At 37.2% G+C, this 115,343-nt stretch carries 108 protein-coding genes and 1 tRNA gene (1 of these 109 running past the window's edge); 38 read left to right on the top strand and 71 right to left on the bottom strand.

The window, feature by feature from the left end:
* The 3 genes from IW16_RS09355 to IW16_RS09345 form a co-directional block, all read right to left on the bottom strand.
* Positions 1–762 carry the 5' end (the start) of a zinc-dependent metalloprotease gene (locus IW16_RS09355; RefSeq protein ID WP_034742582.1) on the bottom strand. 2,232 nt of this gene lie to the left of the window's left edge, so only the first 762 of its 2,994 coding nucleotides appear in the window; the start codon lies at positions 760–762; its stop codon lies beyond the left edge, outside the window.
* 125 nt (positions 763–887) lie between these two features.
* A complete protein-coding gene (locus IW16_RS09350) occupies positions 888–2,516 on the bottom strand; it encodes an acyl-CoA carboxylase subunit beta (protein WP_034742579.1) in 1,629 nt (542 codons plus the stop codon).
* A gap of 304 nt (positions 2,517–2,820) precedes the next feature.
* On the bottom strand, positions 2,821–3,348 hold the full coding sequence (locus IW16_RS09345; RefSeq protein WP_034742575.1) for a GNAT family N-acetyltransferase: 528 nt from the start codon (positions 3,346–3,348) through the stop codon (positions 2,821–2,823).
* A 250-nt stretch (positions 3,349–3,598) separates the two neighbouring features.
* On the opposite strand from IW16_RS09345, the gene IW16_RS09340 reads away from it, so the two are divergent.
* The 3 genes from IW16_RS09340 to IW16_RS09330 are packed head-to-tail and all read left to right on the top strand — an operon-like array spanning position 3,599 to position 6,361.
* A complete protein-coding gene (locus IW16_RS09340) occupies positions 3,599–4,486 on the top strand; it encodes a DMT family transporter (protein WP_034742572.1) in 888 nt (295 codons plus the stop codon).
* Positions 4,487–4,499: 13 nt separating this feature from the next.
* Positions 4,500–5,582: a putative type IX sorting system protein PorV2 gene (locus IW16_RS09335; RefSeq protein WP_034742570.1), complete on the top strand. Its 1,083-nt coding sequence runs from the start codon at positions 4,500–4,502 to the stop codon at positions 5,580–5,582.
* Between the two features lie 20 nt (positions 5,583–5,602).
* Positions 5,603–6,361, top strand: a complete 759-nt coding sequence (locus IW16_RS09330; protein ID WP_228376920.1) for a hypothetical protein — start codon at positions 5,603–5,605, stop codon at positions 6,359–6,361.
* A gap of 72 nt (positions 6,362–6,433) precedes the next feature.
* On the opposite strand, the gene uvrC is transcribed toward IW16_RS09330, so the two are convergent.
* Together uvrC and IW16_RS09320 are read right to left on the bottom strand one after the other, a co-directional pair.
* Entirely contained in the window at positions 6,434–8,227 is a 1,794-nt protein-coding gene (gene uvrC / locus IW16_RS09325; RefSeq protein ID WP_034742567.1) for an excinuclease ABC subunit UvrC, read from the bottom strand.
* An 87-nt stretch (positions 8,228–8,314) separates the two neighbouring features.
* The gene (locus IW16_RS09320) at positions 8,315–9,076 is read right to left on the bottom strand and encodes a hypothetical protein (protein ID WP_034742563.1); all 762 of its coding nucleotides are present in this window, start codon (positions 9,074–9,076) and stop codon (positions 8,315–8,317) included.
* Positions 9,077–9,211: 135 nt separating this feature from the next.
* Between IW16_RS09320 and hutH the strand changes: the two genes are divergently transcribed.
* From hutH to IW16_RS09305, 3 genes are all read left to right on the top strand, one after another.
* Positions 9,212–10,702 carry a histidine ammonia-lyase gene (gene hutH, locus IW16_RS09315; protein ID WP_034742560.1) on the top strand — a complete coding sequence of 497 codons (1,491 nt, stop codon included), beginning with the start codon at positions 9,212–9,214 and terminating at the stop codon, positions 10,700–10,702.
* 136 nt (positions 10,703–10,838) lie between these two features.
* Positions 10,839–11,285, top strand: a complete 447-nt coding sequence (locus tag IW16_RS09310) for a GNAT family N-acetyltransferase (RefSeq protein WP_034742557.1) — start codon at positions 10,839–10,841, stop codon at positions 11,283–11,285.
* 117 nt (positions 11,286–11,402) lie between these two features.
* Positions 11,403–12,896 (top strand): S8 family peptidase, encoded by a 1,494-nt coding sequence (locus IW16_RS09305; protein ID WP_034742554.1) that lies wholly within the window; start codon positions 11,403–11,405, stop codon positions 12,894–12,896.
* Between the two features lie 35 nt (positions 12,897–12,931).
* On the opposite strand, the gene IW16_RS09300 is transcribed toward IW16_RS09305, so the two are convergent.
* The 3 genes from IW16_RS09300 to IW16_RS09290 form a co-directional block, all read right to left on the bottom strand.
* A complete protein-coding gene (locus IW16_RS09300; RefSeq protein WP_034742550.1) occupies positions 12,932–14,098 on the bottom strand; it encodes a carboxypeptidase-like regulatory domain-containing protein in 1,167 nt (388 codons plus the stop codon).
* A gap of 53 nt (positions 14,099–14,151) precedes the next feature.
* On the bottom strand, positions 14,152–14,979 hold the full coding sequence (gene ygiD, locus IW16_RS09295) for a 4,5-DOPA-extradiol-dioxygenase (protein ID WP_034742546.1): 828 nt from the start codon (positions 14,977–14,979) through the stop codon (positions 14,152–14,154).
* Between the two features lie 155 nt (positions 14,980–15,134).
* The gene (locus IW16_RS09290; RefSeq protein ID WP_034742542.1) at positions 15,135–15,647 is read right to left on the bottom strand and encodes a YceI family protein; all 513 of its coding nucleotides are present in this window, start codon (positions 15,645–15,647) and stop codon (positions 15,135–15,137) included.
* 305 nt (positions 15,648–15,952) lie between these two features.
* Here IW16_RS09290 and IW16_RS09285 point away from each other — a divergent pair, with 305 nt between their 5' ends.
* Positions 15,953–18,094 carry a S9 family peptidase gene (locus IW16_RS09285; protein WP_034742539.1) on the top strand — a complete coding sequence of 714 codons (2,142 nt, stop codon included), beginning with the start codon at positions 15,953–15,955 and terminating at the stop codon, positions 18,092–18,094.
* A 64-nt stretch (positions 18,095–18,158) separates the two neighbouring features.
* Here IW16_RS09285 and IW16_RS09280 read toward each other — a convergent pair whose 3' ends face one another.
* Positions 18,159–18,965 carry a TraB/GumN family protein gene (locus tag IW16_RS09280; protein WP_034742536.1) on the bottom strand — a complete coding sequence of 269 codons (807 nt, stop codon included), beginning with the start codon at positions 18,963–18,965 and terminating at the stop codon, positions 18,159–18,161.
* A gap of 107 nt (positions 18,966–19,072) precedes the next feature.
* Between IW16_RS09280 and IW16_RS09275 the strand changes: the two genes are divergently transcribed.
* On the top strand, positions 19,073–20,098 hold the full coding sequence (locus tag IW16_RS09275) for an LLM class flavin-dependent oxidoreductase (RefSeq protein ID WP_034742533.1): 1,026 nt from the start codon (positions 19,073–19,075) through the stop codon (positions 20,096–20,098).
* Positions 20,099–20,148: 50 nt separating this feature from the next.
* Here IW16_RS09275 and IW16_RS09270 read toward each other — a convergent pair whose 3' ends face one another.
* The 3 genes from IW16_RS09270 to IW16_RS26615 form a co-directional block, all read right to left on the bottom strand.
* Positions 20,149–23,184, bottom strand: coding sequence for an AAA family ATPase (locus IW16_RS09270; RefSeq protein WP_034742530.1), 3,036 nt, complete (start codon positions 23,182–23,184; stop codon positions 20,149–20,151).
* Between the two features lie 2 nt (positions 23,185–23,186).
* Positions 23,187–24,392 (bottom strand): metallophosphoesterase family protein, encoded by a 1,206-nt coding sequence (locus tag IW16_RS09265; protein WP_034742527.1) that lies wholly within the window; start codon positions 24,390–24,392, stop codon positions 23,187–23,189.
* Positions 24,393–24,583: 191 nt separating this feature from the next.
* A complete protein-coding gene (locus IW16_RS26615; RefSeq protein WP_165571975.1) occupies positions 24,584–24,736 on the bottom strand; it encodes a hypothetical protein in 153 nt (50 codons plus the stop codon).
* Positions 24,737–24,855: 119 nt separating this feature from the next.
* On the opposite strand from IW16_RS26615, the gene IW16_RS09260 reads away from it, so the two are divergent.
* Together IW16_RS09260 and IW16_RS09255 are read left to right on the top strand one after the other, a co-directional pair.
* Positions 24,856–25,107, top strand: coding sequence for a VF530 family protein (locus tag IW16_RS09260; protein WP_034742523.1), 252 nt, complete (start codon positions 24,856–24,858; stop codon positions 25,105–25,107).
* A gap of 114 nt (positions 25,108–25,221) precedes the next feature.
* Positions 25,222–25,722, top strand: a complete 501-nt coding sequence (locus IW16_RS09255) for an FKBP-type peptidyl-prolyl cis-trans isomerase (RefSeq protein WP_034742520.1) — start codon at positions 25,222–25,224, stop codon at positions 25,720–25,722.
* 42 nt (positions 25,723–25,764) lie between these two features.
* On the opposite strand, the gene IW16_RS09250 is transcribed toward IW16_RS09255, so the two are convergent.
* Both IW16_RS09250 and IW16_RS09245 read right to left on the bottom strand, forming a co-directional pair.
* The gene (locus tag IW16_RS09250) at positions 25,765–26,142 is read right to left on the bottom strand and encodes a YchJ family protein (RefSeq protein WP_034742517.1); all 378 of its coding nucleotides are present in this window, start codon (positions 26,140–26,142) and stop codon (positions 25,765–25,767) included.
* 179 nt (positions 26,143–26,321) lie between these two features.
* Positions 26,322–28,463, bottom strand: a complete 2,142-nt coding sequence (locus IW16_RS09245) for a M3 family metallopeptidase (protein ID WP_034742514.1) — start codon at positions 28,461–28,463, stop codon at positions 26,322–26,324.
* 58 nt (positions 28,464–28,521) lie between these two features.
* Between IW16_RS09245 and IW16_RS09240 the strand changes: the two genes are divergently transcribed.
* Both IW16_RS09240 and IW16_RS09235 read left to right on the top strand, forming a co-directional pair.
* Positions 28,522–29,346: a head GIN domain-containing protein gene (locus tag IW16_RS09240; protein WP_034742511.1), complete on the top strand. Its 825-nt coding sequence runs from the start codon at positions 28,522–28,524 to the stop codon at positions 29,344–29,346.
* Between the two features lie 249 nt (positions 29,347–29,595).
* Positions 29,596–30,048, top strand: a complete 453-nt coding sequence (locus IW16_RS09235; RefSeq protein WP_131327866.1) for a hypothetical protein — start codon at positions 29,596–29,598, stop codon at positions 30,046–30,048.
* 17 nt (positions 30,049–30,065) lie between these two features.
* Here IW16_RS09235 and IW16_RS09230 read toward each other — a convergent pair whose 3' ends face one another.
* The 5 genes from IW16_RS09230 to IW16_RS09210 form a co-directional block, all read right to left on the bottom strand.
* Complete coding sequence (locus IW16_RS09230; RefSeq protein ID WP_034742506.1) at positions 30,066–31,955, bottom strand: monovalent cation:proton antiporter-2 (CPA2) family protein; 1,890 nt, start codon at positions 31,953–31,955, stop codon at positions 30,066–30,068.
* 3 nt (positions 31,956–31,958) lie between these two features.
* Positions 31,959–32,480 (bottom strand): NAD(P)H-dependent oxidoreductase, encoded by a 522-nt coding sequence (locus IW16_RS09225; RefSeq protein WP_034742503.1) that lies wholly within the window; start codon positions 32,478–32,480, stop codon positions 31,959–31,961.
* A gap of 189 nt (positions 32,481–32,669) precedes the next feature.
* Complete coding sequence (locus tag IW16_RS09220) at positions 32,670–33,485, bottom strand: TPM domain-containing protein (RefSeq protein WP_034742500.1); 816 nt, start codon at positions 33,483–33,485, stop codon at positions 32,670–32,672.
* Positions 33,466–33,894, bottom strand: a complete 429-nt coding sequence (locus IW16_RS09215; protein ID WP_175550361.1) for a TPM domain-containing protein — start codon at positions 33,892–33,894, stop codon at positions 33,466–33,468. The genes IW16_RS09220 and IW16_RS09215 overlap by 20 nt, the downstream gene beginning before the upstream one ends.
* A 2-nt stretch (positions 33,895–33,896) precedes the next feature.
* A complete protein-coding gene (locus IW16_RS09210; protein WP_034742494.1) occupies positions 33,897–34,502 on the bottom strand; it encodes a LemA family protein in 606 nt (201 codons plus the stop codon).
* Positions 34,503–34,575: 73 nt separating this feature from the next.
* On the opposite strand from IW16_RS09210, the gene IW16_RS09205 reads away from it, so the two are divergent.
* Both IW16_RS09205 and IW16_RS09200 read left to right on the top strand, forming a co-directional pair.
* Positions 34,576–35,070 carry a dihydrofolate reductase gene (locus IW16_RS09205; RefSeq protein WP_034742490.1) on the top strand — a complete coding sequence of 165 codons (495 nt, stop codon included), beginning with the start codon at positions 34,576–34,578 and terminating at the stop codon, positions 35,068–35,070.
* Positions 35,071–35,145: 75 nt separating this feature from the next.
* Positions 35,146–35,715 carry a tetratricopeptide repeat protein gene (locus tag IW16_RS09200; RefSeq protein WP_034742486.1) on the top strand — a complete coding sequence of 190 codons (570 nt, stop codon included), beginning with the start codon at positions 35,146–35,148 and terminating at the stop codon, positions 35,713–35,715.
* Between the two features lie 70 nt (positions 35,716–35,785).
* Here the strand turns inward: IW16_RS09200 and IW16_RS09195 are convergent, their stop codons facing one another.
* The 3 genes from IW16_RS09195 to IW16_RS09185 all read right to left on the bottom strand — a co-directional run bounded on the left by IW16_RS09195 (position 35,786) and on the right by IW16_RS09185 (position 38,181).
* Positions 35,786–36,418 (bottom strand): trimeric intracellular cation channel family protein, encoded by a 633-nt coding sequence (locus IW16_RS09195; RefSeq protein ID WP_034742483.1) that lies wholly within the window; start codon positions 36,416–36,418, stop codon positions 35,786–35,788.
* A 165-nt stretch (positions 36,419–36,583) separates the two neighbouring features.
* Positions 36,584–37,048: a pantetheine-phosphate adenylyltransferase gene (gene coaD, locus IW16_RS09190; RefSeq protein WP_034742480.1), complete on the bottom strand. Its 465-nt coding sequence runs from the start codon at positions 37,046–37,048 to the stop codon at positions 36,584–36,586.
* 149 nt (positions 37,049–37,197) lie between these two features.
* Entirely contained in the window at positions 37,198–38,181 is a 984-nt protein-coding gene (locus IW16_RS09185) for a D-alanine--D-alanine ligase (RefSeq protein ID WP_034742831.1), read from the bottom strand.
* A gap of 154 nt (positions 38,182–38,335) precedes the next feature.
* Here IW16_RS09185 and IW16_RS09180 point away from each other — a divergent pair, with 154 nt between their 5' ends.
* The 6 genes from IW16_RS09180 (at position 38,336) to murI (ending at position 45,265) form a co-directional block, all read left to right on the top strand.
* Positions 38,336–39,424, top strand: a complete 1,089-nt coding sequence (locus tag IW16_RS09180) for a PASTA domain-containing protein (RefSeq protein WP_034742477.1) — start codon at positions 38,336–38,338, stop codon at positions 39,422–39,424.
* Positions 39,425–39,496: 72 nt separating this feature from the next.
* Positions 39,497–40,570 carry an RluA family pseudouridine synthase gene (locus tag IW16_RS09175; protein WP_034742474.1) on the top strand — a complete coding sequence of 358 codons (1,074 nt, stop codon included), beginning with the start codon at positions 39,497–39,499 and terminating at the stop codon, positions 40,568–40,570.
* Positions 40,571–40,621: 51 nt separating this feature from the next.
* Positions 40,622–41,572, top strand: a complete 951-nt coding sequence (locus tag IW16_RS09170) for a PorP/SprF family type IX secretion system membrane protein (RefSeq protein WP_034742471.1) — start codon at positions 40,622–40,624, stop codon at positions 41,570–41,572.
* A 51-nt stretch (positions 41,573–41,623) separates the two neighbouring features.
* Positions 41,624–42,748: a radical SAM family heme chaperone HemW gene (gene hemW / locus IW16_RS09165; protein ID WP_084694519.1), complete on the top strand. Its 1,125-nt coding sequence runs from the start codon at positions 41,624–41,626 to the stop codon at positions 42,746–42,748.
* A gap of 51 nt (positions 42,749–42,799) precedes the next feature.
* Entirely contained in the window at positions 42,800–44,392 is a 1,593-nt protein-coding gene (locus IW16_RS09160) for a DUF4139 domain-containing protein (protein ID WP_034742464.1), read from the top strand.
* A 42-nt stretch (positions 44,393–44,434) separates the two neighbouring features.
* Positions 44,435–45,265, top strand: coding sequence for a glutamate racemase (murI, locus tag IW16_RS09155; RefSeq protein ID WP_034742461.1), 831 nt, complete (start codon positions 44,435–44,437; stop codon positions 45,263–45,265).
* Between the two features lie 57 nt (positions 45,266–45,322).
* On the opposite strand, the gene IW16_RS09150 is transcribed toward murI, so the two are convergent.
* Positions 45,323–45,922: a nitroreductase family protein gene (locus tag IW16_RS09150; RefSeq protein ID WP_034742458.1), complete on the bottom strand. Its 600-nt coding sequence runs from the start codon at positions 45,920–45,922 to the stop codon at positions 45,323–45,325.
* Positions 45,923–46,007: 85 nt separating this feature from the next.
* On the opposite strand from IW16_RS09150, the gene IW16_RS09145 reads away from it, so the two are divergent.
* On the top strand, positions 46,008–46,358 hold the full coding sequence (locus IW16_RS09145) for a winged helix-turn-helix transcriptional regulator (protein WP_034742455.1): 351 nt from the start codon (positions 46,008–46,010) through the stop codon (positions 46,356–46,358).
* Here the strand turns inward: IW16_RS09145 and IW16_RS09140 are convergent.
* From IW16_RS09140 to IW16_RS09125, 4 genes are all read right to left on the bottom strand, one after another.
* Entirely contained in the window at positions 46,355–46,927 is a 573-nt protein-coding gene (locus IW16_RS09140; RefSeq protein WP_034742453.1) for an RsmD family RNA methyltransferase, read from the bottom strand. The two genes, IW16_RS09145 and IW16_RS09140, sit on opposite strands and share 4 nt — an antisense overlap.
* 83 nt (positions 46,928–47,010) lie before the next feature.
* Positions 47,011–47,727 (bottom strand): DUF3822 family protein, encoded by a 717-nt coding sequence (locus tag IW16_RS09135; protein WP_034742451.1) that lies wholly within the window; start codon positions 47,725–47,727, stop codon positions 47,011–47,013.
* Between the two features lie 18 nt (positions 47,728–47,745).
* Positions 47,746–48,240: a Smr/MutS family protein gene (locus IW16_RS09130; RefSeq protein WP_034742448.1), complete on the bottom strand. Its 495-nt coding sequence runs from the start codon at positions 48,238–48,240 to the stop codon at positions 47,746–47,748.
* Positions 48,241–48,272: 32 nt separating this feature from the next.
* Positions 48,273–48,770 carry a metallophosphoesterase family protein gene (locus tag IW16_RS09125; RefSeq protein ID WP_034742446.1) on the bottom strand — a complete coding sequence of 166 codons (498 nt, stop codon included), beginning with the start codon at positions 48,768–48,770 and terminating at the stop codon, positions 48,273–48,275.
* A 251-nt stretch (positions 48,771–49,021) separates the two neighbouring features.
* On the opposite strand from IW16_RS09125, the gene IW16_RS09120 reads away from it, so the two are divergent.
* Positions 49,022–50,572, top strand: a complete 1,551-nt coding sequence (locus tag IW16_RS09120; RefSeq protein ID WP_034742444.1) for a serine hydrolase — start codon at positions 49,022–49,024, stop codon at positions 50,570–50,572.
* Between the two features lie 146 nt (positions 50,573–50,718).
* On the opposite strand, the gene IW16_RS09115 is transcribed toward IW16_RS09120, so the two are convergent.
* The 3 genes from IW16_RS09115 to IW16_RS09105 all read right to left on the bottom strand — a co-directional run bounded on the left by IW16_RS09115 (position 50,719) and on the right by IW16_RS09105 (position 53,303).
* Entirely contained in the window at positions 50,719–51,771 is a 1,053-nt protein-coding gene (locus tag IW16_RS09115; RefSeq protein WP_034742440.1) for a T9SS type A sorting domain-containing protein, read from the bottom strand.
* Between the two features lie 190 nt (positions 51,772–51,961).
* Complete coding sequence (locus IW16_RS09110) at positions 51,962–52,846, bottom strand: archaemetzincin (RefSeq protein WP_034742437.1); 885 nt, start codon at positions 52,844–52,846, stop codon at positions 51,962–51,964.
* Positions 52,827–53,303, bottom strand: a complete 477-nt coding sequence (locus IW16_RS09105) for a SixA phosphatase family protein (RefSeq protein WP_034742828.1) — start codon at positions 53,301–53,303, stop codon at positions 52,827–52,829. The genes IW16_RS09110 and IW16_RS09105 overlap by 20 nt, the downstream gene beginning before the upstream one ends.
* Before the next feature lie 115 nt (positions 53,304–53,418).
* Here IW16_RS09105 and ruvX point away from each other — a divergent pair, with 115 nt between their 5' ends.
* The 6 genes from ruvX to IW16_RS09075 all read left to right on the top strand — a co-directional run bounded on the left by ruvX (position 53,419) and on the right by IW16_RS09075 (position 57,882).
* Positions 53,419–53,835 (top strand): Holliday junction resolvase RuvX, encoded by a 417-nt coding sequence (gene ruvX, locus IW16_RS09100; protein WP_034742434.1) that lies wholly within the window; start codon positions 53,419–53,421, stop codon positions 53,833–53,835.
* Positions 53,832–54,404 carry a peptide deformylase gene (gene def / locus IW16_RS09095; protein WP_034742431.1) on the top strand — a complete coding sequence of 191 codons (573 nt, stop codon included), beginning with the start codon at positions 53,832–53,834 and terminating at the stop codon, positions 54,402–54,404. The genes ruvX and def overlap by 4 nt, the downstream gene beginning before the upstream one ends.
* 79 nt (positions 54,405–54,483) lie before the next feature.
* Positions 54,484–55,041, top strand: a complete 558-nt coding sequence (locus tag IW16_RS09090) for a DUF5606 family protein (RefSeq protein WP_034742428.1) — start codon at positions 54,484–54,486, stop codon at positions 55,039–55,041.
* 117 nt (positions 55,042–55,158) lie between these two features.
* On the top strand, positions 55,159–55,926 hold the full coding sequence (gene mazG, locus IW16_RS09085) for a nucleoside triphosphate pyrophosphohydrolase (protein ID WP_034742425.1): 768 nt from the start codon (positions 55,159–55,161) through the stop codon (positions 55,924–55,926).
* Between the two features lies 1 nt (position 55,927).
* Positions 55,928–57,010 carry an FUSC family protein gene (locus IW16_RS09080; protein ID WP_051890038.1) on the top strand — a complete coding sequence of 361 codons (1,083 nt, stop codon included), beginning with the start codon at positions 55,928–55,930 and terminating at the stop codon, positions 57,008–57,010.
* A 2-nt stretch (positions 57,011–57,012) separates the two neighbouring features.
* Complete coding sequence (locus tag IW16_RS09075; protein WP_034742422.1) at positions 57,013–57,882, top strand: hypothetical protein; 870 nt, start codon at positions 57,013–57,015, stop codon at positions 57,880–57,882.
* Positions 57,883–57,991: 109 nt separating this feature from the next.
* Here IW16_RS09075 and IW16_RS09070 read toward each other — a convergent pair whose 3' ends face one another.
* A complete protein-coding gene (locus tag IW16_RS09070; protein WP_131327865.1) occupies positions 57,992–58,363 on the bottom strand; it encodes a hypothetical protein in 372 nt (123 codons plus the stop codon).
* 197 nt (positions 58,364–58,560) lie between these two features.
* Here IW16_RS09070 and IW16_RS25655 point away from each other — a divergent pair, with 197 nt between their 5' ends.
* On the top strand, positions 58,561–60,579 hold the full coding sequence (locus IW16_RS25655) for a M43 family zinc metalloprotease (RefSeq protein ID WP_051890036.1): 2,019 nt from the start codon (positions 58,561–58,563) through the stop codon (positions 60,577–60,579).
* Between the two features lie 103 nt (positions 60,580–60,682).
* On the opposite strand, the gene IW16_RS09060 is transcribed toward IW16_RS25655, so the two are convergent.
* Both IW16_RS09060 and IW16_RS09055 read right to left on the bottom strand, forming a co-directional pair.
* The gene (locus tag IW16_RS09060; RefSeq protein WP_034742416.1) at positions 60,683–61,402 is read right to left on the bottom strand and encodes a hypothetical protein; all 720 of its coding nucleotides are present in this window, start codon (positions 61,400–61,402) and stop codon (positions 60,683–60,685) included.
* Between the two features lie 279 nt (positions 61,403–61,681).
* Positions 61,682–65,395 carry a metallophosphoesterase gene (locus tag IW16_RS09055; RefSeq protein ID WP_034742413.1) on the bottom strand — a complete coding sequence of 1,238 codons (3,714 nt, stop codon included), beginning with the start codon at positions 65,393–65,395 and terminating at the stop codon, positions 61,682–61,684.
* 26 nt (positions 65,396–65,421) lie between these two features.
* On the opposite strand from IW16_RS09055, the gene IW16_RS09050 reads away from it, so the two are divergent.
* Together IW16_RS09050 and IW16_RS09045 are read left to right on the top strand one after the other, a co-directional pair.
* Positions 65,422–66,609 carry a Pycsar system effector family protein gene (locus tag IW16_RS09050; protein ID WP_034742411.1) on the top strand — a complete coding sequence of 396 codons (1,188 nt, stop codon included), beginning with the start codon at positions 65,422–65,424 and terminating at the stop codon, positions 66,607–66,609.
* Positions 66,610–66,625: 16 nt separating this feature from the next.
* Positions 66,626–67,549, top strand: coding sequence for a bestrophin family protein (locus IW16_RS09045; protein WP_034742407.1), 924 nt, complete (start codon positions 66,626–66,628; stop codon positions 67,547–67,549).
* Between the two features lie 28 nt (positions 67,550–67,577).
* Here the strand turns inward: IW16_RS09045 and IW16_RS09040 are convergent, their stop codons facing one another.
* From IW16_RS09040 to IW16_RS08955, 19 genes are all read right to left on the bottom strand, one after another.
* Entirely contained in the window at positions 67,578–69,896 is a 2,319-nt protein-coding gene (locus IW16_RS09040; RefSeq protein WP_034742404.1) for a GAF domain-containing protein, read from the bottom strand.
* A 126-nt stretch (positions 69,897–70,022) separates the two neighbouring features.
* The gene (locus IW16_RS09035; protein ID WP_034742401.1) at positions 70,023–70,274 is read right to left on the bottom strand and encodes a hypothetical protein; all 252 of its coding nucleotides are present in this window, start codon (positions 70,272–70,274) and stop codon (positions 70,023–70,025) included.
* 187 nt (positions 70,275–70,461) lie between these two features.
* Positions 70,462–71,847, bottom strand: a complete 1,386-nt coding sequence (locus IW16_RS09030; RefSeq protein WP_034742397.1) for an NADH-quinone oxidoreductase subunit N — start codon at positions 71,845–71,847, stop codon at positions 70,462–70,464.
* 99 nt (positions 71,848–71,946) lie between these two features.
* Positions 71,947–73,440, bottom strand: a complete 1,494-nt coding sequence (locus tag IW16_RS09025) for a complex I subunit 4 family protein (RefSeq protein ID WP_034742395.1) — start codon at positions 73,438–73,440, stop codon at positions 71,947–71,949.
* Positions 73,440–75,353: an NADH-quinone oxidoreductase subunit L gene (nuoL, locus tag IW16_RS09020; RefSeq protein ID WP_034742392.1), complete on the bottom strand. Its 1,914-nt coding sequence runs from the start codon at positions 75,351–75,353 to the stop codon at positions 73,440–73,442. The genes IW16_RS09025 and nuoL overlap by 1 nt, the downstream gene beginning before the upstream one ends.
* A 3-nt stretch (positions 75,354–75,356) precedes the next feature.
* On the bottom strand, positions 75,357–75,686 hold the full coding sequence (gene nuoK / locus IW16_RS09015; protein WP_034703571.1) for an NADH-quinone oxidoreductase subunit NuoK: 330 nt from the start codon (positions 75,684–75,686) through the stop codon (positions 75,357–75,359).
* A 4-nt stretch (positions 75,687–75,690) separates the two neighbouring features.
* On the bottom strand, positions 75,691–76,188 hold the full coding sequence (locus tag IW16_RS09010) for an NADH-quinone oxidoreductase subunit J family protein (protein WP_034742389.1): 498 nt from the start codon (positions 76,186–76,188) through the stop codon (positions 75,691–75,693).
* Complete coding sequence (locus IW16_RS09005) at positions 76,188–76,745, bottom strand: NuoI/complex I 23 kDa subunit family protein (RefSeq protein ID WP_034703566.1); 558 nt, start codon at positions 76,743–76,745, stop codon at positions 76,188–76,190. The genes IW16_RS09010 and IW16_RS09005 overlap by 1 nt, the downstream gene beginning before the upstream one ends.
* Before the next feature lie 112 nt (positions 76,746–76,857).
* Positions 76,858–77,922 (bottom strand): NADH-quinone oxidoreductase subunit NuoH, encoded by a 1,065-nt coding sequence (gene nuoH, locus IW16_RS09000; RefSeq protein ID WP_034742385.1) that lies wholly within the window; start codon positions 77,920–77,922, stop codon positions 76,858–76,860.
* A gap of 83 nt (positions 77,923–78,005) precedes the next feature.
* Complete coding sequence (locus IW16_RS08995; RefSeq protein ID WP_034742381.1) at positions 78,006–79,004, bottom strand: 2Fe-2S iron-sulfur cluster-binding protein; 999 nt, start codon at positions 79,002–79,004, stop codon at positions 78,006–78,008.
* Between the two features lie 43 nt (positions 79,005–79,047).
* On the bottom strand, positions 79,048–79,938 hold the full coding sequence (locus IW16_RS08990) for a hypothetical protein (RefSeq protein ID WP_034742819.1): 891 nt from the start codon (positions 79,936–79,938) through the stop codon (positions 79,048–79,050).
* A 10-nt stretch (positions 79,939–79,948) separates the two neighbouring features.
* Entirely contained in the window at positions 79,949–81,307 is a 1,359-nt protein-coding gene (gene nuoF / locus IW16_RS08985; protein WP_034742378.1) for an NADH-quinone oxidoreductase subunit NuoF, read from the bottom strand.
* A 99-nt stretch (positions 81,308–81,406) separates the two neighbouring features.
* The gene (locus IW16_RS08980) at positions 81,407–81,916 is read right to left on the bottom strand and encodes an NADH-quinone oxidoreductase subunit NuoE family protein (protein WP_034742374.1); all 510 of its coding nucleotides are present in this window, start codon (positions 81,914–81,916) and stop codon (positions 81,407–81,409) included.
* A gap of 106 nt (positions 81,917–82,022) precedes the next feature.
* Positions 82,023–83,246: an NADH dehydrogenase (quinone) subunit D gene (gene nuoD, locus IW16_RS08975; RefSeq protein WP_034742372.1), complete on the bottom strand. Its 1,224-nt coding sequence runs from the start codon at positions 83,244–83,246 to the stop codon at positions 82,023–82,025.
* A 75-nt stretch (positions 83,247–83,321) separates the two neighbouring features.
* Positions 83,322–83,816: an NADH-quinone oxidoreductase subunit C gene (locus IW16_RS08970; RefSeq protein ID WP_034742369.1), complete on the bottom strand. Its 495-nt coding sequence runs from the start codon at positions 83,814–83,816 to the stop codon at positions 83,322–83,324.
* 5 nt (positions 83,817–83,821) lie between these two features.
* Complete coding sequence (locus tag IW16_RS08965) at positions 83,822–84,382, bottom strand: NADH-quinone oxidoreductase subunit B (protein ID WP_034742366.1); 561 nt, start codon at positions 84,380–84,382, stop codon at positions 83,822–83,824.
* A 90-nt stretch (positions 84,383–84,472) separates the two neighbouring features.
* Positions 84,473–84,844: an NADH-quinone oxidoreductase subunit A gene (locus tag IW16_RS08960; RefSeq protein ID WP_034742363.1), complete on the bottom strand. Its 372-nt coding sequence runs from the start codon at positions 84,842–84,844 to the stop codon at positions 84,473–84,475.
* A gap of 121 nt (positions 84,845–84,965) precedes the next feature.
* Entirely contained in the window at positions 84,966–85,142 is a 177-nt protein-coding gene (locus tag IW16_RS26610) for a hypothetical protein (protein WP_165571974.1), read from the bottom strand.
* A gap of 100 nt (positions 85,143–85,242) precedes the next feature.
* Positions 85,243–86,376 (bottom strand): GNAT family N-acetyltransferase, encoded by a 1,134-nt coding sequence (locus IW16_RS08955; RefSeq protein ID WP_034742360.1) that lies wholly within the window; start codon positions 86,374–86,376, stop codon positions 85,243–85,245.
* Between the two features lie 104 nt (positions 86,377–86,480).
* On the opposite strand from IW16_RS08955, the gene IW16_RS08950 reads away from it, so the two are divergent.
* Positions 86,481–87,191 (top strand): zinc metallopeptidase, encoded by a 711-nt coding sequence (locus IW16_RS08950; RefSeq protein ID WP_034742357.1) that lies wholly within the window; start codon positions 86,481–86,483, stop codon positions 87,189–87,191.
* Here IW16_RS08950 and IW16_RS08945 read toward each other — a convergent pair.
* The 8 genes from IW16_RS08945 to rbfA all read right to left on the bottom strand — a co-directional run bounded on the left by IW16_RS08945 (position 87,188) and on the right by rbfA (position 95,494).
* Positions 87,188–87,793 (bottom strand): IMPACT family protein, encoded by a 606-nt coding sequence (locus IW16_RS08945; RefSeq protein ID WP_034742355.1) that lies wholly within the window; start codon positions 87,791–87,793, stop codon positions 87,188–87,190. The genes IW16_RS08950 and IW16_RS08945 overlap by 4 nt on opposite strands.
* Positions 87,794–87,920: 127 nt before the next feature.
* Entirely contained in the window at positions 87,921–88,103 is a 183-nt protein-coding gene (locus IW16_RS26445) for a bacteriocin-like protein (protein ID WP_131327864.1), read from the bottom strand.
* 172 nt (positions 88,104–88,275) lie between these two features.
* Positions 88,276–89,310, bottom strand: a complete 1,035-nt coding sequence (ribD, locus tag IW16_RS08940; RefSeq protein ID WP_034742352.1) for a bifunctional diaminohydroxyphosphoribosylaminopyrimidine deaminase/5-amino-6-(5-phosphoribosylamino)uracil reductase RibD — start codon at positions 89,308–89,310, stop codon at positions 88,276–88,278.
* 62 nt (positions 89,311–89,372) lie between these two features.
* On the bottom strand, positions 89,373–91,178 hold the full coding sequence (locus tag IW16_RS08935; protein WP_034742349.1) for a DUF349 domain-containing protein: 1,806 nt from the start codon (positions 91,176–91,178) through the stop codon (positions 89,373–89,375).
* Between the two features lie 75 nt (positions 91,179–91,253).
* Positions 91,254–91,991, bottom strand: coding sequence for a shikimate dehydrogenase family protein (locus IW16_RS08930; RefSeq protein WP_034742347.1), 738 nt, complete (start codon positions 91,989–91,991; stop codon positions 91,254–91,256).
* Between the two features lie 61 nt (positions 91,992–92,052).
* A complete protein-coding gene (locus IW16_RS08925; RefSeq protein ID WP_051890031.1) occupies positions 92,053–93,855 on the bottom strand; it encodes an endonuclease in 1,803 nt (600 codons plus the stop codon).
* Between the two features lie 69 nt (positions 93,856–93,924).
* Entirely contained in the window at positions 93,925–95,130 is a 1,206-nt protein-coding gene (locus tag IW16_RS08920; protein WP_034742344.1) for an ABC transporter permease, read from the bottom strand.
* Between the two features lie 4 nt (positions 95,131–95,134).
* The gene (rbfA, locus tag IW16_RS08915; protein ID WP_034742341.1) at positions 95,135–95,494 is read right to left on the bottom strand and encodes a 30S ribosome-binding factor RbfA; all 360 of its coding nucleotides are present in this window, start codon (positions 95,492–95,494) and stop codon (positions 95,135–95,137) included.
* Positions 95,495–95,588: 94 nt separating this feature from the next.
* Here rbfA and mce point away from each other — a divergent pair, with 94 nt between their 5' ends.
* The 5 genes from mce to IW16_RS08885 all read left to right on the top strand — a co-directional run bounded on the left by mce (position 95,589) and on the right by IW16_RS08885 (position 99,099).
* Positions 95,589–95,987 carry a methylmalonyl-CoA epimerase gene (gene mce, locus IW16_RS08910; protein ID WP_034742337.1) on the top strand — a complete coding sequence of 133 codons (399 nt, stop codon included), beginning with the start codon at positions 95,589–95,591 and terminating at the stop codon, positions 95,985–95,987.
* A 62-nt stretch (positions 95,988–96,049) separates the two neighbouring features.
* Positions 96,050–96,123, top strand: a tRNA-Ile gene (locus tag IW16_RS08905).
* A 517-nt stretch (positions 96,124–96,640) separates the two neighbouring features.
* Positions 96,641–97,486 carry a phosphoribosyltransferase-like protein gene (locus IW16_RS08895; RefSeq protein WP_034742332.1) on the top strand — a complete coding sequence of 282 codons (846 nt, stop codon included), beginning with the start codon at positions 96,641–96,643 and terminating at the stop codon, positions 97,484–97,486.
* On the top strand, positions 97,487–97,822 hold the full coding sequence (locus tag IW16_RS08890; protein ID WP_034742329.1) for a hypothetical protein: 336 nt from the start codon (positions 97,487–97,489) through the stop codon (positions 97,820–97,822).
* Between the two features lie 224 nt (positions 97,823–98,046).
* Positions 98,047–99,099: a reverse transcriptase family protein gene (locus IW16_RS08885; RefSeq protein WP_034742326.1), complete on the top strand. Its 1,053-nt coding sequence runs from the start codon at positions 98,047–98,049 to the stop codon at positions 99,097–99,099.
* Between the two features lie 128 nt (positions 99,100–99,227).
* On the opposite strand, the gene hxsC is transcribed toward IW16_RS08885, so the two are convergent.
* The 10 genes from hxsC to IW16_RS08825 form a co-directional block, all read right to left on the bottom strand.
* A complete protein-coding gene (gene hxsC / locus IW16_RS08880) occupies positions 99,228–100,364 on the bottom strand; it encodes a His-Xaa-Ser system radical SAM maturase HxsC (protein ID WP_034742324.1) in 1,137 nt (378 codons plus the stop codon).
* Entirely contained in the window at positions 100,361–101,851 is a 1,491-nt protein-coding gene (gene hxsB / locus IW16_RS08875) for a His-Xaa-Ser system radical SAM maturase HxsB (RefSeq protein WP_034742321.1), read from the bottom strand. The genes hxsC and hxsB overlap by 4 nt, the downstream gene beginning before the upstream one ends.
* Before the next feature lie 5 nt (positions 101,852–101,856).
* Positions 101,857–102,222, bottom strand: a complete 366-nt coding sequence (gene hxsD / locus IW16_RS25650) for a His-Xaa-Ser system protein HxsD (protein ID WP_051890029.1) — start codon at positions 102,220–102,222, stop codon at positions 101,857–101,859.
* Complete coding sequence (locus IW16_RS26835) at positions 102,219–103,010, bottom strand: peptidoglycan-binding domain-containing protein (RefSeq protein ID WP_051890027.1); 792 nt, start codon at positions 103,008–103,010, stop codon at positions 102,219–102,221. The genes hxsD and IW16_RS26835 overlap by 4 nt, the downstream gene beginning before the upstream one ends.
* A 764-nt stretch (positions 103,011–103,774) precedes the next feature.
* Positions 103,775–104,110, bottom strand: coding sequence for a hypothetical protein (locus IW16_RS08850; protein ID WP_034742315.1), 336 nt, complete (start codon positions 104,108–104,110; stop codon positions 103,775–103,777).
* 135 nt (positions 104,111–104,245) lie between these two features.
* Positions 104,246–105,823, bottom strand: coding sequence for a Na+/H+ antiporter (locus tag IW16_RS08845; protein WP_034742312.1), 1,578 nt, complete (start codon positions 105,821–105,823; stop codon positions 104,246–104,248).
* Between the two features lie 312 nt (positions 105,824–106,135).
* Positions 106,136–106,402 (bottom strand): hypothetical protein, encoded by a 267-nt coding sequence (locus IW16_RS08840; protein WP_034742309.1) that lies wholly within the window; start codon positions 106,400–106,402, stop codon positions 106,136–106,138.
* Between the two features lie 424 nt (positions 106,403–106,826).
* Positions 106,827–109,094, bottom strand: a complete 2,268-nt coding sequence (gene ccoN / locus IW16_RS08835; RefSeq protein WP_034742306.1) for a cytochrome-c oxidase, cbb3-type subunit I — start codon at positions 109,092–109,094, stop codon at positions 106,827–106,829.
* Positions 109,095–109,172: 78 nt separating this feature from the next.
* The gene (locus tag IW16_RS08830; protein WP_034742304.1) at positions 109,173–110,666 is read right to left on the bottom strand and encodes a catalase; all 1,494 of its coding nucleotides are present in this window, start codon (positions 110,664–110,666) and stop codon (positions 109,173–109,175) included.
* Positions 110,667–110,905: 239 nt separating this feature from the next.
* A complete protein-coding gene (locus tag IW16_RS08825; RefSeq protein ID WP_034742300.1) occupies positions 110,906–113,056 on the bottom strand; it encodes an outer membrane beta-barrel family protein in 2,151 nt (716 codons plus the stop codon).
* Between the two features lie 279 nt (positions 113,057–113,335).
* Here IW16_RS08825 and IW16_RS08820 point away from each other — a divergent pair, with 279 nt between their 5' ends.
* Positions 113,336–114,382 carry an MBL fold metallo-hydrolase gene (locus tag IW16_RS08820; RefSeq protein ID WP_034742297.1) on the top strand — a complete coding sequence of 349 codons (1,047 nt, stop codon included), beginning with the start codon at positions 113,336–113,338 and terminating at the stop codon, positions 114,380–114,382.
* Positions 114,383–114,469: 87 nt separating this feature from the next.
* Here IW16_RS08820 and IW16_RS26605 read toward each other — a convergent pair whose 3' ends face one another.
* Positions 114,470–115,324, bottom strand: coding sequence for a DUF4822 domain-containing protein (locus tag IW16_RS26605; protein WP_165571973.1), 855 nt, complete (start codon positions 115,322–115,324; stop codon positions 114,470–114,472).
* Between the last annotated feature and the right edge of the window lie 19 nt (positions 115,325–115,343).

The raw sequence follows: 115,343 nt of genomic DNA, 5'->3' as shown, positions 1-115,343 counted from the left end.
ACTCGCAAATGAAGGATCTACTGTGAATGGATCTGTAGCGGGATCCGTAAATATTAGTGTTTTATTGGTAGTATCAGCGATAAGACCGAATGTCACAGAAACCTCGGATTCATAAATCTTATTGATCAGGTTGACCATGTTTATCGCTTCTGCCAAGGCATTATCTGTATTTCCTGCAAAAGCCTGGGTAAATTCTCCGGTAGTAGCAACTGCCAGCCTAAATTTTTTAATTTGGTTTCCAAATGGAAAATTTACAGCAGATTTTGAGGATAAAGACTGCTTGACTATCGCTAATTCATTAAGGATATCATTTTCTTCCACTCCGCAGGTAAATCTTTCATCAAATCTGGAGAAAGCATTGTATATTCTGTACTCGCCGGGAGATGTTTTGTAAGGCTCTACAATAAAATATCCTTCATCATTCTTAATAATAGCGTTAAAGTGATCTTTGAAAACAGATAATTTTAAGGAAGAACTCCGATCAGAACTTACTCCATCAAAAGTAAGAATTGAATTAACCCTATGCTCTGTAAGCCTGTTCTCACTTAGAGTAAATGTTATGATTTTTCCGTTTTCCAATGGAATTTTGATTGATCCCTTTGATATTTTTTCTTTTTTTCCACGGCTTTCCCGGAATTGACTTTCAAATCTTTGGAAATCGAAAGAAAAAACACTGCCTGGTACGGATGATTCTTGTGAAATATTCTGTCCCCAAAAAAGGTTAAAAACGAGGAATACTATGAAAGTTAATTTGCATTTCATGATGAAGTGATTTTTTATAAAGTTAATAAATAAAAAGAAACGGCAACATGAATTGTTTATCACATTGCCGTTTTCTTGATGTATATTAAAAAAATAAACGTACTGTTAATATAAGGTTGATATTTTTAAACCTGAATAACTCCTAGGTTAAATTTTTCCGTAATTGGAGCGTGATTAGCTGCTTCGATTCCCATAGAAATCCATTTTCTTGTATCTGTAGGGTTGATAATAGCATCCGTCCAAAGCCTTGCTGCTGCATAAGTTGCTTCTGTTTGCTTTTGATATCTTTTTGTAATAGTATCTAAAATTTCATTATGCTCTTCTTCAGAAATTTCTTTACCCTGCTTTTTTAAGGTAGATTCCTGAATCTGAACCAGAACTTTTGCAGCCTGTGATCCTCCCATTACGGCTAGATCTGCCCAAGGCCATGCTACAATTAATCTTGGATCATACGCTTTACCACACATGGCATAATTTCCTGCCCCGTAAGAATTTCCTGTGATGATCGTAAATTTTGGAACAACAGAATTAGAGACTGCATTAACCATTTTAGCACCATCCTTAATAATTCCACCGTGTTCTGACTTTGAACCCACCATAAATCCGGTAACATCCTGAAGGAATACTAAAGGAATTTTTCTCTGATTACAGTTGGCGATAAATCTTGTCGATTTATCTGCAGAATCTGAATAAATTACACCACCAAACTGCATTTCACCTTTTCCGCTTTTGACAAGTTTTCTCTGGTTGGCTACAATTCCTACAGACCAGCCATCAATCCTGGCTGTTGCGCAGATAATACTTTTTCCGTAATCTGGTTTATATTCTTCATATTCCGAATTATCAACCAGACATTTAATGATTTCATAGGTATCATACTGCTCAGCTCTCGAAACCGGTACAATTCCGAAGATATTATCGGGATTTTCTTTTGGTGGAAAGCTTTCAATTCTGTCAAAGCCTGCTCTTTCAGTACTTCCAAGAGATTTCATAATGTTTTTGATCCTGTTTAGAGCATCTTTATCATCTTTAGCTTTATAATCTGTAACTCCGGAAATTGAGCAGTGTGTAGTAGCTCCTCCCAAGGTCTCGTTATCAATACTTTCTCCGATAGCAGCTTTTACCAGATAGCTTCCGGCAAGGAAAATAGAACCTGTCTTGTCTACAATCATAGCCTCATCGCTCATAATAGGAAGATAAGCTCCTCCGGCAACACAGCTCCCCATAACAGCAGAGATCTGAACAATTCCCATAGAACTCATTTTAGCATTATTTCTGAAAATTCGTCCAAAATGCTCTTTATCAGGGAAAATTTCATCCTGCATAGGAAGATAAACACCTGCAGAGTCTACAAGATAAATGATGGGAAGTTTATTCTCCATTGCAATTTCCTGAGCTCTAAGGTTTTTCTTTCCGGTGATAGGAAACCATGCACCTGCTTTTACAGAAGCATCATTGGCAACAACCAGACACTGTCTTCCTGACACATACCCCATCACAACTACAACTCCTCCGCTTGGACATCCTCCATGTTCTTTATACATTTCATAACCGGCAAATGCACCGATTTCTATGGAATCTGAACCTTTGTCGAGAAGATATTCAACTCTTTCTCTTGCCGTCATTTTTCCTTCGTCACGTAGCTTCTGAAGCCTCTTTTCACCGCCTCCTTTTTTTATTTCAGCGAGCAATTGATTGAGATCGGATAATTTTAATCTATTTTGATCTTCCCGTTTGTTGAATTCAAGGTCCATAAAATTTCAATTTTTTACGCCTAAAGATACTATTTTTCTAATGAATACGACCTGAAGTAAAACAAGTGTTTAATATATTGGTTCTCAGAAATTTGTGATATTTTTAACAGAAAAATATTTTTGAATTACTTATATTTTTTCTAACTTTACTTCAGAGTTAAGGGGATAATAATCCCTGATAAATACTCTAAGTTCCTAGTTTATTTTTTTAATAGTTTATTATTTGAAGGCCCTGAACGTTGAACAAATTTTCAGGGTTTTTTGTGCTTATACTGTTCTAAGCTGAAAGGCTATGTTGAAAAAATTAAGCAGGGTAATATTTTCTATATTCGATGATATTGAGAAATGATGATCCGTCTTTATTTTTCTGATATTTTTTATAAGGACTAAAACCTAATTTTTCCGGTATTTTTCTGCTCGCTATATTTTCCTGATCAACGGGATAGATTATATATTTAAAAATAAAGTTATTTTCTAAAAACTCAATAAGGCTCTTTATTATTTCTGTACCCAATCCAATCCCCTGTGCAGTTTTTTTCAGCCATAAACCGAGTTCTACCGATTCTTCCGTTATATGATGGATTCCACAGCAGCCCATGAAATTATTTTCAGAGTCAAGTGCAACCATAACCAGGTCAGTATTGTTTGAAAGCGATCTTTTTGATTCTTCCACGAAACTGAGAATATCATTTCTATCTCCTTCCGGGCTGAAAGGCATATATCTCGTCACTTCCGCCGTGAAGCAGGTATTGATATCGTCAACATATAATTCGTCTACAGGCTGTAACAACAGGCGATCTGTTTTAATTCTAATATCTTTATTTAACTTCATTACTCAAATCTATGATTTTTTTACTTTAAAAGAGACGGTTAAACGATGAGATCACAACTCCTTTTATTTGAGCTAAAGTTTTTATAGTACCCATATTTTCTATTTTTAGCTGATTGTCAGAAATTATTCAGGAAAAATAAGGCGAACACCTATTAAAGATTTTTTTATTAAAGTAAAATTTATATTTTTTATCAGATTTGTAAAAGCCTATTTGTAAATTTGCCTGTTAAAAATTTATAGAAGTTAGAATATGCAAAAATTAGCACTTTTCAGGTTGCATTTGATTGTTTTTTTGTGGGGGTTTACTGCAATTTTGGGAAAACTGATTCATGCCAATGCTCAGATTCTGGTTTTTTACAGAATGTTGTTTGCTGCCATATTCTTATTTATCTTCATCAGGATTTATAAAAAAGAGAGCATCAAAGTTTCAAAAAAAATATTTTTCCAGTTAGCCGGAATTGGATTTGCGATGGCGCTTCACTGGTACTGCTTTTTTTATTCCATTAAAGTCTCCAATGTTTCAATAGCGCTAAGCTGTCTTTCACTTTCGACCTTATTTGCATCCATACTGGAACCTATTATTTTTAAAAGAAAGATCGATGTGTCGGAGGTTGTCATGGGAGTGGTAATTGTTGCCTGTATATTAATGATCTTTAAAACAGAGTTTCATTTTAAAGAAGGTATTATATATGGTATTCTTTGTGCTGTCTTCGGGACTATTTTCTCTGTGTTTAACGGCAAAATGTTTGGGAAAACGAGTTCAGGAAATATTATTTTTTATGAAATTTTCTGTGGATGGCTGATTCTGTCCATATTTTATACGATGACCGGACAGATTTTTCAAATGAATGAAATAAACTATCGGGATCTGGCGTTAATATGCTTGTTGGCAAGTGTTTTTACTGCTTTTCCAATGCTTGAATCGGTAAACCTGATGAAGTATATTTCGCCCTTTACGCTAATTTTAACAGTTAATTTAGAACCGGTCTACGGAATTATACTAGCTTTTTTTATCTTTGGGGAATCAGAAGAAATGAGTCCTGTATTTTATGGAGCTTCAGGAGTTATGATACTGGCAATCATTGTCAATGGATTAATAAAATCCAGAAAAACAAAAAAACAAAAAAACTTTAACTAAGCATCAAATTTATATGATGAAGAAATATTTTTTAATTGCATTTTCACTGATGTTTGGGTTGTCTCAATCACAGATCATAAGAAAGTACTCCAATGAATTTCTTAATATTGGAGCCGGTGCCAGAGGTCTGGCTATGGGTGGAGCCGTAATTTCCAATCAGGATGATGTGTACTCCCCTATGTGGAACCCAGCCGGTTTAATGGCCGTTGAAAGGGACTGGCAGGGAGCAGCAATGCACGCAGAATATTTCGAATCTATAGCAAAGTACGACTATCTTGCCTATGCTAAAGTTCTTGAGGAAGGTGTATTTGGTGTTTCTGTAGTAAGATTAGGGGTTGATAATATCCTGAATACAACACAGATGATTGATGCTGAAGGAAATATTGATTATGATAAAATAACGAAATTTTCCCAGTCAGATTATGCAGCTATCCTTTCCTATGCATTTCATCCTGGCGGAAATCCTAAACTGGATGTAGGGGTCAATGCTAAAATTGTCTACAGAAATGTGGGTAAATTTGCCAATGGTTATGGTTTTGGTTTCGACATCGGAGCAATATATAAAGCCGACAACGGATGGAAGTTTGGGGGTATGTTGCGTGATGCAACGACTACCGTCAACTTTTGGAGCATCAATCAAAAAGAACTTTCAACAGTAGTGAATGGTGAAGAGTTTAACCCTGCTCCAAAAGATAAAATGGAACTTACAATGCCTAAGCTGAATGTTGGGGCAAGTAAAGTATTTAATATCAACAGCAGTCTTTATGTATTGCCTGAAGCAGGGATCAATGTAGATTTTGCTAAAACAGCGGCTTTGGTATCTACAGATTTTGCAAGTTTAACGCCTTATGCCGGTGCAGAACTTGGATATCAGAAAATGATATTTGTAAGACTTGGGGTGAACAGGTTCCAGTCTATCACCGATATTGAGGACCTTAAGAGAAAAGTGTCTTTCCAGCCTAGTGCGGGTATTGGGATTAAATATAGAGGACTTACATTGGATTATGCCATCACCAATTCAGGGATCGGAGGATCTAATTTCTATTCTAATTTTTTCTCTCTTAAACTGGATATGGGAGCATTCAGAAATGATTAACTTTACAATGTAATTTAAAAATGATGAAAAAGATTTCTGTACTCACATTTATTTTAGCGACAACTGTTGTTTTCGGACAGAAAGTTTCAGATTATAAATATATTTCCATTCCTCAGACATTTAGAGATTTCGAGAAGAATTCTTATGACCTTGACAATTCTCTGGCAAAAGCTCTGAAATCAAAGGGATATATAGTGATTCAGGAAGGCAAAGACCAATGGCCTTCAGAGATTGAAAAAAACTCTTGCAGCTTTGCGGTAGGTAATATCAGCAATAAAAGCAGCTTTCTGAGAAACAAAGTAGAACTCGAGTTCAAGGATTGTAATGGAAAAGTGATCTTTTCATCTAAAGGAAATTCAAATCTGAAAGAATATAAAGAAGGTTATCAGGATGCGCTTAAATTATCTCTGGTTTCACTTCCGGCTTCAAGACCGCTGGAAAATATTCAAATTACAAAGGTTGAAAGCCCAAATGTGGAGACTGTGAAAAAGAATGAAGAATCCGCATCTTCGACTGTTTCAGAAAGTAAATCCGGCAAATATACAAACGGTAAGTTGAGCCTTCAGAAAATACAGGTTGATGCGAATCAGTTTATCTTAGCAGACGGTGGTAGTTCTGTGCCATTTGCTGTTTTTAAAACATCTTCAAAGAAAGATGTCTTCAGAGTAAAACTTTCGGATGGAAGTTCTACCATTGGATACTTTGAAAATGGAAATATTGTTATTGATGTTCCGCAATCAAATGGAGAGTTTGCGAAAGAAGTATTCTCCTCAAAATAAAATATACATCTAAATAAACAAAATAATGATCCTTAATTCAAATGAAAGAATGAGTTAAGGATTTTTGATGTACTAGTTACCATTAAAGTAGTCGTAAATAACTTTAGCCTTACTTTTCCCAAGAATCTCTTCCAAAATCTCCAGACTCGACTCCTTAATCCGTTTTACGGACTTTAATTTGGAAAGCAGCAGTTCAATAGTTTTTTCTCCTACGCCTGGAATCTCTTCCAGTTCCGATTTTATCGTTGAATTTTTTCTTCTCGTTCTGTGATGCTTCACTCCGAAACGGTGAGCTTCGTCTCTTACCCGCTGCAGAATCTTTAGGGTTTCCGATTTTTTATCCAGATATAATGGAATAGAATCTTCAGGAAAGAAAATCTCCTCGAGCCTTTTCGCAATTCCTACAATGGTAATTTTTCCGTAAAGTCCCAATAGTTTTAAGCTTTTTACAGCAGAAGAAAGCTGTCCTTTTCCTCCATCGATAAGGATCAGTTGTGGTAAATCTTCCCCTTCGTCAAGTAACCTTTTGTAACGTCGGTAGATCACTTCTTCCATCGTAGCAAAGTCATTGGCGCCTTCTACTGTTTTTGGATGAAAAATTCTGTAATCAGCTTTGCTTGGTCTTCCATCTTTAAAAACAACACAGGCAGAAACAGGGTTTGTTCCCTGGATATTAGAGTTATCAAAACCTTCAATATGTCTGGGTTCGACTGGCATTCTCAACAGTTTTTGCATTTCTGCCATAATTCTGTTGGTATGCCTTTCAGGATCTACGATCTGTACCTGTTTCAATTTTTCCAAACGGTATTCCTTCGCATTTTTTTCTGAAAGTTCGACGATCCTTTTTTTATCTCCAACTTTTGGAACAATCAGCTTTACATTTGGAATCTCCACAGAAAGATGGAATGGAAGCAATACTTCTTTAGAATCAGAGCTGAACTTCTGCCGGATTTCAATCAGGGCTTCTTCCATAATATCTTCATCCGTTTCCTCAAGAATCTTTTTGATCTCAGTGGTAAAACTCTGGATGATATTTCCGTTTCTGATCTTAAAAAAATTCACATAAGCTGCCGTTTCGTCGCTGGTCATTCCAAAAACATCTACATCATCAATATTTGGATTGACAACCGTGTTTTTAGCCTGATAATCTTCCAGAATATCCAGTCTTTCCTTGATGATCTGTGCCTCTTCAAACTTAAGATTTTCTGCATGTTTCATCATCTGAACCACCAGATACTCTTTTGCTTTGCGGAAATCCCCTTTTATAATTCCACGGATAGCATCGATCTTTTCATCATAGTCCTCCTTGCTTTCCAGATCTTCACATGGGCCCTCACAGTTTTTAATATGGTACTCCAGGCATACTTTATATTTTCCATCTGCAATTTTAGCAGGCGAAAGATTAAGATTACAGGTCCGAAGCTTGTAAATATGCTTGATGGTATCCAGTAAAATCTTTGCAGGACGGACCTTAGCATACGGACCATAATATTCGGATCCGTCTTTGATTACATTTCTTGTCAGAAAAATCCTCGGAAAACTTTCATTTTTGATACAGATCCAGGGATAGGTTTTGTCATCCTTTAGCAAGACATTATAGAAAGGACGGTGTTCTTTGATCAGATTGTTTTCCAATAAAAGAGCATCATATTCACTGTTGACGATCGTTGTTTCCAGACGTACAATCTTTCCTACCATTATTTTGATACGGTAACCCGGAAGATTTTTATTGAAGTAGGAGAGAACCCTTTTCTTTAAATGTTTGGCCTTTCCTACATACAGCAATTGATCGTTTTTATCATAATAACGATAAACGCCCGGTTCTGATGGTAAAGTTTTAAGCTGTAATTCTAAAGAAGGATTCATATAACAAAATTACGGAATCCATCCGGGATTTAAAAGAACAAAAAAACTGCAGAATTTTCTGCAGTTTTAATAATATGGTTACATATTTTATCCGTTACTCATCGCGGTGTATTCATTGATCAGGAAGCTTAAATAATCCCATTCAACAGAATTTTTAGGATATTTTTTCATGAATTCCGTATTGTCGCCAAAAAGGAAATCGTAATGATCTTCGAAGTCATCCTTATGAAGCCACATGACCTTGTCACCTTTCTTTACATAATAAGATTTGATAACGCCACCACCAAGCTGAGGAGAACCCATCATAGAAAAGCCTCCTGTTTCTTTAGCTCTCGGATCGTGATATACAGATATAATATCACTGAACTCAGGATTGATCAGCTGCATCAAAAATTCCTTATCATCCTTTTTATTCTTAAGCGAAACCGTCTGATTGACAAAATGTATTCTTCCACCGGCTGTATTTTTTGTCAGTTTTTTAGTGCCAAAGTTTCTGATATTTCCCATGTATTTCCCAACTTTCGCGATTTTTTCGGCGTTGGTAGGATATACATACATTTCGTTGATCTGCTCAGCATTAAAGACTTCATTCTTTTTCGTAATACTGTCTTTTAAAGAAACCTCGTAAATCTGTCCCTTTTTTGTTTCGATTTTGCCGCAGAAACCTTTATGGGAGGTTCCGTCTTTTAAAACAATCGTTGATGTTTTCTTCGGAGATGGTGTATTAAAACCCTCGTTGAAGAGATAGGTTTCCATTTTTTTGATGTCTTCCTTAGAATATTTTACTTTCTGGGCGAAAGTGGCAGTACCCGCAAGACACAATGTAAGCAGTAGAGTTTTGAGTTTCATAAGTTATTGATAATCGTTTTTTATTTGGCGGTAAAAATAGCAAATTAATTCACGCATTGTCAGAAAAAGATAAGACGGTGAAATTTAGCTTTTACAATTATTGTTAAATGCGTAATTTTAAGGAAATTTTTAGAAATGATATACGGTGTAGATGTTTTCACTTTCCATGATGTTCTGGAAATCTGTAAAAAACCAAATAAAGCTAAACTTAATAAAGTAGCCAAAGAACAGATCCTTAAATCTCAGAAAAACGTTCAGAAAATAGTAGAATCCGATAGATGTGTCTATGGGATCAATACAGGTTTCGGACCCCTTTGTGATACTAAAATATCAGCTGACGAAACGGCTCAGCTGCAGTATAACCTTATAATTTCCCACGCAGTAGGTGTAGGAAAGCCTATCGATAAGGAATTTTCAAAGATCATGATCATTGCCAAAGTTCATGCGTTGTCAAAAGGCTTTTCAGGGGTTTCTCTGGAAGTGATTGAAAGACTGATCCTGATGCTTGAAAAAGATATTATACCTGTAGTCCCTGAACAGGGTTCTGTAGGGGCATCCGGAGATTTGGCACCTCTTGCTCATCTTGTACTTCCATTGCTTGGATTAGGACAGGTTTGGGAAGGAGATGAGATCTTTGAAACCATGGACGTTTTGGACAGACACGGTCTTGAACCACTGGTTTTAGGTCCGAAAGAAGGTTTAGGATTGATCAATGGAACACAGTTTATTCTGGCTCATGCGATCAAAGGTTTAGAAAAATTTGAATACTTATTAAACCTGGCAGATATGACGGCTGCAATGAGTATTGAAGCGTACAGAGGTTCTGAAAGTCCTTTCAAAAAAGAACTTCACGACATAAGACCTTTTGAGGGAAGTAAAAAGGTGGCGGCAAGAATGCTTAAATTTTTAAAAGGTTCCGAAAATATGAAAGCTCACGAGGATTGCGAGAGAGTTCAGGATCCTTATTCTATGAGATGTGTACCTCAGGTACATGGTGCCAGCAGAAATGCATTTGAACATCTTAAGATGATGGCCGAAACAGAACTGAATTCTGTAACAGACAACCCGATCATTCTAAGTGCTGAAGAATCTATTTCCGGAGGAAACTTCCACGGACAGCTGATGGCGCTTCCATTGGATTATGCGACACTTGCCGCGGCTGAATTGGGAAATATTTCAGACAGAAGAAGCTACTTATTATTAGAAGGGAAGTACGGACTTCCAAGATTGTTGACTGAAAGCTCAGGATTAAATTCTGGATTTATGATTCCACAATATACTTCTGCTGCTTTGGTTACAGAAAACAAAACTTTATGTTTCCCGGCATCAGCAGATTCCATTCCTACAAGTTTAGGACAGGAAGATCACGTTTCTATGGGAAGTATTTCCGGTAGAAAATTCAATCAGGTTTTAGGAAATCTTGTGAATATTTTATCTGTGGAATTGATGTTTGCAGCCCAGGGATTAGAATTCAGAAGACCTTCCAAATGTTCGAAGATCATCGAAGAAAACTTTGCGATCATCCGTTCAAAAGTTAAGAAACTGGAAGACGACAGACTGATAGGAAAAGATATGCTGGCGATCGCGGAGCTGATCAACGAAAGGAAATTTAAGGTTGAAGCTTAATAAGAAAGAACTGTCAAAGCAGCGATGGTCATTAATCGCTCAAAAGTAAATCAATATCAAGCTTCCTCTCTCATAGGGGAAGCTTTTGTATTAAGACTGAATTTTTAAATTACATTAGATTCTTATAGTAATAAATATGACTACAAACAGAACCGATTCCTCCAACACCGATTTCCGTAATTTAGTTAAACTTCTCGATGCCGATCTTGCCGTCAGGAATGGTGATGATCATGCGTTCTATGATCAGTTCAATAAAATCGATGCCATCAAAAACTGTATCGTGATCTACATCGATAAACTTCCTGCTGCCTGCGGAGCTTTTAAGGAGTTTTCTGAAGATACGGTAGAGATCAAAAGAATGTATACGAGCCCGGACTTTAGGAAAAGAGGATTGGCAACGGCCATCGTTAAGGAATTGGAATCATGGGCAAGAGAATCAGGATATTCAAAAGCAGTTTTAGAAAGTTCACTGGAGCAGAACGAAGCACTTTCGGTTTATGAAAAAAGCGGATATTACAGAATTCCTAACTATGGGCAGTATGTAGGTGTAGATAATAGTGTCTGTTATGAGAAAAAATTGTAATTGTTTCAAAGGGTGGTTGTAATTATTCATATTCCTGTAATAGTAAATTTACTTTTTCTAAGCTTTTAATTCACGCCAAAGAGTTATATTGTAATTCCAAACCATACAATTAAAACTATGAAAAAAAAAGTATTCTACTTACTGGCGCTCTTTTTCGTCATGAATTCATGTACCAATGATGAACTTCAAAACGAGAATCCTAAAACTGAAATCATTCAGAAAGATCCTTTGACCGGAAAGCAGATCAACGCAGAGATCAACAGTACCATCAAAAACACTGGCTCTTTCAACTGGAAAAATGCTTCCGATCATTTGTTGTGGAGCGCTGTTTTTAGAGGAAACAGAATGGTATCCATTGGATTCGGGTCTTCAAAGGATGATTTTGACAGAAGCCTTTCTGCAGACAGTAAAACCATGGAAACTGATGTTTTAGAGGTGATCAGAAAGCATGAAAGTGCAGGGCAGGAGCGATTCCTGATTGCTTCAGATCAATATCTCAATCAGATAGACGTCATCATAGAAAAGGAGGAAACCATTTCGGCCCTGAGAAAAATGAAAACCATCCGGTATGTAGAACCGGGAGACTATCATTATTTTGAAATAGAAAACGGGCTTAATCCCAATGCTAAATCAAGCGGATCCTCATCAGGATGCGGCTTTGAATCCACTGCTTTAAATGCTGCAGACTATACCACTACTGCACCCAATGCAAAAGTTCCTTGGGCTTTTACCCAACACAACATTCCAAATGCATGGAATCACAGCACGGGAGCAGGAGTAACCATAGGGCTTATCGATACAGGAGTTTCACCGGAGCAAACGCTTTTGGGAACCAGTTTTAATACCGGAGCTTCTTCCGGAAGAACCATCAGTAAATTTGGATCATATGTCAATGGATCTACTACCGACGGTCCGGCTGATCAGTGCGGACACGGAACAAAAATGGCTTCCGTAATGGCTGCTCCTAAAAATAATGCAGGACTTCCTGTAGGTGTTGCTTACAATGCCAGTTTAATCACTTATCGTGCTGCTTCCAATGTGATATTGGAAACTTCCAGTGAGCAAAACGGAGTTAAAACCGCATTTACGAATCTTGCTAATAATACCAGTGTAAAGATTATTTCCATGTCCATGGGGCATATTTTTTCAGTGGGGAAAATTGAAGATGGTGTAAAATATGCCTATTCAAAAGGAAAACTCATCTTTTGTGCAGGAGGTACTTCTACCAGTTTTACCAATTTTGTAGGGGTGATTTTCCCTGCAAGTATGTCCGAGACACAGGCAGTAACCGGAGTAAAAGAAGGAACTTCTAACCAGAAATGTGATGTGTGCCATACAGGAAGTCAGATCGATTTTACCTTCCAGATGGAAAGAGCCAATGGAAATACAGTTCCGGTTTTAAGCTATTACAACAATCAGGCTGATTATGTAGGCGGTTCATCAGTAGCAACCGCGGCAACTGCGGGTATCGCGGCTTTGGTGTGGTCTAAAAATCCTTCATGGACAAGAGATCAGGTACTCAATAAAATGAGACAGTCTGCTACGTATTATCCGACCGTAAATTCAAGCTACGGATATGGAAATATTAATGTTCTGAAAGCAGTACAGTAAAAAAAGATTTCAGTAAAAAATATCAGGGGAATATCTCAGTCTCCCAGCTGATAATCAAGCGGAAGCATATTTTCAATTTTATTCTTTGAAAAGTCGCCTTCGTTGATCAGTTGGTCCGGATTGGTGATATTTCCCTCTTTTGAAACCTCAAACAGCTCTCCCTCGGGGTGTAGGAAAGAGGATAATGTCACAGGATATTTACTTTTAATAAACTCCTTTCCGTTAATCTCATAGAAATATTTCTGATAATTGATCTGGAGTATATCCTTAAAACTGAAAATAACCTTTCCGTCTTTTCTTGTTACATAATCTGAATCGGGGATAAGTGTTTTAACAATAGCCAGGGCATAGGGTTTCTGACTGTTTTTTCTCTGCGAAATATCAGTGATGTTTTCAGGAATTTTTACCATTGCAGAACTCCGGATGATCTGCTTAAAATCTTCAAGCAGCTTCAGTTCTTCTTCAGTAGGATATTTGGGATTTGGCGTTTTCACGACATGATTCACAATGAATTTTTCTTCTGAGATCGTATGATTATAAATGCTTCTGAAAAAATGCAGCAGACTTCCATCATATGCATTCATTCTGTTGAGCTTAGTTTTATCCGTGTTTTTTGTTTCTTTAAAAAAACTTGTTCCGGTATAATTGACGGTATTGCTATTTAAATCCAGTGAATAACTGATGAGATTGTACTGAATTTCGTAACCCAGGTTTTTGTTTTCGATGATTAAAGTATTCGGCGCTTTTACCTTCAAAAAATTATTTTTTTTGTCATACGAAAACTTTAAAGTCTTTTGGTTTTTTATGGTTACACGATCGCGGTCGGAACCGATAAAAGTATCAAGAAAATAATTGATGTAATTTATATAGGCCTCCGAAGTATAAGGAACCAGCCTGATCTCCTCAATGGCATTCGTTTTTGTTAAAACTACTTTCAGATTTTTATTAATGACTGCGGAAACAGCTGTGGTAAAAGTTGTATAATCGTCCTTCTGAAAAACAACATTTCCAGGATTTCCGGAAACGCTTAAACTGAAACTGCCGTCATCTTTTGAAACCGTTCCCGTTTTAGTTCCGTCAATATAGATATTCACTCCGGATATAAAACTTCCGGTATCATTGACTACATGACCTTTAATAATCTGTGCAGTTACAGCATATAAAGGGAGTATAAATAAAAATAGTAATATTGCTTTTTTCATGGTAAAACAATATTACTAATTTTTTAGTGATAAAAAAGAATGATAAAAACAGTTTATCCAATCCTTACACTCGTCATACTTAAAGATCCACCGATCAGCTCATCATTAAACAAAGTCAGGTTTTCACTTTGATCTTTTAGTCCTAATGTATAGATCAGTGGAAGATAATGATCAGGGGTAGGCACCGCGTACTGAAGAAATGTTCCCTGTTTCTGATATTCTATAATATTCTGGAAATTTCCATCCAGGAGCCAGTTGTTGGTTTTTTCTCTTGCTTCTACGGCCCAATCCCAGCCGGCGCCTACAGTATCTATATTTTTCCAGTCGATCAGCCGGAGATTGTGTACTATATTTCCGCTTCCGATGATTAGGATACCCTTTTCACGCAGTTTATTCAGTCTTTTGGCCAGATCAAAATGATATTGCGGAGGTTTTGTATAATCAATGCTCAGCTGGATGACAGGAATATCAGCGTTGGGATACATATGCTTGATTACTGACCAGGCACCATGATCCAGACCCCATTTGTGATCTTCTTCCGCCAAAAGAGGAGCTAAAAGCTCAACCGTTTCTTTTGCCAGTTCCGGACTTCCCGGAGCGGGATACTGTACATCAAACAAAGCTTTCGGAAAACCGCCAAAATCATGGATTGTTCTGGGCATATCCATCGCAGTTACGAATGTTCCCTGCGTATACCAGTGAGCAGAAACACAAAGAATAGCATTAGGTTTTGGGATTTCCTGTGCAGCCTTTCTGAAGCCTTGTACAAACTCATTTTCTTCGATAGCATTCATCGGCGAACCGTGTCCAAGAAATAAAACGGGCATTCTTTGGGTATTTCCAAAATTATCGCTGATGTTCTGTAGATCATTGAGGTTCATAAATAATGGTAATTAAAAAAGGCTCAAGGCTTTTAGAAAAATCCCTGAACCCTTATGTTAAATTATAGATATTTGGGGTGCTTTTTAGAACTACTTCCATTTCCGGTTATACAGCCACTGTGTAGTGCGTATCACCCCCAACAATCCGTTTTTTATTAGGCCTGTTTTACAAACTGTAATTCTCCGGCAATTTTTACATCTTCGCTTACCATAACACCGCCTGCTTCAAGAGCTGCATTCCAGTTCAAGCCAAAATCTTTTCTGTTGATCTTTCCTTCAAAAGAAAAACCTGCTTTTGTATTTCCCCAAGGATCAACATTGATTCCACCGAAATCTACATCTAAAGTAATAGGTTTTGTAATACCGTTAACGGTAAGGTTTCCTGTTACTTTATCGTTTAAAGCCTGAGATTCAAATGTGATAGAAGGATACTCTTCCGTGTTAAAAAACTCAGCAGACTTCAGGTGATTGTCTCTGTCTGTATTGTTAGTAAAAACAGAATCAGTCTGGATGGTAGCCGTTGTTTTAGCATTAGAAAAAGTATCATCTTCAGCTTCAATCTCAGCATTGAAAGTTCTGAAGTTTCCTTTAATATTAGAAATCATCATGTGTTTTACTTTGAAAGTAATTTCACTATGTGTTGGGTCTAGGTTCCATTTTGTTGCCATTGTATTGTATTTTTTTTGATTGTTATTAATAATGCAAATGTAGGGTAGCGGACATATACCAGTCATTGATTTAGGATAAGAAATGTAAACAGCTCCTATTTTTTATGTGAATGATCAATTATCGCAGGTGGTAAAATTCACCATGAACGATTTATGATGCACTCTAATTTCCTCCTATTCTTTATACTATTAAGTTAAGGATTTATTTTTATCCATACATTATATCCTATTTTACGAATGTTTTATTTAACATTAATTAACGGATGATTTTTATTTCTTATTTTTGATGGATTCAATTCTATACAATGAAATTATATAAATTTTCTTTATTGATGCTGGTTTTGGGCAGTTCTGCGTTTGCTCAGACCCAAAAATTTACAATGGCGGAGGCAGTAAATGGACTGAGAACAAATCTTGCCGTTAAAAATATCTCGCAGTTCTCATGGGCTGCTGACGGTAAATCCTATATTCAGGCTGTGAAAGGAGGGTATCTGATCACCGATCTTAAGACCAATAAACAGGATACTTTAGTGTCTTTGACTCAGCTGAACAAATCCTTTTCGGATGCCAAGCTGAAAGGGGTTCCACAGATTAAATTCATCAGCGGTTCAAATGGTTATTTCAGTGCCAATGACAAGATGTTCTGGATAGAAAAATCCGGAAACGCCTGGAAAGTGAAAACAGCTGCGGCAGTAGACGAAAGTGCTTCCAATGTAAAAATGTTTGGAGATAACCAAACTTTTGCTTTTACTGTAAAGAATAATTTATTTGTAAACAAAAACGGAAAAACAATCGCTGTAACCAACGATTCAGATGAAAATATCATCAACGGAGGGGCAGCTGTTCACAGAAATGAATTCGGAATCGATACCGGAATTTTCCCTGCTCCCAATTCTGAAGCCGTAGCATTCTACAGAATGGATCAGACCATGGTTGCAGATTACCCTGTTATTGACTGGTCTGTAACGCCGGCGGTAAATCACAATATCAAGTATCCGATGGCAGGACAAAAATCCCACGAAGTTACTTTGGGAGTTTATAATATCAAAAATCAGTCAACAACTTTCCTGAAAATCGAAGGCGAAAAAGATCAGTATCTCACAGCAGTTACATGGAGCCCCGATTCAAAATATATTTTTGTGGGTGTTCTGAACCGCGGACAGAATCATGTAAAAATGAATCAGTACGATGCTGCTACAGGAAATTTAGTCAAAACGCTGTTCGAAGAGACAAGCGACAAATATGTTGAACCTCAGCATCCACTTACATTCTTCCCGAATTCTAATACCGATTTTATCTGGCAGAGCCAGAGAACGGGATACAACCACCTGTTTCACTACAGCCTGGAAAAAGGAATGGTAGCACAGATTACCAAAGGAGATTGGCTGGTAACCGATATCCTAGGATTTAATGAAAAGAAAAAGGAGATCTATTTCACTTCTACGAAAGAAACGCCTTTGGAGAAACATCTATATAAGATCAACTGGACAAATTTCAAAATGCAGCGTTTAGACGATGCAGCAGGAGTACATACAGGTATTTTAAGCAGTGATGGAAATTATTTATATGACAGTTACAGCAATGCAGGGACACCTAGATCTGTAAATATCATTAATACCAATACCATAAAGTCTACAAATATTCTAACCTCTGAAAATACACTGAAAAATTATCAGAGACCTGAAATTAAAAATGTAGAGTTAAAAGCTGATGACGGAACACCTCTTTATGGAAAGATCATTCTTCCGACAGACTTTGACGCCAGCAAAAAATATCCGGTTATTGTTTACCTGTACAATGGGCCACATCTTCAGCTGGTGACGAATACCTTCCCGGCTTCAGGAAATCTTTGGTACGAGTATATGGCTCAAAACGGATACATCATTTTCACCATGGACGGAAGAGGTTCTTCTAACCGTGGAATGAAGTTTGAGCAGGCTGTTTTCAGAAACCTGGGAACAACGGAAATGAATGATCAGATGAAAGGAGTAGATTACTTAAAATCCCTTCCTTATGTTGATGCTCAGAAAATGGGTATTCACGGATGGAGCTTTGGTGGATTTATGACAACCAGTTTCATGCTTCGTAAACCGGATGTATTTAAAGTGGGAGTTGCAGGAGGACCGGTTATCGACTGGAAAATGTACGAGATCATGTATGGTGAAAGATATATGGATACACCACAGGAAAACCCTCAGGGATATGCTGCAGCTAATCTGCTGGACAAAGTGCAGAACCTGAAAGGAAAATTACTGATGATCCATGGTGCTCAGGATGATGTGGTGGTATGGCAGCATTCCATTAAATTTATCAAGTCAGCGGTAGACAACGGAGTGCAGTTAGATTACTTTGTGTATCCGGGACATCCGCACAATGTGATCGGAAAAGACAGAGTTCATCTGATGCAGAAAGTAACAGATTACTTTGATCAGTATCTGAAGAAATAATAAGAAAACCAGCTGCAAGGCTGGTTTTTTATGTTAATAGTAAAATGTATTTTAATATCGGAGATTAATCATAAAATTCTTTGATCACATACGTGCCGTTATTGATTCTTTTCAATTCTTTTATGATATAGTACCGGTGAAGAAAACCTGTAAGAACAACAATCTTTTTACCCGGATGGGTTTCGGCAATCCTGGAAATGTTTTTAGCCATAGTCTGATTTCGAAGATCCCAGAATCCTGACATTAATTTAAAACCATCTCTGTAGCTGATCTTTTCTCCGTTTGGCTTTACAACAAATCTTTTCGCAAATTCAGGTCTTGCTTCAATGATTTTTAAAAGCTCTGAATACTGGGAATTTTGTCTTTTTCCTGAGATCTGATCAGTCGTGGAATTATTGAAATTTTCCGGAGATAGTTCTGCAATCTTCATCAGGTCTTTTGTAAGATTGGTGAAATTTTCATAAATCTTCACTTCTGAAGGTGCTAATTTCTTTGCTTGATACAGACTGTCGATGAGTTTCACCGACAAATTATCTGTCGGAACCATTCCCCTGTCTTTTCTATACTGATTTCGGCCTTCAAAATCAAAAGAAGATCTTAATGTTTCCGGGTATTTTTTCAGGTATGAATTGCTTGCTTTGATTTCATTTTCTGTAATCTTAATTCCATTTTCGTAGTCTTTCATTCCCTGGCTGTCGACCTCATGAAGGATGATATCCGGCTTTACCTTATCAAGGATGTCGAACAGTATTTTAGGGTGATAATTGGGGACACTGTCATGGATGTTTCCAATCACATAGATCTCGGTTTTGCTTTGAGAAAAGGACAAGCTGAAAAACGCTAGCAGAAATGCAGTTATAATAAGTTTCATGTTATAAATTAAAAACAGGGCCAAATATAGGCAAAATCCGATCTTAACAAACATCAATGTTTTTGAGCTTTTTCATTTGTAATTTTGTGTATCTAAAATCTAAAAATATGGAATTAGGAATAGGAATGTTTGGTGACCTGGCTTTTGACCAGGTTACCGGGAAATATAGAGATGCAGGAGTGAAGATCCGGGAAATACTGGATCAGGTAAAATTAATGGATGAGGTTGGAATTGATGTTTTTGCTATGGGAGAACATCACCGTCCGGATTATGCAGTTTCGTCACCGGAAATGGTATTGGCTGCTGCGGCAAGTATCACCAAAAATATAAAGCTGGCAAGCGGAGTTACGGTTTTAAGTTCTTCCGAACCCGTTAAAGTATATGAAGATTTTTCAACATTAGACCTTATATCAGACGGTAGAGCAGAGATATTTGTGGGAAGAGGAAGTTTTATCGAGTCGTTTCCGTTATACGGCTATTCCCTGAACGATTATGAAGAACTGTTCGATGAAAAACTGGAACTGCTTTTAAAGATCAATTCAGAAGAAAATGTAACATGGTCAGGAAAGCTTCGTGCATCAATGCAGAATCAGACCGTTTATCCAAGGGCAAAAAATGATGGCAAACTGTCGATATGGAGAGCTGTAGGTGGTACTCCGCAATCTGTTTTAAGTGCTGCAAAACTAGGAATGCCTTTGGTGGTAGCCATTATCGGAGGAATGCCTGTACAGTTTCAGGATCTTGTTGAGTTTTACAAACAGGAATATCAAAAGGCCGGACATGATGTGTCTGAAATGCAGATTGCGATTCACTCGCATACCTTTGTAAGCGACGATCAGGCTGTGGTGGACGGATATTTCAATAACTACAAATCCCAGATGGACAGAATCGGGGCATCAAGAGGATGGGCGCCTTACACGAAAATGCAGTATGAAGGAGGAAGGGGAAGAGATGGAGCGTTATTCATTGGAAATCCTGCAGAAGTGGCTGATAAAATAGCGTACATGAAAGAGATTTTCGGAATCACAAGATTCATTGGACATATGGATATTGGTGATCCGGCTCACGATATCATGATGAAGTCGATAGAATTATTTGGGGAGAAAGTAAAGCCGGTAATTCAGAATCTATAAAATAAACCTCTGCTGTTATTCAGCAGAGGTTTTTATTTGATATCCAAAGTCTATACAATTTCAATTAAGCTTCCTCTTTCCTCATCCTTCACAATGTTGAGTGCCGTTGGAATCTTTTCTTTAAGCTCTTCCACGTGCGAGATAATTCCTACAATTCGGTTTTCTTTCATCAGATTCGTCAGGGTTTCAAATACTATATTGACGGATTCCGTATCCTGAGTTCCAAAACCTTCATCTATAAAAAAGAAATTTTTGTCGGCCTGTGCATTGGCCTGAACACTTTCTGCCAATGCAAGAGCCAGGCTTAAAGAGACCTGAAAAGACTGTCCTCCCGAAAGAGTTTTTACACTTCTGCTTCTGCCTTCGTTAAGATAATCGATGATCTCAAAATCGTTACTTTCATTCAGCTGAAGACTCAGTTGGTTTCTCGTCATTCTATGAAAACGGACATTGGCATGATCGCAAAGCTGTCTCAAATAAATGGAGGAGACATATTGTACAAAGCCGGCTGCCTTAAACAGGTTCATCATCAATTTTAAATTTTCGGAACGTTTCTGAAGACTGGTAAGATTCTTTAGCAACTCTTCTTTCTTCAGGAATTCCTTTTCCAGTCTTTCAATTTCTGACCTGATTTTTACAACAGAATCATTCATCTGTTTCAGATCATTCTGAGCTTCAGTGAACTGTTTTTCAGCCAGAGAAAATTGCTCATCATCGAATGTAAGTCCTTTCAGCTTTAATTCAAGACCCTCAATGACCTTCTTTAAAGTTTCATAATCAATTTTAAATTTTTGAATCTTGGTTCTCTCATCCTGTACATTGATCTTCTGACCTAAAATATTTTCTGCTTCTTTAAAGTCTGCAAAATTATGTTCGGTTAGCGCTAAAGTAATCGCTTCCTTATTTTCTGAAATTTCTTTTTCAAGTTCCGTAATCTGTTTTTCAGATTGATTGACGAGAGTTCTTTGTTCAGCAAGTTTAGGTGCAAGTACTTTTTCCTGTTGTGATGCCTTTTGGTAATTTTGTTCCGTTTCTGTATTAAATTGGGATAGCTTCTGATAAGCATCTTCAACCTCAGCTACGGTTTTTTGCTCATAGCTTATCCAGTCCAGCGTTTTCAGGTTGGAGCGGTTGATGTTAATCTGTTCTTGTTTGGCTGCTTCTTCCAGTCTGAAAGTTTCCAGGGCGCTTCTGTATTTATCTAAGGTCTTGCTTTCACTTTCCAAAGTTTCCCTTTCTAAAGTAACTTGCTGGCTGATTTCTTCAATCTTTTTTTCCAGAGCAAAAGAATCCGAGCGTTTTTTTTCAAAATCTTCTTCCTGATCCGGACTGAAAGGTTTCCAAACGAAATGCTGAATGTGACTTTCAATATTTTTTTGAATCTCAGCCAACGCTTTTTGTTCAGCAATAAGCTGTTCTTCAAATATTTTTTTTCGGGCTAAAATTTTCTCAATTTCAGCCTCTTGAGTTTGGTTCTTCAACAACTCCTGTTCTATACCCTGGATTTTCTCCTGAATTTCCTGTAATTCGGTATGTACATCCTGAAACTCCACGATATTGGGATGTTCCTCAGAACCGCAAAGAGGGCAGGATTCACCATCGTGAAGTTCACTGGCAAAATGCGAAAGTTCCTTTTGGATCTTTAAGTGATCCTGTTTTTGCGAAAACTCTTTTTTCTTAATTTCCAGAGCAGTCTTATGAGTACTGAAATCTTCTCTGAAATTTTCATGAAAAGAAAAACGTTTCAGCTCCTCCAAAATTTCTGTAATCTGTTTCTGCTGGTTTTCAATTTTACTGATCTGCTCCAGCTGTGATTTTTTGAAGTTTTTCTGCTGTATAAACCAGTTTCCAACAGCTGTAAGTACAACCGGATCCAGCTTCTGTTCCTTCAGAATTTCTACATCCCTAGAGAATGTATCGATCTTTTTCTGAATAATATTTCTGTTGTCTTCGACTTCCTTTACCTTTTCAGAACCTATTTTTGTTCTGTCTTTAAGAGCTTTGATCTCTTTGGAGAATGTCAGAATTTTCACCATCAGACTCAGATCGTTTTCCTGAGCCCTGGATTGTTCCAATGCTTTAAACTGTGGTTCAAGAATTGAAAGCTGTTCTGTAATTGCTTTAAAATCCTTTTCAGTTTCCTGTAAAGTTTTAACCTGAAGTTCCTTTTCACTATGTTTGACTTCAATTTCTTTGGAAAGTTTATTTTTCTCAGCAATTAAAGGATTGAATATCCTGAAAACTTTATCATAAAGCTCTGTTTGTGCCTCCAATGCATCCATCCGAGGTTTCTGTTCGGATAGCTTACCAAATTGCTCTCTGTTTTGTTTTAAACCTTCAAAATCTGTTTTTAAATTTTTCAGCTGCTGATAGGTCGTTGAAATCTCTTCAAACTTTTGATTGGATTCCCCGAACTTTTTCTGCTCTTCTACCAGATATCCTTTTTGAAGCTGAATATTTTCTTCGTTAATTTCTTCAAAACCTTTTAACTGCCCTTCAAGCTGATCGAGTTCAGACCTGTTTTTTCCGTACAAAACAGAAGCATTGTTCTGAAGATCATAACGTTGAAGACTAAAGATTTCCTTCATCATATTCGTTCGCTCTGCAGCACCCAATTCAAGAAATTCCTTAAACTGCCCCTGTGGAATGATGATGGTTCTTTTAAAATTAGGATAACTTAAGCCAATAACAGTTTCCGCATTGGTATGGTCCAAAGGAATCCATTTACCATCAATTTGCTCGTAGAATGTTACAGAATACGGTTTTACATCTTCGAATTTTTTCGAATTTCTTCTGAAGTCTCTGGTGGCGCGGAATAATTTATTCTCATAATTGATAAAATCAAATTCTATATAAGAACTGTTAGACTTCAAATTCATCATATTATAAGCCCTTTTATCACGCATATTCAAACGCTCTGTTTCACCGTATAGAGCAAAAGAAATAGCCTCCAGCACTGATGACTTTCCGGAACCTACAGCACCGAAAATACCAAATAATCCGGCATCTGTAAGGTTTTTAAAGTCTATGGTCTGGCGTTCCTGATAGGAGTACAGACCTTCGATCGTTAATTGGACAGGTATCATGCTTAGGCATTTAAAATTTCGTTAAACAAATTCATAAGTTCTTCATTGGCTTCCTGGCCTCCATTTTTAGATTTGAAATAATCTTTAAACAGGAATTCAATATTCTGATTCAGATTAATTTCAGGATTTTCCTGTTCAGTAAGTTCCCTGTTCTTAATTCGCGGAATCAGATGAACGATACCGTTGTGCGACTGATAAATCATTTTTCTTTCGTCAGCTGTTAGAAACGTTTCGCTTTCCAGTGTTAATTCAATAAATGTATTGGGATTTCCGGTAAGCCAGTGAACGGTATCTTCAACCGAGGTAAAGGTTTTTCTTACCAAAGCTCTTCCACTTTTTAGAGGCTTCTTCACGAATGATACAGGTTGGTCCGGTTCTGCCTCAATGATTGAAACATATTTGGTCTGTCCTGCTTCGCTAAAACTGTAACATAGAGGAGAAGAGGAATAGACAACAGGCTTTTCCTGTGTTCCGATATTTTGAAAAGCATGAAGATGTCCCAGCGCTGTATATTGGATCTGTTCAGGAATGATATCCGAATAGATGAGGTCTGCATTTCCGATCTTGATGGGTTTTTCACCTTCCGGCTCTTCCAGAATTTCAGCTCCTCTCTTATTCATATATAGATGAGCCGTCAGCAGGTTAATGCCGTTCGTATCGCAAAACTGATCTGCCAGTTCCTTCCAGGTTTCAGAAAGTACTTTATTAATCTCTTCCTCCTTATTTTCACCGAAATATTCTTTCAGGCGGATCTCATTGGCGTAAGGAGTATGTAAAATCCGTACAGGGAAATCTGTATTTGTAAGCTTAAGCTCCAGAAATCCTGCTTTGGAGTTGATGATATTGAAATGTTCCGTTGCGAAAGGTAGAATTTCGGTTTTAGGATGACCGATTAAAATAATACCGCATTCCCGGGCAAGCGGATCAGGTGCATTGATGAGGTTGGGAGAATCGTGATTCCCTGAAATAGCGATCACGGGACGTTGTCCATTTTTTGATAACCGTTTCAGTGTTTTATAAAACAGTTCGACAGCGTCTGTACCTGGTGTAAAATTATCAAAGAGATCACCGGCAACAAGAATAAGATCAACAAGCTCTTCATCAGCAATGCAGATGATTTCTTCCATTGCTGAAATCTGTTCTTCCAGACGGGAAAATCTGTCCAGTCGTTTTCCCAAATGCCAATCTGCGGTGTGGAGGATTTTCATGAAAATTCTATTATTGTTTTAAAGTAAATATGAAATGTAATTTTAAAGATAGGGATTACCTTAATTTAAGCTTTATTTGTAACTGACAGTAAATTACATTTGGAAAATAACCTTGTCTGTAGCAAAAGACAATTTACAGTTTCTGACCTAATGGGTTTCAAAGCCGCCAGGTTTCAAAATATTAATGATTATTATGGTTTGCTATCGGCTTCTCTGGCTCTAAAATCTTCTCGAATTTGTTTTAAACGTGCTTTCCTTTCTGCTTCTGCATTTTGTATTTTACGTTTTTTCTGATCAATTTTCTTTTTATGTTTTTTCCGGTTTTCCTCGTTATTTTTGCTCATATTTATTTTCGGAATGAATAGTTTTTAGGTAAAAATACACTCATCAAAAATACTAAAGATTGGGAGTTTAAACAATTTTAGTCGCTAAGTCGGATAAAATATTTTAATTTTACTGCGTTATGGAAGAAAAATCAAAAGATCCTTTACACGGAAAAAGGCTCGATGCCATTCTTGAAGAACTGGTAGAATACTATGAAGGATTCGAAAAACTTGGTGAGCAGATCAATATCAAGTGCTTTACTGATAATCCGAGCATCAACTCTTCTCTGAAATTTTTAAGAAAAACAGATTGGGCGAGAACCAAAGTAGAAAGTCTGTACCTCTTTGTGCTGAGACAGAAAAAACGAAACGAAACAAAAGACGGAAAGTAAAAAGGATGCTGTTTTAAGATTTTTGTTTTAACAGGTTTTAAACATCCAATCATTTCAAAAATAGTATATTTGTGCCGTTAATCGTGAAAAACATCGCGAAAAAAAAGATAAAATATGACAATTGAACACAACCATGTTGTAGCAGTAAGCTACATACTTCACACGATCGAAGAAGATGGAAGTAAAATTCTTGTAGAAGAAACAACAGCAGAAAACCCACTTACATTTTTATATGGTGTAGGAATGATGATTCCAAAATTTGAACAAAATATCCTTGGCCTTAAAGCTGGTGATAAAGCAGCTTTTGTCATTCAGCCGGAAGAAGCTTACGGAGAACAGGATCCAAACTCTATCACGCAGTTGCCTATCGATATGTTCCAGGAATCAGGAGTTCCTCCTATAGGAGCTATTTTACCTTTATCAGATGGTCAGGGAAATAATTTCCAGGCATTTGTAGTAGAGGTAACACCTGAAGCAGTAATCGCTGACCTTAACCATCCAATGGCTGGGAAAGTTTTAGATTTCCAGGTGGAAATTGTAAATACACGTCCTGCAACAGAAGAAGAATTGACGCATGGTCACGCTCATGGAATTGACGGGACTGAGGCTCACTAAACTATAATAAATGTCCGGATTTTTTCCGGACATTTTTTTCTTTTATTCTAAAAATTCTCCACTCACATAAAACCAACGGTTCTGAATCATTTTGAATTTTGACAATTCGTGATGGAGCTGCTGATTTCCTTCTTCATCAGTATAAAAAGCTTTAAATTCAACTTTACTGACAGAAGGCTTATCTATAATTTCCAGTTTTGTCCACTCATTAATTTCTCCCCATTCCTGCAGGTCTTCTGTATTGTGATACTTTCTTTTTGCCGGATATGTAGTTTCCATAAGGTATTTTCCGTTCGGTATTGCAAATGCAGAAAAACGTGAGCGCATTAAAGCTTCCGCAGTTGGAGCATGTTTTTCTCCCGTGTGGTAAGGTTGGCAGCATTCTTCATAAGATTTTCCTGAGCAGCAGGGACAATTCATTTTATACATTTTAAAGCACAAATTTACACGATTTATTTGTGTCATGCAGATTAAAATAATAATGCAAACATCTTGATGATCTGCAAAATTTGCACAAGAATAAGGGCGTTCTTACTGAAACATTGATGAGATTTGCGGTTAAATAAAAAAAGCATCCGAAAACGAATGCTTTTAACAAATTATTTTATAAAACCTCTGTTTCTCAATAAAGGTTTGATATCCGGATCATGTCCTGTGAAATCTCTGAATGCCTGATTAAGATCTACCGAATTTCCTACAGAAAGAATGTATTTTCTGAAACGGTCACCGTTTTCTCTGGTCAGACCGCCATTGCTCTTGATCCATTCCCATGCATCATTATCAAGGGTTTCCGACCATAAATAAGCATAATACCCCGCAGAGTATCCTCCGCCCCAGATGTGAGCAAAATAAGGAGTATGATATCTTGGAGGCACGGTAGCTAAAGTAAATCCGTGGCTGGCTAATGACTGTTTTTCAAAATCCAGAACTGGAATCAGCTGACTTTCACTGGTTACTGTGTGCCAGTCCATATCCAGAGCCGCCGCAGAAACAAGTTCTGTCGTCATATATCCCTGATTAAAAGTAGCTGCTTTTTTAATTTTTTCAACCAAAGCCTGAGGAATCGGCTGCTTGGTTTCGTAGTGGATCGCATAATTTTTGAGAACGATAGGATCTAAAGCCCAGTGCTCATTGATTTGCGAAGGGAATTCTACAAAGTCTCTCGGAACGCTGGTCCCGGAAAGGGATGGATATTTTTGGCTTGCAAACATCCCATGGATAGAATGTCCGAATTCATGGAACATCGTAGAAACATCATCATAACTGATCAGTGAAGGTTTCCCCGGTGCTGGTTTCTGATAGTTATAACAATTGACAATTACAGGCTTTGTTCCTAAAAGGTAAGACTGCTCAACGAAATTACTCATCCATGCCCCTCCGTTTTTAGAATCTCTGGTATAGAAATCAAGATAATAGATTGCAATAGATTTTCCGTCGTGGTCAAAAACTTCGTAGGTTACCACGTCCGGGTGATAAACCGGAAGGTCAGTTCTCTTTTTGAAAGTAAGTCCGTAGAACTTTTCAGCAGCATAAAATACTCCTTTTTCCAAAACGGTAGTCACTTCAAAATAAGGTTTGATCTGGTTTTCATCAAGATCATATTTTGCTTTTCTTACCTGCTCTGCATAGAAATTCCAGTCCCATGGTTCTACCTTGAAACCTCCTTTCTGCTGATCGATCAGATCCTGAATATCTTTAGCTTCACGTCTTGCTGTTTCTACAGCAGGAGTCGCGATTTGGTTCATCAGATTAGTTGCTGCTTCCGGTGTTTTAGCCATCTGGTCCTGAAGTTTCCATTCCGCGAAGCTTTTTTTACCTAAAGTCTGTGCCTTTTTAAGTCTCAGTTTGGCTAGTTTTTCAATGGTCTCACGGGTATCGTTTCCATCACCTTTTTCAGCTCTCAGCCAGGATGCTTTGAAAAGTTTCTCTCTCGTTGTTCTGTTCTTCAGATTCTGAAGAAGAGGCTGTTGTGTTGTATTTTGAAGTGCAAGTAAATATTTTCCAGGCTGTCCTGCTGTTTTAGCATCAGTTGCTGCAGCTTCGATCTCGTCCGCTGAAAGCCCGTCCAGCTCCTTAGCATCAGAGAAAAATACACCGCCCTGCTTTCTTGCTTCCAATAGCTTATTGGCATATTGAGTAGAAAGTGAAGCCATCTCCTGATTGATCTGCTTTAATTTTTCCTTATCCGCTGCAGAAAGATTTGCGCCTGCAATTTCAAAGTTTTGTTTGTAAAACTGTACAAGTTTTTTACCTTCAGCATCTAATCCGTCTTCTTTAATCGACTTTATTCTTTTATATAAATTTTCATTCAGGTACATTTTATCGGAATGCGCAGCAAATATGGGAGCGTATTCTTCATCTAACGCCTGAAGGGTAGGATTGGTATTGGCACTTGTAAGATTAGAAAATACTATAGTAGCTCTTTTTAAAACTTCGCCACTTTTTTCAAGGGCTACAATTGTGTTTTCAAAAGTAGGAGCTTCAGGATTATTGGCGATTTTCAGGATCTCAGCATCGTGCTGTTTAAGGCCAAAATCGAAAGCAGGTTTAAAATGTTCATTTTTTATTTTATCGAATTCCGGAGCTTCGTACTGAAGCTTACTTTTCTTCATAAAAGGGTTTGAAGATAAAGATGGATCGGTAACAGGAATCTCCTGTTGAGTATCGGTTTTCTTCATTGTAGTACAAGATTGGTTAAGTGCCAGCGCAGAAATTAACAATACCGATGAAATATTTTTCATAAATTAGTTGTTATTAAAGTATAAAGATATTAAAACTTAATTTATAAAAGCAGTAAACATGAAATCAACAACTCTTTTTGTACTTTCAGCCTTCTCGCTGATGGCATCATGTAATGAAAAACATGATAGAAGAAACAATGACAATAATAGTAATAGTGGCTGGGTAGACAAAGTGATCGACAAAGACAATGGCCCGGTTAAAGAGAAAGTATTTAACGGAGATTTTGACGAAATAGAAGTTTCACAGGCTATTGATGCTGAAGTAATCAAATCAGAAACTGAGAAAGTAGTTATTTCTGCCCCGGAAAATATCATTAATGAAATCCTTGTAGACAACGACGGCGGGAAGCTTCATATCCATTACAAAAAAGGGATAAGAGTGATGAACAGCCATAATGTGAAAGCTAAGATCTACACGAAAGATTTTACAAAGCTGGTTGCCAATTCAGCAGCAAGTATCAAGATAAAAGATAAATTCACACAAGATAAATTAAGCATCGATATATCCAGTGCAGCTAGCGTTTCAGGGGATTTGGAAGCCAATGATTTTGATATTTCAGCGGGAAGCAGCAGCAGCTACAGCGGGAAAATATGGGCGGTGGATCTTGATATTGAAGCATCTTCAGCAGCAAGCCTTGATATTTCAGGGAAAAGTAAAAATGCTGATATCAGTTCTTCATCAGGAAGTAGCATTTCTGCCAAAGATGTTATTGCAGACAACGTAAAAGCTGATGCATCCAGCGGTGCAAGCATTCAGATCAGTGCTGTTAATTCATTAAATGCCGAAGCATCTTCGGGAGGAAGTGTAGATGTTTCTAAAAGAGGTGAACTTAAAAATATTACCAAACATGAAAGTAGTGGCGGAAGCGTAAATATTCAATAAAGGGATATTTTACTTAAATCATAAAAAACCTTGATTGATGTCAGTTTCAATCAGGGTTTTATTTTTATAAAGTGCAAGAAATAACATCACTTTGAATTGATACCTACTCGTGATTCCATACCTTAATTCTATTATTAAATGAAAAAAAGAAATATCCTGTGTACTTTTATATTTGTTTGTTTTTCTTCATATGTATTTTCTCAGCAGTTTGAAAATTATAATTTTTTTGTACAAGATTCGGATAGAATAATGATATCCATAATATCTTTTAAAGATAAAACAACGGAGCCTCCAGTTTATAAGAAGGATAGTATTACAAAGTTGAGTTATCCATTAAATGAAGATGTCAGAGAAAGTATAACAAAGACTGGTTCCGCAAGTCTGAATAGGACAGAAAAACAAAAACTCATTGCATTATTGAGGACCCCCAAATCAGGCCATGCTTTACCCAATCAATATGACATTCAGCTGGATTTTTACAAAGAAGATAAAATGGTTCAAACTGTTACCATTTCTTCAGAAACAAAAAATTTAATGGTAAGCAAAAAAGAATGTAAACCTTATGCAGATAAAGATGGGCAGGAAATAGATCCCTGTTTTTTTCAGGGAACGGTATCTGATGAATTGAAGAAATATGTGGTGGCCTTACTGAAAAAGAAAAAGCTCTGGAATAAAGATCAGCAGTTTTTAGAAGATCTCTAACCTGTCCAATCTGGAAATTATGTTTCACTTTCATCCTCGTTTTCCTCATCCACTGAAGAGGAACCTTCCCAGTTTCTATTATCAAAATTAAGATTGTCATAAGCCAGTAGTTCCTCCTCACGCTGGAGGATTTCTTTTGTGGTAAACAGTAAGATTTCATCGTCACTTTCCTTTGCTTTAGCCAGCCTTCGGACTGAATCTTTGTCTATAGCCATAAATCTTTGTCCAAGACGTCTGGCCGCATATTTTCTCATACCTGTTTCATGCAGAACATCTACGGCCATATCTACGGCTGTTCCCAGTGTTTCTCTGTAAATGTTTTCAATACCGGTGTTGAGGTACTCGTAAGCATCGATCCTGTTTTTAGCCCTTACAAAAATTTTGACCTTCGGATAATGTTCACGGACAAGATCTGCAATGAATTTATTGTCATTCCGGTCATCAAGGCATAAAACTAAAATTTCTGCGTCTTCAATTCCTGCAGCCCTTAACGTTGGTATTCTCGTTGCATCTCCATAATATACTTTAAAACCATAGCTTCTCAGCAGTTTCACCCGGTCAGAGTCCCGATCTAACACTGTGGCTGATATTTTATTCGCTTTCAGAAGACGGCCTACCGTACTTCCGAAGTGCCCGAAACCGACAATGATAATCTTCTTCTGGCTGATATCATTATCCAGGATATTAAAATCATTCTCTTCATCAGGTATTTCTCTGATGAATTTTGGGGTAATGAATCTGTCGTTGATGATCAGCAGGATTGGAGTGATGCACATGGTGATTGCAGTGACAGCCATCATTTGTGCATTAAGTTCGGGAGTTAGCAGATAAAGATCCGACGCATAGTTGATCAGTACAAAAGCAAATTCTCCTACCTGAGAAAGGGCAAATGCGTAAAACAAACTTTGCGGAGTATCGATTTTGAAAAATTTTCCGATAGCATACAGAACCACGAATTTCACGATCAGAACCGCAAAGACAGTGGAAAAAATAAACACAGGATCCTGCTGAATGATATTGAAATTGATGGTAGAACCTACACTTACAAAGAATACTGCCAAAAGCAGCCCTTTAAAAGGGTTGATCTGTGCTTCCAGTTCATGGCGGAATTCACTGTTGGCGAGCATTACTCCGGCAAGGAATGCCCCTAACGCCGGCGAAAGTCCTATTGCTGCCATAAGTTCTGAAACTCCAATCACAAGGAATAGGGAAGAAGCAGTTAATAGCTCGGTCATTCCAGACTTTGAAACGTATCTTAAGAAAGGAACAAATACATATCTACCCAAAAGAATCAAAACAGCAACACCTAAAATAACGGTTCCTGCCTGCAGCCATTCCGGCAGTTTTTGGATAATAATCTGGATTTCATTATCATGATGGCTTGCTTTATAATTAGCAATGATTGGCAGGATAGCGAGAATAGGAATCACAGCAATATCCTGAAACAGGAGGGTAGAGAATGAGGCTTCTCCAGCCAGAGTTTTAAAATTATTCTTTTCCTGCAGGGTCTGAAGTACGATTGCGGTAGACGAAAGAGCAAAACACATAGCTATAGCAATGGCTTTATCTATCCTCCATCCGGCAGTGATGAAAACGAGGAAAAGGAGTGAGATGGTCAGAAGCATCTGAGTGAGTCCGAGCCCCATAATTTTCTTCCGCATTTCCCAGAATTTCCGGGGTTCAAGTTCAAGTCCAACTAAAAAAAGAAGCATGATCACACCAAATTCGCTGGCGTGCATAATGTCATTCACATCTTTTCCGGTAAGCCGCAGAACGTAGGGACCAATGATGATACCTCCTAAAATATATCCGATCACCGAACTTAGGCCAAATTTTCTCGCCAGCGGAACCATAATAATGGCTACGCCTAAGAAAAGTAATGTATTCATTGCCAGGCTGGACTCCATATGCTATTGATTGAGAAGTTCTGTAAATTCTTTATTATGTAAAATAATGTCTTTTTTGCTCAGTTTATTGGCTTCGTAAACGATCTTGATATTTTTTATATCAGCTTTAAAAACTTTTAGTGATACAATGAGTCCACTAATAAGTTCTTCTACAGTGTATTGATAAGTTCCGTTTTTGGTGAAAGACCTTTCTTTGCCTCCGGTGGTTATCAGAATATAGACCTCTTTACCTTCCAGAGGATTGGTTTCCCCCTCCCTAAGCCAGTCTCTGTCGAATACTTCATCAATCCACAATCGTAATAATGGTGGCATTCCAAACCAGATGAGCGGAAACTGGAAAATGAAACGGTCATAGTTCCGTAACCTCTTCCTCTCCCTGAATGCAGCGATGTGAAAATCCGGATATTCTTCGTAAAGATCTCTAAGGGTAAAGTGCTGGTGACGGACATAGAAATTAAAAAGCTCTACGTTGGAATTGGAGTGCTCTAAATAGGGATGTGCAAAAACTACCAGCGTCTTCTTCATAAACCTCTTTTCCGTAAATATAATGAAAAAAAATTGGATAAAAGATGGGTTTTAAGCGGTTTTGTTAATTTTTTAATATGTAAAGATGAATTTAACATTAAGATAAAACAAAGAAATGATCTCATTTTAGCATATTAAATAAAAAATCGGGCAGTTAGCCCGATTATATTGAATTTTGTTAATTTTTAGTTACCATCCGCCGGATGCACCGCCGCCGCCGAAGCTTCCGCCGCCGCCAAAACCGCCGAATCCGCCACCACCTCCGGAACTTCCGCCTCCGAAGCCACCGCCTCCTCCGAAGCTGCCCGGGAATGGGAAAAATCCACCAGGATAATTTCTTCGGCCTCTTCTGGTGATGATCACGTCGTCGTCGTCATTATTGCCGCCACCTCTTCCACCGCCTCTGTTGCCAAAGATAATAGCGATAATGATAAAGATAACAAATGCGATAAGAAGAATCTTAAATGCACTTCCATTGCCGGAAGGTGCTGAGGTTTCTGTAGGTTTGAACTTTCCCTGAACAGCCTCCATGATTGCTGAGGTTCCTCTGTTGATGCCTTCATACCATTGCCCCTGCCTGAAATTGGGTGTGACAATATAATCAAGAATCTGTCCCGCTACAGAAGCTGTGAGGTATTGTTCTACAGCTCTTCCCTGCTGAATGGACATCGTTCTGTCTTCCGTGGCAATCAGGAAAACAACACCATTATCCACTCCCTTTTTTCCGATTTTCCATTGCTCGCCGAACATGGTCGCCAGAAAATTGACGTCTTCCCCTTTTGTGGAACGAATAATGATCACTTCAATTTCCGTAGAAGTAGAATCTGCAAATTTGATCAGCTTGTGGTTAAGCTCATCTTTTTGCTGCTGCGTAAGCAGTTCTGCTTCATCAAATACAGGATATAGGACCGCTGGTTTTTGCGGAATCGTGTATTGTGCTGATACAAAAGTGTAAAAGCAGAAGAAGATGAATGAAAATACAAGTTTAAGAGAACGTAATTTCATTGGACAGCTGATTGGGATTTTTTCCCTGAACAGGAAAATATTTTTTTAATTCAAGACCCGTTTCCAGGATTCCGCTTTTTAAAGCTTTATAATAATTTCCTTTGGAAAATTCAGCAGTGATATAGTCATGGAGGTGGTCCCAATACGACTGGTGTACTTTGTCGTGAATTCCTATATCACCAATGATGGTTAGATATTTCTGTTCAAAATTCACATGAAAAAGCACGCCGTTCCTGTCGGCGGTTTTATTCATACAGAGTTCTTTGAAAACTTCAAATGCAGTCTGTGCACTCTTGTTTTCCGTATTCGAGTCAATATGTACCCTGATCTCGCCTGTAGAATGTTCTTCTGCCGACTGTATGGCCTCCACAAGGGAAGTAATCTGCTGATTGGTCAGAAATCGGTTCATTATTATTTAAATACTTCAGGTGCTTTTTCGGCTCCGGCTTCCGCCTTGAAGAATGGTTTTTCTTTAAAGTTGGTAAAATTCGCCAGAATATTATTCGGGAACGTTTTGATCGTTGTATTGTAATCTTTCGCAGCATCGTTATAATAAACAGTCTCGGTTCTGATGCTGTTTTCTATAGCCGTAAATTCTCTTTGAAAGTTGATGTACTGCTGATCCGCCTTTAAATTAGGATAAGATTCTACCACAGCCATCAATCTGCTTAATGCTCCGGATAATTCTCCCTGTGCAGCCTGAAATTTCGCCAGGTCAGCTTCGGTCATATTCGTAGGATCGATGTTGATAGAAGTCGCCTTAGAACGTGCTTCAACAACTTTCGTCAGTGTTTCCTGTTCGAATTTAGAATAAGATTTTACTGTTCTTTCCAGGTTAGGAATAAGATTGGCTCTTTTTTGATATACCGTTTCGATATTAGACCATTTAGAATTGACATTCTGTTCTTTCGAAACAAAATTATTATAACCGTTTTTCCCCCAGAAGAAAATTACACCTACAATGATTAGCAGAGCAATACCAATAGTTCCTGCGCTCAGGCAGCCTTTATTTTTCATAGTTTATTTTTTTTAATTTTTTGTGCTAATCAAATATACAAATTATGTGCTAATTTTGTAAAAAATTATTAGAATGACAACAATAGTGGTGGCAATGGGAGAGAAGAACGAGATCGGTTTTGAAAACAAACTGCTGTGGCACCTTCCCAAAGATTTAAAACACTTTAAAGATATAACTTCCGGACATCCTGTCATTATGGGAAGAAAGACCTATGAAAGCATAGGGAAGCCGTTGCCTAACCGTACTAATATTGTTATTTCCAGAAAGAAAAACTGGTTTGAAGAGGGAGTACTGATTGTAGGAAGCGTTAAAGAAGCTGTGAAATTTGCTAAAAAAATCGATGAAAATATATTCATCATCGGTGGTGGAAATATTTATGAACAGACCGTAGACATAGTTGACAGATTGGAGGTGACTTTAGTGAAAGCTGATCTTGAAGCAGACACTTACTTTCCCAAGATCAATCTGAATACCTGGAAAAAAACAGAAGAAGTCTTTCATGAAAAAGATGAAAAGAACCAATACGATTTTTATTTCCAGACATTTGAACGAATCAAAAGTGAATAGTTATAAAAATTCTAACCGATAACCTCTAGCTTCTAAACTGTAAATTTTCTATCTTTGCACTCTTAAAATTGAATAATGAATAAGTACATAAAAATTGTAATTGCAGCAGTTCTTATACTTCTGGGACTTTATATGATGATTTTCACAAGAAGTCTGGGCTGGGGAATCGTAGTATTCCTTCTGGCGGCACTGCCTATTTTACTTTTCATCAAAAATGAATATATCCTTTTAGCCTTCTGGCAGCTGAGAAAACAGAATATGGTAAAAGCAGCAGAGTGGTTAAATGGGATTACAAATTATAAAGCTCAGCTGCATAAATCTCAATATGGTTATTTCCACTATTTATTGGGACTTACGCAGGCACAGGAACATCCGACAAAGGTAGAACCTCTGATGAAAAAAGCTTTGGAATACGGACTGAATATGAAACATGACAGAGCCATGGCAACATTGAATCTTGCTGCATCAGCTATTTCTAAAGGAAGAAGACAGGAAGGTCAGAAACTTCTGGAAGAAGCAAAAAGACTGGACACTGCAGGAATGATGACAGACCAGATCAAAATGATGAAAGATCAGCTGAAGATGCCGTCTATGCAGAAACATATGCACAATCCTAATATGAGACAGCGAGGGAAATCCTTCTAAGAAAAATAGACAAACATAAAAACGGCACCTGATCAGGTGCCGTTTTTATGTTATTTAAATGAGTAGGGTTTCACATCTCAGAGTTTTGGTCATAACCATAGAACTTGGGCATCTGCCAGTGATACTTTACAGCTAGCGTTCTGATAGCAACGATCAGTACAATAGTAAAGATCTGTATAAATGTATAGGAAAGCGGAATGAATTTAGTCATCAAGAGAAATGCAGCCCCTCCTACAATGCATGCTGTGGCATAGATTTCTTTCCTGAAGATCAGCGGAATCCTGTTTAAAAGGATATCCCGTATAATCCCTCCAAAGCAACCCGTAATGGTTCCGAGTGCAATGCAAATCAGTGGATGGATATTGGCATTGAGTCCTTTCTGTACACCGATTATAGTAAATAATCCCAGCCCGAAACTGTCAAAAATAAACAGGGTTACCTTGAAGTTTTTTTCAATGGACTTAAATATCATAGCAAATATGCTGGTTCCAAGAATCAATGCACAGGTCAGCAGATCATGCATCCAGAAAACCGGAATGTCAAGAAGAAGATCCCGTACAGTTCCACCTCCTACAGAAGTCACGAACGCAATAATCAATACACCGAATGGATCCAGGCGTTTCTGCATCGCTGCAAAACTCCCTGACATGGCAAAGGAAATAGTTCCGAGTACTTCTATGGCAAAATTGAACTGTTCGTGCATATATTGTATGAGTAATAGGTAATGGGCAATGGGTATTAAAAATTATGCCATTATACTTCAGTTTTCATATTCTCTATTAAATGATTTCAACAAAGTAATGAAGATACATATTTATTGATGACAATAAGTGAAATTACTCATAATTCATCACCTATTAAACATGACTTACCGTTGTACCCTCACAGAGTCCGGCACCAGCAATTCGTATTCTCCGTTGTGATTGATAATCTCCCTTACAATACTGCTGCTGATGAAGGATTTTCCGGATGAGGTTAATAAAAATATGGTTTCCAGTTTTTTGTGGGCCAAAGTTCGGTTGGTATGAGCAATAGCTTTCTCGAATTCAAAATCGGCAGGGTTTCTCAAGCCTCTAAGAATGTACTGTGCATTCTTTTCGAAGCAGTAGTCCACCGTTAATCCCTCAAAAAAATCAACTTCCACATTAGGAAGTTCTGCCACAGAATTTTGAATAAATTCCATTCTTTTTTCCAGGGGAAACATGTATTTTTTTTGGGAATTCTGCCCGATAGCAATGATCAGTTTGTCAAAAAGCGGAGCCGCTCTTTCAATAATATCATAATGTCCCAGAGTAATAGGATCAAAGGATCCGGGGAAAACAGCAATTTTCATGTTTTACGTGTTATGATGAGTTATGGGTTAGGAGTGGGTGGATGAATTTTGAATGATGGATTAAAACGTACTTATTGTAATAGTACTGTCGTTTATATCTCCGATCTTCAAACTTCCATTCTCTAACCTCTAATTTCTAACTTCTATTATTATTTATTAAGTGCTTTTTCTACTTCGTTTCCACACAGATCTGTAAGTGATATTCCATAATGTCTGGCCTGCTGGGGCAAAATGCTTGCAGGAGAGAATCCTGGATTGGTATTCATTTCAAGCATGTAGGGAATACCGTCCATAAGGATAAATTCACTTCTTGAAAATCCACTCATACCAAGGGAATTGTACGCTCTTTTTGAGATTTCCTCTACTCTGATTCTTGTCGCATCGTCAATTCTAGCAGGGGTAATTTCTTCTGAAGCCCCTTCATATTTTGCCTCATAATCAAAGAATTCATTGGTAGGTACAATTTCAGTAATTCCTAAAACGATGGTTTCACCTTTAAAATCGATAACCCCTACAGAAACTTCCATTCCGTCCAGGAAGCTTTCAATCAGGATTTCATTATCCTCTTTAAAAGCAATCTCTGTGGCAGCAATTAATTCTGATTTTTCTTTTACTTTTGAAATTCCCAGTGATGAACCGGACTGGTTGGGCTTAACGAAAACCGGAAGGCCAAGACTTTCAATGATTTCATCGGTATTGATCTCTTCACCTTTTCTTAAATAAATGCTTTTTGCTGAAGGAATGCCATATTTAGACAATACAGCCAATGTATCTTTTTTATTAAAAGTCAATGCACTCTGATAGAAATCACACCCTGTATAGGTCTGTCCAATGGCATCCCAATAGGCTTGAAGAATTCCATTTTCACCAGGAGTTCCGTGGATAATGTTGAAACATACGTCGAATTTCAATTTTTCATTATGATCAGATATCACTGAAAAATCTCCGCGGTTGATTTCATATTTTTTATCATTTTCACCTAAGAAATACCATTCATCTTTAAGAATGACCACTTTATATACATCATATAAATTTCTGTCCAGAGAATCGTAGATCAACTGACCGCTTTTTAAGGAAACCACATATTCATCTGAATAGCCTCCCATGACAACGGCAACACTTTTTTTGCTCATAACCATTATAGTATCAATTAAGGCAAATTTAATCATTTTATGTAATGCAATAAGGGAAATTCAGAAATTTTAAAATTGAAATGAATTGTGTTAAATAAAAGCACATTTAAAATTATTAGCTATATTTGCCGTTATAATTAAAGTATTTTTAAGTATGCTAAAATCACTTTTCAATTGGAAAGTTTTACTGAATTTAGTAGTCGCCATCGGTATTTTTGTGGGATTGGTGTGGCTTACTTTCCGTTGGTTGGAATACCATACCAATCACGGTCAGGAAATTCCTGTACCCAATGTCATTAATAAATCGGTGTATGATGCCGTTAAAATATTAGAAGATACCGGACTGGAGTATGAAGTAGATAGTGCCGAGTACAATCCTAAATATAAGCCTTTTCAGGTTTTAAAAATGCATCCTCTATCCAGTTCGCGTGTAAAACCGGGATCGCTGGTAAGGATTGTTGTTAATCCAAGAACATGGGCTCCTATTACTGTTCCGGATGTAATCAATAAATATTCAGGACTGGCTTTCCAGAGATTGGATCAGGTAGGTCTTAAGATTGGTGATACCATTTATGAACCTAGTATTCAGAAAGATGCCCTGTTAAGGGTAATATATAAAGGTAACGCTGTCAATCCGGGATCACGTCTTCCGAGATTCTCTGTGATTGACGTTGTAGTAGGCTCCGGACCTATGAGGAATATTTCAATTCCTAGTGTGGTCGGACTTTCGGTAAAAGAAGCGAAAGCTGTTATTGCCAAAAGTATGTTTGAGGTGGGATTGGTAGAACATGAAGATGGAAGTAAGGATGAATCTGATATTATTTATTATCAGGATCCTGCTTCTGGAGATGTAAGAGATCAGGGAATGCAGATAGATCTTTGGGCAAGTAAAAGAACACCTGCTGAGCTCAGAGCTAAAGTAGAACAGCTGAATTCAATCTACCGTATGAAGGTAGATACTTCACTGCCTCCTGTGCATTACGATGAAGCTCCAAGCCAGTCTGCACCAAGTTATGATCCGCCTGCACCAGTGCCGGTACCTGTTCCTAAAAAAGAAGCTCCTAAATCTGAGACACCCAAGACGAGTGCAGCCAGCGGAGCTAAACCTGCCGGAAGTGCAGCAGAAAAACCTAAAACTGCAGCGACAGGCAATCAGGGGTCGGCAAATAAGCCGGTAACGACTGGAAATACATCACAGCAGCCAGCTCAAAAACCAAAGGCTAAAAAAGTAGTAGTAGAATAATAACGATTTATTATATAAAATATAGGCTTCAACTGCAAAATGTTGGGGCCTTTTGCGTAAAAAGATAAAATCATGGCAGAAGATAACGAAGATTTCTTAGATGAAGAATTATTAGATTCCGACAGTTTGGAGAGCATCGATATTGATGAAGAAAATAAAGGATTGTATGAGCATCTCAATATCATAGTTGATAAAAAGCAAGAGCCGTTAAGAATAGATAAATTCTTATTAATATACAGACAAAACTCTTCAAGGAATAAAATTTCACAAACCTGCAGAGCAGGAAACGTAATCGTAAACGGAATCCCCGTAAAACAGAATTACCGTGTAAAACCCGGAGATCAGATCTCGGTGCTTCTGACCCATCCGCCAAGAGAGAATGTAATTATTCCTCAGGATATCCCTGTCAAGATCATCTATGAAGATGATGACTTGGTAGTGGTAGATAAAGAACCGGGAATGGTCGTGCATCCAGGCCATGGCAACTGGGATAAAACGCTGGTGAATGCACTGGCTTTCCATTTTGAAAAGAACGGACAGAAATCTGATCTGGACAGAGTCGGGCTGGTTCACAGGATTGATAAAGATACTTCCGGCCTTTTGGTGGTTGCAAAAAATGAATATGCACTGAGCTTTTTAGCGAAACAGTTTTTCAACAGAACCACAAAAAGATTGTACTGGGCTTTTGTCTGGGGAAATCCTCAGGAAGATGAAGGTACGATTAAGGGGCATATAGGGAGGCATCCAAAAAACAGGATGCAGATGTCGGTCTATGAGGATGGAAGCCATGGTAAGCATGCAGTGACTCATTACAAGGTGTTGGAACGCTTCAGGTATATGACCTGGGTGGAATGTAAACTTGAAACAGGAAGAACGCATCAAATCCGGGCACATTTTAAACATATTGGTCATACTTTGTTTAATGATGAAAGATATGAAGGACATACCCCTCTTCGGGGAGTGAATCTGCCTAAGTATAAGCAGTTTATAAAAAATGTTTTTGAGATTCTACCCAGACATGCACTCCATGCCCATACTTTAGGGTTTATACACCCAACGACTAAAAAGGAATTATATTTTGAGAGCCCAATGCCGGAAGATATGGCGGATGCCGTAAAAAAATGGAGAAATTATTTAGAAAACTAAAAATATATTGAGAATTTTTTTATATTTGTTGAATTGAAATCAAGATTTGTTATGAGAAAACTATATGCTATCGTATGTTTAGCTCTTTTGTCAAATGCATACAAAGCACAAGAATCACTACCATACTATCAGCAATATCTTTTGGATGGTGAATTCCTGTTCAACCCAGCTCAGTACGGAAAGACCGATTACGTGCAGCTTAATGCTAATTACCACAAACAATTTGACAAGTTTAGCGATTCTCCAAATACGCAGTCTATAGGAATCAACGGGAACATTTTCGACAGAGTAGGAGCAGGGCTCTCTATTTTTAGAGACAGTAACGGACCAATTTCTGCAGGCGGTATTACAGCGGGAGCTTCATACTTTATTCCACTAAGTAGTGAAGGAGAAAGAAAAGACCAATTCTCTTTTGGTACCAGTGTTTCATTTTATAATATGAACTTTGACTATACTTCAGTGAATGTTGAAGATGGTTACGATCCATTATTGATCGGAAAAGAAGGGAATATTTTTATGGCTTATGCCAACTTTGGTGCAGCTGCTACCTACAGAAACATCTTTGCAGGAGTCTCTGTAAACGATATTGCTTTAAGTAATGATAAAGCTATTGTAAACGGAATTGAGCCTTCACCAATTAAATTCTTCTTAAATTTAGGATATAACTGGCATTTTGCTGACAATATCTATTTAACGCCATCAGCGTTGATCAACCTGAATACGAATTCAACAAGAATGATCGACTACAACTTAATGGCTACTTTCTTTAATGATATCAATTCATTTTCTGCCGGGGTAAGTTACAGAACGGTACAGAACAGATTCGACAGCCAGCAGTTGCAGGTTGCCCCAGTTGTTAAAGTTAGAGTTAATAAACTAATGATCGGAGCAACTTATAACATCGGAATGTCTGATATCCAGACTTATGGTGGAAACAGCTTTATGCTGAGCTTAGGTTATAACTTTGATAACTTTATTAATCATAGAGGATATAGATATTAATCTGATTTAATTTAAATAAATTTGAGCTCTGAAATTTTCAGAGCTTTTTTTATGATATACATTCACATTCCCTTCTGCAAACAAAAATGCAGCTACTGTAATTTTCACTTTTCTACATCTTTAAATTTTAAGGATGAAATGATCACTACCATGAAGACTGAAATCAGGCTGCGAAAAAACGAATTGGAAAATAAAAATTTAAAGTCACTTTATTTTGGAGGCGGAACTCCATCCATTCTTTCCGCGGACGAGATCAATTCAATGATCGATGAAGTCCTTAAGTATTTCAGTTTTGATAAGGATATTGAGATTACTTTAGAAGCCAATCCCGATGATCTGGATAAAAACTTCTTAAAACAGCTTTCAAAATCTCCAGTCAACAGACTTTCTATCGGTACACAAAGTTTTTTTGAGGAAGATCTTAAGCTAATGAATCGTGCTCATAATGCTTCCGAAGCAGAAGGTTCTATCAAAAGAGCCCAGGATTTTGGGTTCGAAAATCTGAGTATAGATTTAATTTATGGCTCGCCAACCTCCAATTTGGAGATTTGGAAAGAAAATTTAAACAAAACAATAGCTCTCGAAATCCCCCATATTTCATCCTATGCATTGACGGTTGAACCTAAAACAGCATTGGAAAACTGGATCGCTAAAGGCAAAATTGCCAGTCCAAAAGAAGAAGAACAGAATAGAGAGTTCTATTATCTGTCAGATTTTTTAAAAGAAAATGGATTTGAACATTATGAAGTTTCGAATTTTGCGAAACCTGGCTTTTATTCAAGGCATAATTCTTCTTATTGGAAGTATAACGAGTATCTGGGAATAGGTCCTTCTGCCCATTCATATAATGGTTTTGATGTGAGAAGCTGGAATGTAGCGAACAATCAGCAGTATATTAAAAAACTGGATGCCGGGATTCTTGCCAAGGAAGAAGAAATCCTTTCACAACAAGACCAGTTCAATGAAATGATTATGATAGGCCTCAGAACAATTTGGGGAGTGGATCTTGACAGTCTCAAAAGTAAATTCAATCATCAGATTCTTGATCATTTTCAAAATGAAATAAAATCGAAAATCGAAGAAGGTATTTTGATCACTGAAGATAATCATCTGAAAATACCTGAAAAACATTGGTTTATGGCTGATGGAATCGCTTCAGATTTATTTTTGGTATAACGTTTATTAATGTATATTTGAAAGTATACATTAAATAAAAAATAATCAACTATGAGAAAAAGCTTACTACTATTTTTTCTTTTTTTAAGCGCCTTCTATTTTTCCCAAAAACCGATTTTTACAAAAGCAAAAGTTAATGCTGTTAATGTGTACAGGTCTTCTGCTGAACTCCAGAATTCGATAAGCGTTTCGCTTCCTTCGGGAACGTCGGAGATTGTTGTAACTAATATTTCAGATGAAATTGTGGAAAAATCGATGCAGATTAATACAAATAATAAAGATATTTCTATTCTTTCTGTACAATACAGGAGCAGCTACAACTCAAATTATTTTGAGAATAGTAATAATCCTATCGGAAAAAGAATTAAAGACAGCATTGCTATTTTAGAAAATCTCAGTACGAAAATCAATATCGAGCGACAGACCAATGAAAAAACATTGGAACTGTTAGACAAAAATCAAGGACTGTTAGTGGGAAGCAATACCTCCACTGTAGCCCAGTTGATGCAGCTGACCGAATATTATAAGACCAAAAGAAATGAGATAAGCATTGCACAGCTTGATATCAATAAAAAATATACGCAAACCATACTGAAGCTTGAGACTTTGAGAAATCGTCTCAAGGCCAATACAGGAGCTGAAGAAGCTTTTTCTGATGGTGTGCTTGTTCTGAGAGTTGTAAGCAATGGTGGTGGAAATGCAAAAATGGATCTGGGGTATTTGGCGGAGAATGTTTTTTGGGAACCGTTTTATGAAGTGAAAGGCAATAAACTTAGCGAGCCCTTAGAGGTGACTTTTAAAGCAAAGGTAAGACAGGATACGGGACTGGATTGGAAAGGGGTAAAGCTTTCGCTGATTAACGCAAGGTCTTCAAGAAATAATGAGGCACCAACTATGAACCCCTGGTTTTTAAATTCTTACAAGAACGAAGGAAGGCAAACCCATGGTTATTCCGGTAAAATAGATACTATACAATTGACGGAGATTCAGGAAGTTGTCATGGTAGGTTCTGGAATTAGAATCAATGAAAATCAGTTAAATGTAAGTTTTGATTCTGATATTCCTTATGATATTCTATCAAACAATGAAGATCATTTTATCAATCTAAAACAGATAAAACTTCCGGCGGAATATAAATATTATACAGTTCCTAAATACAACACTACAGCCTATTTGGTTGCAGATATTAAAGATTTTAACAAATATAATCTGATTTCAGGTGCTGCCAGTGTGATTTTTGAAAATATGTATGTTGGCGAAACAAGAATTAATCCCAATCAGACAAATGATAAAATGAGTATTACTCTTGGTGACGACAAGAAGATTAGTATACGTAAAGAAATGGTCAATGATAAGGCAAGTGAAAAATTATTTTCTTCCTATCAGGAAAAAACCATTACTTACGATCTTGTTATCCGAAATAATAAAAAAGAAGCTATCAGTATTGAGATACGGGATCAGATTCCTTTGAGTAAGGATGAAACGGTAAAGATTGAACTTCTTCAAAGTGATAACGCAGAATTAGATAAAGAGAAAGGATTTTTACTGTGGAATGTTAAAATTTCCTCATCTGAAACAAAAAAAATCAGAGTAAGTTATAAGGTAAGATATCCAAAAGATTTTTCAATCAGCAATTTTAATTAAATAACCGATTATTCACTATTTTTGTATAAAATTTCAGCGCACTTGAAAACTAAAAAACAAGACTACTCACATCTTTCACCAAGTCAGCCTATCGGTATTTTCGATAGTGGGGTGGGAGGACTTACCGTAGCTAAGGAGATCAAAAGACTTCTTCCCCATGAAGATCTGATCTATTTTGGAGATACCAAGCACCTTCCATACGGTGAAAAGTCCAAAGATGCGATCATCGAATATTCTACCAAGATCACCAACTTTCTGCTTCAGCAGAATTGCAAAGCTATTGTTATCGCCTGTAATACTGCTACAGCAAATGCTTTGAATGAAGTCATGCAGTCTGTGGATGGAAAAGTTCCTGTAATAGATGTTATAAATCCTGTCGCTGAAAAAGTCGCCTATGAAATCCATAATAATGTTGGAGTCATTGCTACGAAAGCCACAGTCAATTCAGGGCTCTATAAAAAAAGTATCAGAAAGCAGAATAAGTGGATCAAAGTAGATGAACTTGCTACACCATTGCTGGTTCCTGCTATTGAAGAGGGGTTCAAGAATCATCCGATTACACATGCTATCATTTATAATTATTTAAGCAACAGTAAGCTGAAAAATATTGAAACGCTGATTCTTGGCTGTACCCATTATCCCTTACTGATTGATGAGATTAAGCAGTACTACGGGAACAGAGTCCGTGTGATTGATTCTCCTAATATTGTGGCCAATCACCTGAAAATTATTCTTGATAAGTATCATCTTCTGAATGATAATAATCCAAAACCGAACTATCATTTCTATCTTTCAGATCTGACGAAAAATTTTGAGAAGATCTCCAAAAAATTCTTTGGAAAAACCATAGATTTAGAATTGAAGGTATTATAATACAAAAAGCTGTTTCCCGGAAACAGCTTTTATTTTTGCTTGAAGACAATAGTGCCACTAGGACTCTAAAATAACTTTTTCACTTTTCAGTCTTCTTTTTGGGGTCGTTGCGGGATGATTGCTGTCACTGTCAGCTCTTTCCCCAATTGCAACGGCGAAAAGTGTTTCATAAGAATTGTTTTTCAGAATTGCGTCATATTTATCGGCTTCAATACCTTCCATGGGAGTTGAATCGATTCCCATTGCAGCACATGCAGAGAGAAGAACGCCCAGCGAAAGGTAGACCTGATGGCCCATCCATGAACGGATAGCCGCTTCACCATTTGGTTTTACCATGGTTCTGTAGTAATTAACAGAGCCTTCAGGAAGATTTTCCTCAATTTGTTTTTCAAATTCTTCCGGATTTTTCATCACCTGGAATACAATCACATGACTGCTCTCCAATACTTTTTCCTTATTAAAATAAGATACTTCTGCCAGTTGCTCTCTGATTTCGGGATTATTAATGAAAATAAAATTCCATGGCTGGCTGTTAATAGAAGAGGGACTTAAATTAAGGATCTCTTTCAGTTCGGTAATCTGTTCTGCACTGATTTTGCCCTGAGGATTATACTTTTTGACCGTATACCTCTTTTTCATTTGTTCTAAAAAATTCATAAATTATTGTACTATCATTTTTATAGTTACAAAAGTAATTTAAGTTTATTACCTTTGCAATAACGGTAAAAAATGATAGTATAAAATGTATACAATAGATAACAAAGAATATCCCTGCTGTACAAGTGTCACCATGAAATTTATTGGAGGGAAATGGAAGGCTGTAATTTTATTTCATCTTACAGACGGAGCCAAAAGATATAATGAAATAAGAAAATTAATTCCGACAATCACGGAAAGAACCTTAAGCCTGCAGCTTAAGCAACTTGAAGAAGATCATATCGTGGACAGGAAAGTATATACGGAGAAGCCTCCGTTAATGGTAGAATATACTTTGACGGATTTCGGAAAGACATTGCTGCCTGTCATAGAAGCTATTACCAATTGGGGAATTGCTGCACCCGATCTTTCAGTAAAAAAAATAATCAGGAATTAAATTTCCTGATTATCTTCTTTATTCGCTTCGAAAAAACTGAAACTTACATTTCCGTATTTTCGGGTATCTATTAAATTGGGGTGCTCAAGCTTCATTCTGCTTTGATGCTCTATGATAAGAACACCATTCTTTTTTACATATTTATTGTTCAGAACTAATGATAAAAGCTCGTAGTATTTTTTCTCTTCCATTTCGAAAGGAGCATCAGAAAATACAATCTCGTAGCTTTTCTTATTTCTGAATTTTTTAAGCCAGTCAAAAACATCCCCTCTCTGAACACTGATCTGCTTTGACATATCCAATTCTGATGCAGTGGAGTTGATAAAGCTCGTATGCTTAGGATTCAGCTCAACCGAAGTGACATCCTGGCATCCTCTGGAAGCAAATTCGAAAGTGATAGAAGCGATGCCTGCAAAAAGATCAAGCACTGAAATCGACTGCATATCGTATTTGTTTTCCAGGATACTGAATAGCGCTTCCTTAGCAAAATCCGTAGTAGGTCTTACATCAAAATTTTTGGGAGCCGCTATTTTTTTAGCTTTCCATCTGCCTGATATTATTCTGAACATATTTATTTAGTTGTTAGGTCGGAGATTACAGGCGGCAGGGAGTCGCATTTAGGAAAACATTTCCTGTACCTGCTGCCTGTAACCTAGTTTAATATAAAATTCTTATTGGGAACATTGTCATAGACAATCCTCATATTTTTAACGAATTTCTGAAGTTCAGAAATAAATGTTTCATTCTCTGTAGTTTCGCCATAAGCATAAAAGCTGGTTTCATTAATTCCGAAACCTATTTTACTCAGCGTGAACATCACGAAATACAGAAAATCTACTTCAGAGTTCACATCCAGATTGTTGTATAAAATTACCTTCTTATTATCGATGGCAAAAAACTCACACTGGTTATGATACAGATTGATATGAATTTCTTTATTGTTCTTATTGTTGATAGAGTTTAAAAACTTTTCACCCGAAAAATTGAAATGAACGGGAACCGCCAGCTCTTTTATTTTCTTATAAAAGTTTTTTGGGAACGTGTAGTAAAACTGGACCCCGAATCTTTTATTGACAGAAAGCATCAACTCCTCTTTATCTCGGTCAGCGGGAGCGTTGAAGGCGATCAGTTCAAACCCTGCATCATGTTCTGAAAATCCTTCAGGCATCAGGGTAAAATGATTCAGTGCAGAAATAACATGGATTTCTTCAAACCTTTGCTTGAGAAGAATCTCATCAAGTTTGTTCTCAATAAGATTATCCGGTGTTTCTTCGGTAACGAAATAAGACTTTTCCTCCAGGATGCTTTTGTTCTTTGCAATCTGGCAGATTAATCCGTCTTTGGTAAAAAGTAAATTAAGTACGTTCATATTTCAATTGATGCAAATTTAGTGAAATTCTATCATAACGGCACCTGATTGATGATGAAGTATTTCCTTATTGTAAAAATCAATATCAGACTGGCTCTCCAAAACATCCATAACCATTTTCTGCAGGATCCCGTCTCCGATTCCGTGAACAATCTCGAGTCTCTTCAGATTATGTTTCCTGCAAAAATCCAAAACCTCTGTCAGTTTTGCTTTTTGGATGAAGAGCCTTTCAAAACTATCATAATCACTGGGGTTTTTGACCAGGTTGTGAAAATGAAGATCAAGAACCATGTGATTTTTCTGGTGCTTTTTGGAAACTACTTTTTTAGGTTCTGCTTTTTTGACGACTCGGATATTTTCATAAAGATCAGTGTCTTTTGGAACGAGTTTCTCCTTTGGATATTGATGTGTAAATCCATATTCGTCCTTAAAAACAACAATATTGCCTTTCACAGAAGTAATCATTCCGCTTAAATCCTCATCTACTACAGAAACTTTGTCTCCGATTTTCATGTACTGTGCTGTTTCTTTTATTATTCTAAAAATTAATTTTTCGGTCCCAGTTCAATGATCTCCAGATCCTTAATTTCTTCTTTATCTACGACAAAGCGCATCATTGTTCTCACTTTATGCCATCCCTGTTTTCCACAGGCTCCCGGGTTAAGATGCAGAAGATTGTTTTTTTTGTCAAACATAGCTTTTAGAATATGGGAATGCCCTGAAATAAAGAGCTTGGGTGACTTTTCAGAAATTTCTTTATGGGTCAGCGGTGTGTATTTTCCGGGATAACCGCCGATATGGATCATTAAAACTTCCAGATCTTCGCAGAAAAACCGATTCACTTCAGGAAATTCAGCTCTAATCTTAGCGTTATCAATATTTCCGTAAACTCCTTTTAAAGGTTTTATCTTTTCCAGTTCCTCAATCACCTCTATACTTCCAAAATCTCCGCAATGCCAAATTTCATCGGCCTGACCTGCATATTCTAAAATACGGTCATCTATATAGGAATGGGAATCGGAAAGAAGGAGGATTTTTGTCATGAAGATCTAAGATTTTTGCAAAGTTAGAAAGATTTATTCTTTATTTAATCTTATAAACCTTTTTAGAGCTAAACTTTTATCTGTAAATCTGAAATTACAAAAGATCGATTGCCGAATTGGATAAAGATATCTTATGCAGATTGTTTTTTTCATTCAGCATATAATTGATTAATCAGAAAAATAACTAAAATTTCAGCAATCACAAAATTGGTGTCCCTTAATATTTACTAAATTTGAGAAAATTAAAAAAAATGAAGCAGAAATTTTCTCTTTTACTTTTTCTTGCTGCGGTAGGGCTGTTTAATGCTCAGGTTGAAGAAAAAAAATTGGACGAACTTATCCAGAGTACTTTAAAAACCTTTGATGTTCCAGGGATGTCAGTTGGAATTGTTAAAGATGGAAAAGTCATCTATTCTAAAGGTTTCGGACAGCGTTCTTTAACGACAAAACAGCCGATGGACGATACTACTTTAGTAGGTATTGCTTCTAACTCCAAAGGTTTTACCTGTACCGCGCTGGCTATATTAGCGGATGAAGGAAAGTTGAACTGGGACGATAAAGTGTCAAAATATATCCCTGAATTTCAAATGTATGATTCTTATGTTTCTCAAAATGTAACGATTAAGGATCTTATCACGCACAGAGCAGGATTGGGATTAGGGCAGGGAGACTTAATGTTTTTCCCTGAAGGCGGAAACCTTACAGTGAATGATATTATTCACAATGTAAGATATCTGAAGCCTGAAAATCCATTCAGAACGACATTAGACTATAATAATATTATGTTTATCGTGGCCGGAGAAGTAATTCACAGGATTTCAGGATTAAGCTGGGCAGAATTTATTGAGCAGAGAATTATGAAACCTGTCGGAATGAATTCAAGTTTTGGAAGCTACAATAGAGCTAAAGCCGTATCCAATAAAATTGATGCACACGCACCTGTAGATGGAAAAGCCATTGCAGTTCCTCACGACTGGAGTGAAACCGGTAATGCCGCAGGCGGAATTATGAGTAATATAAAAGATATGACTGTGTGGGCAGAATTTCTTTTAAATAATTTTACCACAAAAGACGGTAAAAAACTGGTTTCTGATAAAAATGTACAACAGTTATGGAGCCTGCAGATTCCGGATAGAGTGGCATTAAAAAATCCTTATGATACAAGTTTTTATGGCTATGGACTGGGTTGGTTCCTGAGTGATGTTAAAGGACATAAGCAGGTTCAGCATACCGGAGGATTAATTGGAACAGTGACTCAGTTTACTCTGATTCCGGATCTGAAATTAGGAATAGTGGTCCTTACCAATCAGCAGTCGGGAGCAGCATTTAATACAGTCACCAACACGGTAAAGGATTCTTATCTTGGTGTGGCAGACAGAAACTGGCTGAAAACCTATGGTGAAAGAATGTCAAAAGTAAATGCAGAATATGAAAAGCAGAAAAAAGAAGCTTTTGCTAAATCAGAAATCTTTAAAAAAGAAAAAAATCTTCAGCCCAAAGCAAAACAGTTTATTGGAACGTATAATGACAAGTGGTTTGGAGATGTTGAAATTGTACAGCAGGGAAATACATACAGAATCTCCTGCAAAAATTCGCCAAGGCTGAAGGGGGAGCTGCTTCCTTATTCAAATAATTCATTCATCATCAAATGGGATGACAGAAGTTATGATGCCGATGCCTATATTATTTTTAATTATGATGAAAACGGAAATGCAGAATCTGCTAAATTAAAAGCTATTTCAGATGTTACAGATTTCAGCTTTGATTTTGATGACCTAGATCTGAAATGGCAAAAAAGCTAAACTGCAAATTAAGGTAAGAGAAATATTCAATAGAAACGGTCTTTAGCCGTTATCTTATAATAGTTTTAAAATTGGCTTTAGCCAAATTCTGATAAACAGAGCTCCAATGAATATTGGAGCTCTGTGGTTTTATGGATGATTGGGTATTAGTTTTTAATGAACTTTTTGATAACATCACCGATTTGGATAATGTAGGAACCTTTTGTCAATCCGCTTACATTGACTGAATCTCTTTCCAGAGTTCCTGAAAGAACCAGATTGCCTGTCATACCGAATATTTTATAATTCTTTGAAGATGCATTCTGGATAGTTAATGTTTCTTTTGCAGGATTGGGATAAATTAATGTTTTATTCTCACGTTTCTTCTGATCTGATACAGAAAGAGCGGTCATATCAGCTTTTAAAAGGGAGCCTGCAAAAAAGTCTGTAATATAAATAGTATGATCTCTCACAGCAAGTCCTGAAGGGTAATTAAATTCAGTAGAAGTAATGCCATCTGATACCACGGGATTAAGCTGAGCGAAATTCAGTTTTGAAACTTTAGCTGCTCCCGCTTCACAGATAAATAATTCTTTTCCGTAAGATACAAGTCCGGATGGATAGCTTAATCCCTGTGCTACTACTGTAGGAGGGTTGGACGTGCTCATGTCAAACTTTGAAACCCTGCCTTCAAATCGCTCCGTAAAATAGAGTTCATTACCAATGATTTCAATTTCAAATGGAGATTGAGCCGATGTTACATCAATCAATTGAGGAGTTGTCTGGCTTACATCAAGTTTCGCAATTTTATTATCCCCTTCCAGTGCCATATACAGATCATTTCCGACGAATTCCAGACCTAGAGGACTTCTTATTCCTGATAATACAACTTCAGGATTTGGGTTGGCTATGCTAAGATCAACCTTAGAAAGTCTGTCTGCTCCAAATTCAGAAACATATAAAATATTATCTTTTAAAGCCAAGCCGTAAGGGCGGTTTACGCCTGTCACAACATCAACCGGAGGCGCATTGGGATCATCAAGCTTTACTTTAATTACTTTATCCATGTAATAAATCCCGATATACATCGTATTGCCATCGATGACCATAGGATTGGGCGTTTCAAGATTTTCAATGAAGACGTTCGCTGAGAGTTGTGCAGACATTTTGGTTCCTGCCAGCAGAAAGATAAATAACAAGAAATAAAGTTGTTTTTTCATTTTATATTTATTTAGAATAATTAAAAACAAAAGTACTTTATTAAATATAAAATATCTTACGCTCTGACAAAAGTCATGAATCAAAGAAAATGAAACTATTCATTCCGGATTTTTAATAGAAGCTTTTTGGATACAATACTATATCCATTACGAAAGGGAAGCCAGCCATTGACTGATTTTTTCAGACAGATTATTTTAGTAGATTAAGGTCCTGATCCGTACGTGAAAGTTCAGAATTAAAATGTTGTTTTTCAAAGAACTGTTTAAGATTAAGAAGCCGTTTCTGAGGATTGTAGTGAAGGCTGGAATTTAATTTTTGCTGGCAGAGTGAACATGCTCTGGCAAAATGAAAATCGGTTTCAGTTAATGAATTGGTTCCATTCATTACACAGTTTGCATTCAGACAGTGGCTGAGTCCGAACATATGCCCGATTTCGTGTGAACTTATTTTGATCAGTCTTTCGAGACTTTGTTTAAAATTAGCTTCAGTGAGTTGCCCGTTGGAAAACCTGTACATAGAAGTGACGCCTACACCATCCGCATAAGAAGCCTGTCCGAAAACATAATTCCATTCAGGTCTAGGAAAAAGATCTTTTTCTGTGATTCCCATGAAAACGACAGCATCTTTAGGCTTCTGCCTGATTAAAATGCTGTCCAGCACATAACCTGCAAGGATCTGTTCCTGACCTTCTTTGAAAATCCTTCTCGCAGTTTTTGGGAAAATATCATTGGATAAAGCAGGAAGAATTTTTGTGTTAAGCTGGAAGTACCTGCTTAGATATTGCCGGGTAAGTTCTATTTCCTTCTCCTGCAGTTTGCTGAATTCACCGACAGGCTGAAGATAGATCGTGTTTTTCCCCGGTTCAGGTTTAATTTTGTTCAGTTTCTTAAAATCTTCAAAGGTCTGGAATTTCTCGCCCCGTGAATATCTCCAGTCACCAGGTTTTTCTTTTGGAAGCCGGACATCATTTAGGGCAATAGTTTCAATATAGGATCTCTCTTTTTTTTGACATGAAAAAAAGAGTAGGAGAGGAAGCAGGTAAAAAAAGGTTAAACTATATTTTCCCGGGCTCATAAAAGAACAGGAGTTTTTTCTTAGCTCCATCAAATTCAGACCAGGAATTGCAGTCTATTTCAAAACCGGCTACGCCGCAGGTCGGAAAATGAAAAATATCTTCGGAGATAGAATTTGCAAAATTGGAAATTCCATTATTATGAGAGAAAAGAGCGACAGAGCTTACGCTGTCATCCAGGTCGTAGATTACAGATTCAAAATTTCTTTCTGAGGGATTATACAGCTGATCTGCCGTAGACACATTAAGCTGATAACTCTGGTTAAATATTTTGCACGTATTCAGTGCGCGTACCGCCGGGCTGGAAACAAAATGATCAATAGAAATATTATTGCTTTTCATGAATCTGGACATGTTCATTGCATCTTTCAATCCCTTGTCTGCCAAAGGTCTGTCGAAGTCCTCCGTTTCTTCCGGCCAATCGCTTTTTGCATGTCGTACGAGGATGAGTTTCTTCATATTATCGTTTTTTGGAAGATTAAAATTATAAAAAAAATAATGGAATAAAACATGATTTTCATAAAAAAGCTGGGTTATGAATAAAATCATTAAATTTTACTAAATTTGCACACTTATGGGACAGATCCTTGCAATAGACTATGGAAAGGCACGCTGTGGTATCGCAGCAACAGACGATATGCAGATTATTGCAAGCGGCCTGGATACCGTTGAAACACGGTTTTTGATGGAATTTTTAAAAAAATATTTCACAGAAAACAAAGTGGATGATGTGGTGGTAGGTCTCCCCACAGATTTAAAAGGAAATGTTTCCGCAGTGGAGACTGATATCTTAAAATTCATTGAAGATTTTCAAAAAGAATTTTCCGGTATTACGGTCCACCGTTTGGATGAGAGATTTACCTCTAAAATGGCCTCTTTTTTTATTTCCCAGAGCGGGAAGAGCAAAAAAAAGAGACAGGAAAAGGGGTTAATAGATAAAGTAAGTGCAACTATCATACTGCAGAATTTTTTAGAACAAAGAATAAGATGATTTTACCAATAAGAGCTTTTGGGGATCCTGTTTTGAGAAAAGTGGGGAAAGATATAGAGAAAGATTATCCCGGTTTACAGGAACTTATAGATAATATGTTCGAAACGATGTACAGTGCAAACGGTATTGGTCTGGCTGCACCGCAGATCGGACTGGACCTGCGTCTGTTTGTAATAGACGTTACGCCTCTTGCAGAAGACGAAGATTACGAAGATATCAAAGACGAACTGGCTGATTTTAAGAAAGTTTTCATCAACGCAACGATTCTTGAAGAATCCGGCGAAGAATGGAAATTTAATGAAGGATGTCTTTCTATTCCGGATGTAAGAGAAGATGTGAAGAGAAAAGGAACAATCGTGATTGAATATTATGACGAAAATTTTGTAAAACATACAGAAACTTTTTCCGATATTAGAGCCCGCGTAATTCAGCATGAATATGATCACATTGAAGGAGTCCTGTTTACCGACCATTTGAGTGCATTGAAGAAAAAACTCGTAAAGGGTAAACTGACAAAGATCTCCAGCGGTGATGTGAGTATCAGTTATAAAATGAGATTTCCAAAGTAATTTAAACAAGGATTAAAAAACAAAATAATAAACAGCAAAACGCCCAGTGCCGCTTGCAGAATTTACAAAAAATAAAATTATGCTGTTAGAAAAAATAATTTCAATTTCTGGAAAGCCAGGACTTTTCAAATTAGTTTCTCAATTAAGAAACGGTTTTATCATTGAAGATGTTACCTCCAAGAAAAAAGTAAGCATTGGAAACTCAAGTCAGGTGAGTTTATTAGATAATATTGCCATGTTTACATTTGATAAAGAAGTTCCTTTGTTTGAAGTTTTTGAAAATATTGCTAAAAATTACGATTACAAAGAAACCATTAATCACAAATCTTCTGACGAAGTTCTGAAAGATTTCATGACGGCTTCTCTTCCTAATTATGATACAGAAAGAGTTTATGCTTCAGATATCAAGAAATTGGCTCAGTGGTACAATATTCTTCAAAAAGCAGGATATGTTACTCCAGAAAGTTTCGTAAAAGCAGAGCCTGAAACATTAGATGGCGTACAGGAGGAAATCAGCCTTGATAAAGATGCTCCTAAGAAAGCAGCTCCTAAAACAGAAAAGCCGGCACCTGCAAAAGTAAAAGCTACTTCAGCAGCGAAAGCAGCTCCAAAAAGTACACATACTAAAAAAGGATAATCCATCCTGAATAGTCAATATAAATCCCTGTCAGGTCCTGACAGGGATTTTTGTTTTAAAACAGCCCGACTTAATTAAAGATTTACCCTAAATTTGTACCACTTGAATTCTTAATTTATGAATACCAGACAGGAAAAACTAGAAGCTTTCGGAAGATTGTTAGACATTATGGATGATCTGCGTGAACAGTGCCCCTGGGATCAGAAGCAGACCCTGCAGTCACTCCGTCATTTAACTCTTGAAGAAACATATGAACTCTCAGATGCCATTCTGCAGGAAGATTTACAGGAAATAAAAAAAGAACTCGGCGATGTTTTACTGCATTTGGTTTTTTATTCTAAAATAGGTTCCGAAAAAGAAAGTTTTGATATCGCTGATGTCATCAATTCTTTAAATGAAAAACTCATCTTCCGCCATCCTCATATTTACGGAGATACAAAAGTTAAAGATGAAGAAGAAGTAAAACAAAACTGGGAAAAGCTGAAGCTGAAAGAGGGCAATAAATCGATTTTAGGCGGTGTTCCGAAAAGCCTTCCCAGTTTGGTCAAAGCCTACAGGATTCAGGATAAAGTAAAAGGAATCGGATTTGAATTTCATGATGCAGAAGATGCGTGGAAAAAAGTAGATGAAGAAATCCAGGAATTCCATGAAGAAATAGATTTGGATAAAAAAGAGCTGGAGCTGGGAGATGTATTTTTCTCTCTTATCAACTATGCAAGAATCTCAGGACTGAATCCGGATTCTGCACTGGAAAGAACCAATTTGAAATTTATCTCAAGATTTCAGAAAATGGAAAAACTGGCAGAAGAATCAAATATTAGCCTCGCTGATCTTTCTTTAGAGGAAATGGATGTATTGTGGGAAAAGGCAAAACTGATGTCTTAAAATGAAGGTTCAGCGTCCTATGCACCATAGATTCCAATATCTGCTGGAATTCAAAAAAACAGAAAGAAAATGGCATTTTCCTTTTCTTGCGGCACTTTGTATTGGAAGCTGTCTGTTTATTGGTTATTTTTTGGGGAAACCTAATTATGGGAGTTTATCAAGTTTGGGAGCTCTCACTATTTTATATTTCACTTCGGCACCCATTACCCAACGGATGGTTCATTTGGCAGTCTGTGCATTCGGAATGGTCTTTTCCTTTACGATCAGTCTGTTTTTTAGTTTTAATGCCTACGCTGCGGGGCTGTCTTTGGGGATTGTCTCTTTCCTTGCACACTTTATAACCTCTTATTTTAAAATACCTCCACCCGGAAATTTTTTCTTTATCATGCTGGCAGCAATGGCAAGTACATACCAGTTTGACCTCGAAATGATTCCCACAAGAGTAGGGCTTGTGGCCATGGGAGCAATCCTGTCGTGTTCATTGGCTTTTCTGTACTCTGTTTTTATTGAGAAAGGTGAAGTTTTGTCCATTCCCAGAAGAAGAACATTTAATAAAAGGAGATATACTAAATTTGTAGAAAGCAGTATAATAGGTTTCTTTATGATGCTGACGCTGATGGTAGGACACCTTCTGAAATTTGAAAATACATATTGGATATCTATTGCTGCCATAGCGATTATACAGGGACGTAATTTTGAACATGTCCGACAGCGGAATATGCACAGAATCCTTGGAACCTTTATTGGAATAGGTTTTGCATGGCTCATCCTGCTGTTTGATCCTGCAAAAATAGAAATGATTATCATCATTACAATACTGCAGTTCATTATTGAATTACTTATTGTAAGAAATTATGGTTTTGCGGTGATATTTATAACCCCATTAACGATTCTTCTGACGGAAACTGGAAGTCTGGTTCATCATGATGTAGAAAATCTGATGCATGCAAGACTTTTGGATACGATCATAGGAAGTTTAATAGGACTTGCTGCAGGTTTTTTTCTGTACCATCAACAGATTATTAATAACTTAGAGAAAAATATACGGTACTCGTATTTTCAGTTTAAAAAATTAAAAAAATAGCTATGCTGCGTATTCTTACCTTATCCGCTTTTTTATTGTGGAGCTGCAACCCGAAAGCTCAGGACACCCCAAAAACCGATGAATTGATAGTGGAATTTGCTCTGCCCAAAAAACTGAAGGAAGTTTCAGGAATTGTTTTGTCTCACGATAAAAATACCATTTGGGCTATTGAAGATCAGGGAAATAAAAATGTAGTTTACGGTTTGGACATGCAGGGAAAACTGGTAACAGATGTACTGGTTGACAATGCAGAAAATAACGACTGGGAAGATATTACAAAAGATACTCAGGGAAATATTTACCTTGGGGATTTTGGAAATAATGACAATAACAGACAGAATCTGGCCATTTTAAAACTGGATTTAAAAGATACGACACAAAAAACAACTAAGGCTGTTCAGACAACAAAATTTCATTATGAAGGACAGACAGAATTTCCTCCGAAGAAATCAAACTGGTTGTACGACTGCGAAGCTTTTATTGAGATGGACGGAAACTTTTACCTTTTCACCAAGAACAGAAGTAAAGGCTTTGACGGGACTTTCCTTGTTTTCCAGGTTCCCAATAAAGAAGGAGATTTTGAAGCTAAATTAATTGGTAAATTAAAACTTGACGGGAAGTATGGTGATGCTGCCATAACTTCGGCTGCCATAAGCAGTACTAAAGATAAAATTGTTCTGCTTACCCATAAAAATATTCATGTTCTTTCAGGATTTACTGCCGGTAATTTCAATACTTCTAAAATTGAAAAGATTCCATTAAATCATAATTCACAGAAAGAAGCTGTCGTTTTCCTTGATGATAACACATTATTGATTGCTGATGAAAAAGATAAAGAGACTGGAGGAAATGTGTATCGCTTTTCTTTCTAAACTTTAAAATATGAGCCTTTTTTAAGGTTGAACTTCATTATTTAAACAGATCTTTATTATTCCAAAAGGGTTGATAAAGATCTGTTTTTTGTAAGAAATAAAGTGGACTTTAAGGCTTTTTCTTAGGACTGCCTTTAGGATTAGTCATTTGTTTGTATAAAGCTTCCAATTGTTTTGGTGGTCTGCCATCATCAAAAGTTCCGGAAGTGTATATCTTTCCGTTGGAGGTGATCGTAATGACAGCAGACAATGCCTGATCAGAATATCTTTCTGTTGTAGGAGATTCAAGACCTGCTATTTTAGGTAAATCAATAACCTCTGCTTCCTGAACTATATTTTTCCATTCCACAGAAGAGACGGGGTACGTTGTTTTTTCTCCGTTGTATACCACTGTTTTAGAATCGGAGGTAAACGTGACCTGCTGATTAATTCCTCTTGTATTTTCCGCCAATTCGATCTTTTCAATTTTCTCTATTTTCATTGTTATCGTTGATTTATTTCCTGGTTTTTCTGTTTTTTGTTGAGGAAAACAACCTGTATTTGAAATTATGAAAATTAAATTTATTAATGCTATCGTGTGTTTCATTATCTTTTATTTATTGATTTTTTATTTTTATTGAATAATGTTCTTTCTAAGTGGTTTAATTTTATATTTTTGCTAAATTAATAAAATATAAAATGACAAAATTTACTATTTCGAAAAACCTTTTCATACTGCCAATAGTTTTTGGTTTTGGATTATTCAGCGCCCAGAATAAAGGGGGTAAAGAAGAACCAAGGTATGGAAAGAAATCTACAGAAGTGCACAAGGAATCCAATGGTTTTGAAAGATGTTCAGCTAATGAATATGAAGACTATTTAAGAGCAAAGTTCCCTGAAAGGATGAATACGGAACAATTCGAAGCATGGTTGGCTCCTTTGATAGAAAAGGCAAAGATGAACAAGTCTCAAAACGGAAATATTATTACTATTCCGGTAGTAGTACATGTCATCCATAGCGGACAAAATGTAGGTGTTGCTCCTAATATTACAGATGCTCAGGTACTCTCTCAGATTACGGTCATGAATAATGACTTTAGAAGAATGGCAGCAACTCCGGGCTTTAATTCCAGCTTGGTAGGTGCAGATACTGAGATCCAGTTTGCTCTTGCAAAAGTAGACCCAAATGGAAATCCTACCAACGGTGTTGACAGACTGAATCTTTGCCAGGATTACTGGAGTCAATTCCATATTAATAGTGTTGTAAAGCCACAGACGATCTGGGATCCTACCAAATATATGAATATGTGGAGTGTGGATTTTGCGCGTAACGGATTGTTGGGATATGCTCAATTTCCGTCTGATTCTAATTTACCAGGGCTGCAGCCAAGTGGAGGCCTGGCCACTACAGATGGAGTTGTTGCTGGTTTCAGCACATTTGGGAGTATGGATTATAATGACGGAACGTTTTTGATGCAGGCGGGTTATGACAGAGGGAGAACAATGACTCATGAAGTAGGGCATTTTGTGGGATTAAGACATATCTGGGGTGATGGAGCTTGTGCTTCAGACTTTTGTGCAGATACACCAACAGCACATGCCGCAAATTATACATGCAATCCCTCAATTGTAAGTTGCGATAATCCTGCCGTTTTTGAAATGGTTCAGAATTATATGGATTACACGAACGATACCTGTATGAATATCTATACCAACGATCAGAAAACAAGAATCAGGGCGGTAATGGATAACTCTCCTAGAAGAATGGAGTTGAAAACATCGACAGCAGATCAGCCTATTGCTTTGTTTGAAAATGATGCAGAATTGAAACTTGACGGAGCCTGCTCTATAGGGGTAAGCAATTGTGGTTCAGGAAATATAAGACTTATGCTTGCCAACAGAGGTACTGGCAACTTGACATCAGCGGTCATTTCCTATTCATTCGGTGGAGGTGTTGCGCAGGATTATAACTGGACAGGTAATCTGGCTCAGAATAAATCTACTGTTATTACGGTTCCTGTTGCAGCTGCTGTAGCGTCATCTCCTGTTTCTGCTTCTATAACATCCGTAAATGGAGGAGCAGACCAGAGAGCTACGAATAATGTTTCTAATGGAAATTATATTAAGCCGGTAGTGCCACAATATTTTGCGACAACTACGGTAACATTTAAGTTGCTGAGAGACCGTTATGGTGAAGAAACAAGATGGAATCTGAAAAACAGTGCCGGACAGATAATTAAATCGGGAGCATACAGCAATACGCCTAACGGTCAACCGGATCCTGTTCTTATTACGCAGACATGGACCTTACCTGCAGATTGCTACGTGTTTACTATTTCTGATAATTATGGAGATGGTTTAAGTGATGGAGGATATGTAGATTTAACCACTAGTACAGGAACGGTGATCTATCATGCAAGTGATGATTATGGTTACTATGCATCCAAATTATTCACTACACAAAATACTTTAGGAACGAGTGAAGTTAATAAGAAAAATACTTTTGGCGTATATCCTAACCCTGCTAATGATGTTCTGAATATTTCAAATCTTTCTGGAAAAACAACCTTTGAAATTCATAATGCCGTAGGTCAGATTGTTAAGAAAGGTGATGTTAATAACAATCAGGTTCGCGTAGCTGATTTGGTAAAAGGAACTTACGTTATTACGATTAATAATGAAAAAGTCTCTGAGAGTATAAAATTCATTAAGAAATAATAAGATCCGTCAGATCATGAAAAATGATTGGAATTAGATAAAAACAGAAGACTCAGGATTTTTCCTGAGTCTTCTTATTTGTAAGCATAGCCTTCAGTTTTACCTATGGTGTAAGATAAGAGATGTGGATATTTCCAGCTGATAATCTGAAGCTTTGGGTGTAAACACAGCGTACTCTAAAAGTGTCATCCTTATTAAAATAAGTAATTGATGAAAGATTGTGATTCACTGCAAGGGTCCTTTCACCATGTCCTGTAGATATTGATGCCAGCGTTTCCGTTGCGGGAGATACTTTTTGTATAGATGATTTTGCTGTTCCTGCTGTATATCCGTTGCCGTTTAAGCTCAGATCATACGTTATATAGGGGACAATATTATAGTATCCGGGTTTCACGACTGTAAATATTCCGGTAGTGGAGCTGTACTTTAAATAGGTGTTATCTATTTTGTTACTGACGTTATAGACGTAGCTTTTTGCATAGCTGTCATGGGTACTTACCGGATTGCTTCCGGTACCGGTATAACTTCCCGTACTGGGATTGGTATCGGTTTTATTGCCTACGAATACAACCTTTAAAAAACTTTGAGATTCGATAGTACCCCAGGTAGGAGCGTTCCCGACTCCGTTTGACATTAAAACTTCGCCTCGGTTTCCCGAATTTCCTTTGGTTCTGGCGTTACCTCCCACATTGAGATCTTTTACGACCTGAAGGCTTCCGTTGACGTGTAAAGTATTCTGTGGTGTTGGGGTCTCTATTCCCACCTGCGCTTGCGCGTTTAAAGACATGACAAGTAATGCCATGTATAATAGTGTTTTTTTCATCCAATAGTTTGTTTTTGTCGAAATAATTTAAAACAAATATATATTCTTTTAAAAACATTGAATTTTTATAAGATCTATATGCATATTGCTCTATGGATGGTTTTGCCTGAAGGTGCTAAAAATATGAATTGGTTTTTACGATCGTATTTACTTTATACGTAGTTATTTATGAATGAAAATGGTGAATTATTAAATTTATTTTATCTTAAAATTTAATAATTCACCATCCTTATATATTGTAAAATATAGAATGTACAGTATGAATGAAAATAGAATTATTTAGAATGTCATACCCACACCGGCAGATATTCTACCTCCGTCTGACCCGTAGAAATAATTCAGTCTTGCAGAGAACATCTCTACCACGCTCATCCAAAAACCGGCCCCTACGGACTGATGCCATTTATTGGACTCTTCATTGTCATTCCATACACGTCCTAGATCATATCCGATCAGGACCCCCATATTGGCAGGAATGATATTGTTTCTTACGCGTCCGAAATCCCAACGGATTTCAGAATTGTTGGTGAAATAGGATTTTCCTGAAAATCTGTCATTTCTGAAAGCTCTCATTCCGTTGTTGCCTCCAATACTTGCTGCCTGATAGAACTCAAAGTTATTATTGCTGATCCACATGGCATTACTGGAATTGGCAAAAACAAAATTTCCTCTTTTATCCAGTCTGTGATCTATAGTCAGCATTCCGTTTAGGGTGAAGAAATTCTTTTCGGTATTGGAAAGGTTTGTTTTCCAATCTGCATTGACAAGGAATTCAAGTCCTAAAGTAGGGAAGGCTTTATTATCTAAATTTTTAAAACTGAAGGTATAATTGGCTCCTGCAAACTGCTGGCTTTTGAAAACTTCAGGTCTTACATCCGGAGACTGATCTACAAAACGGTCTCCTTTACGCTGTACTCTATTATCCTCAAAGGTAAGCTGGAACTGATGCTGAAGATTCATCCAGCTTTTTTTAGATATAGAAGGAGCAAAATTAAACTTTGAGATTCTTGCTCTGTTATATTCTCTTTCTGTATTTTCTTTGTCGTATGGACTTTCATTAGACAGTCCGAAGAAGTTTTCGGAAAACCTTGGCGTTGTGTAAGCCGCATCCAAATTGAAATCCCATCCCGATATTGCTTTTTTGAAAATTCCTTTGTAGGCAACATTAAATCCACCGGTTGCTGTATAGAAATTAGCCTTAAGACTGTGTTTCTGAGTATAAGGATCACGGATGAAATTATTGACTGTAAAATTAGCCAGAACACCGAGAATCACACCATCATCCGGATTATAGTCTGCATTGGGATATCCGGCAAAGAAATTATATTTCGGGTGTTTATAATTGTACGTGTTGATATCATAATCATCAGAAATATTTTTTGTGGCAGAACCGTTGTAGGTGTTTTTCTGAGATTTAAAGTCATAGATCTTTATGCTTTTTCCATCTGCTATATTATACACATCATGGTTGTAACCTCCAATCAGTCGGATATTCATTTTAGGCCTTCCTTCTCCTGAAACTTCATATATATCATCGTCTTCAAGACCATAGATCCAAAGTTCTTTTGTTTTCGAGTCATCATAAGTTTTCTCAAAAACCAATTCAGGATTTTCTTTATTTTTGTCCAGTTTATACTGTTTTACATTAACGGAATGTCCATCTTTTGTAATAATGAACTTATCCGGATTAACGGTTCCTGCCAGAGGAACTTTTTTCTGCAGGACATCATAATACTGTGCAGCATAATCCTGAAGTTTTGTTTTTCTGTTTTTTAATTTTCTCTGAATATCAGTGATGGTTTCATCTTTTACCTCTTTAGGGAGGTTAGAGAAAGCGTCATCAATATCAGCATCCGTAAGATGTTCCTGGATATATTGAGCCTGTGCCGTCCATTCCTCCTGAGTAGCTCCTTTCAGAAAGATAAGATCCATGGGATAAGGTTCCATATTCATCCATTTCACATTTTTGATCTCTTCCTTAAACGTTTTCATGTGGCGGATAGCAGGGACGTTCATAATCAGCTTGAAGGCAGCACCGTCATACTTACTGAAAGCCTGGTCTCTGTCCTTCGGGATCGGTTTGTAAATAACTTTGTCACCATCCTGATATTCTGCCCATTTCCATTGGTCTGAATGTCTGTCCCAGTCACCGATCAGCATATCAAAGATTCTCGCTCTTATGTATGATTCTCGGTCTACAGAATATTTATAATTTTTGGTGAAATTTTTCAGAACATCATCTGTTGATACAATGTCTTTGGCATTGTCTAACGAAGCCAAAGTTTTTGGATCAGAAGAAAAACGTTCTTCGATCATATACATTTCATCACCGTAATTTTCGTTGTACTCTCCTAAAGTAAACTGTTTCGGAATGTAATATAATTTCGGGTTACTGTGGAAGATATTCAGTTTATCTGCCATATTCCCTACAGAAAAGGGTGTAAACGGATGATTGGTAGTATAAAAATCAAGCAGAAACTTTTCGGGGAATGTATTGTTCAGTTCGGTTCCGAAAGTGCTTTTTTTGAAAGCCATATTATTCAGAAAACGAACAGCACTCTTTTTTACACCACGCATTACAAATTCCTGTCCATCTGCTGCTTTCAGTCTTAAACTGTTCGATTGATTTCCGCCACCTTCTCTGAAAGGGGTAAATCCACCATTCAGTGAAGCAAGATCAGCTGTAGGAGCGTCAACGGGAATTCCATAATATTTTCTGTAATGTTCTCCCCAAAGCCATCGGTAGACTTTCCCTTTTTGGGTAAGCTTTACTGGATAGACGCTGGATGCAACGGTACCCGGTAAAGACTTTGGATAATTGTTTACAAATATGTCCGGTTTTGAGATGACCGAAATATGACTAAGCTTTTTCAGACTGTTGTCCTTTGTGGAAAAATACTCGACATCTGTACTTTGATCTTTTCTGATATTAAGAACAGCGAAGCCACTGCCTCCATATGAAAAATCGGTTTTTTCAGCAATAGTGGCGGGATCAGTTTTGGAACCTGCACCACTGATGATCTGTCTGATATTGCGGTCTTCATGATACTGCAGATTATGATCATGTCCGGAAACAAAAATAATATTTTCTTTGTCCTGAACGATGCTTTTCAGCCTGTTGGCAAAATCTGCATAATGCTGGTTATTGATATCTTCAAGACTTGCCCCGGAAGAACTTCTTAATATATTGATTACACTTGATACAACCGGAACGGGGATTTTACTTTTTAAAGGATAAAGATGTGCTTTAGCAGAATTGAATCCTGCATGGGTCCCACTGCTGATTACAGGGTGATGGAGAGCAACAATGATTCTTTTATCCTGATTTTTAGTGACAAGATCTTTAAATTCTGTATAAAAGTCCTCACGGGTTTTGATGGTACAGTTTTTATTGACTCCCGGATACTGATCCCAGTTGACCAATGCCCATTCGCTGTCTATAACAATAAGTTTGATGTCTTTGGATAAATTAATATCATCAATACCGCAGGAATTTTTAGGGAGGAAAGCTTTTTTGTCATTAAAATAGGCTTTCACAAGATCTTCCTGGGTTTTTAATCCCTCCAGACCGCTATTCCAGTCATGATTTCCGGGGATAACGAGTGTTTTTCCTTTAAAGTTTTTGGTAATGTTAAGCTGGTTTTCCAGTTTTTGTTTAGCTAAAGCATAGTCTTTGTCCGATTCCTTAGGGATTCCATTTGGATAAATATTATCACCAAGAAAGATCAGCATGGAATTGCTGTCTGCAGAATCCAGCTTGTTTTTAATTAAATTCAGAGTATTCTGAGCCTGAGGTTCGTCAGCATTACCTGCATCACCGACAAGGAAAATTTTAAAATCATTCTCTGACTTTATATCAGAATTTTTGACTTCAAATAAGTTTTTACCCTTTTTTACGTTATATGTTGCGCAGGAATATAGAACTCCTGCAGATAATACTGCTCTAAAGGCAATAGAAGTATTTTTTAAATGAGTTTTAAAGGATAAATTCATAAATTTACATTAACAAAAATTCAGGAATGGGTATTTTACACAAAGCTAAAGATTATGTTGAAATCTTATTCAAAGATAAGTTATCTTCTGTATACTTTTATCATAATTTTATTCACACGACCTTTACCGTCAATAAGGCTGAAGAGATTATGCGGAATACTCCTGTATCCGAAGAAGACCAGGAAAAGGTACTGCTCGCTCTTTGGTTCCATGACACCGGATATATAGAATGTGCGCAGAATCATGAAGAAAGGGGAGTGACGATTCTTACCGGTTTTCTGAAACAGGAAGATTATCCTGATAGCTATATCGAAGATGTTTCTCAACTTATTCTGGCAACAAAGATCACCTACGAACCAAAGAATCTTCTGGAAAAGATTGTAAAGGATGCAGACTGCAGCCACTTTGCCAGTCATGATTACAATGATATTTCTGATGCACTGAGAAAAGAATGGGAATTGACCAATGTAAGATGTTTCTCCAATGAAGAATGGAACTCCGGAAATCTTGATATGCTGAAAAACAGACATCATTATTATACCGAATATGCGAAAGAAAACTGGGAGCCACTAAAAAAGAAAAACATCAAGAAAATAGAAAAGAAGCTGGAAAAGGAAGAAGATAAAAAAGAAGACAAAGACAAAAAAGAAAGTTCTGAGATTAAAAAAGAACTTAAGGAACCAAAATCTGACCGCAGCGTAGATACGCTTTTCAGAGTAACACTGAATAATCATACAAGACTGAGTGATATTGCCGACAGCAAGGCGAATATTCTTCTTTCCGTCAATGCGATTATCATATCCGTCTGTCTTTCTGTGCTGGTACCTAAACTGGATACACCTAAGAACGCGCATTTGATCATACCTAGTTTTGTCCTGTTGCTTTCAAGTGTTTTGACCATTATATTCGCGATCTTATCCACAAAACCGAACGTTACAAAAACCAATTTTACGGCTCAGGATATCACAGACAGAAAAGTGAATCTGCTGTTCTTTGGAAACTTTCACCAAATGGTATTCAATGACTATCACAATGCTATGAAAGATCTGATCAAAGACAGAGATTATATCTATGATTCTATGGTGAAAGATCTTTATTTTCTGGGGAAAGTTCTGGATAGAAAATATAAGCTTCTATCGATAACCTATAAGATATTCATGGCCGGAATTATTATTTCCGTACTTTCTTTCGCTTATGCCTTTCTTACTCTTTAATTAAAAAAAAATACAAATGATTGTCAGACAGCGAACCAATTGGCTGAAAATGTTATTTATATGGAGGGGTTCCGTGTTGAAGAAAATTGTTGTCCAGTTAAGTGTTATTTTACTGTTCTCGCTTTCTATCTATTTTTTTAAAGGAAAGATCTTTGATTATAAAGTACATCTTAATCCTACCATTTTCACCCTGCTGGGTCTTGCACTGGCTATTTTCATGGGATTCTGTAATTCTGCAAGTTATGACCGTTTCTGGGAAGGCCGCAAACTCTGGGGATCATTGGTGATTGAAACCAGATCGCTGACAAGACAGATTCTTTCCCTGGTGAATGATCCTTCAGCAGGAGCAAAAGAGGAAAAGGAGAAGATGATTAGATTAATATCAGCATTTGGCTGGTCTCTGAATTATCAGTTGAGAGACAAATCCGGGACGGAGCATCTAACAAGGCTTCTTTCTCCGGAACAAGCAAAACAGCTGGAAGGCAAAAAATTCATTCCAAGTATTATTCTGGGGTTTATTGCAGACTGGCTGAACGAGCAGCAGCGAAAAGGAAATATAGACACCATCGTAATGTCTTCGATGGATCATCAGCTGAACCAGTTTTCCAATATTTCGGGAGGATGTGAAAGAATTTATAATACACCGCTACCATTTGCATACAGTGTTTTGCTTCACCGTACGGTTTATCTGTATTGCTTCTGGCTGCCTTTCGGATTGGTAGATTCACTGGGGTGGATGATGCCATTAATCGTCCTTTTGATCAGTTATACCTTCATTGCACTGGATGCGATTATCCAGGAAATAGGAGAGCCGTTTGGAGAAGAGGAAAACGATCTGGCACTGAACAGTATCTGCAGAACCATCGAATATTCTATTTTCGAGCAGGCAGGGATACCACAGGATGAACTTAAAAAGACAGATTCTTATTTTATAAATTGATTAAGTGAAATGATAAATCAGGGTGGATTTAATCCTCTACTGCTGAATTGGTCAAAGAAATTCTCAATGCCAGTAATCCCGTAATTCCCTGTAGGTCTTCAACTTTTAGAAACTCTACATCGTTTTGAAGAATTCCTTTTTTCTGAAGTTTATTGATATATTCCAGGTACTCTTTCTGATTTTCCATTCCGAAATACACGATCGTTATTTTTCCGGGACAGGTAATTCTTTCTGATGAATCTTTAACGTGGGCCTTGTCCAGACGTTTTTTTATGATTTCGTAATACGAGTTGTAAGCACCATCCACATCGAAACGCTTCTCATCCATTCTGAATCGGATGTCAATCTTTTCATTGTATACAAAAATAAGCGAGGCAATATCCAACCGGATCGGAAGATCTCTTTTGAAATTGTGAAATTCCCTTTCCATATTGCACATGGTTTTCAGCTGCCAGTACCTTAGTTTGTTGACATCTTTTGACGTATAATTGAGGTCAGGTGCAATATTGTGGCCGATATAAAGGTTATGCTCTACACCATCAGATTTAAATCTTTCATAGTAATGAGGGAATATCTGCTGTGCTTTGACCTGACTTTCATCCAGCATATCAGCCAGTTTCCTGTTTACCAATGTTATGGATTCGTCAAGGCTTTTTCTATTGGCATAGAAAAGATCGGTTTGCGTAAAGACCTGGATAAAATAATCCTTGATCTTAGTTTTGATCTCACGGTCTGTTTTCAGTTCAAGTTTTCCCTGCAGGTAAGGGTGAACTTCTTCTCTCAGAAGTCTCTGCAGTCGTTGCTCTGTATCGGCTTTGATCTCATTGTTCAGTTCGTTTTCAAAAACCTCCAGGGCAAGAAGGTATTTCTCGGAATCAGAATTAATCATCATGAAAATCTCATGGAGACTGTCAAGCTGTTGGTTGAGGTCTTCCAGCATCAGATTAAAACGTTTTTCTGAAGAAGAACGGATATCAGAAAACCCAAAAAGAGGGGTTAGATTTTTAAAGGAGATTTGTTTAAGCGTATACATTTTTTTACCCAGTGAAGCATTGAAATATTTCTCTGCCTCATTCCTGAATTTCCATACCACACTGTCGTGGATGGATGTGTATTCTCGCTGGATAATGGCTTCTATCTGATAGTTTTTCTCAAAGCTGAATCTGTTCAGGGAGAAAAGAATCATATCGGTGAAAAATTCCATTTTTTTCAGCTTCAATCCATTGAAACTGTTCGCCATGGGAGATGTGAATTCCATGATGGCCAGAAGTTCGTTGTCCTTCATGATGGGAATCACCATAAAGCTGTTGATGTTGTTATCCCTTAAAATACTGAATGAGGGAAGTGCCTTGATATTGTCATCCAGATTGGCAACATTGGATATGACAATCGGTTTGGAATTATGATTTAAATTATTGAATGTATACTTACGGGTTTCTTCATCAAAGGCATTAATCCAGAAATCCAGAACATGATGGGTAAAAACATTTTCGTAGATAGGCAGCCTTCCGAGTTTCTGATCTTTTTTGTCGAACAGCATCAGTCCGAAGTTAAGTTGCGGAACGTCGAAGTAAGATTTGAAGATTTCGACAAGATTTTCGTTGGGGCTCAGATCTTCCGGATCGATTTCGATCATGCTCGATTTGAGGTCAGATAAAGCAACTTCTGTTGTACAGTCTACCAGAGAAATGATGGCAAATCCTTTCAGCACCCACGATTTCGAAGGGAAATATTTTTTCCACAACTGAAAATCATCCAGGTTTTCCAAAAGCATATCCAGTACATCATCAGAAGGAATCTTTGCATGTTCTGTAGGGTAAACATCCGTAAAATCAGAATTGACCGTGATTTTATAATGTTTCATGATTCCCATTTTGTTTGGGATATCATAATAAAGCGGAATGGTGCTTTTAATATCTTTTTTAAAATAACTTTGGAGGATGAGACAACAGCAGAATACATAAAATTCGTTATCGTCAATATTTCTCAGTTCTATTTCAAAATCCTTTCCTGCGTCCTTAAGAATATCTTTAAATCTTTCCGTATAATTAAAAGTGATGTTAGAGAGCGGGATACTGGCTGCTTTGATCTCATTGTTGGTAAGACCTGTAGGAAAAAGATCTGCAAGAATAAGTCTGATAAGGTCTTTATGTTTTTCGAGAAGAGTAGTATCCTCAAAACCATCTTTCAGTTCCTGGAAGTTTTTGGTTCTCTCGATGAGAGATTCAGCATAGTTGACACGATACTCCAAACGGTCATTGTATCGGATATGTTCCAGTACATCCAAATATTTTTTGAATGAGATATAAACCTGAAAGGGTGAGTCTTTTTTGTAAAGATTGGTCAAGAGCTGAAATTTAAGTAAAGTTATGAAAAAAACACCACTTCCAACTGACCTTCAGATTGGTAAAAATGACCTTTTATCTCAGCTTTGTTTATTTTTCTTAAACAATATCCGCAAATACATAGAGCATTATCTGCTACCTCTTTTATTTTTAAAAAAATCTGCAGTTTTGCGAAAAAGATTAGGATAAAAGTCTGCTGTTCCGATCTTTAGTTCTCTGGTAACAGGAAAGAGAAATTTCATAAGCGGAACTGTGAATATGATTGCAAGAGCTGCTATCAGCATGCTGTAATTTTTGATATCTGTCTGGTTTTTGCTTACATAAAAAACAATGGCAGCAATACATAAAGAAGTAAACAGTGTAATAAGAATTTTTTTCATGGTGATGAATGTTATTCAAATGTAGCTATTTTCGGTGGATCTTTAAGTGAAAATTAAGGATTTATGGCTCTTTCCAGGTGAATGAATTTTATATCCCAAAAGGTTTATTATTTTAATTGCCTTTGTCGTCGGGTATAAAAAAAGCACAACCCAAGGTTGTGCTTCCGTATATTTTATAATTGAGATCTTACAATCCAAACTGTCTTGCAAACAGATCAGGGAAAACACCCAATGCAATAATAGATGCAATAACAAATATGGCTACGATATTGTAGGTAAGGGTTACCTTTTCTGAAGATTTGAATGTAGAATCTTTAAAGAAGAACATTGAAATGATCAGTCTCAGATAATAAGCAATAGATACTGCAGAACCCAGAACGGCTACCAATACCAAGAAAACTCCATGTTTAGAATTCATCGCCTGAGAGAACAAAGCAAATTTCCCCATGAATCCGGCAGTTAAAGGAACTCCTGCCATTGAAAGCATAGAGATCGCTGCTGCTGTAGCCAATAGAGGTTCTGTTTTTGCCAATCCTTTGAAAGCTCCGAAAGAAGTTTCTCTCTTTAATTTTTCTACATAAATAAGGCACATAAAAACTCCTACTGTAGATAATGCGTAAGCGAATAAATAGAATGCCAGGTTATAAGTAGAAAGGCTGGTCATTCCGAAGAATACCAATCCGATATATCCAGCATGAGATACGGAAGAGTAAGCCAGCATTCTTTTCGCATTGGTCTGGGCAAGACCCATAACGTTTGCCAAAAGTAATGTAATGATCAGGAATACTCCGAAAACATTAATCCAGTGTTCAGTAACTCCACCAAATCCAATGGTCATTAATCTGAATAAAGCAAAGAATCCTGAGATCTTTACAACACTTGCCATGAATGCCGTAATCAGTGAAGGAGAGCCTGCATATACATCAGGGCTCCACATATGGAAAGGAGCTAAGGCTACTTTGAATGCCAGTGCACAAAGAATAAGCAGAACACCTAAAATGAACATGACATCCTGTGGATTTTTAACTCCAAAATCCTGTATTTTATACAAGTCAAAGCTTCCGCTGCTTCCGTAGATAAATGCAATACCGAAAAGTAAGAAACCTGTCGCGAAAGCACCCATCAGGAAATATTTGATCGAAGCTTCGTTTGATCTTAAATCAGTTTTGTTGGCACCTGCCATTACATATAATGGGATGGAAAGAATCTCTACCCCTAAGAAAAGGGTTACCAGATTCTGGAATCCGAAAAGGACGATCCCTCCGCATAATGCAAAAAGCATCAGTGCATATAATTCCGACTGGTGGCTTCTGTGGTTGCTGAACGCAAAACCTCCAAGAAAGAATAACAATAAGGTTGTTACAATAGATATTTTGGTGAACAGTGCAGTATTGGCAGTATATTCATACATGTGTCTGTACTTTTCGAAGAAAGCACATTCAGGTAAGAAACTTACATATAATGCGATGATCAATCCTAAAATCCCAATGTATCTTGCGAATTTTCCTTGTTCAAAAACTCCTGAAAATAACGCAACAACTGCCGTTAGGAAAACAATAATTAAAACACTCATAATATAGATTTGAGATGTGAGACACGAGATCTGAGACAAAACTTCTTATTTCCCATTTCTTAATCTCTTAATTTTTTAATTTTTAAATCTTTTAATCTTCTAATTAGCCATCGCTGTGTAGATAAACGTCAGCGAACTATTCACCATATCGATTACCGGCTGAGGGAAAATCCCAAGCACGATAACGAAAACGGCTAAACTTGCCAATACCGAGAATTCCACAGCGGACAAATCTTTTGCTGTACTTAAAACGGCTTCGTCTCCTTCACCAAACATTGCTTTTCCGTAGAATCTCAATAAATAAACAGCACAAAGAATTACCGTAAGACCTGCGATCACTGCAGCCAGTCCGTTAAAGTCATATACAGATTTTAACAAAATAAATTCTCCGATGAATCCATTAGTTAATGGAACTCCCATTGAACCTAATATAATGATCAGGAATAACACGGCAAATTTAGGAGCCACTTTCGCTAAACCTCCCATTTGTCTGATGTCTCTTGATTTAAATCTCTTGTATAAAATATCACAACAGTAGAATAATCCCACTACGTTGATACCATGGGCAAAAGTCTGTACCAATGCACCTTCAGCACCTTCAATATTGAATGTTCCTCTTAAAGTAATCACGGCAGAAGAGAAAATACCCGCTACCATTAATCCAACGTGAGAGAAAGAAGAATACGCTATGATTCGCTTCATATCTGTTTGGATAATCGCAATAAGTGCTCCATGAACAATTCCTACAATAGCAAGAATAATAACGATCTGTCCCGAAATTCCGGCAATAGGAAGTGGAGTGATCGGAAGGAGATAACGGATGACACCATATATCGCCATCTTCAGCATGATCCCTGATAAAAGCATGGATCCCTGAGTAGGAGAGTAGGTATACGTATCCGGCTGCCATGTATGGAAAGGGAATACCGGTAGCTTCACCGCAAATGCAAAGAAGATAAACCAGAATACCACCGTCTGTTGTGCTTCATTAAGCTGAGCATTGTATAGATCAGTTAAAGCGAATGATGCAGAGTGGTTGTACACATAGATCAATCCGGCTAACATAAATAATGATCCCACGAATGTATATACAAAGAATTTCGTAGTGAATTCAAATCTTTTATTTTCCTGGCCCCAAAGTCCGGCAATGAACCAGATTGGAATCAAGGTTACTTCCCAGAAAATGTAGAATAATAATCCGTCTAAAGAAGTAAACACTCCCACAAGACCGAACTGCATCAGCAAAATCAGACCGTAGAATGTATTTCTATAGTTTACATTTTCATTAAAGGAAGATAAAATAATGATTGGCGTAAGAATATTGGTCAACAGCAAAAGCAGTAAACTCATTCCGTCAATCCCGAAATGAAGAGAACTTTTGATGAACTGTGACCAGGGATAATTGATCTCGTGCTGCAAAACACTGTCTACCGTCGGATTAAAATCAAATTCCGCTGCGATGTAGAAAGTAATAAGCATTTGGATCAATGCAATTCCTAGCGCCAAATATTTGCTGGATTTATTTTTCCATGCAAAAACTAATCCCGAACCTACTAGAGGTAATAGTAATAATGTTAATAATAAACCAGACATTATTGTAATATAAAGTTAACAATCAGTATAATTCCCACTGCTAAAGACATGATAAGGATATAAGTCTCTACATTTCCGTTCTGGATACGCTTCATCGCTTTTCCGCTGTCTTCAGCTCCTTCGCCTACGAAGTCCACAAAACGGTCTAAGATCCCTTTATCAAACATCTTTCCTCCGCGTCCTAATCCTTCAACAGTTTTTACAATCAATGCATTGTAAAGTTCGTCTACATATAGTTTTTTAGCAGAAAGCTTTTCCCATCCGGTATAGTTTTCTTCTGCAAGTGCCATTTTTTTCTTTTTCACATAGGTGTTTTTTACAACAAACCATACGGAGAAGAACATAAGCACTGTAGCTGCCAATAGTATCATTTCAGTACCAAAAGGAACTCCCGAAAGGGTTGCTTCCATCTGGTTATAGCTTTGCTCGGTAAGAACAGGTTTAAGCCATTCCATAAGCTTGGCATAATGGCCATGTCCGATAAAGTGTGGAAGGTTAATGAAACCTCCCAGCACAGAAAGGATAGCCAGAACAATCAACGGAAGCGTCATGCTGGATGGGCTTTCGTGTAAGTGATGTTTCTGATCTTCAGTTCCTCTGAATTCTCCATGGAACGTCAGATAATACAGTCTGAACATATACGTTGCAGTCATTGCCGCCAATACAAATAAGATCACCCAATAGATTGGATTTTTAGCAAATGCTGCTACTAGAATTTCGTCTTTGGAGATCATCCCTGAAAGGAGAGGAAAACCTGAGATCGCCAATGTTCCGATAAGGAAAGTTGCGTGGGTAAGAGGGATGTATTTTTTCAGACCTCCCATAAAACGCATATCCTGTTCGTTGCTCATCGCATGGATCACAGAACCTGCCCCTAAGAATAGCAATGCCTTAAAGAATGCATGCGTCATTACGTGGAACATCGCTGTTGTATAAGCTCCCAATCCCAAAGCGATGAACATAAATCCAAGCTGTGAAACGGTAGAGTAAGCCAATACCTTTTTGATGTCGTTCTGACGAAGTGCATAGAATCCAGCCAAAGCAGCAGTTAAGAATCCGATGAATAAAATTCCTCCCTGAACTGTAGGCGCCAAAGTAAATAAGAAGTTTGATCTTACCACTAAGTAAATACCTGCTGTTACCATCGTTGCCGCGTGGATCAACGCTGAAACCGGAGTAGGACCGGCCATTGCATCCGGTAACCATGTATATAAAGGAACCTGAGCCGATTTACCGGTAGCACCGATAAATAAACTGGCCGTAATAAAGATAATTACAGTTCCGTCTAATTCAAATTTTGAAGAGTTCTGTGCTACAGTAAGGTAATCTACTGCATTAGTCTGAGCAGCGATCATAAAGATTCCGATCAGTAAAGCAAGGTCACCGATTCTGTTCATAATGAAAGCTTTTCTTGCTGCCTTACCGTATTCTTCGTTGGTATACCAGAATCCGATCAACAGATAAGAACAAAGCCCTACACCTTCCCATCCGATAAACAGGATGAGGTAGTTGCTTCCCATTACTAAAAGTAACATCGAGAAGATGAAAAGATTCAGATAAGTAAAGAACTTATAGAAACCTTTATCGTGGCTCATATATCCGATAGAATATAAATGGATCAGAGAACCGATCCCTGTAATGATCATCACCATCATTAATGAAAGCTGATCAATCTGGAATCCGACGTTAATCTGAATTCCGTTTACTGTAAACCACTCAAAAGCTTTTACGATCACAGGCTGGCTTTCAGAATCAAATTTCATGAAAAGACTTACAGCGATACAGAAAGATCCGAAAACCATTGCCGTAGCCAGAGAGCCTACGAATATTTTTGGAAGATTTTTTCCGAATAAACCGTTAATAAGAAACCCTAAAAGTGGTAAAAGTACTATTGCATACACTAAATTCTCCATTCCTTATCCTCTTAATTTATTAAATATACTTACATCTACAGAACGGGTATTTCTATATAGCATAGCAATAATTGCCAAACCTACCGCTACTTCAGCGGCGGCTACCACCATAATGAAGAAAACTAAAAGCTGTCCGTCTCCGTTTCCCTTATACGCTGAAAAAGCAGCCAATAAAAGGTTTACAGAATTCAGCATAAGCTCTACACAGCCCAAAATAACAATAGCGTTTTTTCTCAACAATACTCCCAACACTCCAAGACAGAATAATACTGAAGACAGAATGATGAAATAGTTAAGAGGGACGCTTTGTATAAATGTATTTACTTCTCCCATAATTTTATAAATCTTTTTTACCGATTAATACCGCACCTACAATACCTGCCAAAATTAGGATGGATGCAAGCTCAAACGGTAAAACATATTGATTAAACAAAAGTCTGCCCAGATTTTTAGTAAGACCCACACCCTTGTCTACATTTTCAACAACAATGTGATTGTCCTGAACACCTCTGAATACGCCTAAAACTCCAATTAATAAAAGACCGGCTGTAAAAACTCCAACAAATTTTAAAGTATTGTTCTTCTTACTTTCGTCTTGTTTATTAAGGTTAAGCATCATCAGTATGTAAAGGAATAATACCATGATCGCTCCTGCGTATACTATAATCTGAATAATCGCAAGGAATTGGGCATTCAGAAGAATGTACATTCCCGCAATAGAAAACATCGTAACAATTAATGACAAAATAGCATAGAGCGGGTTTTTTGAAAATACAAAATACACTGCACTTGCTACTGCTAAAAACGCCACCAAGAAAAATAAAAACTGATCCATTATTTTACCGCATTTTTTTGTTTCTCGGATTGTCTTGTCGTAATATCAATCCTTTCATTTATTTTTTCCACCAATTTATCTTTTCCATAGATGAAAGATCCTCTGTTGGTTTCTACATCCACCAATCTGTCTGTAAGATAAATAGCAGATTTAGGACAGGCCTCTTCACACATCCCACAGAAAATACATCTCAGCATATTGATTTCATATACTGATGCATATTTTTCTTCTCTGTAAAGACCTTTTTCCTCCTTCGTTCTCTCTGAAGCCGTCATGGTGATGGCTTCTGCAGGACAGGCTACGGCACAAAGTCCACAGGCTGTACATCTTTCTCTGCCTTCTTCGTCTCTTTTCAGAACGTGCTGACCTCTCCAGATGGTAGTTCTGGGTTTCTGTACTTCCGGATATGAATATACTGCCGGAGCACCTTTTATCACGGTTCTTACAGCATGCTTAAATGTAATCCCCATCCCGGTAAAAATAGCAGGAAGGTAGATTTTTTCAGCAAGGGTCATTTCTTTGTTGGAAACAACTTTTGATCTGTTTGTAAGTTTCATTTAATTATAGATGTTAGATGTTAGACGTTAGATGTTAGAAGATGGAAGTGGGTATTTATTTCCCGCATCACCATATTATCACATCATCACATCATCTCATTTTCAAATTATTCTAGTTGGCAAATGCTAAGATTACAGCACCTGTAATCAATAGGTTTACTAATGCCATTGGGATAAGAGTTTTCCATCCTAAGTGCATCAATTGGTCATATCTAAATCTTGGAAGCGTCCATCTGATCCACATAAAGATCAGAATTCCGATTACCGTTTTTGTTAAGAATGCTACAACGCTCAAAATTCCTGCAGCATTTTCGCCCCAGTTCTGAGTTACCCATTCAATTCCCGGATAGTTGTAACCACCGAAGAAAAGAACGACCATGAAAGCATTGGAGATAAACATGTTCACATATTCTCCGAACATATAAAGTCCCAGTTTCATGGAAGAATATTCTGTAGAATATCCTGTTACCAATTCAGATTCACACTCGGGTAAATCGAAAGGGTGTCTGTTGGTTTCAGCCAAAGCAGCTACAAAGAATACAAGGAACGCAATAGGCTGGTAGAAAATGTTCCAGTTCATACCGGAAACCCATGGAATTACTCCCCATAGTTTTCCACCTGTCTGGCTTTCTGTAATTTCTTTTAAATCCAAACTTCCTGTCATCATGATGATAGAAAGTAATGCTAATCCCATCGCCAATTCATAAGAAATCATCTGTGAAGAAGCACGGATAGCACCTAATAACGAATATTTGTTATTCGAAGCCCAACCTCCGATCATAATTCCGTATACACCGATGGAAGCCATACCGATGATAAACAGTACTCCAACGTCAATGTTGGCTACCTGCAGATCAAAAGAAGTCCCTCCAATATTTAAACTTTTACCCCAAGGAATAACTGCTCCTGTGATCAATGAAATAAACATTACCAAAGCCGGTCCCAATACGAAAAGAAATTTTTCGGCATTGGCAGGGGTAAAATCTTCCTTAAAGAAAAACTTTCCACCATCGGCCAGAGGCTGCAGTAATCCGAAAGGTCCGGCTCTGTTGGGACCAATTCTATCCTGCATGATAGAGGCAACTTTTCTTTCTGCCCAGGTAGAGTAGGCCGCTATCGTCAAAGATAGCAGGAAAAGTGCTAATACAAGTATAAGTTTAAATGTTAGTAAATCCATTTTATTTTTATAGATGTTAGATAGAGAGGTTAGAAATTAGAAAGTCTGTTGTCTAATGTCTGAAATCTGATATCTTATTAAAATTATTTTTCGTCTTTTTCACTGATTTCTTTCGCCATAGGATTGTCTAAAACTCTTAGCTCATCCTTTGGTTTTTCGTAGTGGTTCAGTGAAATTACTGAATGTCTGTCGATATGTCTAGGTCCTTCAATATTCCAGTCAGACAGTTCTTTTCTTTCGAAACGACAGGTATCACAGATGAATTCTTCCACTTCGCCCCACTGGTCTTTTCTGGCAGTGACTCTTACGATTTCATCTCCTTTCATCCAAACAGTCGCTTTTCCTGAACATTTATCACATTTACAAGTAGCATTCATCGGCTTTGTAAACCAAACTCTGCTTGCAAAACGTGATGTTCTGTCTGTTAATGCTCCTACCGGGCAAACATCAATAATGTTTCCGATGAAGTCATTGTCTAAAGCTTTATTTAAATAAGTGGAAATTTCAGCGTGATCTCCTCTGAAAAGAATTCCGTGTTCTCTTGAATCAGTAAGCTGATTGGCAGTCAGTACACATCTTGCACAAAGAATACAACGGTTCATATTCAACTTGATATTCGGACCAAGATCGTCTGCTTCGTATGTATTTCTTTCAAATTCTGTTCTTGTCTCAAGGTTTCCGTGCTCGTATCCAAGATCCTGAAGGTGACATTCACCAGCCTGGTCGCAGACAGGGCAGTCCAGAGGGTGGTTTACCAATAAGAATTCGGTAACTGCTTTTCTGCCTTCCTGAGCTTTTTCAGAAGAAAGATTTTTCACTTCCATGCCGTCCATTACATTAGTTCTGCAACTAGCAACTAATTTAGGCATAGGGCGCGGATCTGCTTCCGATCCTTTCGAAACTTCGACTAAGCAAGTTCTACATCTCCCTCCACTGGTTTCCAATTTGCTGTAATAGCACATTGCAGGAGGTACAGATCTTCCACCAATTTGTCTGGCAGCTTCCAAAATAGAAGTCCCAGGCAAAACTTCAGTAGTCTGTCCGTCTATAGTTATTTTGAATTTTTTAACCTCTTCGCTCATATTCTATGCTTTCGCTTATGCTTTTAAGGCGTTAAGCTATATTTTAATTATACTTCTTCGTGTTAAATGTATACCCGACACCTGCAAGGACCTGCCCGAAAACAAAATCCTGACGAGCTTTATCCGGTTTATTATTTAATGTAGTTTTAATATCCCACATATTAATATATCCCGCTTTGCCTTCTACTCTGATCATCCAGTTTTTCCAGAAAACCATGTTAAGACTGGTTCTAAGGTCGGTTCCCATACCTGCAACGTGAAAACGGTCGCTTCTTTCATTTCCAAAAAGCTTGATATTACTTTTAGGAAACATCACCCCGATTCCTGCTCCGTAAGACCATACTAAATCTATATTTTTTTTATGAATAAGATTTTTATATTTCTCAAGACCTAAGTTTTCATAATTAAGTCCGTCTGTATGCTCAAAAGTAAGGAACTGGCTATCTGCTAAATTAACCTGTCCGTTCTGTACCATTCCTGCATATTTTGGATCTGAAATAGTTCCTGAAAAATCAGCCGTCTGGTCCTGCTTCATCACATATTTCATATGATCTATCCCTAAAACAAGTGCAAGATTATCTTTTATAAAATATCCCAGTCTGAAGTTATACTGTGTTACGGTAAACCAGCTTGGATCGATATAAACGATTCCGAATTTGGTAGGTTTATCTCTTGCCTGTACATTATTCAGCTGAAAATCGTAACCGTTTCCTGTGAAATGGATATCAGAATTACTGAAAGCACCTCTGTTCCATCCGTAAAAAATAAACATCTGACCTTTTTTGCTTAGTGGTAAAGGCTTTTCTTTCTTCTTAATTGGAGCCGGACCTACAGTTGGTAAATAATCAGCATCATATTGTAAAGTATCATTTTTAGTTCTCTGTGCAAACACAAAATTTGAGATAACTAATCCAACAACTAATAACTTCTTCATTTTAATTTGTCTAAGCATTTTTTTCAACTGCAGGAATTGGATCTGCATAATGTGCCAATCCATAATTCTGTGTCTGAGACAATTCAGGATTTTTTACATGCCATTCAAACTCGTCTCTGAAGTGACGGATGGCTGCTGCAACAGGCCAGGCCGCTGCATCACCCAATGGACAAATAGTATTTCCTTCAATTTTTCTCTGTATATCCCAAAGAAGGTCGATGTCTTCCATTTTTCCTTCTCCTTTTTCTATCTTTTTCAAGATCTTATGCATCCATCCCGTTCCTTCACGGCAAGGTGTACATTGTCCACAGCTTTCGTGATGATAAAATCTCGCTAAAGTCATGGTATGTTCTACGACACACTGATCTTCATCTAATACGATGAAACCTCCTGAACCCATCATTGTTCCGGTAGCAAAACCACCGTCTGCCAATGATTCATAGTTCATGTATCTTGGTTCTCCGTTTACAGTTCTCAGTAATAAATTAGCAGGAACAATCGGAACAGAGCTTCCTCCAGGAATACACGCTTTCAATTTTTTCCCGTTGGCAATACCACCGCAATACTCATCAGAGTAGATGAATTCCTCTACGGTAATCGTCATATCTATTTCGTAAACTCCGGGTTTATTGATGTTCCCACAGGCAGAAATTAATTTCGTTCCTGTAGATCTTCCTACCCCTATTTTAGCATATTCAGCTCCTGTAATATCAATGATCGGAACGATGGCTGCGATAGATTCCACGTTATTAACTACCGTTGGTCTTTCCCAAAGTCCTTTTACAGCAGGGAATGGTGGTTTCAACCTTGGATTTCCTCTTTTTCCTTCAAGGGATTCCAGCAATGCAGTTTCTTCCCCGCAAATATAAGCTCCTCCTCCTCTCTGAACATAAATTTCACAGTCGAAACCGGTACCTAAAATATTTTTACCTAAAAATCCTGCTGCTTTAGCTTCTTCAATCGCTTCCTCTAAAATATCAGGAATCCATGAATACTCTCCACGGATGTAGATATAAGAAACATTGGAACCTAAGCAGAAAGAAGATATAAGCATTCCTTCGATCAGTAAATGAGGAAGAAATTCCATCAGATATCTGTCTTTGAATGTACCAGGCTCTGATTCATCGGCATTCACTACCAGGTGTCTTGGTACGCCTTCCGGTTTTGCCAGAAAGCTCCATTTCATCCCTGTAGGGAATCCTGCTCCACCACGTCCACGAAGTCCTGAAGCTTTAACTTCTTCAAGAATTTCGTCAGGTGTCATTTTCAAGGCTTTTTCAGCTGCAGTATAACCTCCCTGTTTACGGTAAGTTTCAAAGTAGCGGATGCCTTCTATATGTGCGTCTTTAAGTAAAAGCTTTTTACTCATTTTTATTTGCTTATTGCAATCCGCTTTTGGCTTTTTGCATTAATTAATATTTAAGTTAGTTTAAATTCTAAACTTTAAAATTCAGAATTTAAAATTATTTTAATCTATAGCCACTTGTCCCTGTCTGCAAAGATCAAGGATTTCGTCTACTTTTTCGATTGTTAAATTTTCGTGAAAGAACTTTCCAAGCTGAAGCATCGGAGCATATCCGCATGCGCCAAGACATTCGGCGGGCTTTAAAGTAAACATACCGTCTTCAGTAGTTTCTCCGTCCTTAATGTTCAGTTTGGTTCTGATATGGTCAAGGATTTTCTCACTTCCGCATACCATACAAGGTCCCGTTCTGCATACTTCCAAAACATATTTACCAACCGGCTTCATATTGAACATGGTATAAAAAGTAGCTACTTCATATACTTCAATTGGCTTAATACTTAATAATTCAGCAACATAATCCATTACAGGAACGTCTAACCATCCTCCGAATTCTTTCTGTGCTAAGTGGAGTACAGGAAGAAGAGCAGACTTTTGTCTTCCCTCAGGATATCTTGCGATAATTTTGTGTACCTGTGCTAAACTTTCCGGTTTAAAAGCTATTGTTTCGCTCATTTTCTATCTGAGATTTCAGATGCCAGATAACAGACATCAGATTTTAAATTTTATATATAAAGCAAAGAATCGGACATCTGTTATCTGATGTCTGACATCTTATTTTTTATGCGTCTAATTCTCCCGCAATAATATTCATACTACACATCGTAACGATCGCATCTGAAATTACAGAACCTGTAATCATTTCAGGGTATGCCTGGTAATAGATGAAGCATGGTCTTCTGAAGTGAAGTCTGTAAGGACTTCTTCCTCCGTCGCTTACCAAATAGAATCCTAATTCCCCGTTTCCACCTTCTACAGCGTGGTAAACTTCTCCTTTAGGCACATCCGTTTCTCCCATTACGATCTTGAAATGGTAGATCAAAGCTTCCATTTTTTGATAAACATCTGCCTTTTCAGGGAGATAGAAATCCGGAACATCCGCATGGAACGGTCCTTCAGGAAGATTTTCGTATGCTTGTTTGATAATTTTAAGTGATTCCCAGATTTCCTGCTGACGGACCATGAAACGGTCGTAGGTGTCACCTGCAGTTCCTACCGGAATAATAAAGTCAAAATCTTCGTAAGAAGAATAAGGCTGTGCAACTCTTACATCATAATCTACTCCTGCTGCACGTAAGTTAGGACCTGTAAAACCATAGCTTAATGCTCTTTCCGCACTGATTGCTCCGGCGCCAATGGTTCTGTCCATGAAAATTCTGTTCCTTTCCAATAAAGTACCGAATTCTTTAAATCTTGCCGGGAAGGTCTTTAGAAAATCCTGTAACAATTCATGGAACTTTGGAGTGAAGTCTCTTTCAAAACCTCCGATTCTTCCCATATTCGTTGTCATTCTCGCTCCGCAGATCTGCTCGTACATATCGTAAATACGCTCTCTTTCGATGAACATATAGGTAAGACCTGTAATAGCTCCTGCATCCATTCCGGTTACTCCGTTACAGATCAGGTGGTCACCGATTCTTGCCAGCTCCATCAAAATAACACGCATATAGTCTACACGTTTTGGAACCTCAATACCGATCAGCTTTTCAACGGTCATGTGCCAGCCTAAGTTATTGATCGGTGCAGAACAGTAATTCATACGGTCAGTAAGGGTGGTGATCTGAGAATAATTTCTTCTTTCGGAAATTTTCTCAAATGCTCTGTGGATGTATCCTACGGTCTGCTCTGCATGAAGAATCCTTTCTCCGTCCATCGTTAAGATATTCTGGAAGATTCCATGGGTTGCAGGGTGGGTAGGGCCTAAATTGAGGGTATAAAGCTGTCCGTCAATCTGCTCCTTACTGTCGTACTGGTTAAGTATATTAGATAATGAGTTATCTTTCATAATTTTAAATGCTTTAGGCTCTAGGCTTTAGGCTTTAAGCTAATTGCTTATTGCTTACTGCTTATTGCATTATTTTTATCTTCCGAACATGCTGTCGTTCTTATCCATTCTGGTACCGTCCTCAAGGCGGTATTCCTTCAGCATTGGATGATATCCGAGATCTTCCATATTCAGGATAGGTCTCAGATCAGGATGTCCTTTAAATTTAATTCCGTAGAAATCAAACGTTTCTCTTTCCATCCAGTTGGCTCCGGCAAATAATTCTACAAGAGAATCCACTTCAACATTTTCTCTGGACATAAAGATCTTCAGACGTAATCTGAAGTTGGCCATCATATTGTGCAGGTGATAGACTACACCGATTTCCTTGTCCGGAAATTCAGGGTAATGAATCCCGCAGATATCAGTAAGGAAATTAAATTCTAAAGATGAATCTCTCAGATAGTGAATGATTTTTTTGATATCTTCTTTCTTCACTTCAATAGTCAGCATACCATAAGGTTCTGAACTTGAAATAACAGAATCAGGAAATTCTCTTGTGATGGCTTCTAATACAAATTCGTTTGTCATTTCCCTTAGTTGCTTATGTTGTAAGAATCTAATAATTTCTGGTATTCAGGCATATCTCTTCTTCTGATGCTTTCGCTTTCGCAAAGAGCCTGAACCTGCATTACGCCTTCAATAATCTGCTCCGGTCTTGGAGGACATCCGGGAACGTAAACATCCACCGGAATAATTTTATCAATTCCCTGTAATACAGAGTATGTGTCAAAAATACCACCACTGGAGGCACAGGCTCCAACAGCAACCACCCATTTTGGCTCGGCCATCTGAGTGTAAACTTCTTTTAGGACTGGTCCTAATTTTTTAGATATCGTTCCGCAAACCATCAACATATCTGCCTGTCTTGGTGAGAAAGAGTTTCTTTCCATACCAAATCTCGAAGCATCATAAGTAGGGTTCAGGGTAGCCATAAACTCGATACCGCAACAAGAGGTAGCAAAGGGTAACGGCCAAAGAGAAAACTTTCTAGCCATACCGATTACACTGCTCAGTTTCGTTGCGAAAAATCCTTCTCCTTCATATCCTTCGGGAGCAGGTGCATCTGTTCTTATTACTGGTTTGTTATCTGACATTTTTTTTAGTTTTAGATTTTGAACTATTTCAGATTAAATCTTTGAAAGGAATGATCCAAAAATTCAAAATTGATAATTCACAATTGATTTTTATTTATCCCAATCCAGTGCACCGCGCTTCCAAACATAGAAAAACGCCATGAAGAAGATTGCTACAAACGTAAGTACGGCCAGGAATCCTTCTACTCCGAATTCTCTGAAGTTAACCGCATATGGGTAAAAAAATACGATTTCAATATCGAATAGTACGAACAATACCGCAGTAAGGAAGTATTTAATAGAAAACGGTGTTCTCGCATTTCCCTCAACAGGAACTCCACATTCCCAGCTTTGGTTTTTCACAGAATTTCCTTTCTTCTGTTTAGGCCCCAGAAAATGTGCTCCAAGCAGAGAAACCGCTACGAATGCTATCGCAACACCTGCTTGAATAAGGATTGGAATATAACTTTCAGGTAAATTCATTTTTGCATTATTATCTCAATTTGCAAATTTAGCGAATAAACAAGAAAGCATGAAATTAATAACCTTAAAAGTGGGATTAAAATAAGGAAAACTGGTAATTTAGAATCAATAAAAATAGTACTTATTTCTTCATTTTTTTAAGAAGAGAGTAAGCCATAAAAGAAATATATCCGAAAAGAATACTCGCTAATATTATGTTAACTACCGTATTCATTCTGTCATCTTCGATTTGGAAGAAGAAGTTATAGGCGATAAATGCGGCAATCAAAACAGCAAAAACGATAAGATGTGGTTTCATGGAGTGGGTGATACGGGGTTTGATATTCAGATTTCAGGTATGGTAAAGTATGAGTTATCAGTTTTCAATGTAAAATAAGTCACTAATAACTCATCATTTATCAGTCTTTATTGATGGTCAGCGAATAAGTCCTTCTTCTTTTGTGATTGACAGGATTGTAATCCTGCCACAGAACCTGAACGCTTTTGTTTTCTTCCAGTTCAGGATTGGTTTCGGCAAAACCAATTCCCATACTGGTAAAACGCACAAAAATTTCTTTAAATATGATTGCGGTTACCCCACGTCTCTGATATTCAGGATGAATTCCGATCAGATAAAAATTGGCACGGTCATTTTTCTTTCCGGCCTGTAAAAAGTGCCACCATCCCAAAGGAAAGAGTTTACCTTTTGATTTTTGTAAAGCCTTTGAATAAGAAGGCATTGTGATCGCAAAAGAAACCAGTTCGTTATGTTCGTCCACAACGCAGATAACGTAGTTCTTATCTATAAAAGGAAAATATTTTTCTCTGTAGGTCTGTATCTGTTCGTCTGAAATAGGGGTGTAGGTAGAAAGGTGCTTGTAGGTTTCATCAAGCAGTTTAAACATAGGTTCTACAAAAGGCAGGATCTCCTGTTTTGATTTGAAATTAAGAACTTTAAGCTTGTATTTCTGCGCAATCAATCCGCTGAATTTTTCCACCTTTTCCGGTAAAACTTTCGGGAAATTCATTTCGTATTCCACCCATTCTTTTTCTTTGGTAAGGCCCAGTTCTTCAAGATGTTTAGGGTAGTACTCGTGATTGTAAATCCCAATCATGGTTGCCAGTTTATCAAAGCCCATGGTGAGCATTCCTGCCTTATCAAGATTGGTAAAGCCCATAGGTCCTTCAATCTTGTCGATACCGTTTTCTTTGGCGTAATCTATTGCTTGTTGGATCAGAGCTTTAGAAACTTCTTTGTCATCAATAAAATCGATCCATCCGAAGCGTACTTTTCTGATCCCCAGTTCCTGCTCTTCTTTGTGATTGATAATGACAGCAATTCTTCCAACTACCTTATTGTCCTTTAATGCCAGAAACTGCCTGGATTTAGAATAATTCAAAGCGGGATTCTCTTTTGCATCCCAAACTTTAAATTCATCTTTAATAAAAGAAGGAACATAATAAGGGTTGTTTTTATACAGATCCATTGGAAACCTTACGAATTGTTTTAATTCCGCTTGGTTTTTCACTTCAATAACTGAAACTTTAGACATATGTAGAGGGTAATTAGAGGACAAATATAAATAATAAAATGTAATACTTTGGCACAGTTTTTACATCATTATGGTTAAAATTTAAACACAAAAATCTACATAAAATGACGGGCTATTATATAATTATCGGTATTTCAATGCTGGTGAGCTGGTGGGTTTCATCCAGGTTGAAGTCGAAATTTCAATACTATTCCAATGTACATCTCAGAAATGGTCTGTCAGGTAAAGAAATTGCAGAAAAAATGCTTAGAGATAACGGGATCAATGATGTACAGGTCATTTCAGTTCCCGGTCAGCTGACGGACCATTATAATCCGGCAGATAAAACAGTCAATCTTTCTGAAGGAGTTTATATGCAGAGAAATGCAGCTGCGGCTGCAGTGGCTGCACACGAATGCGGACATGCGGTACAGCATGCGGTAGGATATTCAATGCTGAATCTGCGTTCAAAACTCGTTCCGGTGGTCAATATAACTTCTAATCTGATGCAGTTTGTACTGATTGCAGGTATCGGAATCATGGCAGCAACAAGATCCATCGAGGATCCAAATGGAAATACCGCCGTTTTGGCGATAGGAGTAGCGATGTTTGCGATGACGACGCTCTTTGCTTTTGTAACGCTTCCCGTGGAATACGATGCAAGCAACAGGGCTATGAAATGGCTGAAGGATACAGGTACGGTTACTCAGGAAGAATTTGTCGGTGTACAGGACAGTTTGAAATGGGCAGCAAGAACCTACGTTGTAGCCGCTATCGGATCGCTGGCGCAGCTTCTTTATTGGGGTTCCTTACTGCTGGGCGGAAGAAGAAATTAATCTTTAAATTCAAATGAAACATACTGCATCTCGGATAGCTTTTCTGAGATGCTTTCTTTTTGGGCTAATTTTAAAGAAGCGGTCAACAGGCAGTTTTCGTTAGCATCAAAATTCAAAACTTTAGCATCAAATTTTGATAACAGGGTGAAGATGGTATTCTGCTGATTGAAATTAAACTGAATTTCAATTTCTGCTTCAAGTTCCCGGGTAATAATGTTAGCTTCTTCCAGAGTGATCTTTGCACATTCCTTATACGCTTTTACCAGGCCTGAAACTCCGAGTTTGGTTCCTCCATAATACCGTACAGAAATCACCAGAACATTCGTGATCTCATGAGCAAGCAGTTGGTTATAGATGGGAAGCCCTGCACTTCCTGACGGTTCACCATCATCGTTTGCCCGATAGTTTTCGCCTTCCAGACCCATTCTGAAGGCATAACAGTGATGAGTCGCCTTAGGGTGTTCAGTTCTCACTTTCTCCAGAGCGTCCTTCAGTTCTTTTTCATTATTGACAGGGAATGCAAATCCGATGAACTTGCTTCCTTTTTCTTTCAGTAAAGTATTTTCTATAGGTTTTTCTATGGTTTTGTATTCGAACGTCATTATAGCCGGCTTTATAAATGCAAAAGTATAAAATGCTTTATAAGTTACACAATGATACCTAAAGAAGCCGTCAAAATTTTGACGGCTTCCTGTTTTTTTTGATTGTACAGTAGTTTAATCTATGGATCTATGATCCACAATAATCTAACGGAAGTAAGCACATATAGTTTGTCGGGCCGCAATAATCCTCAGGACATCTGTCTCTGCATCTGGTAGCTTCTCCGGTAGGCAGCGTACAGTTTACAAATACTATTGCGCCACCGCTGATATTTTTTAATTCGATTCTTGAAATTTTCTTTAGATTTCTCATTTCGTTAAAATTTGGATTTATATTGTTTTAATTCACCGTTAAGTTAATTATTAATTTTTTAACTGAAATGTGAATTTTTGAGAAATTTATTATGTTAAATAATTATTTAAAATAGTGTTAAAGAGTGCAATAGTTGAGATAGCTTAAAATTATTTAAAAATTTAAAGAGGAGTTAATCTAAATGTCCGGCCCGGTAATATGAAATAGTATTGTCTCTAAACTCTTTGGTTTCATAAGGGGATAAAAGCATTTTAGGTGCATGGGTACCATTCTCCAATTGAAGTCCCTCGTTTTTAATGATCATGGCTTCATCCCACAGCCCCTGATGAATGAACTGCTGCAATGTGTAACTTCCTCCTTCTATTATGACTGACTGAATCTGCTCTTTGTAAAGAATATCCATCAGTTCGTTGAGAAAGTTTTCTTTTCCGGCTTTGATAAATTTGACATTGTTTTCTGCTCCTTCTTTTGTAGTATTGATGACCAAAGTGGGGGCTTCATCATTATAGATCTTAAAATGGTCAGGAACTTTCAGATTAAAATCGATAAGTACTCTTACGGGATTAACTCCTTCAGCATGTCTGACTGTTAAGCCTGGATTATCATTTAAAGCAGTCTGTGTTCCGACCAATATGGCATGTTCGTCAGCTCTTAACTGATGCACCAACTGGTTAACCATAGAATTTGAAATAGCTGTAGGTTTAAAATCTTTATCAAGGAAACCATCTCCTGATTCTGCCCATTTCAGGATGATATAAGGTCTTTTCTTTTCATGATAAGTAAAGAATCTTTTGTTCAGTTCCGTGCATTCCTTTTCCAGAATTCCGGATATGACTTCTATGCCCGCATCCTTAATGATCTTTTTCCCTTTTCCATTCACCTTATCATGGGAATCCATCGCACCAATGACTACTTTCTTAAACCCAAGTTCTTTGATTTTCAAGGCACAGGGAGGGGTTTTCCCGTAGTGGGCACATGGCTCCAGGGAAACATAAATTGTGGATTCAGGAATAAGATCTTTATTTTCTACAGAGTTGATAGCGTTGATCTCTGCATGGTTTTCTCCGGCTTTGTGGTGGTACCCCTCACCAATGATTTTACCATCGTGCACAATCACACTGCCTACAAGAGGGTTGGGGTAGGTCTTACCCAAAGCTTTTTGGGCAAGTTCAATACATCTGCTTATGTATAATTCGTTGTTGTTCATAGGTGAAAAAAAAGGCGAAGACAAATTTCTTTGCTTCGCCTTTGTTATATTTTTTTAGTAGATTAATCTCCTGCAATGATATTGTGAAGATTTTGTCTTAAAGTTTCAAGATGAGCTTTCTTCTCGTCGATGGTATTGAACGTATCTCTCAGAAGTGGATTTTCTTTAGATGGATTTTTGAAGAATGCCAGGTTGTTTTCCAGTTTTACAATTTCGCCTTCAAGATCAGAAATCTGACTCTTGATCTTTCTTGCTTTATCAGTAAGCTGGTTTTCTGTCAATCCTTCTTCTTTAAGCTCAAGCTCATTAATCTTATTGAGTTTGAGTTTTTCTCTTAACGTTCTGTTGAACTCGGTATTGATTGCTATTTTGTCTCTTGGTACTTTTCCGATGTTGTTCCAGGCTGTTTTTATAGCTTCTATTCTCTCAATACTGCCTTCGTCGTTGGATACTGTTTTAAGATTTTCAAGAATTTCTTTTTTCTGCTTGTAATTCTCTTTCCAGTTGTCGTTGGAAGCATTGTTTTTCTCTCTGTAATTATTGAAGAACGTATTGCATGCATCACGGAATTCATCCCAGATTTTGTTGGTCATGCTCTTTGGAACGTGTCCGATTTTTTTCCAGTCTTCCTGAAGCTTTTTGAATAATGGAACGATAATATCCCATTCTTCATTGTTCATATTGTCCTGAGCAGTTTGGATAAGTTTTAATTTTTCTTCCAGATTGGTCTGCTGAGAACCTTTCAGAGATTTATAGTAATTATTTTTTGTGGTATTGAAACCTCTTAGTGTGGTTTTGAAATCATTCCAGTTCTGATTGGATAGTTTTCTTGGAACACTTCCTGTTTTTAAGAACTCGGAGCGGAGGTCTTCCACTCTTTTGATGGAGTTTTGCCAGTAGCTGTGGTTCGGGGTTTCAGAAGGTTCAGAGAGTTTTTTGATCTCTGTGATGATCTGATTCTTCTTCTCAAGATTGTCATTCTGTTCGCCTTCAATAGCAGCCGAAAGTTCAGATTTTCTTTCGTGAATTTTGTTGGAAATTTCTTTGAATTCTTCCCACGTTTTTTCACGGAATTCTTCTGCTACCGGCTCAGCTTCTTCTTTCCAAAGTTTATGAAGGTACTGAAGCTCATTCAATGCTTTCTGAATCACAGGCTCACTTTCCAGTTCTTTGGCACGGGCAATGATATGCTGTCTCTTCTCCAGATTGTGACTGAATTCCTGCTCCAGGAATTCTTTATTCAGATCCAGCATCTGGTAAAACTGATTCAGATGGTGGAAATAGTTATTGTTAAGAATCTTAAACTCAGATTTCGCTACCTGACCGGCTTTTGACCATTCTTCTTTGATCTCACGGATGGATTTGAAAAGATTGGTTCCTGCTTCAGAGTTGGTATAAAGATTTTTAAGTCTTTCTATGATATTCTGACGGTGATCAAGGTTTTTCTTCTGTTCTTCATCCTGAGATTTCTGGTAGGAATCATGCTTTTCTCTGAAGATGTTGATTAAAGCAGACAGCTTTGACTGTGAAGGATGCTCATAGCTGAAATTTTCAGGAGCATTTCCACCTTCTTCGTATTCATGCTTTTTATCTTCTACCTCGTCATGGATATAGTGACTTGCTTTTTCTTTTAAAAGATTGAATCTTTTGAAATTTTCACCTGCATTGGCCGTATTGATGATGGTTTCCATTTCTTTCAGAGCATCAGCCAGAGATATGTCATCAGCGTGATCCTCCTCCAGATGCGGGGTATCATCATCAGGTGTGTTTTCACCATGAGATACGGGAGTTTCTGATGTTTCTTCTTGTGATACTTCGTTAGAATTATTATTTTCTTCGTTTTCAGAAAGATTGTTTTCTGTAGTCATAGCAAATCTTTTATGTGAGTGGCGTTAATATCCTTTTGTATATAGCCGTCAAGCCAATTAAGGTACTAATTTAGTTTATTTTTTTTGAAAATTCCAAATTTCCCAAGCTTTTTCTGCTTGCTGTTCAAGCATGTAATATCCGTTGACTGTTTTGGCTCCTTTTTCAGATGCTTTAATGATGAATTGGGTGTAGTTGGGGTTGTAAATAAGGTCAATAACCAGATGCTCAGAAGTAATCCCGTCAAAAGGGAATTCCAGACAGTCTTCCACATTCGGGAATGTGCCTACCGGGGTACACTGAATGATGATTTTATGATCTGCAACTGTTTCGCTGTCAAGGTTCTGGAAATTGATTTCTGAATTTCTGGAAATGACAGACGATGGGATTCCATGTTTATCCATCACGTATTTTACAGCTTTGGCAGCACCTCCGTTTCCAAGGATCAGAGCCTTGTTATGGTGAGATTTTTTGTGAAGGAGAAATGTTTTTTCGAAACCGAAAGAATCAGTATTGTACCCTGTCTTTTTGCCGTCCCTGATTAAAACACAGTTAACAGCACCAATTTTTTCAGCTTCGTCACTGAGCCCATCAAGGTAATCAACGATCTTTTCTTTGTAAGGAATCGTAACATTGAATCCTAAAAGTTCGGGATCGTTCAGGAGGTTTTCTACTTCGTGTATTTCTTTCAGGTCAAAAATATCGTAGGTGAAGTCTTTCAGCATCAGCTTCTGAAACTTGTCTTCAAAGAATTTTTTGGAAAAGGAATAGGAAATATTCTTTCCTATGAGTCCTAATTTTTTATTGGAATCCATACATCAAAAATAAAAAAAAGACCGAATAAATCGGTCTTTGTTATCAAATATTTTTTAAGGTTTAGTCTACGATGAATTTTGTAGAGAAACTGTCTGTCTTTAGAATGTAGTTCCCTTTGGTAAGTCCTTTAAGATGAATCTTATTAGAATTTTTGAAAGGATGAGCGATTACTTCGATCAGTTTTCCTGAAAGGTCATAAATTTCAGCTTTTACAATTTTATCTAATTTCTCACCTTTTACAAACAATTCATTGTTTTTAACCGGGTTAGGGTAGATGGTGAATTCAGATTTGTCCTTCTTAACCTCTGAAGTACCAAGTGCACTGAAACATGTCCAGGTAAGATCATCCAGTGCCACTCTGTTTCCGCTGTTAGATACAGGGTTAACAATTTTGATCACTACGTTTCCTGCTACATTGATATTGTTAATGGTTTGTGTAGATACTGCTTTGTCAGCTGTATAGTTGATCGTACCCACCTGAACGTCATTCACGAATACGTTTAGAAGTCCGGCTGTGCTTCCGTATTTCAGCTGAGTTTTCACGGTTAAATTCTGAATACCTCCTGAAACTGTTGAACTGGTTAAATTACCATTTCTGATCGTAATGGCTTTTCCGTTAATCGTTTCGTCAACTCTGGAAACGGTAGAAGTCCAGTTGATATTATTATTGGTCCAGGTTACCGTCAGATAGGTATTGGCAGGACCGGTAATCAATTCAAAATCTTCTGTTCCACAGCTTGTATTTCCGCCAGGCTGTCCTGCCAGAGTAGTTTCTGTAGCGATATTACTTTGAGGCGATGGGTTTCCGGCAGCATCTTTAGCAATAATATAGAAATTATAAGCTGTAGAGGATGCTAAACCTGTAACAACAGTTGATGTTAAAGATCCTCCAACAGTAGTTTTTAAAGTTCCGTTGGCATAAATCTCATAAGATGCTACGCCGATATTATCTGTAGCAGCAGTCCAGCTTAAAGCGACAGAGTTTGAGGTCGGGTTGCTGGCAGCTACATTGGTTGCTGCAGTAGGAGGGGTGGTATCCAGAACCGGAGTTCCCCAGATTTGAGTTGCATATTCAGGGTGGTCAATAAAAGGGTTTCTGTTTCCCTGAAAAGTATAGGATGCATTATTTCTCGCTATTTCCTCAGGAGATACAGGATCCATTAAGTGCCATTCCAAATATTGCGTAAGAGCCCAGCTTTGTAACCCTGGAAATGGTGTGTTACCTAGCATACCTCCTGATGTAAATCCTGATAGCTTAGCTTCGTATCTTGTTACAAAATAAAAGATCATTCTGGCAATATCTCCTTTAAAAGTATCGATAGGTTCAAACACAATCCCAGTATATCCCGGAGATACGGAATTTCCTAATTTAGAATTATTTAGAGAAGTAAAAGAAGGATTATTTCCTACTTTTCCAAATGGATAGTTGGATCTTCTGCCGTTTACTTTTCCATCAGTGGGACGGATAAAGTGAATGTCGGAAACCATTGGTGTTGCTGAGCCAAATAAACTTTGAGGAATCACGTGTTCACGGTTATAGCAGTCGCCTTCATTGGTGTAATTTCCACACTTCTTAATTCCCGGTATGTAATTGTACGGATCTGCACCGGTAGGGTTTTCAGAGTAAATGTCAAGAACGGTTCCGTCGTTTTCGAAGAAAAAATCACGGTCTGTTGTGTTATAGCCTGTATACAGTCCATCATATCCGTGGTCTACGTGTCCGTTTTCTATGATCGTTTTCAGGGCTGTCTTAAGGGGAGCGCCTGTTAAACCTGCTGCATTATTGTAATAATCTGCAGGTGCCTGTGCTGATGCAAAAATAATTGCAGTACTCAGCAGTAAAAAGGATAAAATTCGTTTCATTTAAAAAAAATTGGGCCGTAAAGGTACAAAAAATTGAAAATGAAGGAGATTTATTTTAAATAAGGTGTATTAACTTTTAGTAATATAGTCTTTCCCGATTTTGGAAAAAAACCATGAAATAATGATCCCGAAAAGGGAAGCGGTACCTGCGACGATAAGATAATTTTTTCCAACGATCTTCACAGGGAACGGAAGGATTTCATTGGCTCTGAAAAATTCTGTATACAACTGGAAATAGCAGAGCAGGGTTCCCATGATCAATCCTGAGATCACTCCTGATACTACAATGAGAAGTCCGGTATAGAAATAGGTCATTCTTAAATGGCTGATCGGAAATCCGAGCGAAATCAGAGACCGTGACTGTTCTTTTTTGTCCAGCTGGAGAATAATAATGGCTCCCGCCAGATTGAAGGTTGTAATAAAGATCACAAGGGCAAAGATCAGGTAGATGAACATTTTCTCAGTATTGATCATCTTCCAGAAGGCCGCATTCTCTTCTTCCTTGGTTTTTATCTCGATATTTTTTCCCAGAGAAGTAAGAAGGCTTTGTTTTACGGCATCTGCATTTTCCGGATTTTTTAATTTAATAACGATCTGGTAAGCCGACTTTTTGGGTAGGTTCAGCAGTTCTTCCGTAAGTTCGATAGGAGCAATAATATAACTGTCCAGCTGTTCTTTTCCGGGAAAAACTCCGGTTACGAGAAAATCTCTTTTGTTATAGATGTCCTCTTCTTTGTTAATGATGCCGGTCCCGGGCTTAGGCATGAAGATGGTTGCATAACTGCTGGTAGAATCGATTGGAATCGACAGTCTGTTGTGCAGATTGGTTTCCATCAGTACTTCATTGGAGTATTTGAAACTTGGATAGGTTCCGTAGAAGACGTCTTTATTGATAGGATTTACCTTGATGTAAGCGGAATCTACGCCTCTTAAATAAGCAATATCCCCCTTACCTTTATAGTTGACGTATACTTTCTCCTCAATCACCCGTGAAAAACTGCTGATTGCTTTGTTGTTCTTTAGGATGTCCGTGACTTTGTCAAGGTTTTTCACGGTTTTTCCTGAAACATTTTTCAGTGTCAGGTCTGCATGAAGATTGGAGATCAGGTCGTTGTTCAGGGTTTCAAGCCCTGAGAACACCGATATAATCACGAACATTGCAGTCACAGCAACCATCATGGCACCTACTGAGAGCCACGTAATAAACGTGACAGCGGTGCTGCCTTTTTTAGATAAAAGGTATCTGGATGCTATGTAAAATGCAATATTCTTCAAGATCTTATAAAACCGGATTGTCGCCTTCGCCTCTTAATTCTCTTTCTAATTTTTCAACATCGTCAAGAGCGGTGTCTAAATAAAAATTAAGCTGAGGAATGATACGTACCTGTTTTGCCATTTTCTGGCCCATGAAGTTTCTGTACTGAGCTTTGTTTTCTTCAATCTCTTTCATCACCGCGGAACGGAATTCCTGCGGGAAAATGCTTAAATAAATTTTAGCAATACCCAGATCTGCCGATATTTTTACGTCTGAAACGGATACCAATACACTTTGCTTGCTTTCTGAAGCCTGTTTGCGGAAAAGCTCTGCGAAGTCTTCCTGAATGATCTGTGCTACTTTTCTTTGTCTGTTACTTTCCATAAGTTATGCAAATTTAGTACTTTTGTTTGAATTGATACCTTTGAAATTGAGCTCCGGTATCAAATTTACGATTTAATTATATTTATTAGTATTTATGAAGTTAGAACATATCGGTATTGCCGTAAAATCTTTGGGAGTCTCTGATGACCTTTTTGCCAAATTATTAGGAAAAGAATCCTATAAAAAGGAAAGTGTGGAAAGGGAAGGGGTGGTTACTTCGTTCTATGGAACAGGAGAAAGCAAAATTGAGCTTTTGGAAGCCAGTAATCCTGAAAGTCCGATCTCCAAATTCATCGATAAAAAGGGCGAAGGCATCCATCATCTGGCATTTGGGGTAGAAAATATCCTGGAAGAGATCGAAAGATTAAAAAAAGAAGGATTCCAGTTTATCTCCGAAGAACCGAAAGAAGGTGCTGATAACAAATTAGTTGTCTTCCTGCACCCCAAATCCACGAATGGGGTACTGGTAGAACTTTGTCAAGAAAAGCAATAAAAAGTTTTGTAGTAAAAGAAATTTTGCTATTTTTGCAATCACAAAATTTAACCAAGTTTTGAGGTCCTATAGCTCAGTTGGTTAGAGCACCTGACTCATAATCAGGTGGTCCCTGGTTCGAGCCCAGGTGGGACCACATTTAAAATTAAGCACTTACAGAAATGTAGGTGTTTTTTTGTTTTGTTGCAAAAAAATTGCAAGAACTGATCTTTCCCTTAAAAACTAAATTATTTAAAATTTTTAATTTTAAAAAAAAAAGATCTTATAAAAAAGAACAGGTTTCCAGAGAGTCAGATTGTATTTCCATTTTACTTTTTCTTTTTTGTCTTTCAGTGTTATTCGATGGCGTATAAATTTGTTTAAGTTGATATTGAAGACCGAAATTTTTCAAATACTCAATATTGGCGATGTAAGTAAAATTTCATACTTATCTGATATGCTTGAATTAAAATAACAATATCAAAGAAAGCTCACTATCCATAGTAAGTAAATTTACTAATTTTCATAAAATATATGTGATTATATTATTTAACGATTATCTATAGAATTTTACAGAATAAAATTGAATTTTTCAAATTTCAAATTAGTTTGTATATTTGGGGATTAGTCATAACAATGTGAAATGAAGAGTTATCATTTATATTATTTTGGTGATGCGTAAAACAAAAGAAGAGTATCATCAGCTTACTAATTTATATATTAAACAAAAGTGGTTAATTGCTAAAAAAGAAGAACTAAAAGAGTTAATTGATTTTTGTGAAGACGCTGAAAGTAAAGGTTTAGTATTTTCTTTATTAGAAAGATTTGCTTATCTAGATAATGAGACCCTTAATTTTTTATTGAATGAATTATCTGATTATATCATTAATGAAACTGGTTTTACAGAATCTACAACTCAATTGTTGTCATTAACTTATGATGATGAAGCTGATAGTAGTCAAAAAATTTTAGATAATATAAAGCATCCAATTTATAAAAAAGGATGGAGGCAAATAAAAACTGTTAATATGTTCGGCAAAAGTATCTCTAATTATAACAAAGGTAAAAGGGAGATTATTATTGTAGATGAATTTATTGGTAGTGGAAGAACATTAAGAGGTAGGATTGATTATTTAAAAAAGAACATCCCTGGAGAATTTAAGTTAAAATGTTGCTTCATAGCAGGTATTAAGAATGCAATTGACAATTTGACTGCGGAGGGGATTGAAATTTTTTGTCCACTTCAATTAGATAAAGGAATTTCAGAATATTTTGAAGGTGATAAACTAATTGAAGCTGAAGATTTAATGTTGAAATTAGAATTAAAATTAGCTCAATATATTAACGGAAAAGATTTATTCAAGTATTCTTTTGGCTATGGATCTGCTGAAGCATTATATACAATGGAAGGATGCAATGGAAATACACCCAATTCAGTTTTTCCTATTTTTTGGTGGTTGAAAGACAAATTGAATATTGAAAGAAATACAGTATTAACAAGATTCGAAATTGGATTTTAAATGAAAATATTTGAAAGAAAAATGTTGGCTGATTTATATAATAGTGTGAACGGATTATTTGCTTTTACATTTTACTCAAGATATGATATTGAACCTGAAGATATGTTTTTTTTTATTGAAAAGTATTCGTCAAATGGTGTTTTAGAATATGAAAGTGATAAATTAAATTTAACAAAAGAAGGAAGAGAAATTATCTTGAGACAGCTTTTTCATAGAGCTGAAAGGGGAAACAAGTTTTTAAAAATACCCCCAGAATTTATTGTTAAAAAGATAAATGTAAATGAGCCATATTTGCCTAATATTCGATCTGTTTCGCTTGAAATATTAAAGAATTAAAGGGTGGTTGAAAAAACTAGCATTAAGGAAGTGTAGTCGCTTCCGAAGGTTAAGGTGAATTTTAACCTGTGTCATAATAAAATCAAAAATTTTATTATAACAGCTCACTAAGCAGAGCTTAGATTCGCTCACACACAAATAAGTTTTGTGGAGCGAGCACCACAAAACTTATTTGTGTGTGAATGCTTACGAAAAGAAAGTAGTTTTCCACCCTTTTTTTAAATATGACAAAAAAAGAAATATTAAGAGAATGGCGTCTCTATTTCGAAAATAGACAGGTCAGAAAAGATATTTACGAAAAGTATATAGTATATATAGGAGTTTTATTAGAAAATAATGTTCCTATAATTTTTAATTTTGATCATTTATGCTTATTACTTGGCAGAAGTAATGAATATTTATCATCAGTCATTAATTGTTCTTCCAACCATTTTCGTGATTTTGAAATTAAGAAAAGGAGTGGTGGACACAGAGCCATAACTGCTCCTTATCCTGCTCTTATGGAAATGCAATATTGGATTTATAATAATATTCTGAAAGCAATTCCGATCAATTCATCTGCACATGGTTTTACACATAAAAAATCTATTATAACGAACTCAAATATTCATAAAGGACAGAAAGAGTTATTGAAATTAGACTTAAAAAACTTTTTTCCTTCAATTAGTATTAATAGAATTATTTATATTTTCAAGCAACTAGGTTATCCTAACAATATAGCATTTTATCTATCTTCGATTTGTTGCTATGATAATTTTCTTCCTCAAGGTGCTCCTACGAGTCCTATTCTTAGTAATATAGTTTCTCGAAAATTAGATAAAAGGTTAATTACACTTGCAAAAAAGTTCGCTTTGAAATATACAAGATATGCTGATGATCTAACATTTTCAGGAGATATTATACCTGCAAAGTTTATTGACTATGTTACAGCTATTGTTTGTGATGAGGGATTTGAAGTGAACATAAATAAAACTAGATTATACAAAAGTAAAGGAAAGAGAATTGTAACAGGGATTTCAGTAAGTGGTGATGTAATAAAAGTTCCTAGAGACTATAAAAGAAAATTAAAATTAGAGCTTCATTTTATAAAAAAATATGGGCTAGAATCTCATATAGCAAAAAAGAAAATAAGGAAATATAATTACTTATTTTCTCTTGTGGGAAAAGTAAACTTTTGGTTATCAGTTGAACCAAAAAATCAAGAGGCGCTAGATTATCAGATACTTTTAAATGAGTATGTGAAAAAAATTCAACAACCTCTCGATATCACTTTATAATAGTTGTATTAAGTTTTTAAATGGGATAATTCATGTTTTAACATATTTTCGTAAGTTTTGGAGACACTACCAATTCACTTTTGGTAAGCAATTCCTGTCGCATATTATTTATTTATAATATAATAGTATTAAATAGATTTTATGTGCAAACTATTTTTTTTACTGCTTGATTTGAAAAAGCCACCACAGTTTAATAACTCAGAGCATTTTGAACATTCGTCTATGTATATGTTTTTCCAATCCGATATAGATTTTCTAGAAAACGGCCATAAATCTTTAGGTAACAGACATAAAGGAATATTATAAATTGACACAGCTATACCAAAATCGTGTAAATAATATACTGTATCTTTCAATATTTCTTGATAATCATAAGGATCAATCCAAAGTTTATCGATATTGTGCGGTGTATAACCTTCGATTTCCAATCCCATTAGAGCTACATGTTCCACAAAGGGCATATTCTTATAAATAAATTCAGCTAATTTTAATAATCTTGGTATTGTGATTTTATGTAGAACGATTCTGATTTCAATCCTTATATTAAAGCGAGCTAAGTTATATATACCAATAACAGTTTGGTGGAAAGCTTCTTTAGCTTGTACAATATAATCATGAATTTCAGGGATGTCAGAATAAAGAGGGATACATAAAATTAAATTATCATTACCAACTTCCACTAACTTATCTGTAATGTTTTGCCAAGCAAAAGATCTACCATTAGTTAAGCATTGAATATGAGCTTGGGGTAAATTATCTTTGATTAAATGTAACAAAGAAAAAAAATAATTACCTAAAAGCGTTGGTTCTCCCCCTGTTATTCCTAACTGTGTACAATCTTTTGGAATAATAGGAATTAATTTAGAATTTACTTCATAGAAATATTTTGAATCATCTCTATTTTTTGGAGGTTGGGAACACATCAAGCAGTTGCTGTTACATCGTTCTGTAAGAAATAAAAAATTATGCGGAGAATTTGTTCTGTATAAAGTGTTTATTACTCCATCACTATTCAATAAAACAATATCATTTTCTTCAAGATGTTGAAGACTTTTAACAGAATGGATAATTGGCGTAAAAAAATTACCATTATTCTTGCACTTAGTAATAATACCAAGAGGGTTGATTGAGTCTAAAAGGTTTTTGTCGATCAAGTTTTCTTGAAGAAGAATTGTCGAATTATCAATTGAAAAATTAGACTTACTTATCCTTCCTACGATAATATTATTAAAGTTTTCAGCTTTTCCTTTGGTTTTTAGTATCATAAAGTATATCCTGTTATCCAACTTTTAAAAATTCTCTCATTATTTTTATCTTCTATCATTAATTCAAATAAATGACGAATAATCTCTTTGTTCTTTTTACAAAAAATATTTGTAGGTCTAAATCCATACATATCTCCCTGAGTAGCATGATTAAGAACAGGATCTGCTCCACAATATGTCTGAAATGCACAATCACTACAACCAGCAAGAGATTCATTAGTAAAAACGTCAGATATTGCTAAAGCAGTGTCTCCATAAAATATTTCATTGTAACTGTTAATACCTAATTTTCCTAATTTAAATGTAAAATCATTATTCTCGGCTAACATACGAGCTTCATCAGTTGCATATATATTTCCATCATAGTTGAATACAATGACACTATTTATCAAACCAGCAGGTGATTGTAAGTCAACATATCCAATAGGAAATGGCATGAAAATTTTCTTCAAAATTATTGAAGCATAATCTTCAACAATACTGTGTCCTTTCTTATTCAAATCCAATATATATGCTAGGCCTTTTTTGTAAAATTCCAAAAATTCCTCGACGAAATAATGATTTTTCTTAGGATTATATTTTGCAAATCCATAAGGACTGATTGGACGTAAAAATATATTTCCAAACCCTTGTTTTAAATACTCATCAATTATTTCTTCTGGATGTTGTAATGAAAACGTAGATGTTGTCATTAAAGCTGAAACCCTGTCGTGTCCCAGTTTGTTTCTGCACTTATTAATGCCATCAATAGTAATTTCGTAACTGTTATTGCCAGGACGTCGTCTGTTTTTATTATGAATAAAATCCGGACCATCTAAAGAGGTTGAGACTAATATGTTATTTTCATCTATAAAATCTAAAATTTCATCATTTATAGGAGCAAGATTGGTACAGATAACGAACGAAATATTTTTGTTAAATACTTGCGCAGCTGTAATTGCTCTATTTACAGCATATTGAATTTTGTCAAACGCCAATAACGCTTCTCCTCCTTGGAATTCCATGGTAATTTCTGGATTTGGAGACTGCATCATAATTTTAATTCCCTCATCAATATCTGAAAATGACATATCAAAAGCATCGCGATTTTCAGTAACCCGTGAGACCTGACAATAATGACAACTATGCTCACATCTAAGCGTGATTACAAAAATATGTAAAGAGGTAAAAGTATCGAGGAAAGACTTTTTCGTTCGATACCTAGCTTCTAAAATAGGTAATAGATCTGGAACTTGATTTTCAGAAATTATAAAATTAGATATTAGATCATAATATAATTCGGAATTATCATACTTTGAAAAAGTTTTACTTACGATTTTATTTACCGTACCTACGGGAGCTATAACAAAATCACCAATATCATTGGCTAGAAGTTCATGATCTTGATTAATCCTCAAAAAACGAAAAGGAAGTAAAAAATATTTATTACTATTGGAATAATAGTTCTCATCTTTAAACTTTCTTGATAACTTTTCAGGTGTATTCATTGTGGTTAAAAGGATTTAGGATCAAATCCAATAGGATCGCTTACATCAGTGGAAATGGTATATTCTTCCTCATAATTTGATAAAGCTTTTGCTATTATTAATTCCTTTATATTTTGAGTTTCGTAATTAATAATTTCTCTTAATTTAAAATCAGCCAAATCATTTTTTATCCTACAAATTAATTCTTCCTCATCAAATTTCATTAAGGTTTTATTGATTAAAGTAATTTGATAAAAACTTTCTGAAGGATTTATATCAAATTCATAATCGTTTAAATACCAATAAAAGCATTTATATACAACAGTTTCACTATATAGGTTTTTATCTATTATAAAACTCAATTTTGCATCATTATATTTTATGTTTCTCATAGTTTAATGTTAATGATTTCTATGGTTTTGGAGCCAACTCTCCCATCTGGTTTCAATTCGTTGTTTTGTTGGAAATTGATGACTGCTTTTTCGGTTTTATCTCCAAAATAACCAGAAACAATTATATCATAACCAAGTTTTTTTAATTTTTTTTGTAACTCTTCAACATCACTTCCTTCAAGACCTTTGAAAAGAATTCTACTTCCCAAATAATATATATCTAATGTTGGATAACTATTATTATAAGTGGAACTTAAATCTGGGCTGTATATACCGTTACTTGAAGAGTGTTTTTTTTTGTTTTTAGCGCTATTCTTTGTTTTAGTAGTACTTTTCTTTGTATTAGTTGAATAACTATTATCAAAACCATAAAAAGTACTTGGTAGAGATGATTTTTTTGGAGCTGGTGGAGTGTAGGATGGTGTATATGATGGTGTGTTATTATAAGAGCCACTTCCGTAACTTGATGAACCGCTTCCATAGCTTGAAGATCCTCTACTGTAGGAAGATGAATAATGTGATGAATGAGAAGAGTGGGACCTATGTGATGAATGAGATCTATGGGAAGTATGCATCATCGCCTTATGTTCACCATTAGGACTAAAGTTTAACTTTAAGATTAATTTCGGTCTTAATATTTTTTTATTTTCTTCAATATCTTTTTTTGAATTGTTTACTTCAAAGATTTTTACATCTTTGGCATCTACATGAGAAACGCTTGCTATTGAACTTATAAGTACGGCTAAGGTTCTTTCTTTTAAAGCTTGTAGTCGATTAATTAATTTCATGTATTAGTTCTATTAAACTCAAATATACAGAATATTACTTTATTTGATTCTAATCAAGAAACGATTAAAAAAACTAAAGGGAAAATATGATTATTAATTTTGTTGATTTTTGATCCACAAATTTAAATTTGTTTAGGAGTTTGCAACCACTCACAACTATATTCTTAAAGTTCAATTCTTATCAGTTCGCAATCTATTGAAAATAAAAATCCACGAAAGAATTTCCTGGAATATATATGTGTTTGTACGAGCGGGATGCTCGTGCAGAAAGAAAGACAAAATCTTACTGCGATCTGTCTGGTTTTGTTGGATCAATTGTTTCATCTGGCGGCAGAGGGCCAGTTGTTCCGTCAACTGATTTTGGCGTTGATGAAGGATTTCCTACAGTGTTCATATTTTTAGTAACCTCTTTATCTTTTGCTGTTTCTTTAGAATTGGATATAATATGAATCTTTGGTTTTCTCGAATCTAACTTACAAATCTCCATAACCAAACCAAAACCGTACTCCTCCCGTGAATCCCATACTGCATCTGAGCCTGCTTGTAGGTTAAATCAACTTCTTCAACCTAATAGATAACACTCAATTTAAAAGCCATTATGTAGTCACTTTGCGTTTGCTTTTCTCTGTTTATTTCTTATTTTTTCATAAATAAGTCGGTTTTATGTCAACTTATTTTTGGGATGAGACACTCCCTCAAAAAATAAAAGCGGAAGAAATTCCGCTTTTATTTTTTGATGATCGTTTTAGAATAGATCATTCAACTTACTTATAAGCCTTTCCTCTGCAATACCAATCATGCCTGATAATAGTATCTTTTTTATGAACAGCAAGTTCCAGATTTCCCTTTCTCTTAATTATTGTATCTCCGACTTCAACTTCATTCAAATCGTCAATCCAATTATTATGCACCATAATATTTGATTTTTTGTTGGTTATGGGAACAGAACCTCTCACTTTTATCCATGTGTTATCTATACTTGCTTCTTCAACTATCAAATTATAATCTTCGGGATAGTATGCTTTTTTCACATTATTACAATCAGGTTCTCCACAAGAAGATACCAAAATCATAAAACTACAAAAAATAAATATTTTCATAATTTAATCTAATTGAGGCCCAAGGTAATTTCTTTTTGCTAAACCTCCCTATTTTTCACACCCATTAAAAATATGAAATTTAGTTTCTAAACATAAAAAAAATCATAACATCACATTTTCAATACCTTCAAAACATCAACTCTTCATATTCAATTTTTCCTCCTGAAGATCCAGCAGGCGAAGATGTTTTCTGATGATTTCTTCGTCCAGCAAAAGTTCTTCGCGGTTTTTATGGATAAGCCAGGTTCTTTGGGTTTCGAGAATGTCGATGTAGATATTTCGGTATTCAACGTAATTAATAATGATTTCGGAACTGCTCAACTGGTTTTCATATTGCTGTAACTGATCTTTCAACGCGGGGAAGCTTTCTATTTTGTGAGCATAGCTGCTGCGGATTTTATCAATGGCTACCTGAGCGAGATTGTTCTGGATTTCGTAATCGATTTCCTTTTCGCTTTTCACAAAGTCCCGGTCTATGGGTGGGAATTTTTTCAATAAAAAGGGGAGGGTAAGCCCCTGAACAAGCAGTGTTAAAAGAATCACGACAAAGGTGATGAACAGGATCAGATTTCTTTGCGGGAAAGGGGTTCCATCATCTAAAGTCAGGGGAATGGAAAGGGCTGCAGCTAAAGAGACTACACCTCTCATTCCGGTCCAGCCAATGATCATAGGCGTTTTCCAGCCGGGAGACTGTGCATCGGCAACAGTGATGAAGTTTCTCATAATAAGAGTGGTAATCACCGCGGCATAGCCTGCGAAAATTCTAACCACAACCAGAACTGCGGTCACCGCAACTCCATAACCGATGGCCGTATAAATATCGGTGTCCCCTAAACCGGAAACGATCTCGGGCAAATCTAAACCAATGAGCATGAAAACAATGCCATTCAGTAAAAAACAAAAACTTTCCCAAACGGTTACGGTACGTATTCTGGAAGCACTGCTCAAAAAATCGTGACTGCGGTAGGAGAGAAATAAACCGCCGCTTACCACCGCCAAAACTCCGGAAGCGTGAAGCTGTTCTGCCGCCAGATACATCGAAAAGGGAGCAATAAAAGTGAGCAGAATATCGGTGTTTGAATCGGTGGGTAAAATCTTGTGCATTTTCAGAAAAATATAGGCAATGGCAAGTCCGATTCCTACACCGCCAATGCACATCCACACAAAACTTCCGGCTGCTTCATGCCATACAAACTGTCCGGTTGCTGCAGCAATCATGGCAAACCGGAAAATGATTAACGAAGAAGCGTCATTCAGCAGACTTTCTCCTTCGAGAATGGACGCCAGTCTTTTCGGAACTTTTACAAATTTTAAAATCGCTCCGGCACTTACCGCATCGGGTGGAGAAACAATACCACCCAATAAAAACCCCAGCGCTAAGGAAAATCCAGGGATAAAATAATTGGCGAAAACGGCAACGGATAAGGCGGTAAAAAACACAACGACGAAGGCAAAACTGAAAATAATTCTGCGCCACCGCCACAGTTCTTTCCACGAGGTTGACCAGGCGGCTTCATATAATAAAGGGGGTAGAAAAATGATGAATATTAATTCGGGTTCTATTTTTATGGTGGGTACTCCGGGAATAAAACTTATTAAAAGTCCCGCCAACACAAGCAAAACAGGATAGGCCACCTGAATTTTTTTCGCCAGCATAATAAGCATGGTAATGAGCAGAACCAGGAAAAGATAAAATTCGAAATTTTCTAACATGTGTCTATTTTAGATATAAATATATATTAAATTTTTAAAATAGGGAGAACCTGCCTGAAATTTAACAGACTCTGAATGTTGGAGATATGCCTATGACAGATTCCATTGGACGGGCTGTGTTGTCTATTACATTCACTCTTCTCAAAAGGTATTAAATCTTGTAGTTGTAATGGGTTGAATGAAAAATAAGTTCTGCTGCTAATTATTCCCGTAGATGTTTTTGAGCACAAAAAAATCCAGGAAAGAATTTCCTGGAATAGGTATATCTGCATAGACTCGAGTAGAGCTCTCGTGCAGGAAAGAATAGGTATCTTACTTGGGTCTGTCTGGTTTTGTAGGATCAATGGTTTCGTCTGGCGGCTGATGACCTGTTGTTCCGTCAACTGATTTTTGTGTTGATGAAGGAGTTCCTAAAGGGTTGATGTTTTTAGCAACTTCGTTCTCTTTTGCGGTTTCTCTTTTTGAGATGGCTGTTTCTTTGTTTTGGAAGTCATTGACTTCATCATTTTCTCCAGCGCACGAAACGGCACTTACGATGAGTAATGATGCTAAAGCTAATTTCAATGTTTTGTTTTTCATTTATATACAAGTTTTAATGATCGTAAAGTTAATGAAAATAGGTATCTCTCTTTGCTGTGAGTATTGAATTGATGAAAAAAAGAATAAAGAAGAATGAAGAATGAATAGTGAATATTGAAAAGTGAATAGTGAAAAATGAATAATGAAAGGTGAGGTGGTATTCATTATCGAAGTAGGATAGGATCTGTTTCAAATGTCCGCTACCCAGTTCATAAGTCCCTCGAGCCAGTTGGGGAAGGTCGGGCAAAACTTATTCGGCAAAATAAGGCCGTCTAACAAATCTGAGACGGCCTGTTTTTATTTTATTCTGTCAGGGAATGACTTTAATACAGAAGAGGTTCAACCCATATTATTTATTTATAAAACAAATCCGCTGGTACCTATTGGCGCTATGAGCTTGCACCCATATTAAAAACGGTCTTTATTAATTCCCCGCAGTTTTCACTTCCGTCGTCTTAATATCCGTTCCCAATCTCTGCAGATAAGCGATCATCGCGACAATTTCTCTTTTTTCCATAGGAACAAACTGATTTCCTTTAAGTGCTTTTTCCTTTTCTATCTGTTCCTTAATATCAGCGGCTTCTTCGTAGATCCTTTTCACAATACCCGAAGCCTGGCTGTCAGCCCACGCATTCGCTGAGTCGATCTGAGCTTTGGTATAAGGAACATCAAATGATTTTTTCATCAGTTTCATTTTGCTGAGCATTTGGGAACGGTCCAGTTTGTTGGTGATCAGCCATGGGAAACGCGGCATGATAGAACCCGGCGACGTTGATCTTGGATTGTACATATGCTTGAGATGCCAGGAGTCAGGATTTCTTTCTCCTTCACGGTGGAGATCGGGTCCCGTTCTCTTTGAGCCCCAAAGAAAAGGGTGGTCGTAGACAAATTCGCCTGCTTTGGAATATTGCCCGTTTTTACCTTCAAACCTCACAATCTCATCCCGGAAAGGTCTGATCATCTGGGAATGGCAGGCATTACAGCCTTCACGGATATACAGATCACGTCCCTCCAGTTCCAATGGAGAATAGGGTTTAACCGCCGAAATGGCAGGGACACTTTTTTTGATGGTCATGGTAGGAATGATCTCTGCGGCACCTCCAATAGATAAAGTGAAAAGGGCACCTATCGAAAAGATAAACGGTTTTCTCTCGAGCCATAAGTGAATACCTTCTCCGGCTCTTCTGCCATTGATTCTGGCTAACGCCGGTGCTTCGGCAGACACTTCCTTTTGAAAAGAACCCTGCCTTATGGTTTTAAAAATATTGACGACCATCAGAAGTCCACCGGTCAGATAAAAAGCGCCTCCAAGAAACCTCATCTTATAGTAAGGAATGATAGCAGTCACCGTATCCAGCCAGTTTTTATACATCAAAGTACCGTCCGGATTAAACTGTTTCCACATCAGTCCCTGGGTAAAACCGGAAATATACATCGGAACCACGTAAAATAAAACACCCAGCGTACCCAGCCAGAAATGCCAGTTGGCAAGCTTCACAGACCATAATCTGGTTTTCCACATGATTGGAACAAGATAATAGACAATTCCGAATGCCATAAAACCATTCCAGCCCAATGCACCTAAATGTACGTGACCAATGACCCAGTCCGTATAATGACCAATTTTATTTAAAGTTTTAGTCGCCAAAAGAGGTCCTTCGAAAGTAGCCATCCCATAACAGGTGACAGCAACTACAAAGAATTTCAGGACCGGATTTTCTCTTACTTTTTCCCAGGCACCCCTTAAGGTTAAAAGGCCATTGAGCATACCTCCCCAGGACGGAGCGATCAGCATAATAGAAAATCCTGTGGCAGCAGCTTGGGTCCATGCCGGAATAGCCGTATAATGTAAATGATGAGGCCCGGCCCAGAGGTACACAAAAATGAGTGACCAGAAGTGGATGATAGAAAGCTTATAGGAAAATACAGGTCTTTGGGCTGCTTTCGGAAGAAAATAATACATCATCCCCAAAATAGGAGTGGTCAGGATGAAAGCAACAGCATTGTGACCATACCACCATTGGATCAAAGCATCTTTAACCCCCGAGTAGAGTGAATATGATTTCCAGAAACTCAATGGGACTTCCAGATTGTTGATAATGTACAGTAAAGCAACACCAATCCATGTCGCGATATAAAACCAGATGGCGACGTATAAATGTCTTACCCTTCTTTTGGCAATCGTTCCAAACATATTGATTCCGAAAATAATCCAGGAAAAAGTGAGCAGGATATCCAGTGGCCATTCGTGCTCTGCATATTCTTTAGAGCTGTTGAAGCCCATGGCAAAGGTAATCCAGCTTGCCACGATCATGATCTGCCATGTCCAGAAATGAATCCATGACAGGGTAGCGCTGTACATCGGGGCCTTCAGCAGCCTTGGCAGACTGTAATAGGTAGCACAGAAAAAGGAATTGCAGACAAATGCAAAAATCACCGTATTCGTATGCATCATTCTGATTCTCCCAAAACCTAAGATTCCCTGTGAATTGATAAGCCCCTGAATATTTCCTTCTCTCAAACTCTGAATCGTCATATCATCTGTGCCAAAAAGGAATTCCGGCAGTTCAGGATAAAAAAGCATCACAGCTGTGGTAAGCCCTAATATAAATCCTGCAATACCAAACACGATGGTCGCGTACAGAAAAGCACGCACGATAGTATTGTCATAATTAAATTTTTGTAGCTCCATCATTTCAATATTTGGTTTGCATAAGGTTTAAGGTAAATAATCAGGGGAGAAAAGGATAAAAGAATAAGGTCAGAGACCTTATTCCATATCTGTTATTTTTTTCATTTCATAGCCTTCAAAATCACAGACAGTTTCCCATGGAAGATTAAGAGCTTTCGCTACACCTTTTCCATACTGCGGATCTGCCTTATAACAGTTTCTGATGTGACGGATCTGGATAAACTGCTGCGCATCTCCTACAGCCTCTGCTGTATTGTTAAATAACTGCTGCTTCTGTTCGTCAGTCATGAGTCTGAAGAGATTTCCTGGCTGGCTGAAATAATCATCATCTTCGCGGTGATCCCAGTGGTCAGCATTTCCAGATAAGGCTAAAGGAGGTTCCTGAAAAGCCGACTGCTCCTGCCACTGGCTGAAACTGTTCGGCTCGTAACCGATCTTACTTCCGTAATTTCCATCAGTACGCATCGCACCGTCACGGTGATAAGACATATAAGGGCACTTTGGAGCATTCACAGGAATCTGATGATGGTTTACTCCTAAACGGTAACGCTGGGTATCACCATAAGAGAACAAACGTCCCTGCAGCATTTTATCAGGAGAAAAACCAATTCCCGGAACGATAGAAGAAGGGTTGAATGCAGCCTGCTCAACTTCCGCGAAATAATTGGAAGGATTTCGGTTGAGGGTAAATTCTCCTACAGGGATCATCGGATAATCTCCGTGAGGCCAGACTTTCGTTAAATCAAATGGGTTGATGTGATAAGTGTCGGCATCAGCCTCTTCCATCACCTGAATATACATTTTCCACGTTGGGAAATTGCCGTTTTCTATATTTTCGTACAAGTCTCTCTGGTGGCTTTCCCTGTCTTCAGCAATCATTGCTTTAGCTTCAGCATTGGTGAGATTTTCTATTCCCTGTTGGGTTTTGAAATGAAATTTAACCCAGAAACGTTTTTGTTCGCTGTTGATAAAACTGTAGGTATGGCTTCCGAAACCATCCATATGACGGTAAGATTTGGGTAATCCGCGGTCACTCATCGTGATGGTTACCTGATGAAGGGATTCAGGCAGAAGAGTCCAGAAATCCCAGTTATTATCGGCACTTCTCATATTGGTGCGGGGATCCCGTTTCACGGCGTGGTTTAAATCCGGAAACTTTAAAGGATCCCGCAGAAAGAAGACAGGCGTATTGTTTCCTACCAGATCCCAGTTGCCTTCTTCAGTATAGAATTTTAGGGCAAAACCTCTGATATCCCGTTCAGCATCAGCTGCCCCTCTTTCTCCGGCGACTGTTGAAAAACGGATAAACAAGGGAGTTTCTTTTCCGATCTCTCCAAATACATTCGCTTTTGTATATTTTGTAATATCATGAGTCACTGTAAAAACGCCATACGCTCCAGAACCCTTCGCATGCATTCTGCGTTCCGGAATTACTTCGCGGTCAAAGTGAGCCATCTTTTCTAAGAACCACACATCCTGCAAAAGCGCAGGTCCGCGGCGGCCGGCAGTTAAAATATTTTGATTGTCTGAAATGGGAGCACCCGTTCTGTTGGTTAAATTACTTTTTTCCATCTGAATAACTTTTTAATTTGATGTAAAGCTACCCACTTCCATTTTTTATACTCTCATCCAGAATCATTAAAACAATGTGGTCCAATCGATCAGATAGGATCTTTGAGCCTTTGCAGTAAATTGTTTCTAGTCTTTAATTCTAAAAAATAAAAACAGCAGAAATCCTGAGATCTCTGCTGTTTATTTATTGTATTGGGTAAATATTTTACCGTTTTTAAAGAAGTATCAAATGACTTTTTCTATTTTCCGCCACCACTGTTTTTCTCTACATCTGTTTTCGTATTACCTTTTACTTTCTGGTTTCCGAAACGTTTCACGAACGAAAGTGAAAATCCATACCAGTCCGATCTTGTGGAATTTCTAATCGTTCCTTGCTGGCTGTAAGACGTATTGTCAAAAACAGGTCTGCTGAAAATATTCATCAGCTGAAGACTGACTTCCATCTGTGTCTTAGGAAATAGTTTAGTCGCGGAGATATTGTGGAAAATATTGGTCTTATTGGCATAGGAATTTCCGTTATTCTGGTTAGAAAGCTCTACCCACGCGCTAAGATTAATATTTTTGTTAAACAGATTGGTGTACGATAAATTGGCAGATGCCCCAATATAACTGATGTAATCTTTACCATCCAGTTTATTAATCTGGTTGAAATCATGGTTGTCAATATAATACCATCCCACTCCGGCATTGACGTTCAGTTTGTTCTTAAAAAACGTCTGATTGGTATTGGCAAACAGGTAATATTTTTGAACCTTTCCGTTGAGGTTGGCCGGGAGACTGACCGTTTTTTTATCCTCTACAACGAAAGAAGTCCAATAGTCCCTGTCTGTATAGGTATACCTTGCAGAAATGAAATACTTTTTAAGAATTCCGAATTTCATATAAAGCCTGTGGCTCGGATTGGGTTCAAGATCCATATTTCCGCGTGAATAGGTTCCTTCATTGGTCGGTACCAGGAATGGATTGAATTCCGAATACCATGGGCGCCACAGATTACGGTTATACGTTAAACTTAAATCAAATTTAGTGGAAAAAGAATATTTCAGCAATAAGTTAGGAAGCAGCGTACCGTAAGAATCTTTTCTTTCCGTACCGGCGACATCCTGCCTCATTTTAAAATCGATATGCTCGTAGCGGAGCCCGACTCTGGTTTCCAGTTTTTCGAAGAACGTTTTGCTGTAGTTTGCATAAAGAGAGTTGATGTTATCTTCATAATGAAAAACATCATTGGTCCGGAGGTTATCTTTATTTAAACCTCCGTACAGGTTCAGATTATTTGGGATCACATTGTTGTTGAAATCCATTTTTCCACCCACTTCAAAACTGCCGCCTTTTCCAAGAGGTTGGGTATAGTCCACTTTAAGATAGTAGTTCCGCGTTTGCTCATGTGAATTAACTCCGGTATGTATAATATCTGATGAAGAATGAAATGTTTTTAAAAATTCGTCATTATTTTCCTGAGAATTGTAGTTGGAACCCACATTCACGTCAAGGATTCTGTTTTTCTCCTTGTCATAATATTTATAAAAAATATTGGTGCCAAGGGTCCGGTAGCGCCCTGTTGCATCCTGATCCTGATGATAAGATTCGAATGGACCGCCATTTTTAGTTCGGACCAGATCAGAATCAGAATTCGTGGTACTTTTACTCTGATAATATTCCAGGATCACCCCTATATTATTTTTATCGTTCAGTTCGTATTCTGAGGTAGAAGATATCGAAGGACTTTTGCTTCTGCTTATATTATCATTATTCGTTTGGGTAATGTCATTATCCAGATACAGAGAGTTAATGTAAAGATTCTTCTGTGCCCACGTATTATCACTGTAACTTCCCACTACGGTCTGCGTGAAATTTTTCTTATGATAATTAAGATTGAGGTTGGTATACTGTGAGTTTTTTGTATTCTGTCTGTTATTGAACGTCACACTCCCTTTCATTCCTTCATCATCTCTCTTTTTCAATACGATATTGATCACCGAACCAGCGCTTTCATAGCGTGATGAGGGACTTGTGATCACTTCAATTTTCATCAGGTTATCTGCAGGAATCGTTTTCAGATATTCCTTTAATTCTTTACCCGTAAAAACTGATTTTCTGTCATTGATATAAACCGTTACCGATTCACCTTCTGCTTTTACAGCATCATTATTATCTATACTTACCAAAGGAGTCATTCTCAGAACATCCCAAGTGGTGTTTCCAGCTAAGATGGAACTGTTCGATACATTAAAAACCGTTCTGTCTGCTTTAGATTCTACGGTAGGTTTTCTTGCGGTTAAGGTAACTCCTTCAATCTGATTTTCCTTCTGCTTGATGGTATCATTTTTGGCCTGTGCAAAAAACAGAGAGCCCATTAATAAAGCAGCCGAAGATATAATTTTTTTCATTCAAAGTGATATTTCACCAATAAGACACTTATTTAAGGACGTTTGTTACATCAAACTGAGAAAATTAGTAAAACGTTAACAAAACAAGTGAAATGCAGGACTGTTTTGTAAGATGCCCGTTAATAGAATATATGGAGTCAGGGCTGAAATTTTGGAAGTAAAAGTAAAGTAAACGCTTGCTCTATTCGTCGATGTATCTAAATAAGAAATCTAATCCTTATATTTATTATTCTGATTTAATCCTGCATAAAAAGGTTCGGAACATAAAAAAACAATGGAATGAATTTAAAGAAACAAATGGGACAGTTTCCCAATGAAAAACGAAAAACCTATTTCAATACCCTTTCCAATTATGCCAATGGGAAGTTTCAGAATATACTACCCACCCCTGCATTGCTCGAAGGAGAAAGTATGACCAAACTGCTCCTGCAGACCTTGTGCAAAATTGAAAATGTAACCCCAAAATCTCCCATTCCTTTTGTGATAACAGATCTGAAAAACCTCCAGCCTGAAGAAAATGTTCTGGTGTGGTTTGGGCACAGCTCTTATTTCATGCAGATTGACGGCAGGAAGTTCCTCGTAGATCCCGTTTTCAGTGGAAATGCTTCTCCAATGCCAGGCTCTATAAAAGCTTTTGCTGGCTCAGACCATTACAAACCGGATGATATGCCGGACATTGATGTCTTGTTCATTTCCCATGACCATTGGGATCATCTGGATTATTCAACTGTTCAGACTCTGAAGGATAAAGTAGGTAAAGTAATATGCGGGTTAGGAACCGGGCAGCATTTCGAGTACTGGGGATGGGAAGCAGATAGAATTATTGAAAGAAACTGGTGGGAAAGCATTGATATGGCAGATGGTTTTAGAATTACCCTGACCCCTGCAAGACATTTTTCCGGAAGATTACTCAATCGCAATATTTCACTTTGGACTTCCTTCGTACTGGAAACCCCGTCCAAAAAACTCTTTCTGGGTGGCGACAGCGGATATGGAAACCACTTTACGGAGATCGGCGAAAAGTACGGTCCCTTTGATCTGGCTGTTATGGAATGCGGACAATACAACGAAAAGTGGCCTTATATTCACAGTCTTCCAGAGCAGATCATTAAGGAAGTTCAGGAACTCAAAGCCGAAAACTTTATTCCTGTTCACAATTCCAAGTTCAAATTGGCTCAGCATCCCTGGTTTGAACCCCTGGAACTCGTTTCACAATATGCAGAAGAAAACAATGTGCCGGTTACGCATCCAAAGATTGGAGAAAAAGTAAATCTGGATCAGCTGGGGGAAATAACATGGAAAAAGTGGTGGCAAGAATCCTGGTAAATTCTTATTTTAAAATAAAAGATACAGAAAAACCGGGCTCAATTTGAGCCCGGTTGTCCATTCATCATCAACTCAATTAAAAAAGATCTATGGTTCCTTATGATCCACTTTCGTGTGGATGATATCATAATACACAGAAGGGTTTCCTGCATCAGGAGTAATTCTGTAAGTAAATTCTGAAGGATTCAGAGTCAGAATATCAACCGTTCTGGTGAAAATGACATTTCCATTGGAATCTAATGCGGTAATTGTTCTTTTCTTTCCATCCGGAGAAACAGACCATGTTCCCTGAGATCTAAGAACATTGTTTAATCCATAAATAGTAAAAGTTCCATTCGCTTTAAAATAGGAATATCCTACATAGTTCGCTACATTGGCATCTGCTAAAGGGACCGGATTTCCGCTGCTGTCTTTTGCTCCGGTAGTTTCCCACGGTGTAGAAGCCAGCGTAAGCTGTCCATTGGCAGGTTCAGCGTGAGGTGTTCTGGTATGGATAATATCGTAATAGACAGAAGGATCACTCGGATTGGTATAGATTCTGTAAGTGAATTCATTCTTATTCAATACAAGAATATCTACTACACGGCTGAAAATTGAAGTTCCGTCAGGATTCAGTGCTGTAATGGTTCTTGTTTTGCCCTGAGGATCTACAGACCATGTTCCCCGGGATCTTAAAACATCATTCAGTCCGTATATAACGAAATTTCCGTCAGCTTTGAAATACGCAAAACCTACAAAACCATTCACACTGGGATTGTTGAGGTCCACGGCCTGTCCGTTTTTATCTTTGGCCCCTGTAGTTTCCCACGGAGTAGAAGAAAGCATTTGTGAGGGCGTGATCTGTTCAATAATAACATCATCGTCGTTGTCAGAACAGGATACAAAAGCAACAGACAAAATCATTGCTGTCATCAGGTAACATAATTTTTTCAATGGATTCATAATCGATATTTTTATTCAC

This window comes from Chryseobacterium vrystaatense (assembly GCF_000737765.1).
GTDB classification, from domain to species: Bacteria; Bacteroidota; Bacteroidia; order Flavobacteriales; family Weeksellaceae; genus Chryseobacterium; species Chryseobacterium vrystaatense.
This window is presented reverse-complemented; position numbering and strand designations above follow the sequence as displayed.

Coding starts and splice junctions, on each gene's coding strand:
- hutH (WP_034742560.1), top strand. CDS start 9,212: ATGATATACGGTGTAGATGTTTTCACTTTCCATGATGTTCTGGAAATC.
- IW16_RS09205 (WP_034742490.1), top strand. CDS start 34,576: ATGACAACAATAGTGGTGGCAATGGGAGAGAAGAACGAGATCGGTTTT.
- nuoK (WP_034703571.1), bottom strand. CDS start 75,686: ATGGGAGAAGTAAATACATTTATACAAAGCGTCCCTCTTAACTATTTC.
- uvrC (WP_034742567.1), bottom strand. CDS start 8,227: ATGAATCCTTCTTTAGAATTACAGCTTAAAACTTTACCATCAGAACCG.
- IW16_RS09080 (WP_051890038.1), top strand. CDS start 55,928: ATGAAGGTTCAGCGTCCTATGCACCATAGATTCCAATATCTGCTGGAA.
- IW16_RS09340 (WP_034742572.1), top strand. CDS start 3,599: ATGCAAAAATTAGCACTTTTCAGGTTGCATTTGATTGTTTTTTTGTGG.
- IW16_RS09150 (WP_034742458.1), bottom strand. CDS start 45,922: ATGAATTTTTTAGAACAAATGAAAAAGAGGTATACGGTCAAAAAGTAT.
- IW16_RS09290 (WP_034742542.1), bottom strand. CDS start 15,647: ATGGCAACAAAATGGAACCTAGACCCAACACATAGTGAAATTACTTTC.
- IW16_RS09310 (WP_034742557.1), top strand. CDS start 10,839: ATGACTACAAACAGAACCGATTCCTCCAACACCGATTTCCGTAATTTA.
- IW16_RS09145 (WP_034742455.1), top strand. CDS start 46,008: ATGTATACAATAGATAACAAAGAATATCCCTGCTGTACAAGTGTCACC.
- IW16_RS09050 (WP_034742411.1), top strand. CDS start 65,422: ATGGGTATTTTACACAAAGCTAAAGATTATGTTGAAATCTTATTCAAA.
- nuoF (WP_034742378.1), bottom strand. CDS start 81,307: ATGAGTAAAAAGCTTTTACTTAAAGACGCACATATAGAAGGCATCCGC.
- nuoH (WP_034742385.1), bottom strand. CDS start 77,922: ATGGATTTACTAACATTTAAACTTATACTTGTATTAGCACTTTTCCTG.
- IW16_RS09350 (WP_034742579.1), bottom strand. CDS start 2,516: ATGGACCTTGAATTCAACAAACGGGAAGATCAAAATAGATTAAAATTA.
- IW16_RS08925 (WP_051890031.1), bottom strand. CDS start 93,855: ATGAAACGAATTTTATCCTTTTTACTGCTGAGTACTGCAATTATTTTT.
- IW16_RS09135 (WP_034742451.1), bottom strand. CDS start 47,727: ATGAACGTACTTAATTTACTTTTTACCAAAGACGGATTAATCTGCCAG.
- IW16_RS08945 (WP_034742355.1), bottom strand. CDS start 87,793: ATGACGTTCGAATACAAAACCATAGAAAAACCTATAGAAAATACTTTA.
- IW16_RS08970 (WP_034742369.1), bottom strand. CDS start 83,816: ATGACAAACGAATTTGTATTAGAAGCCATCACAAGAGAATTTCCTGAT.
- coaD (WP_034742480.1), bottom strand. CDS start 37,048: ATGAAAATTGCTGTTTTCCCCGGATCCTTTGATCCTATTACTCTGGGA.
- IW16_RS09170 (WP_034742471.1), top strand. CDS start 40,622: ATGAGAAAACTATATGCTATCGTATGTTTAGCTCTTTTGTCAAATGCA.
- IW16_RS26615 (WP_165571975.1), bottom strand. CDS start 24,736: ATGAGCAAAAATAACGAGGAAAACCGGAAAAAACATAAAAAGAAAATT.
- hxsD (WP_051890029.1), bottom strand. CDS start 102,222: ATGAGAAACATAAAATATAATGATGCAAAATTGAGTTTTATAATAGAT.
- IW16_RS09140 (WP_034742453.1), bottom strand. CDS start 46,927: ATGTTCAGAATAATATCAGGCAGATGGAAAGCTAAAAAAATAGCGGCT.
- IW16_RS09230 (WP_034742506.1), bottom strand. CDS start 31,955: ATGGAGTCCAGCCTGGCAATGAATACATTACTTTTCTTAGGCGTAGCC.
- IW16_RS09130 (WP_034742448.1), bottom strand. CDS start 48,240: ATGAAAATCGGAGACAAAGTTTCTGTAGTAGATGAGGATTTAAGCGGA.
- def (WP_034742431.1), top strand. CDS start 53,832: ATGATTTTACCAATAAGAGCTTTTGGGGATCCTGTTTTGAGAAAAGTG.
- IW16_RS08830 (WP_034742304.1), bottom strand. CDS start 110,666: ATGGAAAAAAGTAATTTAACCAACAGAACGGGTGCTCCCATTTCAGAC.
- IW16_RS09090 (WP_034742428.1), top strand. CDS start 54,484: ATGCTGTTAGAAAAAATAATTTCAATTTCTGGAAAGCCAGGACTTTTC.
- mce (WP_034742337.1), top strand. CDS start 95,589: ATGAAGTTAGAACATATCGGTATTGCCGTAAAATCTTTGGGAGTCTCT.
- IW16_RS09010 (WP_034742389.1), bottom strand. CDS start 76,188: ATGGATCAGTTTTTATTTTTCTTGGTGGCGTTTTTAGCAGTAGCAAGT.
- IW16_RS08980 (WP_034742374.1), bottom strand. CDS start 81,916: ATGAGCGAAACAATAGCTTTTAAACCGGAAAGTTTAGCACAGGTACAC.
- IW16_RS08840 (WP_034742309.1), bottom strand. CDS start 106,402: ATGAAAAACAAAACATTGAAATTAGCTTTAGCATCATTACTCATCGTA.
- IW16_RS26835 (WP_051890027.1), bottom strand. CDS start 103,010: ATGAAATTAATTAATCGACTACAAGCTTTAAAAGAAAGAACCTTAGCC.
- ribD (WP_034742352.1), bottom strand. CDS start 89,310: ATGAACAACAACGAATTATACATAAGCAGATGTATTGAACTTGCCCAA.
- IW16_RS09280 (WP_034742536.1), bottom strand. CDS start 18,965: ATGAAACTTATTATAACTGCATTTCTGCTAGCGTTTTTCAGCTTGTCC.
- rbfA (WP_034742341.1), bottom strand. CDS start 95,494: ATGGAAAGTAACAGACAAAGAAAAGTAGCACAGATCATTCAGGAAGAC.
- IW16_RS09225 (WP_034742503.1), bottom strand. CDS start 32,480: ATGAAGAAGACGCTGGTAGTTTTTGCACATCCCTATTTAGAGCACTCC.
- IW16_RS26605 (WP_165571973.1), bottom strand. CDS start 115,324: ATGAATCCATTGAAAAAATTATGTTACCTGATGACAGCAATGATTTTG.
- IW16_RS09260 (WP_034742523.1), top strand. CDS start 24,856: ATGGAAGAAAAATCAAAAGATCCTTTACACGGAAAAAGGCTCGATGCC.
- IW16_RS09185 (WP_034742831.1), bottom strand. CDS start 38,181: ATGAGCAAAAAAAGTGTTGCCGTTGTCATGGGAGGCTATTCAGATGAA.
- IW16_RS08990 (WP_034742819.1), bottom strand. CDS start 79,938: ATGAAGAAGTTATTAGTTGTTGGATTAGTTATCTCAAATTTTGTGTTT.
- IW16_RS09120 (WP_034742444.1), top strand. CDS start 49,022: ATGAAGCAGAAATTTTCTCTTTTACTTTTTCTTGCTGCGGTAGGGCTG.
- IW16_RS09265 (WP_034742527.1), bottom strand. CDS start 24,392: ATGAAAATCCTCCACACCGCAGATTGGCATTTGGGAAAACGACTGGAC.
- nuoD (WP_034742372.1), bottom strand. CDS start 83,246: ATGAAAGATAACTCATTATCTAATATACTTAACCAGTACGACAGTAAG.
- IW16_RS08850 (WP_034742315.1), bottom strand. CDS start 104,110: ATGAAAATATTTATTTTTTGTAGTTTTATGATTTTGGTATCTTCTTGT.
- IW16_RS09345 (WP_034742575.1), bottom strand. CDS start 3,348: ATGAAGTTAAATAAAGATATTAGAATTAAAACAGATCGCCTGTTGTTA.
- IW16_RS09270 (WP_034742530.1), bottom strand. CDS start 23,184: ATGATACCTGTCCAATTAACGATCGAAGGTCTGTACTCCTATCAGGAA.
- IW16_RS09035 (WP_034742401.1), bottom strand. CDS start 70,274: ATGAAAAAAATTCTTATTACACTGTTTACTTCTTTATGTATTGCTGCC.
- IW16_RS09030 (WP_034742397.1), bottom strand. CDS start 71,847: ATGAGTGTTTTAATTATTGTTTTCCTAACGGCAGTTGTTGCGTTATTT.
- IW16_RS09245 (WP_034742514.1), bottom strand. CDS start 28,463: ATGAAAAATATTTCATCGGTATTGTTAATTTCTGCGCTGGCACTTAAC.
- IW16_RS09025 (WP_034742395.1), bottom strand. CDS start 73,440: ATGTCTGGTTTATTATTAACATTATTACTATTACCTCTAGTAGGTTCG.
- IW16_RS08965 (WP_034742366.1), bottom strand. CDS start 84,382: ATGTCAGATAACAAACCAGTAATAAGAACAGATGCACCTGCTCCCGAA.
- IW16_RS08825 (WP_034742300.1), bottom strand. CDS start 113,056: ATGAAAAAAATTATATCTTCGGCTGCTTTATTAATGGGCTCTCTGTTT.
- IW16_RS26610 (WP_165571974.1), bottom strand. CDS start 85,142: ATGAAACCACATCTTATCGTTTTTGCTGTTTTGATTGCCGCATTTATC.
- IW16_RS09055 (WP_034742413.1), bottom strand. CDS start 65,395: ATGAATTTATCCTTTAAAACTCATTTAAAAAATACTTCTATTGCCTTT.
- IW16_RS09305 (WP_034742554.1), top strand. CDS start 11,403: ATGAAAAAAAAAGTATTCTACTTACTGGCGCTCTTTTTCGTCATGAAT.
- IW16_RS08960 (WP_034742363.1), bottom strand. CDS start 84,844: ATGAATTTACCTGAAAGTTATATTCCAATCCTTATTCAAGCAGGTGTT.
- IW16_RS09125 (WP_034742446.1), bottom strand. CDS start 48,770: ATGACAAAAATCCTCCTTCTTTCCGATTCCCATTCCTATATAGATGAC.
- hxsC (WP_034742324.1), bottom strand. CDS start 100,364: ATGATACTAAAAACCAAAGGAAAAGCTGAAAACTTTAATAATATTATC.
- IW16_RS09115 (WP_034742440.1), bottom strand. CDS start 51,771: ATGAAAAAACAACTTTATTTCTTGTTATTTATCTTTCTGCTGGCAGGA.
- IW16_RS09200 (WP_034742486.1), top strand. CDS start 35,146: ATGAATAAGTACATAAAAATTGTAATTGCAGCAGTTCTTATACTTCTG.
- IW16_RS08955 (WP_034742360.1), bottom strand. CDS start 86,376: ATGTCTAAAGTTTCAGTTATTGAAGTGAAAAACCAAGCGGAATTAAAA.
- IW16_RS09175 (WP_034742474.1), top strand. CDS start 39,497: ATGGCAGAAGATAACGAAGATTTCTTAGATGAAGAATTATTAGATTCC.
- IW16_RS26445 (WP_131327864.1), bottom strand. CDS start 88,103: ATGAGAAATCTAAAGAAAATTTCAAGAATCGAATTAAAAAATATCAGC.
- IW16_RS09060 (WP_034742416.1), bottom strand. CDS start 61,402: ATGAAAAAAACACTATTATACATGGCATTACTTGTCATGTCTTTAAAC.
- mazG (WP_034742425.1), top strand. CDS start 55,159: ATGAATACCAGACAGGAAAAACTAGAAGCTTTCGGAAGATTGTTAGAC.
- IW16_RS08995 (WP_034742381.1), bottom strand. CDS start 79,004: ATGAGCGAAGAGGTTAAAAAATTCAAAATAACTATAGACGGACAGACT.
- IW16_RS08950 (WP_034742357.1), top strand. CDS start 86,481: ATGACGGGCTATTATATAATTATCGGTATTTCAATGCTGGTGAGCTGG.
- IW16_RS09110 (WP_034742437.1), bottom strand. CDS start 52,846: ATGAGCCCGGGAAAATATAGTTTAACCTTTTTTTACCTGCTTCCTCTC.
- IW16_RS08895 (WP_034742332.1), top strand. CDS start 96,641: ATGCGTAAAACAAAAGAAGAGTATCATCAGCTTACTAATTTATATATT.
- IW16_RS09275 (WP_034742533.1), top strand. CDS start 19,073: ATGGAATTAGGAATAGGAATGTTTGGTGACCTGGCTTTTGACCAGGTT.
- IW16_RS09160 (WP_034742464.1), top strand. CDS start 42,800: ATGAGAAAAAGCTTACTACTATTTTTTCTTTTTTTAAGCGCCTTCTAT.
- hemW (WP_084694519.1), top strand. CDS start 41,624: ATGATATACATTCACATTCCCTTCTGCAAACAAAAATGCAGCTACTGT.
- IW16_RS08885 (WP_034742326.1), top strand. CDS start 98,047: ATGACAAAAAAAGAAATATTAAGAGAATGGCGTCTCTATTTCGAAAAT.
- hxsB (WP_034742321.1), bottom strand. CDS start 101,851: ATGAATACACCTGAAAAGTTATCAAGAAAGTTTAAAGATGAGAACTAT.
- IW16_RS09045 (WP_034742407.1), top strand. CDS start 66,626: ATGATTGTCAGACAGCGAACCAATTGGCTGAAAATGTTATTTATATGG.
- IW16_RS09075 (WP_034742422.1), top strand. CDS start 57,013: ATGCTGCGTATTCTTACCTTATCCGCTTTTTTATTGTGGAGCTGCAAC.
- IW16_RS09240 (WP_034742511.1), top strand. CDS start 28,522: ATGAAATCAACAACTCTTTTTGTACTTTCAGCCTTCTCGCTGATGGCA.
- IW16_RS08935 (WP_034742349.1), bottom strand. CDS start 91,178: ATGACTACAGAAAACAATCTTTCTGAAAACGAAGAAAATAATAATTCT.
- IW16_RS09285 (WP_034742539.1), top strand. CDS start 15,953: ATGAAATTATATAAATTTTCTTTATTGATGCTGGTTTTGGGCAGTTCT.
- IW16_RS09320 (WP_034742563.1), bottom strand. CDS start 9,076: ATGAAACTCAAAACTCTACTGCTTACATTGTGTCTTGCGGGTACTGCC.
- nuoL (WP_034742392.1), bottom strand. CDS start 75,353: ATGGAGAATTTAGTGTATGCAATAGTACTTTTACCACTTTTAGGGTTT.
- IW16_RS25655 (WP_051890036.1), top strand. CDS start 58,561: ATGACAAAATTTACTATTTCGAAAAACCTTTTCATACTGCCAATAGTT.
- ccoN (WP_034742306.1), bottom strand. CDS start 109,094: ATGGAGCTACAAAAATTTAATTATGACAATACTATCGTGCGTGCTTTT.
- IW16_RS09180 (WP_034742477.1), top strand. CDS start 38,336: ATGCTAAAATCACTTTTCAATTGGAAAGTTTTACTGAATTTAGTAGTC.
- IW16_RS08930 (WP_034742347.1), bottom strand. CDS start 91,991: ATGGATTCCAATAAAAAATTAGGACTCATAGGAAAGAATATTTCCTAT.
- IW16_RS09005 (WP_034703566.1), bottom strand. CDS start 76,745: ATGAAACTTACAAACAGATCAAAAGTTGTTTCCAACAAAGAAATGACC.
- IW16_RS09105 (WP_034742828.1), bottom strand. CDS start 53,303: ATGAAGAAACTCATCCTCGTACGACATGCAAAAAGCGATTGGCCGGAA.
- IW16_RS09250 (WP_034742517.1), bottom strand. CDS start 26,142: ATGAATTGTCCCTGCTGCTCAGGAAAATCTTATGAAGAATGCTGCCAA.
- IW16_RS09195 (WP_034742483.1), bottom strand. CDS start 36,418: ATGCACGAACAGTTCAATTTTGCCATAGAAGTACTCGGAACTATTTCC.
- IW16_RS09070 (WP_131327865.1), bottom strand. CDS start 58,363: ATGAAAATAGAGAAAATTGAAAAGATCGAATTGGCGGAAAATACAAGA.
- IW16_RS09220 (WP_034742500.1), bottom strand. CDS start 33,485: ATGAAATTACGTTCTCTTAAACTTGTATTTTCATTCATCTTCTTCTGC.
- IW16_RS09235 (WP_131327866.1), top strand. CDS start 29,596: ATGATATCCATAATATCTTTTAAAGATAAAACAACGGAGCCTCCAGTT.
- IW16_RS09210 (WP_034742494.1), bottom strand. CDS start 34,502: ATGAAAAATAAAGGCTGCCTGAGCGCAGGAACTATTGGTATTGCTCTG.
- IW16_RS09215 (WP_175550361.1), bottom strand. CDS start 33,894: ATGAACCGATTTCTGACCAATCAGCAGATTACTTCCCTTGTGGAGGCC.
- IW16_RS09335 (WP_034742570.1), top strand. CDS start 4,500: ATGATGAAGAAATATTTTTTAATTGCATTTTCACTGATGTTTGGGTTG.
- IW16_RS08845 (WP_034742312.1), bottom strand. CDS start 105,823: ATGTTAGAAAATTTCGAATTTTATCTTTTCCTGGTTCTGCTCATTACC.
- ruvX (WP_034742434.1), top strand. CDS start 53,419: ATGGGACAGATCCTTGCAATAGACTATGGAAAGGCACGCTGTGGTATC.
- ygiD (WP_034742546.1), bottom strand. CDS start 14,979: ATGAACCTCAATGATCTACAGAACATCAGCGATAATTTTGGAAATACC.
- IW16_RS09255 (WP_034742520.1), top strand. CDS start 25,222: ATGACAATTGAACACAACCATGTTGTAGCAGTAAGCTACATACTTCAC.
- IW16_RS08820 (WP_034742297.1), top strand. CDS start 113,336: ATGAATTTAAAGAAACAAATGGGACAGTTTCCCAATGAAAAACGAAAA.
- IW16_RS09330 (WP_228376920.1), top strand. CDS start 5,603: ATGATGAAAAAGATTTCTGTACTCACATTTATTTTAGCGACAACTGTT.
- IW16_RS08890 (WP_034742329.1), top strand. CDS start 97,487: ATGAAAATATTTGAAAGAAAAATGTTGGCTGATTTATATAATAGTGTG.
- IW16_RS09300 (WP_034742550.1), bottom strand. CDS start 14,098: ATGAAAAAAGCAATATTACTATTTTTATTTATACTCCCTTTATATGCT.